This window comes from Snodgrassella sp. W8132 (assembly GCF_016100865.1).
Taxonomy (GTDB): Bacteria; Pseudomonadota; Gammaproteobacteria; order Burkholderiales; family Neisseriaceae; genus Snodgrassella; species Snodgrassella alvi.
This window is the reverse complement of the sequence record NZ_JACFRQ010000001.1, coordinates 11369-126711: the sequence shown is the minus strand read 5'-3', so window position 1 is coordinate 126711 and position 115343 is coordinate 11369. Positions and strand designations below refer to the sequence as shown.

General features: G+C 42.8%; 99 protein-coding genes, 4 tRNA genes and 1 other RNA gene (1 of these 104 cut by a window edge). 41 read left to right on the top strand and 63 right to left on the bottom strand.

Annotation, left to right across the window (positions count from 1 at the left end; translation table 11 throughout):
• From H3U82_RS00590 to H3U82_RS00580, 3 genes are all read left to right on the top strand, one after another.
• Positions 1–731: the 3' portion of an acetyl-CoA C-acetyltransferase gene (locus H3U82_RS00590; protein ID WP_198208728.1), read on the top strand. It extends 451 nt beyond the left edge of the window; only the last 731 of its 1182 coding nucleotides appear in the window; the start codon falls outside the window, past its left edge; it ends in the stop codon at positions 729–731.
• Positions 732–943: 212 nt separating this feature from the next.
• Entirely contained in the window at positions 944–2764 is a 1821-nt protein-coding gene (gene atoS / locus H3U82_RS00585) for a two-component system sensor histidine kinase AtoS (protein ID WP_198208727.1), read from the top strand.
• A gap of 20 nt (positions 2765–2784) precedes the next feature.
• Positions 2785–4179: a sigma 54-interacting transcriptional regulator gene (locus tag H3U82_RS00580; protein WP_198208726.1), complete on the top strand. Its 1395-nt coding sequence runs from the start codon at positions 2785–2787 to the stop codon at positions 4177–4179.
• 285 nt (positions 4180–4464) lie between these two features.
• On the opposite strand, the gene H3U82_RS00575 is transcribed toward H3U82_RS00580, so the two are convergent.
• The gene (locus H3U82_RS00575; protein ID WP_198208725.1) at positions 4465–5250 is read right to left on the bottom strand and encodes an exodeoxyribonuclease III; all 786 of its coding nucleotides are present in this window, start codon (positions 5248–5250) and stop codon (positions 4465–4467) included.
• Positions 5251–5326: 76 nt separating this feature from the next.
• On the opposite strand from H3U82_RS00575, the gene pyrE reads away from it, so the two are divergent.
• On the top strand, positions 5327–5965 hold the full coding sequence (gene pyrE, locus H3U82_RS00570; RefSeq protein ID WP_100116478.1) for an orotate phosphoribosyltransferase: 639 nt from the start codon (positions 5327–5329) through the stop codon (positions 5963–5965).
• A gap of 90 nt (positions 5966–6055) precedes the next feature.
• On the top strand, positions 6056–6619 hold the full coding sequence (locus H3U82_RS00565; protein ID WP_025331318.1) for a DedA family protein: 564 nt from the start codon (positions 6056–6058) through the stop codon (positions 6617–6619).
• Positions 6620–6797: 178 nt separating this feature from the next.
• On the opposite strand, the gene H3U82_RS00560 is transcribed toward H3U82_RS00565, so the two are convergent.
• From H3U82_RS00560 to H3U82_RS00550, 3 genes are all read right to left on the bottom strand, one after another.
• A complete protein-coding gene (locus tag H3U82_RS00560; protein ID WP_078475350.1) occupies positions 6798–7946 on the bottom strand; it encodes a porin in 1149 nt (382 codons plus the stop codon).
• 879 nt (positions 7947–8825) lie between these two features.
• Positions 8826–9923 carry a porin gene (locus H3U82_RS00555; protein WP_078475351.1) on the bottom strand — a complete coding sequence of 366 codons (1098 nt, stop codon included), beginning with the start codon at positions 9921–9923 and terminating at the stop codon, positions 8826–8828.
• A 518-nt stretch (positions 9924–10441) separates the two neighbouring features.
• Complete coding sequence (locus tag H3U82_RS00550) at positions 10442–13204, bottom strand: Rne/Rng family ribonuclease (protein ID WP_198208724.1); 2763 nt, start codon at positions 13202–13204, stop codon at positions 10442–10444.
• A gap of 565 nt (positions 13205–13769) precedes the next feature.
• Between H3U82_RS00550 and H3U82_RS00545 the strand changes: the two genes are divergently transcribed.
• Complete coding sequence (locus H3U82_RS00545; protein ID WP_100125763.1) at positions 13770–14765, top strand: RluA family pseudouridine synthase; 996 nt, start codon at positions 13770–13772, stop codon at positions 14763–14765.
• Positions 14766–14799: 34 nt separating this feature from the next.
• Here H3U82_RS00545 and galU read toward each other — a convergent pair whose 3' ends face one another.
• Positions 14800–15681, bottom strand: a complete 882-nt coding sequence (gene galU, locus H3U82_RS00540) for a UTP--glucose-1-phosphate uridylyltransferase GalU (protein ID WP_100125762.1) — start codon at positions 15679–15681, stop codon at positions 14800–14802.
• A 169-nt stretch (positions 15682–15850) separates the two neighbouring features.
• The gene (locus H3U82_RS00535) at positions 15851–17500 is read right to left on the bottom strand and encodes a dihydroxyacetone kinase subunit DhaK (RefSeq protein WP_198208723.1); all 1650 of its coding nucleotides are present in this window, start codon (positions 17498–17500) and stop codon (positions 15851–15853) included.
• Between the two features lie 444 nt (positions 17501–17944).
• On the opposite strand from H3U82_RS00535, the gene sppA reads away from it, so the two are divergent.
• From sppA to cysE, 4 genes are all read left to right on the top strand, one after another.
• A complete protein-coding gene (gene sppA / locus H3U82_RS00530) occupies positions 17945–18904 on the top strand; it encodes a signal peptide peptidase SppA (RefSeq protein ID WP_174830607.1) in 960 nt (319 codons plus the stop codon).
• Between the two features lie 259 nt (positions 18905–19163).
• Positions 19164–20225 (top strand): quinone-dependent dihydroorotate dehydrogenase, encoded by a 1062-nt coding sequence (locus H3U82_RS00525; RefSeq protein WP_198208722.1) that lies wholly within the window; start codon positions 19164–19166, stop codon positions 20223–20225.
• 217 nt (positions 20226–20442) lie between these two features.
• On the top strand, positions 20443–21939 hold the full coding sequence (rng, locus tag H3U82_RS00520; protein ID WP_198208721.1) for a ribonuclease G: 1497 nt from the start codon (positions 20443–20445) through the stop codon (positions 21937–21939).
• Positions 21940–21969: 30 nt separating this feature from the next.
• Positions 21970–22764: a serine O-acetyltransferase gene (cysE, locus tag H3U82_RS00515; RefSeq protein WP_037393049.1), complete on the top strand. Its 795-nt coding sequence runs from the start codon at positions 21970–21972 to the stop codon at positions 22762–22764.
• 229 nt (positions 22765–22993) lie between these two features.
• Here cysE and H3U82_RS00510 read toward each other — a convergent pair.
• Positions 22994–23070 (bottom strand) — tRNA-Met (locus H3U82_RS00510).
• Between the two features lie 262 nt (positions 23071–23332).
• On the opposite strand from H3U82_RS00510, the gene ychF reads away from it, so the two are divergent.
• From ychF to argG, 3 genes are all read left to right on the top strand, one after another.
• Positions 23333–24424 carry a redox-regulated ATPase YchF gene (gene ychF, locus H3U82_RS00505; protein ID WP_198208720.1) on the top strand — a complete coding sequence of 364 codons (1092 nt, stop codon included), beginning with the start codon at positions 23333–23335 and terminating at the stop codon, positions 24422–24424.
• A gap of 452 nt (positions 24425–24876) precedes the next feature.
• On the top strand, positions 24877–26142 hold the full coding sequence (gene tyrS / locus H3U82_RS00500) for a tyrosine--tRNA ligase (RefSeq protein ID WP_198208719.1): 1266 nt from the start codon (positions 24877–24879) through the stop codon (positions 26140–26142).
• 40 nt (positions 26143–26182) lie between these two features.
• Positions 26183–27535: an argininosuccinate synthase gene (gene argG, locus H3U82_RS00495; RefSeq protein ID WP_198208718.1), complete on the top strand. Its 1353-nt coding sequence runs from the start codon at positions 26183–26185 to the stop codon at positions 27533–27535.
• A gap of 426 nt (positions 27536–27961) precedes the next feature.
• Here the strand turns inward: argG and H3U82_RS00490 are convergent, their stop codons facing one another.
• Positions 27962–29143: a hypothetical protein gene (locus H3U82_RS00490; protein ID WP_198208717.1), complete on the bottom strand. Its 1182-nt coding sequence runs from the start codon at positions 29141–29143 to the stop codon at positions 27962–27964.
• A gap of 485 nt (positions 29144–29628) precedes the next feature.
• On the opposite strand from H3U82_RS00490, the gene H3U82_RS00485 reads away from it, so the two are divergent.
• Complete coding sequence (locus tag H3U82_RS00485) at positions 29629–30306, top strand: phytanoyl-CoA dioxygenase family protein (RefSeq protein ID WP_110414563.1); 678 nt, start codon at positions 29629–29631, stop codon at positions 30304–30306.
• Positions 30307–30506: 200 nt separating this feature from the next.
• Here H3U82_RS00485 and H3U82_RS00480 read toward each other — a convergent pair whose 3' ends face one another.
• Together H3U82_RS00480 and H3U82_RS00475 are read right to left on the bottom strand one after the other, a co-directional pair.
• Entirely contained in the window at positions 30507–31304 is a 798-nt protein-coding gene (locus H3U82_RS00480; RefSeq protein ID WP_037393062.1) for a hypothetical protein, read from the bottom strand.
• Positions 31305–31711: 407 nt separating this feature from the next.
• Positions 31712–32440 carry an OmpA family protein gene (locus H3U82_RS00475; protein WP_025331335.1) on the bottom strand — a complete coding sequence of 243 codons (729 nt, stop codon included), beginning with the start codon at positions 32438–32440 and terminating at the stop codon, positions 31712–31714.
• 466 nt (positions 32441–32906) lie between these two features.
• Here H3U82_RS00475 and H3U82_RS00470 point away from each other — a divergent pair, with 466 nt between their 5' ends.
• Entirely contained in the window at positions 32907–33857 is a 951-nt protein-coding gene (locus tag H3U82_RS00470; RefSeq protein ID WP_174830612.1) for a CysB family HTH-type transcriptional regulator, read from the top strand.
• Positions 33858–33934: 77 nt separating this feature from the next.
• On the opposite strand, the gene fabG is transcribed toward H3U82_RS00470, so the two are convergent.
• The 8 genes from fabG to H3U82_RS00430 all read right to left on the bottom strand — a co-directional run bounded on the left by fabG (position 33935) and on the right by H3U82_RS00430 (position 40037).
• Positions 33935–34678 (bottom strand): 3-oxoacyl-ACP reductase FabG, encoded by a 744-nt coding sequence (fabG, locus tag H3U82_RS00465; protein ID WP_041879020.1) that lies wholly within the window; start codon positions 34676–34678, stop codon positions 33935–33937.
• Positions 34679–34689: 11 nt separating this feature from the next.
• Positions 34690–35634, bottom strand: coding sequence for an ACP S-malonyltransferase (gene fabD, locus H3U82_RS00460; RefSeq protein WP_198207055.1), 945 nt, complete (start codon positions 35632–35634; stop codon positions 34690–34692).
• Positions 35635–35672: 38 nt separating this feature from the next.
• Positions 35673–36536, bottom strand: a complete 864-nt coding sequence (locus H3U82_RS00455; RefSeq protein WP_037393068.1) for a hypothetical protein — start codon at positions 36534–36536, stop codon at positions 35673–35675.
• A gap of 24 nt (positions 36537–36560) precedes the next feature.
• Positions 36561–37523, bottom strand: a complete 963-nt coding sequence (locus H3U82_RS00450) for a beta-ketoacyl-ACP synthase III (protein ID WP_198208716.1) — start codon at positions 37521–37523, stop codon at positions 36561–36563.
• Positions 37524–37601: 78 nt separating this feature from the next.
• The gene (gene plsX / locus H3U82_RS00445) at positions 37602–38621 is read right to left on the bottom strand and encodes a phosphate acyltransferase PlsX (protein ID WP_084586180.1); all 1020 of its coding nucleotides are present in this window, start codon (positions 38619–38621) and stop codon (positions 37602–37604) included.
• Between the two features lie 9 nt (positions 38622–38630).
• Positions 38631–39158, bottom strand: a complete 528-nt coding sequence (locus tag H3U82_RS00440; RefSeq protein ID WP_025331342.1) for a phosphoribosyltransferase — start codon at positions 39156–39158, stop codon at positions 38631–38633.
• A 163-nt stretch (positions 39159–39321) separates the two neighbouring features.
• Positions 39322–39501, bottom strand: coding sequence for a 50S ribosomal protein L32 (gene rpmF, locus H3U82_RS00435; RefSeq protein WP_025331343.1), 180 nt, complete (start codon positions 39499–39501; stop codon positions 39322–39324).
• A 32-nt stretch (positions 39502–39533) separates the two neighbouring features.
• Complete coding sequence (locus H3U82_RS00430; protein WP_025331344.1) at positions 39534–40037, bottom strand: DUF177 domain-containing protein; 504 nt, start codon at positions 40035–40037, stop codon at positions 39534–39536.
• Positions 40038–40088: 51 nt separating this feature from the next.
• On the opposite strand from H3U82_RS00430, the gene H3U82_RS00425 reads away from it, so the two are divergent.
• The 4 genes from H3U82_RS00425 (at position 40089) to H3U82_RS00410 (ending at position 43171) form a co-directional block, all read left to right on the top strand.
• Positions 40089–40679, top strand: a complete 591-nt coding sequence (locus H3U82_RS00425; protein WP_198208715.1) for a nucleoside triphosphate pyrophosphatase — start codon at positions 40089–40091, stop codon at positions 40677–40679.
• A complete protein-coding gene (locus tag H3U82_RS00420; RefSeq protein WP_198208714.1) occupies positions 40676–41389 on the top strand; it encodes an SAM-dependent methyltransferase in 714 nt (237 codons plus the stop codon). The genes H3U82_RS00425 and H3U82_RS00420 overlap by 4 nt, the downstream gene beginning before the upstream one ends.
• 82 nt (positions 41390–41471) lie before the next feature.
• A tRNA-Pro gene (locus tag H3U82_RS00415) sits at positions 41472–41548 on the top strand.
• A gap of 336 nt (positions 41549–41884) precedes the next feature.
• The gene (locus H3U82_RS00410; protein WP_198208713.1) at positions 41885–43171 is read left to right on the top strand and encodes a dicarboxylate/amino acid:cation symporter; all 1287 of its coding nucleotides are present in this window, start codon (positions 41885–41887) and stop codon (positions 43169–43171) included.
• A gap of 145 nt (positions 43172–43316) precedes the next feature.
• Here the strand turns inward: H3U82_RS00410 and metG are convergent, their stop codons facing one another.
• From metG to H3U82_RS00365, 9 genes are all read right to left on the bottom strand, one after another.
• Complete coding sequence (gene metG, locus H3U82_RS00405) at positions 43317–45374, bottom strand: methionine--tRNA ligase (protein WP_198208712.1); 2058 nt, start codon at positions 45372–45374, stop codon at positions 43317–43319.
• A 100-nt stretch (positions 45375–45474) separates the two neighbouring features.
• A complete protein-coding gene (locus tag H3U82_RS00400; RefSeq protein WP_198208711.1) occupies positions 45475–46038 on the bottom strand; it encodes an SCP2 domain-containing protein in 564 nt (187 codons plus the stop codon).
• Positions 46032–46637: a TIGR00730 family Rossman fold protein gene (locus H3U82_RS00395; protein WP_025331350.1), complete on the bottom strand. Its 606-nt coding sequence runs from the start codon at positions 46635–46637 to the stop codon at positions 46032–46034. The genes H3U82_RS00400 and H3U82_RS00395 overlap by 7 nt, the downstream gene beginning before the upstream one ends.
• Positions 46638–46700: 63 nt before the next feature.
• The gene (gene pheA / locus H3U82_RS00390) at positions 46701–47777 is read right to left on the bottom strand and encodes a prephenate dehydratase (RefSeq protein ID WP_198208710.1); all 1077 of its coding nucleotides are present in this window, start codon (positions 47775–47777) and stop codon (positions 46701–46703) included.
• Between the two features lie 70 nt (positions 47778–47847).
• A complete protein-coding gene (locus H3U82_RS00385) occupies positions 47848–49071 on the bottom strand; it encodes a multidrug effflux MFS transporter (RefSeq protein WP_084565316.1) in 1224 nt (407 codons plus the stop codon).
• 35 nt (positions 49072–49106) lie between these two features.
• Positions 49107–50105 (bottom strand): ornithine carbamoyltransferase, encoded by a 999-nt coding sequence (gene argF / locus H3U82_RS00380; RefSeq protein WP_216353325.1) that lies wholly within the window; start codon positions 50103–50105, stop codon positions 49107–49109.
• Positions 50106–50115: 10 nt separating this feature from the next.
• Positions 50116–51273: a succinyl-diaminopimelate desuccinylase gene (dapE, locus tag H3U82_RS00375; RefSeq protein WP_198208709.1), complete on the bottom strand. Its 1158-nt coding sequence runs from the start codon at positions 51271–51273 to the stop codon at positions 50116–50118.
• 119 nt (positions 51274–51392) lie between these two features.
• Positions 51393–52451, bottom strand: a complete 1059-nt coding sequence (alr, locus tag H3U82_RS00370; RefSeq protein ID WP_078475424.1) for an alanine racemase — start codon at positions 52449–52451, stop codon at positions 51393–51395.
• A gap of 256 nt (positions 52452–52707) precedes the next feature.
• On the bottom strand, positions 52708–53964 hold the full coding sequence (locus H3U82_RS00365; protein WP_110414571.1) for a D-amino acid dehydrogenase: 1257 nt from the start codon (positions 53962–53964) through the stop codon (positions 52708–52710).
• A gap of 177 nt (positions 53965–54141) precedes the next feature.
• On the opposite strand from H3U82_RS00365, the gene H3U82_RS00360 reads away from it, so the two are divergent.
• Positions 54142–54606, top strand: coding sequence for an Lrp/AsnC ligand binding domain-containing protein (locus H3U82_RS00360; RefSeq protein WP_037474892.1), 465 nt, complete (start codon positions 54142–54144; stop codon positions 54604–54606).
• 47 nt (positions 54607–54653) lie between these two features.
• On the opposite strand, the gene H3U82_RS00355 is transcribed toward H3U82_RS00360, so the two are convergent.
• Positions 54654–55529 carry a LysR family transcriptional regulator gene (locus H3U82_RS00355; RefSeq protein WP_198208708.1) on the bottom strand — a complete coding sequence of 292 codons (876 nt, stop codon included), beginning with the start codon at positions 55527–55529 and terminating at the stop codon, positions 54654–54656.
• Positions 55530–55651: 122 nt separating this feature from the next.
• On the opposite strand from H3U82_RS00355, the gene H3U82_RS00350 reads away from it, so the two are divergent.
• The 4 genes from H3U82_RS00350 (at position 55652) to H3U82_RS00335 (ending at position 59070) form a co-directional block, all read left to right on the top strand.
• Entirely contained in the window at positions 55652–56155 is a 504-nt protein-coding gene (locus H3U82_RS00350; protein WP_198189812.1) for a phenolic acid decarboxylase, read from the top strand.
• A 277-nt stretch (positions 56156–56432) separates the two neighbouring features.
• Positions 56433–57314, top strand: coding sequence for a LysR family transcriptional regulator (locus H3U82_RS00345; protein WP_198208707.1), 882 nt, complete (start codon positions 56433–56435; stop codon positions 57312–57314).
• Positions 57315–57534: 220 nt separating this feature from the next.
• A complete protein-coding gene (locus tag H3U82_RS00340; protein ID WP_198208706.1) occupies positions 57535–58743 on the top strand; it encodes an MFS transporter in 1209 nt (402 codons plus the stop codon).
• A 60-nt stretch (positions 58744–58803) separates the two neighbouring features.
• On the top strand, positions 58804–59070 hold the full coding sequence (locus H3U82_RS00335) for a hypothetical protein (protein ID WP_144235869.1): 267 nt from the start codon (positions 58804–58806) through the stop codon (positions 59068–59070).
• Positions 59071–59195: 125 nt separating this feature from the next.
• Here the strand turns inward: H3U82_RS00335 and H3U82_RS00330 are convergent, their stop codons facing one another.
• The 3 genes from H3U82_RS00330 to H3U82_RS00320 form a co-directional block, all read right to left on the bottom strand.
• Positions 59196–59606: an ACT domain-containing protein gene (locus H3U82_RS00330; protein ID WP_198207086.1), complete on the bottom strand. Its 411-nt coding sequence runs from the start codon at positions 59604–59606 to the stop codon at positions 59196–59198.
• Positions 59607–60189: 583 nt separating this feature from the next.
• Positions 60190–61053: a prephenate dehydrogenase/arogenate dehydrogenase family protein gene (locus H3U82_RS00325; RefSeq protein ID WP_084551768.1), complete on the bottom strand. Its 864-nt coding sequence runs from the start codon at positions 61051–61053 to the stop codon at positions 60190–60192.
• A 58-nt stretch (positions 61054–61111) separates the two neighbouring features.
• Positions 61112–61909, bottom strand: coding sequence for a 3'-5' exonuclease (locus H3U82_RS00320; protein WP_084553690.1), 798 nt, complete (start codon positions 61907–61909; stop codon positions 61112–61114).
• A 302-nt stretch (positions 61910–62211) separates the two neighbouring features.
• On the opposite strand from H3U82_RS00320, the gene H3U82_RS00315 reads away from it, so the two are divergent.
• Both H3U82_RS00315 and H3U82_RS00310 read left to right on the top strand, forming a co-directional pair.
• Positions 62212–63066, top strand: a complete 855-nt coding sequence (locus H3U82_RS00315; protein ID WP_198208705.1) for a DsbC family protein — start codon at positions 62212–62214, stop codon at positions 63064–63066.
• 219 nt (positions 63067–63285) lie between these two features.
• Complete coding sequence (locus H3U82_RS00310) at positions 63286–63630, top strand: DUF488 domain-containing protein (RefSeq protein ID WP_198208704.1); 345 nt, start codon at positions 63286–63288, stop codon at positions 63628–63630.
• 110 nt (positions 63631–63740) lie between these two features.
• Here the strand turns inward: H3U82_RS00310 and accD are convergent, their stop codons facing one another.
• From accD to H3U82_RS00265, 9 genes are all read right to left on the bottom strand, one after another.
• Positions 63741–64613, bottom strand: coding sequence for an acetyl-CoA carboxylase, carboxyltransferase subunit beta (gene accD, locus H3U82_RS00305; protein ID WP_025331368.1), 873 nt, complete (start codon positions 64611–64613; stop codon positions 63741–63743).
• Positions 64614–64680: 67 nt separating this feature from the next.
• Positions 64681–65466: a tryptophan synthase subunit alpha gene (gene trpA, locus H3U82_RS00300; protein ID WP_198208703.1), complete on the bottom strand. Its 786-nt coding sequence runs from the start codon at positions 65464–65466 to the stop codon at positions 64681–64683.
• A gap of 156 nt (positions 65467–65622) precedes the next feature.
• Positions 65623–66984 (bottom strand): PFL family protein, encoded by a 1362-nt coding sequence (locus tag H3U82_RS00295; RefSeq protein WP_198208702.1) that lies wholly within the window; start codon positions 66982–66984, stop codon positions 65623–65625.
• 9 nt (positions 66985–66993) lie between these two features.
• A complete protein-coding gene (locus H3U82_RS00290; protein WP_025331370.1) occupies positions 66994–67269 on the bottom strand; it encodes an ACT domain-containing protein in 276 nt (91 codons plus the stop codon).
• A gap of 89 nt (positions 67270–67358) precedes the next feature.
• Positions 67359–68537 carry an MFS transporter gene (locus H3U82_RS00285; RefSeq protein ID WP_084548352.1) on the bottom strand — a complete coding sequence of 393 codons (1179 nt, stop codon included), beginning with the start codon at positions 68535–68537 and terminating at the stop codon, positions 67359–67361.
• Positions 68538–68555: 18 nt separating this feature from the next.
• Entirely contained in the window at positions 68556–69758 is a 1203-nt protein-coding gene (trpB, locus tag H3U82_RS00280) for a tryptophan synthase subunit beta (protein ID WP_025331372.1), read from the bottom strand.
• Between the two features lie 823 nt (positions 69759–70581).
• Positions 70582–71205, bottom strand: coding sequence for a phosphoribosylanthranilate isomerase (locus H3U82_RS00275; RefSeq protein ID WP_198208701.1), 624 nt, complete (start codon positions 71203–71205; stop codon positions 70582–70584).
• Between the two features lie 37 nt (positions 71206–71242).
• Positions 71243–72094 (bottom strand): tRNA pseudouridine(38-40) synthase TruA, encoded by an 852-nt coding sequence (truA, locus tag H3U82_RS00270; protein WP_198208700.1) that lies wholly within the window; start codon positions 72092–72094, stop codon positions 71243–71245.
• Positions 72095–72563: 469 nt separating this feature from the next.
• Entirely contained in the window at positions 72564–74945 is a 2382-nt protein-coding gene (locus H3U82_RS00265) for a FimV/HubP family polar landmark protein (RefSeq protein WP_198208699.1), read from the bottom strand.
• 457 nt (positions 74946–75402) lie between these two features.
• On the opposite strand from H3U82_RS00265, the gene H3U82_RS00260 reads away from it, so the two are divergent.
• The 5 genes from H3U82_RS00260 to H3U82_RS00240 are packed head-to-tail and all read left to right on the top strand — an operon-like array spanning position 75403 to position 78223.
• Positions 75403–75939, top strand: coding sequence for a septation protein A (locus H3U82_RS00260; RefSeq protein WP_198208698.1), 537 nt, complete (start codon positions 75403–75405; stop codon positions 75937–75939).
• Positions 75939–76232 carry a YciI family protein gene (locus H3U82_RS00255; protein ID WP_025331379.1) on the top strand — a complete coding sequence of 98 codons (294 nt, stop codon included), beginning with the start codon at positions 75939–75941 and terminating at the stop codon, positions 76230–76232. The genes H3U82_RS00260 and H3U82_RS00255 overlap by 1 nt, the downstream gene beginning before the upstream one ends.
• Positions 76225–76500, top strand: coding sequence for a BolA family transcriptional regulator (locus tag H3U82_RS00250; protein WP_084551735.1), 276 nt, complete (start codon positions 76225–76227; stop codon positions 76498–76500). The genes H3U82_RS00255 and H3U82_RS00250 overlap by 8 nt, the downstream gene beginning before the upstream one ends.
• A gap of 39 nt (positions 76501–76539) precedes the next feature.
• Positions 76540–77406: a SurA N-terminal domain-containing protein gene (locus H3U82_RS00245; protein WP_100125736.1), complete on the top strand. Its 867-nt coding sequence runs from the start codon at positions 76540–76542 to the stop codon at positions 77404–77406.
• 55 nt (positions 77407–77461) lie between these two features.
• The gene (locus tag H3U82_RS00240) at positions 77462–78223 is read left to right on the top strand and encodes a peptidyl-prolyl cis-trans isomerase (protein ID WP_025331382.1); all 762 of its coding nucleotides are present in this window, start codon (positions 77462–77464) and stop codon (positions 78221–78223) included.
• A gap of 97 nt (positions 78224–78320) precedes the next feature.
• On the opposite strand, the gene H3U82_RS00235 is transcribed toward H3U82_RS00240, so the two are convergent.
• From H3U82_RS00235 to rlmD, 3 genes are all read right to left on the bottom strand, one after another.
• Positions 78321–78767 (bottom strand): GNAT family N-acetyltransferase, encoded by a 447-nt coding sequence (locus tag H3U82_RS00235; RefSeq protein WP_037393368.1) that lies wholly within the window; start codon positions 78765–78767, stop codon positions 78321–78323.
• A gap of 315 nt (positions 78768–79082) precedes the next feature.
• Entirely contained in the window at positions 79083–79658 is a 576-nt protein-coding gene (locus H3U82_RS00230) for a YceI family protein (protein ID WP_084551732.1), read from the bottom strand.
• Between the two features lie 166 nt (positions 79659–79824).
• Complete coding sequence (gene rlmD, locus H3U82_RS00225; RefSeq protein ID WP_084585753.1) at positions 79825–81138, bottom strand: 23S rRNA (uracil(1939)-C(5))-methyltransferase RlmD; 1314 nt, start codon at positions 81136–81138, stop codon at positions 79825–79827.
• A gap of 116 nt (positions 81139–81254) precedes the next feature.
• Between rlmD and H3U82_RS00220 the strand changes: the two genes are divergently transcribed.
• The gene (locus H3U82_RS00220) at positions 81255–82271 is read left to right on the top strand and encodes a L,D-transpeptidase (RefSeq protein ID WP_078475389.1); all 1017 of its coding nucleotides are present in this window, start codon (positions 81255–81257) and stop codon (positions 82269–82271) included.
• A gap of 38 nt (positions 82272–82309) precedes the next feature.
• Here the strand turns inward: H3U82_RS00220 and H3U82_RS00215 are convergent, their stop codons facing one another.
• The 12 genes from H3U82_RS00215 to tpiA all read right to left on the bottom strand — a co-directional run bounded on the left by H3U82_RS00215 (position 82310) and on the right by tpiA (position 94386).
• Entirely contained in the window at positions 82310–82630 is a 321-nt protein-coding gene (locus H3U82_RS00215; RefSeq protein ID WP_078475390.1) for a GIY-YIG nuclease family protein, read from the bottom strand.
• Between the two features lie 311 nt (positions 82631–82941).
• The gene (gene dnaE / locus H3U82_RS00210) at positions 82942–86388 is read right to left on the bottom strand and encodes a DNA polymerase III subunit alpha (RefSeq protein ID WP_198208697.1); all 3447 of its coding nucleotides are present in this window, start codon (positions 86386–86388) and stop codon (positions 82942–82944) included.
• Between the two features lie 457 nt (positions 86389–86845).
• Positions 86846–87025: non-coding RNA, 6S RNA (gene ssrS / locus H3U82_RS00205), on the bottom strand.
• 6 nt (positions 87026–87031) lie between these two features.
• Positions 87032–87334: a cell division protein ZapA gene (locus H3U82_RS00200; RefSeq protein WP_025331389.1), complete on the bottom strand. Its 303-nt coding sequence runs from the start codon at positions 87332–87334 to the stop codon at positions 87032–87034.
• The gene (locus tag H3U82_RS00195) at positions 87327–87659 is read right to left on the bottom strand and encodes a hypothetical protein (protein ID WP_037393362.1); all 333 of its coding nucleotides are present in this window, start codon (positions 87657–87659) and stop codon (positions 87327–87329) included. Before H3U82_RS00195 ends, H3U82_RS00200 begins: the two co-directional genes overlap by 8 nt.
• Before the next feature lie 93 nt (positions 87660–87752).
• The gene (locus H3U82_RS00190) at positions 87753–88730 is read right to left on the bottom strand and encodes an NAD(P)H-dependent glycerol-3-phosphate dehydrogenase (RefSeq protein WP_198208696.1); all 978 of its coding nucleotides are present in this window, start codon (positions 88728–88730) and stop codon (positions 87753–87755) included.
• Between the two features lie 326 nt (positions 88731–89056).
• Complete coding sequence (gene fabF, locus H3U82_RS00185) at positions 89057–90304, bottom strand: beta-ketoacyl-ACP synthase II (protein WP_025331392.1); 1248 nt, start codon at positions 90302–90304, stop codon at positions 89057–89059.
• Between the two features lie 95 nt (positions 90305–90399).
• Positions 90400–90639 carry an acyl carrier protein gene (acpP, locus tag H3U82_RS00180; RefSeq protein ID WP_025331393.1) on the bottom strand — a complete coding sequence of 80 codons (240 nt, stop codon included), beginning with the start codon at positions 90637–90639 and terminating at the stop codon, positions 90400–90402.
• Positions 90640–90887: 248 nt separating this feature from the next.
• Positions 90888–92912, bottom strand: coding sequence for a prolyl oligopeptidase family serine peptidase (locus H3U82_RS00175; RefSeq protein WP_370524403.1), 2025 nt, complete (start codon positions 92910–92912; stop codon positions 90888–90890).
• A 236-nt stretch (positions 92913–93148) separates the two neighbouring features.
• A tRNA-Leu gene (locus tag H3U82_RS00170) sits at positions 93149–93234 on the bottom strand.
• A 19-nt stretch (positions 93235–93253) separates the two neighbouring features.
• Positions 93254–93616 carry a preprotein translocase subunit SecG gene (gene secG, locus H3U82_RS00165; protein ID WP_025331458.1) on the bottom strand — a complete coding sequence of 121 codons (363 nt, stop codon included), beginning with the start codon at positions 93614–93616 and terminating at the stop codon, positions 93254–93256.
• A 14-nt stretch (positions 93617–93630) separates the two neighbouring features.
• Positions 93631–94386 carry a triose-phosphate isomerase gene (tpiA, locus tag H3U82_RS00160; protein WP_084585620.1) on the bottom strand — a complete coding sequence of 252 codons (756 nt, stop codon included), beginning with the start codon at positions 94384–94386 and terminating at the stop codon, positions 93631–93633.
• A 301-nt stretch (positions 94387–94687) separates the two neighbouring features.
• Between tpiA and H3U82_RS00155 the strand changes: the two genes are divergently transcribed.
• On the top strand, positions 94688–94918 hold the full coding sequence (locus H3U82_RS00155) for a hypothetical protein (RefSeq protein WP_084585619.1): 231 nt from the start codon (positions 94688–94690) through the stop codon (positions 94916–94918).
• On the opposite strand, the gene H3U82_RS00150 is transcribed toward H3U82_RS00155, so the two are convergent.
• Complete coding sequence (locus H3U82_RS00150; RefSeq protein ID WP_084585618.1) at positions 94900–95121, bottom strand: hypothetical protein; 222 nt, start codon at positions 95119–95121, stop codon at positions 94900–94902. The genes H3U82_RS00155 and H3U82_RS00150 overlap by 19 nt on opposite strands.
• A gap of 615 nt (positions 95122–95736) precedes the next feature.
• Between H3U82_RS00150 and H3U82_RS00145 the strand changes: the two genes are divergently transcribed.
• From H3U82_RS00145 to H3U82_RS00135, 3 genes are all read left to right on the top strand, one after another.
• Positions 95737–96393 carry a protein-L-isoaspartate O-methyltransferase gene (locus tag H3U82_RS00145; RefSeq protein WP_037393349.1) on the top strand — a complete coding sequence of 219 codons (657 nt, stop codon included), beginning with the start codon at positions 95737–95739 and terminating at the stop codon, positions 96391–96393.
• A 338-nt stretch (positions 96394–96731) separates the two neighbouring features.
• Positions 96732–96959 carry a ChaB family protein gene (locus H3U82_RS00140; protein ID WP_025331461.1) on the top strand — a complete coding sequence of 76 codons (228 nt, stop codon included), beginning with the start codon at positions 96732–96734 and terminating at the stop codon, positions 96957–96959.
• Positions 96960–97752: 793 nt separating this feature from the next.
• Positions 97753–98076, top strand: coding sequence for a rhodanese-like domain-containing protein (locus H3U82_RS00135; RefSeq protein ID WP_041880359.1), 324 nt, complete (start codon positions 97753–97755; stop codon positions 98074–98076).
• 95 nt (positions 98077–98171) lie between these two features.
• Here H3U82_RS00135 and H3U82_RS00130 read toward each other — a convergent pair whose 3' ends face one another.
• The gene (locus H3U82_RS00130; protein WP_084585616.1) at positions 98172–99065 is read right to left on the bottom strand and encodes a DMT family transporter; all 894 of its coding nucleotides are present in this window, start codon (positions 99063–99065) and stop codon (positions 98172–98174) included.
• A 313-nt stretch (positions 99066–99378) separates the two neighbouring features.
• Positions 99379–99454, bottom strand: a tRNA-Arg gene (locus H3U82_RS00125).
• Positions 99455–99760: 306 nt separating this feature from the next.
• On the opposite strand from H3U82_RS00125, the gene H3U82_RS00120 reads away from it, so the two are divergent.
• The 4 genes from H3U82_RS00120 to ubiG all read left to right on the top strand — a co-directional run bounded on the left by H3U82_RS00120 (position 99761) and on the right by ubiG (position 105086).
• Positions 99761–100831, top strand: a complete 1071-nt coding sequence (locus H3U82_RS00120) for a metallophosphoesterase (RefSeq protein ID WP_084585615.1) — start codon at positions 99761–99763, stop codon at positions 100829–100831.
• Positions 100832–101141: 310 nt separating this feature from the next.
• Positions 101142–102554 (top strand): amino acid permease, encoded by a 1413-nt coding sequence (locus H3U82_RS00115; RefSeq protein ID WP_370524546.1) that lies wholly within the window; start codon positions 101142–101144, stop codon positions 102552–102554.
• Between the two features lie 154 nt (positions 102555–102708).
• On the top strand, positions 102709–104331 hold the full coding sequence (locus H3U82_RS00110; RefSeq protein WP_232336084.1) for a glycosyltransferase family 39 protein: 1623 nt from the start codon (positions 102709–102711) through the stop codon (positions 104329–104331).
• 5 nt (positions 104332–104336) lie between these two features.
• Positions 104337–105086 (top strand): bifunctional 2-polyprenyl-6-hydroxyphenol methylase/3-demethylubiquinol 3-O-methyltransferase UbiG, encoded by a 750-nt coding sequence (ubiG, locus tag H3U82_RS00105; RefSeq protein ID WP_198208694.1) that lies wholly within the window; start codon positions 104337–104339, stop codon positions 105084–105086.
• Between the two features lie 75 nt (positions 105087–105161).
• Here ubiG and H3U82_RS00100 read toward each other — a convergent pair whose 3' ends face one another.
• The 3 genes from H3U82_RS00100 to H3U82_RS00090 are packed head-to-tail and all read right to left on the bottom strand — an operon-like array spanning position 105162 to position 107536.
• The gene (locus H3U82_RS00100) at positions 105162–105599 is read right to left on the bottom strand and encodes an SCP2 domain-containing protein (protein ID WP_198208693.1); all 438 of its coding nucleotides are present in this window, start codon (positions 105597–105599) and stop codon (positions 105162–105164) included.
• Complete coding sequence (locus tag H3U82_RS00095; protein ID WP_198186460.1) at positions 105586–106509, bottom strand: U32 family peptidase; 924 nt, start codon at positions 106507–106509, stop codon at positions 105586–105588. Before H3U82_RS00095 ends, H3U82_RS00100 begins: the two co-directional genes overlap by 14 nt.
• A gap of 16 nt (positions 106510–106525) precedes the next feature.
• Entirely contained in the window at positions 106526–107536 is a 1011-nt protein-coding gene (locus tag H3U82_RS00090) for a peptidase U32 family protein (RefSeq protein ID WP_198208692.1), read from the bottom strand.
• 339 nt (positions 107537–107875) lie between these two features.
• On the opposite strand from H3U82_RS00090, the gene H3U82_RS00085 reads away from it, so the two are divergent.
• A complete protein-coding gene (locus H3U82_RS00085; protein ID WP_198208691.1) occupies positions 107876–108388 on the top strand; it encodes a ClbS/DfsB family four-helix bundle protein in 513 nt (170 codons plus the stop codon).
• 1130 nt (positions 108389–109518) lie between these two features.
• On the opposite strand, the gene H3U82_RS00080 is transcribed toward H3U82_RS00085, so the two are convergent.
• Both H3U82_RS00080 and H3U82_RS00075 read right to left on the bottom strand, forming a co-directional pair.
• On the bottom strand, positions 109519–109695 hold the full coding sequence (locus tag H3U82_RS00080; RefSeq protein ID WP_198208690.1) for a hypothetical protein: 177 nt from the start codon (positions 109693–109695) through the stop codon (positions 109519–109521).
• Positions 109696–109721: 26 nt separating this feature from the next.
• A partial coding sequence (locus tag H3U82_RS00075; protein ID WP_198208689.1) for a hemagglutinin repeat-containing protein occupies positions 109722–115343 on the bottom strand: 5622 nt, incomplete at its 5' end.

Below are 115343 nucleotides of genomic sequence, written 5' to 3'. Positions count from 1 at the left end.
GTGCTACCAATCATTACCATATGGGAATTACCGCAGAAAATATTGCTGAACAATATTCTATCAGCCGTGAGGAACAGGACGAACTGGCACTGCGTTCTCAAAAGCTGGCTACGGAAGCTAATAACAATGGTGACTTTGAAGCAGAAATTGTTCCAGTCACCATCAGCTCACGCAAGGGCGATATTATCTTTAAACAGGATGAATATCCCAAAGCAGACAGCACGGCGGAAGGTCTGGCAAAACTCAGACCGGCGTTTAAAAAAGACGGTACAGTGACTGCGGGTAATTCTTCCGGTATTAATGACGGTGCCGCTGCTCTTGTGCTGATGTCTGAAACCAAAGCAAAAGAATTAGGCTTAAAACCACTGGCATATATTCGCAGCTATGCTTCTGGCGGCGTTGATCCGAGCATAATGGGAATGGGTCCGGTACCGGCAACCCGGCTGGCTTTACAAAAAGCAGCACTGCAGCTGTCTGATATCGATTTAATCGAAGCAAATGAAGCTTTTGCTGCTCAATTCCTCGGTGTCGGACGCGAGCTGAATTTTGATATGGACAAAACCAATATTCATGGTGGTGCCATTGCCCTGGGTCATCCTATTGGCGCCAGCGGTGCACGTATTCTGGTTACCCTGCTTTATTCCATGCTTCATTGTGATAAACAGCTGGGACTGGCAACATTATGCATTGGCGGCGGACAAGGTACGGCTGTTATTCTGGAACGCTGTTAATGATAATCCGGTCAAACTAAGAGTAATGTCTGGTTAACAGACCTATGATTAGGTTAAACAGTCAGGTGGTAATGAGTTTATCCGATATCGCCTGACTTGTTAATTTGCATAATTCATCTGATAATTTAAAATTAATTCAGATAAATATTTTGGCTGTGTACCAGCCGGATATTAAAAATATTTTATTGATAATTATGGATATTTGAGCACTTATGAACACTAGCTTCCTTCAGCGCCTATATCCGGAACGAATCAGTGCCCGTATCTTTTTACTGGTGACTTTCCTATCCTGTTTTTCAATTTTTGTCTGTGCCGTTCTAATTGATAAAGAAGGGCGCGAACTTCTCAGACAGGAAAAAAGCCATAAACTTTATGCCATTACCAAAACTCTGGATTTGCTTTTAGGTGATGCTTACCAGCAGGTGGATAAAAGCCTGCCCCGAACACAACAAATTACCCAGCTTAATCAGTATCTCTCTCCTAAAATTGAACCGCTGCTGAAAAACATGCCGAATATTGCAGCCGGTTATTATCATAAACAATTAGATGCCATTGTGTTGTATGCCCCGCAGTCAGCCTATGGTGTGAATGTTGGTAAATCTATTCCGGCTGAGCATAAAGGGCGTGAAGTCATGGCCAACGGCCGGCATATGATTGAAACCGGACAGCAAGTCCGCGGCAATATCATGAATGCCATGATTCCCATTGTGCGCAATAATCAGATAATTGGCTATATCTGGGCTAATGAAACTTTGGATGACATTGAAAAACAGGCGTTTGTATTTGATAAAAATGTCATTATTATCAGCCTGATCTGTATGCTGAGCTGTATTTGTATTGCTTCTGTTTTATCCAGAAAACTGAATACTGATATCAATATAATCAAACAAGGGCTGGAAAAACTCCCCTTCTCGCTGGACAGTCGTCTGCCAGTTATACGCGGTGAGCTGAATGAAATTGTCAGCGGAATTAACAGTCTGGCCGAAAAGCTCAGAAAAACCAAAACCATCAACGAGCTGATTCTGGAAAACACACTGGATGCAGTTATTACTGTGGATAATAATGGCTTTATTACCATGTTAAATCCGGCTGCAGAAAAAATCACCGGCTATCAGCTGGAACAAGTCCTTGGCCGGCCATATTCAACCATAGTTGATGATAAAAATTTTCAAAGTCCTTTACTGGATACTTTATATAATGGTATCGATCATGTCGGTGTGGAAGTAGATTTCCCGGTTGCCCGGCAAATTATCCGAATCTCAGCCAGCACCAGCCATCTGAAAGATTATCAGGGCAATATTATTGGTGCCGTCGTTATTTTTAAAGATATCACCGAACGGGAAGAAGTAGAAAAGTTAATCCAGCAAACCGAACGTCTGGTGGCACTGGGCGAGCTGATGGCAGGCATTGCCCATGAAATCCGCAATCCGCTGGCTGCAGTACGCGGTTTCGTGCAATATCTGCAAAATGATTTACCCCGTGCTGAGCAAAATGAATATCTTGAGATTATTCTGAAAGAAGTGGATTCGATTAATCAGGTAATTCAGCAGCTACTTGATTTCTCAGTACCCTCAAAAAATTATTATGTTTCGGTGCAATTAAACGACCTGATTAATGAAGTGCTGGTACTGGTTAATTCATCTCACCGCTCAAATAACATCGTCCTGACTCTTTCATTAGCCAGCCAGTTACCGCCATTGTATCTGGATAAAGAATTAATCAAACAGGCAATACTGAATTTATTAATCAATGCCATTCAGGCAGTCAGTGATCAGGGCAACATTGAAATCTCTACATTATTGTCTGCTAACCAAAAGTATCAGTTAATCCGGATAAAGGATGATGGTGAAGGCATTAAAAGCGAAATAATGGATAAAATCTTTACACCATTTTTTACCACTAAAATTTCTGGTACCGGACTGGGTCTGGCCATGGTAGAGAAAATAGTTTCCTCACATAAAGGGCAAATTAGCATTAAAAATAATGAGCACAGCAATGGTGTTACGGTTGAAGTAGCACTTCCCGTTAACTGATACACAATAATCCGGAATTTATGTCAGAAAAAATCTTAATTGTCGAAGATGAATTAAATCTGCGCAAACTGTTATCTATTTTTTTATCGCAGGAACATTATCAGGTTATTGCTGTTGATAATGCAGAAGACGCTATTGAAACCTTAGAACAGCAGCCGGTTGATTTAATTTTAATGGATAATCGCCTGCCTCAGATGAGCGGGCTGGAAGCACTGAAAATAATTAAACAGAACAATACGGATATATCCATCATCCTTATGACCGCCTATGCCGGTGTGGATACGGCGGTAGAAGCATTAAAACTCGGTGCAATTGACTATATTGTCAAACCCTTTGACCTGAATGAACTCAAAGCACTGATAAAACGTACTCTGGAGTTGAGCAAAGCTAAAAAAGAGGGAATGGATTTATCGCCAAAAATAGAATTATTCAGCTCGGATAATAAGGGTCATATTCTGACTAACAGCCCGAATATGATGGAACTGTGCCGCAATATTGCCAAAATTTCACAAACCAAAACCACCGTATTAATTACTGGTGAAAGCGGTACGGGTAAAGAATTAGTCGCCAAAACCATTCATTATTACAGTACCCGCTCAACCGGCCCGTTTATCAAAGTAAACTGTGGTGCATTACCGGAAACCTTACTGGAAAGTACTTTATTCGGGCATGAAAAAGGATCATTTACTGGTGCTTATCAACGCCAGATTGGTTTATTTGAGCGGGCACACCAGGGGACACTTTTTCTGGATGAAGTAGCTGAAATGTCAACCAATCTTCAGGTTAAGCTTCTGCGGGTAATCCAGGAAAGAGAATTCGAACCAATCGGTGGCAGCAGATTAATTAAAACTGATTTCAGGCTGATTGCCGCTACCAATCGTAGCCTTCAGGATATGATCAGCACTGGTGAATTCCGCGAAGATTTATTCTACAGACTGAACGTAATGGAATTAAGCTTACCACCCTTACGTGACCGGAAAAATGATGTCATGCTACTGGCGCGCTATTTTGCCAATCAGTTTTGCCATGAAAATAATAAGGAGTTACTGGATTTTTCGATTAGTGCGGTAGAAGTACTTAATCAATACCCATGGCCGGGCAATGTACGTGAACTGTCTAATGCCATCGAACATGCAGTAGTCATGTCTAACGGACTATTTATCTATCCGCAAGATTTGCCCGCACAAATTATTGCTCATAAAAAAACACCAGATTTTCATCCTGATTTTAGTGAAGATGAACAGCTGGGTGCCACCTTGAAAGAAAAAGTCAAAATTTATGAGAAGGAATTAATCATTAATGAATTGAGACTGAATAACGGACACCGGGAAAATACTGCCCGCTCTCTAGGCGTCAGCAAAAGAACATTATTATATAAAATGCAGGAATACGAGATTGTAGAGACCATTAATTAAATCACATTAACTCAGTTCCATGAATACCGGTTCCTGATATTCCCATATTTATTACCACGGCAAATATCAGTCTGCCATCAGACAATCAATATACAGGCGTTTACTGAACGCTTTATACGGATGCAATTAATGTAGCGATGGGAAATAAAATTTATCATAAACGGATAAAGCATGCAGCCCTACCCGCTTCTGCCTATTCACTGGCAGCCGGATTAAATATATTACTGGTTACGCAGGCTACCTGCTGATCAGATTGTTATATATGACAGCCGAAAACCAATTGCATTACTTTGTGCACATTATTTGATAGTCATAATCAACAATCAAAGGCGCATGATCAGAAAATTTTTCTTCTTTATAGATCGTAGCAGTTTGTGCACAGGCAGCCAGTGCTGGCGTAGCCATCTGATAATCAATACGCCAGCCTACATCTTTGGCATAAGCCTGCCCGCGATTGCTCCACCAGGTATAACCGGGAATCTCAGGATACAGCGTACGCCAGATATCCACCCAGCCAAGCTCATTGATAATCTGGCTCAGCCATTCACGCTCTTCCGGCAAAAAACCGGAATTTTTCAGATTGCCGCGCCAGTTTTTTAAATCAATATTCTGGTGCGCTATATTCCAGTCGCCACAGATTACGATATCGCGCTGTAAGGCTTGTAATTCGCGCAGAACCGGTAAAAATTTATCCAGAAAACAGAATTTAGCCTGCTGTCGCTCTTCCGAACTGCTTCCAGACGGCAAATACACAGAGATAACACTGAGCTTGCCAAAATCAGCACGTACATAGCGGCCTTCATGATCAAAATCTTCCCATCCTAAGCCGATTTGCACATCATCAGGCTGCTGTTTACTGTAAATTGCCACACCACTATAGCCGCGTTTCACTGCGGTATGCCACGCACCATACATACCCAGCGGATGCTTCATCTGCTCAGTCATATCCGCTTCCTGGGCTTTTAATTCCTGAACACATACAATATCAGCCTGTGCCTGCGCCAGATAATCAATAAAACCCTTACTGGTAGCTGAACGTATTCCGTTTACATTGGCTGAAATAATACGCATCGGCATGTCCTTTCGATTAATGATAAAATTTACATCTTAAAATTTTTAATCTGCCATTTTACCATTAAGGATCATTATGTCTGATTTCCGTCAGGATTTTCTGCACTTCGCTCTGCAACAGCATGTTTTAAAATTTGGCCAGTTCACAACCAAAGCCGGCAGACAATCACCTTATTTTTTCAATGCCGGACTGTTTAACGATGGCTATAGTATTCTGCAATTGGCACGTTTTTATGCACGCTCGATTCTTGCCAGCGGTATTGAATTTGATATGCTGTTCGGACCGGCCTATAAAGGCATTATTCTGGCCGCAGCAACAGCCATGATGCTGGCGGAAGAAGGGCGTAATGTACCATATGCCTATAACCGTAAAGAAGCAAAAGACCATGGCGAAGGTGGCGTACTGGTTGGTGCACCGCTTAAAGGTCGTGTACTGATTATAGATGATGTTATTTCAGCCGGTACTTCCGTACGTGAATCGGTTGCCATCATCCAGCGTGAAGGCGCGGTTACCGCAGGTGTAGCCATTGCACTTGACCGCATGGAAAAAGGTCAGGGAAATCAATCCGCCGTTCAGGAAGTCGAACAACAGTATCAAATACCGGTAACGGCCATTGCCACATTGGAAGATTTACTGCTGTTATTAGAAAATGATTCAACACTGGCTGATTATCGCCAGCCGGTAGCTGATTACCGTCGGCAATATGGCGTGTAAATTTTGTCTGGTTCTGGCAAAACAGATTGCCAGAACGGTTCAAACAACATTATGTTTAACAAATGATTTCTTTCTAACTTTATTAAACAGATGAATGTTGAGCAATTACTGAATCACTATGGCTATCTGGCTATATTTATCGGCAGCATTCTTGAAGGTGAAACCATATTGACCCTGGCCGGCTTTTTCGTACACAAAGGCTATTTGTTATTTTTACCTTCAATCCTGTGCGCGGCAGGTGGCGGGATGCTGGGTGACCAGATATGTTTTTTGCTCGGCCGTTATTACGGTAAACACCTATTGCAGCATTTCCCTAAACTGGATCCGATGGTAGCCAAAACCGATCGTTTGCTGTGTAAACACAGCTCTGTCATTATTATCGGAGTACGCTTCATGTATGGTTTGCGTATTGCCGGCCCGATTGCCATCGGTATGAGTAAAGTAACATTCCATCGGTTTCTGTTATTTAATGCATTGGGCGCTTTACTCTGGGCAACCATTATCGTTAGTTTTGGTTATCTGTTCGGACAATCAGCGCAATGGCTGTTTGCAGAGTTTCAACAATACACGAAACTGCTCTTTGTTGTTATTCTGATAGTAGCTGTATTTGCTTTGCTGATATACTGGTATATCAAACGGCATCGTAATAAATAAAACAGAAACAAAAACGGCTTTTAAGTAAAATCAGTAATTAAATAATTATGCAAATCTGATTGCAGATACAAAGTACAAATGTATTTTATTTCAATAATTAACTGGTTAGATTTACCGGATATAAAAAATAAACCCCGCTGCTGCGGGGTTTATTCTAAAATCAGCTAACAAAGCCTGATTAGAAAGTATGTTTCAGACCAACACCAAATGCAGTAGTTTTATTTTTACCTCTGCTTTCGTTCAGTTCATTGTAGCCGTTACCCTCACGCAACCAGCCAGCCTGTACATTAGCAGTAGTATGTTTAGAGAAATCATAATCAGCACCTAATACGATCTGATCGTATTTGGTATTTTTCATTTTATCGCCATCCAACTTAATGTCCCAGCCATGGGCATAAGTGAATTTCGGAAAAATATTACCAAAGTGGTAACCAACAGTCAGAGCAGCTTCCTGTCCCTGATTATCCCAGGTTACATTATGATCACCAACATTCATGGTGATTAAGTTACCCTGCTCATTTACGCCCACAGGAATAGAAGCACCTTTTAAACCATTGAAATAAGAACTGGTATTTTTGGTATATTGGTAACCTACACCTACAAACAGATTATTAGCATCATAGCCGCCTTCAACGCGATGTACCTGACCGTCTTTTAATTTAGTGTTACCGGATTCAGTCATTATAGCTGCTGAATTTTTCAGATAATCGAAACCATATTTTGCAAAATATCCGGCATTGCGATAATTCAGACCGATACTGTATTTATCGCCGGCACCCATACCATAATCATACTCACTGTTCCGATCACCGCCATTTACATTATCACGCGGAGAGTATAATGCATTAAATTTGAAACCAGCCCATTCCGGAGAATCGTAAGCAATACCTACATAACGCTGACCGGTACGGGTAAATTTACCTAAACCCAGCACTTCATTGTTGTATTCCCATGGATCTACTGTATCCATATTGGCCTTCATCTGATTACTAATGCGACCGGCACGAACAGTACCGAATTCAGACTGAAAACCAATGAAAGAATCACGATTAGCCCAGCCATCAGCTTTACCATTACTATTACCCAGATGGATAGCAGACTCAACCTGCCAGATAGCTTTCAGACCATTACCTAAATCTTCAGAACCCTTGAAACCGATGCGTGAACCATAATCAGCTATACCATTCTGGTACGGACCACGGCTGTCACCACTGGTTTTAGTAGAAGATACTTCATAGCCTGCTTTCATTTGGCCGTATAAAACAACATCTGCCATAGCAACAACCGGCAAAGTGGTCAAAGCCAAAGCAATCAGGTTTTTATTCATTACTGTATTCCTAGTCTCAACGTCAAAAATACAAACTTCAAAAACCAAATGAAGAGCTTTTGAAGTTTTACATCAATCGCCATTACGACGAGTGTGCGGAATATACTGGTCGGGTAATAAAAAAGCAAACCACTGATTCTAATTATTGATTCAGGTAATTTTCCTCATTAAAGAATAGGTAAAATAAATATTAGAAATGTATTTAAATGCTGATAATATTCTTAGATACTATAATAATAGTAACTAAAAAAAACACTAATTGACTTTAATAAATATTAAAAATACATTTTTTATATTTCAGAAAAGAATTGTACAGAAAAGTCATTTACAACAACCGGAGAATTAATTTATAAATATCCTTGACCGGAACCACAATACTTATAAACCATTTTTTTATGGTATTCAGTTAAACCAGTACTATTAAGATAAATATCAATATTCTTAAATGGTTTGTTTTTTTGAATTCTTATTAATTTCTGAACTTCTTTACAAATAATTCTTGAATTCAAATGATAATTTATACCGGTATATGCTCATTACTATGTAATAATTCAGTAATATCAATATTTATATTTTTTATAAAAATAATAATTTCTATTTAGTTGTTTCTGTATCAATAATTTATCAGAGTATTTCCATACATATTTGTCTAGAAATGATTTATTCGGATATAACATTAATCATTAGGTTTCGATGTATTCGTATTGAAATTCTGAAAGGAATACCGAGAATGAAATGTAGAAGAACCAGCTGTTAAATAATTTGGGATAGCATTTTATTTATATTGTTAAAAAATTAATCCCTGACTGAAGAACAAACTTAACTGTTCTTCAATCAGGGATTAGACTCAAATACTAATCAGTAAGAGTTAAATACTAATTAGAATGTGTGTTTCAGACCAACACCGACAGCGGTAGTTTTGTCTTTACCAAGATCTTCGCCGTTACCTTCACGCAACCAGCCTGCCTGTACGTTAGCAGTAGTACGTTTAGAGAAGTCATAATCAGCACCTAACACAACCTGATCGTATTTGGTGTTTTTCTGTTTGTCACCGTTAATTTTTACATTCCAGCCATGAGCATAGGAAATTTTCGGGAAAATATTACCAAAGTGATAACCAACAGTCAGAGCTGCTTCCTGTCCCTGGTTGTCCCAAGTTAAATTGTGGTCACCAATGCTACCAACACTTGCTTCTTTTAAACCTCTGTAGTATGAAGTAGTGTTTTTAGTGTACTGATATCCAACACCTACAAACCAATTATTGGCATCATAACCACCTTCAACACGGTGTACCTGACCATCTTTCAGATCTGTTGTCAGATCATCATCTACTTTAACAGCAGAATTTTTCAGGTAGTCAAAACCGTATTTAGCATACCAGCCAGAGTTTTGGTAGTTCAAACCAAGGCTGTATTTCTCACCAGTACCGATACCAGCTTCGTACTCAGCAGGACGATCACCACCGTTTACATTATCACGCGGAGAGTACAATAAGTTGAAGCTGAAGCCAGCCCATTCCGGAGAATCGTATGCAATACCTACATAACGGGCATCAGTACGGGTGAATTTACCCAGACCCAATGCTTCATTGTTGTATTCCCATGCATCAACAATGTCCATATTAGCATTGATCTGGTTGCTGATACGACCGGCGCGAACAGTACCGTATTTAGTTGCCAGACCTAAGAAAGAGTCACGGTTAGCCCAACCATCAGATCCGCCATTGCTATTACCCAAATGAATGCGGGATTCAACCTGCCAAATAGCTTTCAGACCGTTACCCAGGTCTTCAGAACCTTTGAAACCGATACGTGAACCGTAGTCACCAATACCATTCTGGTAAGGACCGCGGGTTTCACCACTGGTTTTAGTAGAAGAAACTTCATAGCCTGCTTTCATTTGGCCATACAAAACAACCTCAGCCATAGCGGCAACCGGCAAAGTGGTCAAAGCCAAAGCAATCAGGGTTTTTTTCATTGCTGTATTCCTTTTCTATGTCGAAAAAACAAACTTCAAAAACCTAATGAAGAGCTTTTAAAGTTTTGCATTAATCGCCGCATTAGCGATTTCATGGCTGTCAATATAATGCTTTAGTTGCAAAAAAACAAATTCATTTGCAAACACACAACACTTTTGACCAATCCTGCTGCGGCAAATAATAGGTAAATAACAATATTTTCAATTATATTCAATGAATTATATATAAAATAATCCATTAAAATAAAATATTTTCAGTTTTTAAAAGTGTTGCACTTTTTCAACACAATAACTGAATTAAATAATCAGTCTGAGCAGCTATTGTATCAGAGGTAACTTATTGTCACCTGTGCAAAATACGTTCCAATAACTGCTTAATTGGTTACCAGTATTATATAAATTAATAAGTAATTTATAAATATCATTCTTAATTCAGCATGATATTTTCTCAGAAGCGCTGATGGTATTCATACAAACGAAATACTAATCATTTAGCTACCAAAAGCGCGCACATCTGTCTATGCTCTGGTTTCAACCTGCTCCAAGGCCGCCGGTGTCACAGCAGCAGCATCTGCCTTGCTAAGCATAATATCTTTACGCCGCAATTTAGGCTGCTCCAGAACCGGCTCTGCATCTTTACCGGTTAAAACTGTCTTATCCGCACTGGTCTCAACCAGTATCAGCCCGCCTTGTTCAGCAATACGGCACAAACTGTTATCTGCATCTGTGCTGGTAATCATTATTTCAGGCTCAGTTGTAATCGCCTCCTGAGTCTGAATAATAGTTTCAGTACCAACAATATCTGCTTTATCAACGGCAGATAATTGCTGCTCAGTTTCTAACTGCGCCAGCACATGTGTAATAGCCAGCTTTGCCTGTGCTACTGCATTTTGCACGATTACATCATGAGTTTCACTCAACGTATTCGGTTGCGCTGAATAAATACTAATACGATGAATATCTTTTTCAGGATTGAGTACATGCTCAGCAGTTAACTGTATTTGCGCAGTAATAGCAGCAATATCAATATTTCGACTTATTTTTCTGGCAGAAACAATGTAGTTGCGTTTTTTCTTACCATTCTGTCGACGGCTGTTTTTATCATGCCGTGCTTTATGCCGTTCATTTTTCGATCCAGTATCTGTCAGAGTAATAATCAGAGGATCTCCGGTCTGAGTTTCGTCAACCGGATTAATTATATTAACCTGTTGCACAGGCATTTCATTTTTGCCTGATGTCCGCTGACGACGTCTGCGCGAGGTATTCTGCTCCTGTTTAAAAGTATTTTGTTCCTGAACTGAATCAGCTACTGTATCTGCCTGTGCAGTTGCATATCTGTCAGCACGCTTTTCTTCACGCCGGTTACGATTCTCATTGGCTGACCGGTTAGTTATTGCCGGATCAGTTGATACTTTATTGTCATTGGTACTATTACCTTTGGAGGCTGAATCAGTATTTTTAGCCAGCCGGCCGGCACGTGCCTGACGGCGTTCTTGTGTCTGGGATTTCTGATTTTTTTTCTGATGCGTGGTTTTGACAGTTTTTTCTGCTACCGTACGATCTGATGCAGCAGATTCAACCGCTTTTCCACCCAGCAGATTACCCAGCCAGCCAGTCAGTTTTTTCCACATACCTGCTGATTCAGTTTTACCTGCAGCGGTCTTCTCAATAAGCGGAGCAGGTTGAGTATGATGAATTCCTTTAACAGCCGCCTCTGGCTTAACCGGTTTATTCTGACCAATAGAAAAAGGCAGTTCGCCTGTATTTTCCGGTTCCTGTACCTGATGGTAGCTGGGAACGGTATTTTCTTCGACATTATCAGTACGTACACGGGTCACGCTGTAATGCGGATTTTCCAGATGAATATTCGGAATCAGCAATACACATACATCAAGGCGTTCTTCCAGACCAAACAGTTCAGCACGTTTTTCATTCAGCAGAAAAGTAGCCACATCTACCGGTACCTGTACCCGTACTTCGGCAGTGTTATCCTTCATTGACTCTTCCTGAATGATGCGCAGGATATGTAATGCAGTTGATTCAATACTGCGGATAAAGCCAGTGCCGGCACAGCGCGGACAAATGGTATGACTGCTTTCTCCCAATGATGGTTTCAGGCGTTGTCTGGATAATTCCATTAAACCAAAGCGGGACAATTTAGCCATTTGTACCCGGGCACGGTCTTTTTTCAGCGCTTCACGCAGGGTAATTTCTACATCACGCTGATTTTTACTGTTCTCCATATCAATGAAGTCAATAACTACCAGTCCGCCCAGGTCACGCACACGCATCTGCCGTGCAACCTCTTCAGCAGCCTCCATATTGGTTTTGAAAGCAGTATCTTCAATATCCGCACCACGGGTTGCTCTGGCAGAGTTAACATCTATGGATACCAATGCTTCGGTGTGGTCGATAACTATAGCACCACCGGATGGCAAAGCAACTTCACGCGAAAACGCAGACTCAATCTGCTGCTCTATCTGAAAACGGGAAAACAGCGGAATATGGTCGGTATAATGCCGCAACCGGTTAATATAGGCTGGCATCACATAAGACATAAACTCACGAATTTGATCATACACTTCCTGAGAGTCAATCAGAATTTCCCCGATATCCGGCTGGAAATAATCGCGAATGGCACGAATAAGTAAGGAACTTTCCATAAACAGCAGGTAAGGCTCACTATGCTGCTGTGCCGCCTGCTCAATTGCCCGCCACAACTGAATCAGATAATTAAGATCCCACTGTAATTCTTCGGTACTGCGTCCAATACCGGCTGTACGTGCAATCAGGCTCATTCCGCGCGGTGTATCAAGCTCACTCATTGCCTGCTTGAGCTCCTGCCGGTCTTCTCCTTCAATACGACGGGAAACACCGCCGCCACGCGGATTGTTCGGCATCAATACCAGATAGCGTCCGGCCAGACTGATAAAAGTGGTCAGAGCTGCGCCTTTATTACCGCGCTCATCTTTTTCCACTTGTACAATGACTTCTATACCTTCTGAAAGTACATCCTGAATCCGGACACGACCACCTTCATAATTCTGAAAATAGCTGCGTGAGATTTCTTTAAATGGTAAGAAACCATGACGGTCTGTGCCATAGTCTACAAAACATGCTTCCAGAGAAGGTTCGATACGGGTGATGACACCTTTATAGATATTGCCTTTACGCTGTTCTTTCCCCAGCGTTTCGATGTCAAGGTCAAGCAGACTTTGTCCATCCACAATAGCCACACGCAGCTCTTCAGCCTGTGTAGCATTGAATAACATTCGTTTCATGAAAACCTCGTTGTGTGCACTGACGAGGCGTTGTAATTAGTATTTGACACCCATAGCCTTGCCCGATTAAGTCATTCGCGGCAAACTAAACAGGCTTTCATCATAAAGAAGGTGTAAAGATCATATCCGCCATTCAGCATCATAATTCCTGCTAAACAGGGTGTGTCCGGTATCCGATCAGTATGGATTGGACACTTAACTGGGGTAGCCATTCTTCTGTTATTCTGTCAGGTGCTCGGGCACATTAGCGGCTGCGTTTTCAGGTTTTGTCCTGCCTGATCACGTCTGAAGCCGTGGCTTGCCACCTGATGGAGTCAAACTTAATCACTAACCCTTGCTGCTGACGGCTGGTCAGCAACACGGGGAAATACGCCTGCAACAGTGCGTTTTTCCGGTAAATACGTTAACATTTCATTATTTACAGCCAAATTGCGCTTTCAGGCACTTTTTCAGCTTCGGGCAAAATGCGGCCATTTTTAGTTCAGTTCAGTCTGCCAACACGATATTTGGCCATGACCACTGATGACTTTTATTTATTTATAAAAGCTTACGGATTATAAGCAATATGACGGTTTTAAGCAAAGATTCAGTGCAGTTTTTATCTGTCTGTGCAGAAAGTGCCGGTCAGAGACTGGATAATTATTTAATACGGGAATTAAAAGGAGTACCGAAAAGTCATATTCAGCGCATTATTCGTAGCGGAGAAGTCCGGCTGAACAAAAAACGCTGTAAAGGAACAGACCGGATTCAGGTCAATGATGAGATCCGTTTACCTCCTATTCGCATTGCAGCCAGACACGCATCCGCAACAACTCTGGCTATTCCGGCTCAGGAATTTACGGTTGTGTATGAAGATGATGTATTACTTGTGATTAACAAACCAGCCGGTATTGCTGTACATGGCGGCAGTGGTATCAGTTTTGGCGTCATTGAGCAGCTGCGCCGCGCCCGCCCTGAGTCCCGTTATCTGGAGCTGGTTCACCGGCTGGATAAAGATACCAGCGGCTTGCTGATGATAGCCAAAAAACGCAGTGCTTTGGTCAAACTGCATGAATCAATCCGCCAGAATCATCCGCATAAAGTGTATCTGGCTCTGGCCATTGGCAACTGGCCGGAAAATATACGGCAAGTTAAACTTCCACTGCTGAAATATACCGGTGCACAAGGGGAAAAAATGGTACGTATCGCCGGCAATACCCAGGAGGGACAACGGGCACATACGCAGTTCCGGATACTGCAACGTTATGCAGGCGAGCAATTACATCATATGGGCATCAGAGCATTAACACTAATGGAAGCGACACTTAAAACAGGCCGCACCCACCAGATACGTGTCCATATGCAATCACAGTTATGCCCTATTGCCGGAGATGAGCGTTATGGTGATTATCAGATAAATAAGCGCCTGCAAAAAACCGGGCTGAAAAGAATGTTTTTACATGCTTCTGAATTAACGCTGACTCATCCGGTTAGTGGCGATATTTTACAGCTTACCGCTCCTTTACCGGATGATCTGCAACTATTCCTGAATCATTTGCCAAAAACATCCGGCAAAATATAATCGATGCTTATATCTATCTGTGTATCTGCCTGCATCAAAATGCTTGCTGCTGCAGCCATTGTCTGAGTGCGGTACCGCATTGATTGTGACGCAGACTATATTCAATGAAAGTTTTCATATAGCCAAGTTTGTTACCGCAATCATGTGAATAACCCTGAATCACAAAAGCATCTACAGCTTCCTGCTGCATCAGGGCGGCGATGGCATCGGTAAGCTGAATCTCGCCTCCTGCACCGGGCAGTGTTTTTTCCAGCTTAGACCAGATACCGGCTGAAAGTACATAACGGCCAACCACAGCCAGATCAGACGGAGCCTGTTCTGTTGAAGGTTTTTCGACAATAGCACTCATCCTGATGCTGTTTCCAGAATCAGCCTGCTGACCATTACAATCAACAATACCGTATTTATTAACTTCACTCATCGGTACACGTTCAACCATAATCTGACTGCGCTGTGTAGTCCAGAACTGTTTTAGCATTGCAGCCAAATTATCTGTAGCCAGATTACAGGCTTTTTCATCTATCAGCACATCTGGCAGTAAAACAGCAAATGGTTCATCACCAATAACTGAACGTGCACACAGCATTGCATGACCCAAACCTTTGGCTTCACTTTGACGGACTTGTATTATTTGCATTCCACGAGGTAATACATTTCGGATTTCATCCAATAAAGTCATTTTACCTTTGTTCTGCAACTGTGTTTCCAACTCAAATGCTGTATCAAAGTGGTTTTCAATTGCTGCTTTAAATGCATGGTTAACCAGAACAATTTCATTAATTCCTGCAGCAGCACATTCCTGAACGATATATTGAATTAATGGTTTATCGGCCACAGTCAGCATTTCTTTTGGAATAGCTTTTGTGGCCGGCAACATACGTGTACCCAACCCTGCTACAGGAATCACTGCTTTCATCTAATTCAATCCTATCAAAATAGTATAAATATATTATTTAAAATAATATTATTTTAAAACAAAAAATTACCAGCTTAATTTAACATAAAATATGTCATAGATATTACCCGTTTATTATTCAGAATCAAAATTAATTTATGAGTAATATCTAAACACTTTAACCTTCATTTTACAGCTTAATCTGTAACTTACCCAGTGCAGTAAACACCTCAGCCACTGCCACTGCCCCCGGATCAGGCACTCCGGCGAGATTTTGCTGATTAACGTAAGATGAACGCCCTGCTCCGGCTTTATGTATACCAGCAGTTTTTTCTGCTCCCTCTCTGGCTGCCTGTATGGCGGCAGAAAAATTCCAGTTCTGCCATGCATCTAACGCCGGTTGTAATGCATCAATCAGAGTTCGGTCACCTATATCTGCACCACCATAATGTTTCATTTGTGCCAGCCCGTTTAATAATGCATCTACCAGCGTACCGCCTGTCTGTAGTTTCTGACCGGCTGCGGTGAAAAAGATAGACATTAATACCCCGCTTGAACCACCCATAACAACAGACAGTCGTTCGCCAATGCACAGCAACAGTTGAGGCAAATCATTTAACGGTAGGTGTTTTTGTGCCAGCTGCGAGGCTATAGCATGAGCAGCATGAGCAAATGTACTTCCAGTATCGCCATCACCTACTTTTGCATCCAGAGCATTAAGCTGATTTTCCAGCCGGATCAAAGTATCAGTAATGACAGTAATATATTCTGCTATCCGGGCATTTTCGGATGGAATATAAACTGACTGTTTATATTCAGTTTCACATACTACGGTTTTTAGTGGCTGTAAAACTACGGGTTTCTGCCATCCCTGTGTTTCTACGGGCGCATTAAGTGCCTTACTAAAGTAATCGTTCAGCTTAAGCAAGGAAAGTGAAAAACCTTTCATATCCAAGGAAGTTACCAGTGATGCAGGACCAATCAGTAAATCTGTCTGTTTACTAATAGCTGAATGCGCTAACTCACGTGTCAGTACGGCCATTTCTAGCGCAGACACACCGCCCAGATTATTAATTAAAACAGCAAAACGGCCTGCCCCGGCTGACTTTGATAATGCCTGAACCAGTGTATCGATCAGTATTTTGCTATTGTGTGTATCCTCTACTGAAGCACCCGGTTCGCCATGAATACCCAGACCAAGTTCAACCTGTCCAGCTTTAATTCGTCTTTCTTCTGTATAGTCCGGTAAATTACAGGTTTGCATGGCTACACCTAAGCTATACAGATTGTCACAGGTTTGCTGTGCTATCTCGCGTACCTGAGATAAGGATTTACCTTCCTCTGCCGCATAACCTGCTATCTTATGCACCAGTACTGTACCGGCAATACCGCGGGGTTGTCTGTTTTCCGGCAGAGAAATATCATCTGCAACAATAACCATCTCCACATTTATCCCATGACTTTTAGCCTTTTCCGCCGCCAGTCCGAAATTCAGCCGGTCTCCGGTATAATTTTTGACGATTAACAAACAACCCTGTTCTCCCGTTACTGCCATAATTGCGCTAAATACCGCATCGACGCTGGGCGAAGCAAATAAATCTCCGCACACTGCTGCAGTTAACATACCTTTGCCAACAAAACCGGCATGTGCGGGCTCATGACCGGAACCACCGCCGGAAATAACTGCTACTTTGCTTTTCTCCCAGTCATTACGCATCACTACCCGAATTGCCGGGTCCGTATCCAGCCTGACAAGGTTACCTTCAGGTGCGGAAATAATTAAACCCTCAATCGCCTCATTAACCAGTTGTTTACGGTCGTTAAAAAAGAATCTGGACATGATTTTCCAAGTTTTAATTACAAAATGACAAACATGAATGATGCTGAATACAGACTAAGCACATTAAACGGACTAATCGATTTCATCCTTCGAATATACAGATATCAGTACCAACAGACTCAGCTTCAGTTTCGATACAATGTTTAAATTTATCTATAAAATACAGTACCGGATGTAGTACAACAACTTCCTTTATTCTATTGTTTCAGCTTACTAACTATCGTCTGATTTAACTTGCTCCGGCTAATAGCTGCGCTATTATAATTTAGACACTCATACAGATAAAGCTTGACCCGAATTCTTAAACAATAAGAACATAGACAAATATTAATTCAGATATAATTAGATTCCGGTTTAATTTCAGATATAAACCACTTTACACAATCAACAGAGCTGACAGAAGCAGAATAGACTGACACAGACTAACAGCAGAGAATAAAGCAAATGACAATCAAAATTAATGGATCAGGGTCGACAAATGGCAATCCTGAAAAAAATAGCAGCTGGGAACGCAATATGCTGGAGAAGCTGTTACTTGAAGTATACCGCGAACAACGGCGCAATCGAATTTGGCGCTGGGTCTGGCGATTACTCTGGCTGTGCATTATTATTTTTATCATTACAGCAGCGATGGGAAGTTCAATACCCAATAGCCCGCACACAGCGGTCATTGATCTGAGTGGTGTGATCAGCAGCGAGAATAATCAGGCAGAATTATTACGTAAAAGCCTTAAAACAGCCTATAAGAATAAAAATGTTAAAGGCATTATCATTCGTGCCAACAGCCCGGGCGGTTCACCGGTCATTTCCAGTATTGCCTATGAAGAAATCCGACATCTGAAAGCAAAACATCCGAAGATACCTTTATATGTTGTAACTGAGGATATGTGCGCCTCCGGTTGTTATTATATTGCCAGTGCTGCAGATAAAATTTATGCAGATCCGTCCAGCCTTGTCGGCAGTATCGGTGTTATTGGCAGCAGTTTTGATTTTACAGGTCTGATTGACAAACTTGGAATTAAACGCCGGGTAAAAATAGCCGGCAACAATAAAGATATGGGCGATCCATTTGTGCCGGAAACCCCGGAACAGGCGGAAATCTGGCAACAAATGCTAAGCAGTATTCATAAGCAATTCATTCAGGCGGTGCAGCAGGGGCGTGGTGACCGGTTAAAAGTTGCTGATAATCCGGACATATTCAGCGGTCGTGCTTATACCGGTGAAGAAGCTAAAGCAGTCGGACTAGTAGATGATTTTGGCAATATTTACACAGTTGCCCGCGATGTTATTGAAGCTCCGGAACTGGTAGATTACACTGCTGAAACCAGCTGGAAACGCTTCGGACGAAGCATAGGCAGCACATTACAGCAGAATTTTCAGGGTATGGCTGACAAACCATGGTGATATCCGGCTATAACCGCAATAATGAACAGATATTCTGATTATTATGCCCGTTTATGCTTTCTGCTCTAAATTACAGAACCATAAACGGGTATATTGTTATATATCATCAGATGAAGAGGTTATTGTTATAAAACATAAAATATTTATCAGCAGCAATTAAATAATTTATTCACCTACGCATACCGAATTTGATTATTTTCCACCCGAATTGATAGTGTTGTTGGTTATAATATTTCTTCCTTTTTCAATCATCAATATCATGTATCCTATTATTAAACCATTGCTATTCAGACTGGATCCTGAAAAAGCCCATTACCTGACATTAAAATCGCTGCAATGGTTACATCGTTATCATTGTGGTTTTTTACTGGGATGCAAACCAAGCTTCTCAATCATGCAGAAAAATACCAATAGTATTTTTCCTGACAACAATACTACAACTCTGATGGGACTAACGCTCCCCAATCCTGTAGGACTGGCTGCCGGTCTAGATAAAAATGGTGAATATATTGATGCACTTGCTATGCTGGGATTTGGTTTTATAGAAGTAGGCACTGTGACACCTCTACCTCAGGCAGGCAATCCTAAGCCGCGGTTATTCAGATTACCAAAGCAACAGGCAATTATTAATCGTATGGGCTTTAACAATTATGGTATTGATACTTTAATCAATAATATTGCAAATAGCAGGTATCGCGGCATATTGGGGATTAATATTGGCAAAAATGCTGCCACACCGATTGAAAAAGCAGTGGATGATTATCTGATTTGTCTGGAAAAAGCCTACCCGCATGCCAGTTATGTCACTGTTAATATTTCTTCACCCAACACACGTGATTTACGCAGCCTGCAAAGTGCCGGAGAGCTGGACAGATTATTAAACCACCTCAAAAACCGTCAGGCCCAGCTGGCTACTCAGCAAAGCCGCTATGTGCCTATTGCCATCAAAATTGCTCCTGATCTGGATGAAGAGCAAATTGAAGCCATTGCAGAGGTTGCATTGAATACTCAAATAGACGGAATTATTGCCACCAATACTACTATAGACAAAACTCCTTTGGGTACGCATAAATTTACTCAGGAAACTGGCGGGTTGTCTGGTCATCCCGTACAGACACAGAGCAATTACGTTCTGAATCAGTTATCTGCACACATTAATTCGCAAATTCCACTTATCGGTGTAGGGGGGATTACAACCGGTGCGGATGCCACAGAAAAAATCCGTCTTGGTGCCTCCGCCATCCAGTTGTATTCAGGTCTGATTTTTCGAGGTCCCCGGTTAGTTGCCGAATGTATCAAGAGCTGCTCACAGTTAAAATAATGTATCCGCTATTACAGTAAATACTACAAATTTAAGTTTTATATTTATTTGCAGACTACTTTGCCAGACAACTGTATGCAACTGCGTTTGGCAGGAAACTCTTGGCTGCGCTATGATGTCAATCGCACTATACAAACAGACCAGATTACTTTGTACAGTTTTTATCTGTACAGATGGAGACTGCACAAAGTGATTTGATTAAATTGAAAGCTCCATCATGCATAACAGCGACATATCGCTGCCGAAGGATATTCAGCGGCCAGCTGAAACGGTACTGGTAAATATTACTCCGCAAGAAACCAGAGTAGCCGTAATGGAAGAAAATACGTTGTGTGAAATTCATATTGAACGTAATTGCGGCCATGGTCTGGTAGGCAATATTTATCTGGGTGTGGTGCGTCGTGTATTACCCGGGATGCAAAGCGCCTTTATTGATATCGGACTGGAACGTGCCGCTTTTCTGCATATTGTTGATGTACTCGAGCAGCGTCAGCAACCAGAACAGATTCAGCGTATTGAACACACGCTGCATGAAGGACAATCAATTGTTGTACAGGTCATCAAAGACCCGATTAATACTAAAGGCGCACGTCTGTCTACGCAGATATCACTGGCAGGCCGTTTTCTCGTATATCTGCCTCAGGATGAGCATATCGGCATCTCACAGCGTATTGAAGACGAAGAGGAACGCAACCAGTTACGTGAACGGCTGGAAAATCTGTTACCAAAGGATGCTGCCCATGGCTATATTATCCGTACCAGTGCCGAAAATGCGACTGATGCAGAATTACAGGCTGATATCAATTATCTGACCAAGCGATGGCAGCATATTCAGCAACTATCCAAAACCTGCCCGCCTGAAACATTACTGTATCAGGATTTACCTCTGAGTTTACGTGTATTGCGTGATATGTACAGTGACAATATCAATCACATTATTGTGGATTCAACCAGCCATTATCAACGCATGCACGAATTTGCCACAAATTACTCTCAGGGTGCGCTGGATAAATTGCAATTATTTCAGGATGATTGTCCGTTATTTGAAAAATACAATATCGAAGCCAAAATTAACCGCTCTCTGCAACCACGGGTGAATCTGGATTTTGGCGGCTATATTATTATTGAGCCGACAGAAGCTATGACCACTATTGATGTAAATACCGGTGGTTTTGTCGGTGCACGCAATTTTGAAGAAACTATCTTTAAAACCAATCTGGAAGCCTGCCATGTGATTGCACGTGAACTGCGTTTACGCAATCTGGGGGGGATTATCATTATTGATTTTATCGATATGACCAACGAAACACACCAGCAGGAAATTCTGACCGAGCTGGCACAAGCGCTGGCCTACGACCGTACCCGCGTTACACTTAACGGTTTTACCAGTTTAGGTCTGGTAGAGCTAACACGCAAACGTACCCGGGAAAATCTGACCCAGATACTGTGTGAACCCTGCCCTGTCTGTCAGGGGCGCGGTCGCATCAAAACAGCACAAACTATGTGCTATGAAATTTTGCGTGAAATAGTGTGCGAATCACGTCGTCCTGATCTTAAGCAATTGCGTATACTGGCCTCTCCCAGCGTCATAGATTTGTTTCTGGATGAAGAAGCCGATGCTTTGAAAATGCTAAGTGATTTTATTGGCAAGCCGATTGCTCTGGCAGTAGAAACCACTTACACTCAGGAACAATATGATATTGTGATTCAATAAATTTAATCCTGCAAACGAGAAATTAAACATATGAATTTACCTGATGCTGCTCAGGCTGAAAACCTGTGGCAAACCATTCGTCATGAAACTGAAATAGCAGCCAGCAATGAACCTATACTGGCCAGCTTTCTGCACTTGAGCGTATTGCGTCATAAAAATTTTGCCCGCATGCTGGCCTTCCACCTATCTACCAAAATGTCCAGTGCTGTAATGGATGCGCGGGCATTATTCGAGATTTATCTGGAGGCCTTACATCAGGATACTTCTATTATTCATGCAGCTCTGGCAGATATTGTTGCCTATTATGAACGTGATCCTGCCTGTGAAACCTATAGTTTACCATTATTGTATTACAAAGGTTTTCACGCCATACAGACCCATCGCATTAACCACTGGCTCTGGCAACAGAATCGCCATACTCTAGCCTATTTTTTACAAAATCGTGCTTCAGAAGTTTTAGGAGTTGATATCCATCCTGCTGCTTCAATGGGCTATGGAATTATGATTGACCACGGTACGGGTGTAGTTATTGGCGAAACAGCGGTGCTGGGTAATAATATTTCACTGTTACACGGTGTTACTCTGGGTGGGTCCGGTAAACAGAGCGGTGACAGGCATCCGAAAATCAGTGACGGTGTCATGATCGGAGCCAATGCCTCTGTACTAGGCAATATTCGTGTACATACCTGCGCCAAAGTAGGTGCCGGCAGTGTCGTAGTTAATGATGTTCCGGAATATTCAACAGTAGTAGGTGTACCTGCGCGCGTTATCAGTAAAACAGATAATCATGAAAGTCCTGCTCAGGAAATGGATCAAAGAATTTAATCCGGATAACCAAAGCCTGCAATAGTTAATATTAACCGAAAAATTCAATATAAATCCATATTTAAGATGACAGGCAGCTAAATAAACAACTGCCTGTATTTTACAGTTGACTAATAAATCCGGAAAATATTTGCGCAGAAAACTGTCAGGACAATCAAATTATATGCTATACGCATAAAATTACATAGATAATAAAAAACGCAAACTCAACTAGAGCTTGCGATTTATTTGGTGGCGAATCAGGGATTCGAACCCCGGACACAAGGATTATGATTCCTCTGCTCTAACCGACTGAGCTAATTCGCCGTATCTCATTTCAAGAGAGACGCAATTATACGATATTTTTCTGCTTATGCAAGCACTCAAAAAGAAAAATTTTTTATTTTATTGTTTTTATAAATCATTTTATATAACTTCAATCCATATGATATTTATCTGCCGTTTAAAGAGCGATAAATGCGTATTTAAAGGAGAATAACACAGTGTTTTACCGGTTTGGCACAGGTTTCTGCATGCTTTATGATACAATTCAGCCATTTTTAAATATCGCCTGTTTTCAAGGAATATCATGAGTTTGAAATGTGGCATTGTGGGTTTACCCAATGTAGGTAAATCTACCCTGTTTAACGCCCTTACCCAGTCTGGTATTGAAGCTGCCAATTATCCTTTCTGTACTATTGAGCCTAATGTCGGTATTGTTGAAGTGCCGGATGATCGCATGGAAGAGCTGGCTAAAATCGTTAATCCCAAACGAACCCAGCCGGCCATCGTTGAATTTGTCGATATTGCCGGGCTGGTAGCCGGAGCCAGTAAAGGCGAAGGTCTGGGTAATCAGTTTCTCGCCAATATCCGTGAAACTGATGCCATTGTAAACGTTGTGCGCTGCTTTGATGATGATAACATTGTGCATGTTTCCGGAAAGGTAGATCCGATTTCGGATATTGAAGTCATTGGTACCGAGCTGGCACTTGCAGATTTGGCCAGTGTAGAAAAAACTATCATACGCGAAAGCAAGAAAGCCAAATCCGGTGATAAAGAAGCACAAAAACTGGTGGCTATTCTGGAACGCTTACAACAACATTTGCTTGAAGGTAAACCCGTACGTTCAGCGGGACTCGATCAGGATGAGCTAACACTGATTAAACCTTTATGTCTGCTTACTGTAAAACCGGCAATGTACGTAGCCAACGTAGCTGAAGACGGCTTTGATAACAACCCGCATCTGGAACGCCTACAACAACTGGCGGCACAGGAAAATGCACCTGTTGTTGCACTATGTGCAGCAATGGAAAGCGAAATTGCCGATCTGGATGAGGCTGATAAAGCCGAATTTCTGCAAGAAATGGGTTTAAAAGAACCGGGTCTGAATCGACTGATTCGCGCCGGCTACGACTTACTCGGTTTGCAAACCTATTTTACTGCCGGCGTTCAGGAAGTCAGAGCATGGACCATCCATAAAGGCGATACTGCCCCTCAGGCTGCCGGTGTTATTCATACCGATTTTGAACGTGGTTTTATCCGTGCTCAGGTTATTGCTTACGAAGATTTCATTGCCTGCGGAGGTGAAGTCAAAGCTAAAGAAGCCGGTAAAATGCGTGCTGAAGGCAAGGAATACATTGTAAATGATGGCGATGTGATTCATTTCCTGTTTAACGTATAACCATTAATCTCAATAAACCAGCTACACTTCTGCTCGGAATGTGGCTGGTTTATGCATTCCGGTTAATAATAAATTTATTTTTTAGCCTGACATATCGAATCCTCTCGGTTCGGTTATCTAAACTATTTGCCGGCAAACAATAAATATCAGCATTGATTATTGGTTATCCATATGATTTACCTATAATAAATATCACCGTACCTATTTATAAACAGAAACTGATAAAGTATTTCCGGCTACTACCAAATTAATGAATTATCAATTTATTACAACCACAAATGCAGCAATAAACAAATCGTGTAAAATAATGCATCATTATTAGGCGGTAAAACAGACTAATCAGCCAAAACCAGCAAAAATATGATATTTGCTATTTTGTTTTTATGTGCAGTCTGAGCCAGACAAACTTTATTTTAGCCAATTTATTTAATTTGAAAGAACAAAATCCAACCATGACCAGCGTTGTTCACGACTTACAGCAACGAGGCCTGATAGCTCAAACCACTGATGCACAGGCCCTTGATACGTTATTAAACGAAAAGAAAATTACTCTGTACTGCGGTTTTGACCCGACAGCCGACAGTCTGCATATCGGTCACCTGTTACCTATTCTGGTTTTACGCCGCTTTCAACTGGCCGGACATACACCAATTGCGCTGGTAGGAGGTGCTACCGGTATGATTGGTGACCCGAGCTTCAAGGCACAGGAACGTTCACTCAACACTTTAGAAACCGTACAGGACTGGGTAGCCAAAATACGCGCGCAGCTACAACCTTTCCTTAGCTTCAGTGGTGACAATGCCGCCATTATGGCAAATAATTTTGACTGGTTCGGCAGCATGAATTGTCTGGATTTTCTGCGCGATATCGGCAAACATTTTTCTGTAAATGCCATGCTGAACAAAGAGTCAGTAAAACAGCGTCTAAGCCGTGATGATGTAGGTATTTCATTTACCGAATTTGCCTATGCTCTGCTTCAGGGTTACGATTTTGCTGAACTGTATCGCCGCCACGGAGCCGTATTGCAAATCGGCGGTTCGGATCAGTGGGGTAATATCACCGGAGGGATTGACCTCTCCCGCCGGCTGCATCAGGCTACCGTTTATGGTTTGACACTGCCACTGGTGACTAAAGCGGACGGAACTAAATTTGGTAAAACCGAAGGTGGTGCAGTCTGGCTGAGTGCAGAAAAAACCTCTCCTTACCAGTTCTATCAGTTCTGGTTAAAAGTTGCTGATGCGGATGTATATAAATTCCTCAAATATTTTACTTTCCTCAGTGTGACAGAGATAGAGGCCATTGAAGCCAGCGATCAGGCCAGTGGCAGTAAGCCACAGGCACAGCGCATTCTGGCAGAGGAAATGACCCGCCTGATTCATGGTGAAGAAGCTCTGGCTGCAGCACAGCGTATTTCTGCCAGCCTGTTTGCCGAAGATCAGAGTGCACTTACTGAAAGCGATTTTCAGCAATTATCTCTGGATGGCTTACCTGCATTTCCGGTTACTGAATCCATCAATATCGTGCAGGCCTTAACTACTGCGTCACTGGCCAAATCCAATAATGAAGCACGCGGCTTTATCAGTCAGGGAGCAGTCATGGTTAACGGGCAAAAAATTGACAGTGCTGATTACGTATTCAGCAGCGATGACAAACGTTTCGGACACTATACTATTTTGCGGCGTGGTAAACGCAACCATGCACTACTGGTATGGCAATAAATTTTCATATTTTGCAAATACATAACTCAAGGGAGTTAATATGAGTAACCACAGCACTATTCTGCAACACCTGCCCGTTGGCGAAAAAGTCGGCATTGCTTTTTCCGGCGGACTGGATACCTCTACAGCATTACTCTGGATGAAACTGAAGGGCGCTTTACCTTATGCCTATACAGCTAATCTGGGACAGCCTGATGAAGATGATTATGATGCTATTCCGCAAAAAGCACTCGAATACGGAGCTCAAAAAGCCCGTCTGATTGATTGTCGCACACAGCTGGCGCATGAAGGTATTGCTGCAATACAAAGCGGAGCATTCCATGTACATACGGGTGGTATGCCTTATTTTAATACTACTCCGCTGGGAAGGGCTGTTACCGGCACAATGCTGGTAGCCGCAATGAAAGAAGATGATGTACATATATGGGGTGATGGCTCCACCTATAAAGGCAATGATATTGAACGCTTCTATCGCTATGGGCTGTTAACTAATCCAGCTTTACGCATCTACAAGCCATGGCTGGATCAACAATTTATTGATGAGCTGGGCGGGCGGCATGAAATGTCTGAATTTCTGATTGCTCAGGGTTTTGACTATAAAATGTCTGTTGAAAAAGCCTACTCAACCGACTCCAATATGCTCGGTGCTACCCATGAAGCTAAAGATCTGGAAATGCTCAATAGCAGCATGAAAATCGTACAGCCGATTATGGGCGTGGCTTTCTGGAATGAACAGGTAAACATTCCGGCTGAAGAAGTAAGTGTGCGGTTTGCAGAAGGTGTACCGGTAGCTTTAAATGGTGTTGAATACCATGATCCGGTAGAGCTGATTCTGGAAGCCAACCGTATTGGCGGCCGGCATGGTCTTGGCATGACAGATCAGATTGAAAATCGTATTATTGAGGCTAAATCACGCGGTATTTATGAAGCACCGGCAATGGCATTGCTGCATATTGCCTATGAACGCCTGCTTACCGGCATCCATAACGAGGATACGATTGAACAGTACCGTATTAATGGTCTGCGTCTGGGCAGACTGCTGTATCAGGGACGCTGGTTTGATTCACAGGCGCTTATGCTGCGTGAAACTGCGCAACGCTGGGTAGCCAAAGCTATTACCGGTGAAGTTACGCTGGAATTACGCCGCGGTAATGATTACTCTATTCTCAATACCGAATCATCCAATCTTACTTATCAGCCGGAGCGGTTAAGCATGGAAAAAGTAGATAATGCTGCCTTTTCCCCTGCTGACCGTATCGGCCAGCTTACCATGCGTAATCTGGATATTATCGATACCCGCAACAAATTGGGTATATATACTCAGAGCGGGCTATTATCAGTAAGTCAGGATGCACTGCTACCTCAGTTAACTGATAAAAAAGATATCTTATAAAAATCTATCATTTCTAGAACCGGATAATACTAATTTATTATCCGGTTTTTTATTTACTCACATAATAAATTGCAACAATAAATAATACGATTTAATTATTTATCAAAGAACAAACCGTATCTATAATAGCCCCGGCTGTACCAGAATCAGTATATGCTAAATGATTAGCAGGTAGTAAAATCCATGCTTCTTCAATATTATCTCCCTCTCTGAGATACCGCGATCTGTGTTCCTTACTGTTAATTTCTTTTTTACTATAGCTTGTTCCGCTAATTCCTACTTGTCGCGAAACAGCTTCAACCAACCCATCAGGCTTTTTATATTGTTATAAGAAAGAATATTTGTTAATTTATCCTTTTATTGGAATGAGAAGAAATATAGAATTTTTCAAAGATAACTAATAGAAAAATAAAACTATTGATATCTTTATTTTTCTACCCAACTTAAATATTGTGACCAGCCCGGATCAAATTCGCACTCAATTTTAACTGAAAGGGTTTTATACTGGTCTGCCAGACGTTGTGCCAATGCGATAGCTGATTGTTTATCCTGCACATGCCATAACATGGTTCTTACGCCCTGATAAAATGTATTTTGACAATGAATGCCCTGTTTATTAAATCGTAGAGCTGGATTAATAGTATCTTCTAGTTCATAAACCAGAGATAAATTTTCCTTACTATCCACATCGGCTGTTATAGTTAGAGCATAGCAATAATTGAAATCACCTACCAATACATCAGCTGTCTCATTTCTTTGCACAAGTCTTTTATTATCAGGATCATTTTGATCAATGATTTCAAATACATTCCATCTATCCTCTTTATCAGAAAGAGGAAAAATACCTGTATGCTTTAATTTATCTTGCCATAACTGATCAAACACCGTTACAAATTCAATAAGAGGTACTGCGGTTGCCTCTTTGGGAATTTCTAAAAAGTTGACACACCCGATTTTAATAGAAAAATCATATTCTCCTAATGCATGATCAAGCAAGATAAATGCAGTAGACTGGGCGATTTGCTTCTTCTCTTCAGGAATAGTTTTACCAAACGCAATTTCCAAAGAGATTTTGCGATATTCTTTATGATGATAAATCAATAAATCAGCCGGGCTCAATGAAAGAGAATGATCATGATGCGTTATAGAGAATGCATCCAGATTTTCAATCCGCGTCCTAAATGCTTCTATTTCAAAAAAATTCAGATCCGGTGCATTTTTAACGATTCGTATAACCAGCTCAAACTGCTCAATTCGGCCTCCAGCCGTAAAAATTATTTTATGATTTTTTTTATCTCCTCGTGTAAGCTCAGCAATAACATTTAATTGATTATCTATTAAAAGATTATTGAGATTTTCCATGATAGAGATTGGCTCTAGCGTATTAAATGTCTGCTCAGATGCTTTTACCTGTGTCCAGAATGTTTGAATAGCGAGAGATATCTTATCTTGAGCGATTGGTTTATCTTGTACTGATTGAATATCAGAATTTGATTTTTTTCTCCAGAATTTTTTAAAAAACATAAAGCTTCCCCTTAATTGATTAAAACCATACCAAATAAGTGCCTGAGTATAAGTTAAAAATTGGTCATATTTTTCTTTTATCATAATTTTTATGATATACATCAGGTTATAAATAAATTTTCATTTATACAATATCTTAATGATGAATGATAGTTTATAACATCTATAAATCATATACTTAACTGAATTCAATTCACAAACGAGCAAAAAATACAGATAAATTCAAGTTTTGTAGCCATATGAAGACATAAACACATATTTTGACAGGCTTAGCACTACCAATCTTTGACATGACAGCATAAAAACTTGATATAGTGTCTAGGGCTATTTTATGAGATACAGAAATTAATCAATTTAATTTTATTAAGAAAAAAAATTGACTAATGTAAGGAGTATATATTCTGCTTACCTTGAAAAACTATAGTATAGATAAATATTACAAATAAATCATTTTAAATAAATAATGGAAAATATCAATATATTATCCTATAAATAGGATCTACCTAATCCTAATAAAATTAGAAGATATTAATATTAATTCAGATAAACAGATACAAACGGAAAATATAATGAAGATATATGATTGTTTTGAACAGAATGGTTATGCTGTTATTAATGATTTAATTACTCCTCAGCAACTAACAGATATAGAACAACAATTAGAACAGATTAATTTAACTACTGCCGGCAGTCGTGAGCTTCTGACACAACCATGGTGTCAGATACTTGCTAACAATTTGAAAAATAATACTCAGCTTACTTCCTTGCTCCCAATAAACCCGGTGGCAATCCAATGCACATTATTCAAAAAATCAGCCGATAAAAACTGGCTGGTACCTTTACATCAGGATTTAAGCATAGCAGTCAGACATCAGTTTTCTGATACTCAGTTTACCGGCTGGTCACATAAACAAAATATGTTATTTGTACAACCACCGGCACAATATATGCAGCAACTGGTAGCTGTGAGGCTACACATAGATGATTGCCAGCACGAGCATGGTCCGCTTAAAGTAGTTGCCGGTACTCATCAGTATGGAAGAATCAATGAATCAACGCTACCACAGCTTCGAGACCAAAAAGGCGAGCAAGAATGCACCCTGTCTAAAGGAGGAGCTGTTATCATGCGACCACTTATTGTGCATTCTTCGTCAAAAGCTATTCAGACTAATGGCAGACGTGTACTACACTTTTTATATGCGCCCGGAGATTTGGCTGAAATTATTCCTTTTCAATTCTGTATTTGATTCTCTCAACACAACTACTCAGGATTCAGATATAACTCATTTAAAACGAATACTATTAATTTTTATAATAAATTTAATCTATTGAAAGCAAAAAATACATATTTATTATTCATTAAATCAAATACGTTTAATTACTTCACTTATTTGATAAATAATTTGATTATATCCTCCATCAGGCAGATATCTGGAGTTTATCAATATTAAATATCTGCCAGGGAACAATTGCGCTGCCATAAAGAGGTTTTACAGCGTAAATGACCAATATACTGTAATGGATATACTGGTACAACTGAAGGGATATCACCGGCACGCATATGCAATAAATCCCCGGGAGCAACCCATTCAGCCGGCGTTTTGGTTAAAGGCAATCCTGCATAATTATAGGCAGCGACAACCAGTTGCGAACAAAAGTAACGGTCTGAAGAAAAAGGCGTTACCTGTACTACAGCCATAGTATTCAGGCACAAATGGCGAAAAGCTCGCGGAATAACTGGCAATTCACACACTTTACGGGTAACTGTATAAGGTGTCTGCTTGATAATCCCCATATAATTATATTTCCCGCCAGCCTCTGCTCTGGCAAATTCACGGATTTTTTCAGCCTGTAAATCATTCAGCTGCGGATGGCGATAAACGGCCAGTAACGGACTTTCATCAACGCTTTCAGCCAGAGACATAATATGCACACCACCACCCACGGCTTCTGCTATTTCTCCATCTCCCAAATACAGAAATGCATGGCTAACCGAAGTATTACCAAACAAGCGCAAAACACGGGAATTGAGACTTGAGTCGGCAGAAAATAAAATATCACCGCTTTGTAAATCCATCGGCTGAACCAATACTACTCCTGTCTGTGGCGCAGTATTTTGTCGCTGAAATTTTACTGATACATGTTTTTTTTCACCCGAAACATTAGGAACTCGCTGAAACTGTGCGGTACAGGCAAAAAGTAAATTACAGCATAAAATTAAAAACAGGAATTTAAAAAATTTCATAGATGAAATGATTTTATATTTTACTGAATACTTATCATTAAATAGATTTAATGTTTACTTAGTTATAAATGAATATGCCATTTTTATTTATATATTATTTGCATATTCAAAAAACCGTTACTAATAGGAATAATGAACAAATAATTCATATCAATCATATTTTATTTTTACCAACATGCATATTAACACTTTATTAATAATTATTCACTTATATGAGAATATTTTAAAGTAATACAATTCTGATGATTTTAAATTGATACCAGCTCATCCAACCTATTATTGTCAAATAAAACTATCAATTTTCTATACAAAGGATAATACAGATATTCTGATTTCTTTAAAATTTTTATTGGCATAAAAAAACCCTGCTTTAAGCAGGGTTTTCATCAATATAAAATTAGAAAAAATTATCTAACTTTTTTAGCTACCTGAGTGCGGATTTTCACATCTACACGGCGATCAGGTGCAATACATTCGATTAAAGCAGTACGTTTCTTAGCAGCTGAAACTTTCTTACCTAATTTAGCAACTTCACGCTGACAAGTTTCAGTCATGCGGGCTTCAGATTTACCCAAGCCGACTGCTGAAATTTTCCCAGCAGGAACGCCTTTAGAAACCAGATACTGAGCAACAGTATTAGCACGACGATCAGACAAAGTCTGATTATAAGCATCTGAACCTTTAAAGTCGGTATGACCTTCAACACGTACAACCTGTACGCTGCTGTCTGCCAGACGGGTAGCCAACTGATCCAGAGTATCGATCGCTTCAGGACGCAGGGTAAATTTATCAAAGCCAAACAGGAAGTTAGCAGACAAAGATACTGTTTCATCAACAAATTTAGGTGCTTCTGGAGCAGCCTGTGCAATTGGGTGACCACAATTGTTACCCAGAGTTGGTTCTTGATCGTTGTTGAAACGGTTTTTCACACATTCAGGTGTACCATCGGCACCATTTTCGCGGGTGACGATAATTTCGCCAGTTCCTTTTTCAGGAGCAGAACTGGTAGTATAGCCATTGTAAGCACCAGCAGGTTCACCGGTCCAGTCGGCACCCGGTACAACACCATTGGCAAAAGCGGCAGTTGAAGCAGCCATAGCAACGATCAATGCGCTCAATTTTAGCTGTTTGGTCATGTTATTCCCTCATCAAAAAATTTGTTATGTGCTGATTCAGCCTGAAATTCGTCTGATCAATACACAAATACCATTTACAGGCCGCTCAAACCGGGCGGGTAGCTTGGTAAATCAAGTCTATACTATAAAAAACCGCAGCATAAACTGTCAATATGCAAACTACCAAGGCGAAGCTGCTAGACGACCCGCTTCCTAACTGTGCATCATGCCTAAAAAATAGCTTTGTGTCACTTATTTACAACTAAATTCACGCGTTTACCCTAATTAAGTTGCATGAAAACAACAAGCAAGCTTCTATTATCTTAAGGGTCTGCTACAGGTGGATTAACGTGTAAAAATGTTAAGCTTAGAGTGTAAGTGTTCCATGTCAGAATGGGTAAATTGAGTTATGATGCAGATAAAGAAGCTTTTTTGTTGTATTTGAGCGACAGTTAAAAACTCCAAACCTAAAAGGGGCTGAAATACTATGAAGCTGCAACAGTTACGTTATGCAGTTGAAGTTTATCGTCAGAATCTGAATGTTTCAGAAGCAGCGGAAGTACTGTTTACTTCTCAGCCTGGTATTTCCAAGCAAATACGCATGCTGGAAGAAGAACTAGGCGTACGATTATTTGTTCGTCATGGAAAACGCATGGTTGCAGTGACAGCTCCGGGCAAAATTGTTCTGGAAACTGCCGAGCGGATTTTACGTGAAGTACAGAATATTAAAAGTATTGGTACAGAATTTGCCGACCAGAATATTGGATCCCTGACCATTGCCACCACACATACATTGGCCCGATATGCTCTGCCAAAAATTATCTCAGCGTTTGTTGAATGTTATCCGCAGGTACAGCTGAGCATCCATACAGCCAGCCCTAAAGCCATTAGTCATATGGTGCTGGAGGGAGAAGTAGATTTTGCCATTGGTATGGAAATGGAAAGTGAGCATCCTGAATTACGCAAATTGAGCTGTAAAGCCTGGAATCGCAGTATCGTAGTTCCTAATAATCATCCTCTGCTTGATTTAAAACGGCCATTACGGCTCGAAGACATAACAGCTTATCCGCTCATCACTTATGATATTGCTTTCGCTGAACAATCTAAAATCGCCCGTGCTTTTACTCAGGAAGGCTATCAGTTACCCAGAGTTAAACTGGCTTCAGCCGATACGGATGTCATTAAAACTTATGTTGCTCAGGGGCTGGGTATCGGATTGCTAGCCACCATGGCTTTTGACAGTAAACAAGATGAAGGTTTACAGCAGATTAGTGCAGAACATCTGTTTGAACCTTCCTTTATCCAGATAATACTCAGACAGGATGTTTATCTGCGTGGTTTTGGCTATGAGTTTCTGGCCTTATTCGCTCCTGGGTTAACACGGTCGCGGATTGAATCTGCCCTGTATTCTTCTTACGAAGAAGATTTTTCAATTTAATAGTATTTATCCCTGATACAAAACAAAGCCATTTTTATCAGATGATAAAAATGGCTTTGTAAATACTTTAACTAATATTAGGGCATCAGCATTCCGCCGTTCACATGCAGCGTTTGTCCGGTAATGTAACGAGCTTCTTCACTGGCCAGAAACAAAACTGCGGCGGCCACATCTTCTACAGTTCCAAAATGATTCAATGCCGTTTGCCCAGCAAAAAAATCACGCTGCTCTTGCGGTAAAACTTTTGTCATATCGGTTTCGATAAAACCAGGAGCTACACAATTTACGGTAATCCCGCGCGAGCCCACTTCACGCGCCATTGATTTACTGAATCCGACTAACCCGGCCTTGGCAGCAGCATAATTAGCCTGACCGGCATTACCGATAAAACCGACTACAGAAGTTATATTGATAATCCGGCCCCAGCGTGCTTTCATCATACTGCGGGTGACTGCTTTGCTGGCACGGAAAGCAGATTTCAGATTAATTTGCATGATTTCATCCCATTCTGATTCTTTCATGCGCATCAGCAAATTATCACGGGTAATACCGGCATTATTAACCAGAATGGCAATATTACCGATATTACTTTCAATGTCGGCAATCAGATTTTCAATACTGTTTTCTTCAGCGATACGTAATTCCCGACCTTCTCCGCCAAAATCAGCCAGTGCTTCATTGATGCTAGTCACACCTGCAGCAGAAGTGGCTGTACCAATTACTTTAGCACCTTTTTCTGCCAGAAAACGGGCAATAGCGGCGCCAATTCCACGGGTAGCACCAGTTACCAGCGCAATTTTACCTGTTAAATCCTGATTCATAACTTATTCCTTTAGCTATCAACATGTGCAGCAATAAAACTTTCTATGCTTTGCACACTGGTTAATGCAACGCAACTGGCGCTCTTATCAATCCGTTTAGCCAGTCCGGCCAGCACTTTACCCGGACCGCATTCAGCAAATTCTGTTATTCCGTCAGCTACCAGTTTGCTTACTGTTTCAGTCCAGCGCACAGGTGAATATAACTGCTGTACCAGAGCCTGTTTAATTGTTTCCGGTTCTGAATGCACCGCAACATCAACATTATGTAATACCGGAATTTGTGGTTTTGAAATATTAATTTGCTCCATGGCCGCAGCCAGTTTGGTTGCAGCTGGTTTCATCAGACAGCAGTGTGAAGGCACGGATACAGGTAACGGCAGTGCACGCTTGGCACCGGCCGCTTTAGCCAGCTCACAGGCACGATTAATGGCAACAGCAGTCCCGGCAATCACTACCTGACCGGGTGAGTTGTAATTTACGGCTTCGGCCACTGTACCGGATAATTCATTTTGTGCCTGTAAACATACCTGACGCACGATATCATCATCCAGTCCCAGTATTGCGGCCATGGCACCCTCTCCGGCCGGTACAGCCTCCTGCATTAATTGTGCACGCAGACGAACCAGTTTCACAGCATCATGAAATGCCAGGCTACCGGCAGCGACCAGCGCAGTGTATTCTCCTAAACTGTGTCCGGCCAGCATCACAGGTAATTGACCATGCAATTGCTGATATACACGCCATGTGGCAATACCGGCAGTCAGCATCAGGGGCTGAGTATTAACGGTTTCGTTCAGGGCTGCGCTGTCTTCCCCGTTCATCAATGTCCATAAATCCTGATTAAGTGCTTCTGATGCCTGTTCAAATGTTTCTTTAACAACTGGCATATCATTAAAGCCGGACATCATATTGAGACTTTGTGACCCCTGTCCGGGAAAGAAAAAAGCAATACTCATGATCTTCCTTGAATTGAATAAAACTAATGTCCGGACAATTATTGTGCCGGAGGCTGATTGGTCTGTAATGGCTGTTCGTGGTGCAGAAACATTTTGGCACCTGCCGGGGCACCTATTGCGTAAGCAAGATTAGCTTCCAGTGACTGGGCAAAAGGCCCCTGATAGATTTTGTTACCCATATGGGTCAGGTTAGAGCGTGCATCAACATAAATCTTACCGCCTAACTGATTCCATAAGCGGCAAAAACTAAAATCTTCAGATAAATAACGCTTCGTCACCGGATCAACAAGACAATCGTAAAAGCGATAGTGATATCCCCTATCAGTAACACCGATAGAATCAGGCTGATATTGCAACTCAGGATAAGCTTCCATCAGCCGGATAAATACTTCCCGCTTGATAACCATAAATCCGGTCGGTGCCTCTGGCAGCTCAATAAAGCCTTCATCATCTACCTGTACATGCACCTCATGATTAGTATCTGCCTTACTGATATTGATGGTATAGCGAGTATAAGCGGCATTAAACTGCTGCCGGGTCATATGCTCAGGAATACCTTCTTCCGGCCATGACTCACGCTTGAGCGGATAAACACCTGCAACAATATCGCGATCTGCCAGCAGCAGACGCTGAAAAGCTTCCGGTGAAAAACCGATATCAGTATCAATCCAGCATAAGTGCGTCCATTCCGGATGCGACAGAAATTCTGCGACACAGTTATTCCGTGCACGGGTAATCAGACTTTCACCCTGATGCATAAATACCTGTATCGGAAAACCTGCACTGGTATGCGCAGCAACTAAAGCCAGCAATGACTGTACATAATTACCAAAATACCGCCCGTCATGACTGGGCGACATAACAACCGGATACATATTGGCTAACGCAGATTGAGATAGCATAATCCGATCCTGATAGGAACAATATTAATATTTTAAGGTAACCGCACCCCAGGCAAAGCCACCTCCGATACCTTCAAGCAACAAGGTCTGGCCGCGCTTAATCCGACCGGATTTAATTCCTTCATCCAGTGCCAGCGGAATAGAGGCAGCAGAAGTATTGCCCTGCTCAGCAAGGGTAACAATAACTTTATTCATTGATACACCAAGATGACGTGCAGTAGATTCGATAATGCGCAGATTGGCCTGATGCGGAATAATCCAGTCTATATTAGACGGCTGTAAACCGGATTGATCAATGACTTCTTTTGCAATATTGGCCAGCGCTTTTACTGCAAATTTATAGACAGCCTGCCCGTCCATATACAGATAGGGTGAACCTTCAATTTTGCCTGCTGCAATTTTTCCCGGTGTTTGCAGAATATGACTGTAATTACCATCAGCCTGTAATTTGGTATGGATGATACCGCCTTCCTGTTCGGAAGCACCAAGAATAACTGCACCAGCACCATCACCAAACAACACACAGGTACGCCGGTCATTCCAGTCAAGCAGACGACTGAACGTTTCCGCGCCGATAACCAGTGCCTTACTGGCCATGCCACTTTTAATATAAGCATTGGCAGTAGCCATTGCATACATAAAACCGGCACAGACTGCCTGAACATCAAATGCCGGACAGCCGGAAATACCCAGCTTATTCTGCACAATGCAGGCAGTAGCAGGAAATGTCATATCCGCAGTTGAGGTAGCCACAATAATGAGATCAATTTCATTGGCATCAATGCCTGCATCGGCCAGCGCAATCTGTGCTGCAGAAACAGCCATATCACTGGTCTGTTCATTTTCTGCAGCAATATGACGCGCTTTGATACCGGTACGCGTTGCAATCCACTCATCCGAGGTATCAACAAATTTGCTCAGGTCATCATTAGTCAGGCGGCGTGCAGGCAGGTAACTGCCTGTACCCAGAATATGGGCATTCAGCATGGCATTGTCTTTAATTTACGGCAAAGGGCATATTTTAAACAAAGTCATTTGACTTGTCTGCCTTTGCAACAAGGTGATTTATTCTTCCATAACAGCCAGCTGACGTGCAACACCGGCCTGGATTTTAGTGATTGAATCTGCCTTAATGGCTTTATAAGCTTCCTGCAGGGCAAAACAGAAACCTGTAGCATCCGTACCGCCATGGCTTTTAATTACGACACCACGTAATCCCAGAAAAATGGCGCCATTAAAACGCCGCGGATCAAGACGCCGCTTAAACCCTTTTAATGTTGGTAATGCAATTAATGCGGCCAGTTTATTAAACCAGCTGCGGGTAAACTCTTCTTTAACAACTGAACCGGCAAATTTCACCGCTCCTTCAATACTTTTGAGCATTGCATTACCGGTAAAACCATCAACTACCAGCACATCAACTTCAGCTGTAAAAATAGAATTACCTTCAACATTGCCGACAAAATTCAGATCACTGCGTCGTAAAAGCTGATGAGTTTCTTTAGCAGCTGCGTTACCCTTGATGTCTTCAGTACCGACATTGAGTAAACCTACTCTTGGCTGCGTATTTTCAGGAAACAGTGCCGCCACCTGCTGGCTACCAACAATAGCAAACTGCAAAAGCTGGGTGCTGCTGCAATCGACGTTGGCACCCAGATCCAGCACCAGTGTCATATGATTATTGCGGCCGGGCAGGAATTTAGCAATTGCCGGACGATCAACACCGTCAATAGTTTTCAATACAAAGCGGGCAGTTGCCATCAGTGCACCGGTATTGCCGGCTGATACAGCTGCCTGTGCCTGGCCATCTTTAATCTGGTTGATGGCCACACGCATCGAAGAATCTTTTTTATTCTTGAGCGCAGAAGTCGGTTCTTCATCCATGCCTACCACTTCACTGGCCGGACAAATGGTAATCCGCTCCATGGAAGCATTAGCTTTATTTAATGCATTTCTGATTTTGGCTTCATCACCAACCAGAATCAGTGCAGCGTCAGTTTGCTGCTGTAAAAATGTCAGCGCCCCCGGAATGGTTATATCCAGACCGAAATCGCCGCCCATGGCATCTACAGCAATGGTTTTCAGGGTCATAGATCATGCCTCTGATGTAGCTTGGGCTGCAACATGCTCATAGTGCTCATCAATATCAAGCGCATCCCAAGGATAGTTAATCCACCAGTCATCAACCTGTATTGCACTATAAAAAGGTAAATCTGCCGGCAATACCCCTTTTTTGGGTTTGCGCTTTTCATGCAGTACTGCTACCCCAAGATGCTGGAATCCTTCATGCTGTAATTCGCGAATACAGTATTCGAGCGTAGCCCGGCTGTCATCCACTTCATCAACAATCAGTAGTTTTTTGTTTTTTAATTTTTCGTCAAAACCATTGGTCCACTGTATTTTCTGCGGCTGGTCAGTCGGGCAGTCGTTAACGTCATAATAAGACAAAGTAACAGTATATACAGGAATATTCAAAAAACTACGCAATATACGTGCCGGAATAAATCCACCACCACCGATAGCGATCATTGCATCAAATGAATGCTCTGATTTCTGAATTTTTTCTGCCAGCTGTTTAATGGCACGATGTATGTCTTCGTAGTTATACCAGATTTTTTTCATGGGAAACCCGAGTCAGTGTAAAGCAGGCCATTGAGGCTGCCGGGAAAGTGGAAGCAGTTTATTTTAGCAGGATAATTACCCTGCTAATATTGGATACAAAAAAGCCAGTGATTGCAGATGCAATGTCTGGCTTTCATACGTATTGAATAATCAAAGGTGTGAATTATTCACCTTTGGCTTTGACTACTTTACGTCCGCGGTACATACCGTTTGGAGAGATGTGGTGACGCAAATGTACTTCACCGGTAGTGGTATCAGTAGAAACCTGTACAGCGGTCAGACCATCGTGTGAACGGTGCATACCACGTTTTGAAGGTGATTTTTTGTTTTGTTGAACTGCCATGTTAAAGCTCCTGGGTAATGTAAGTTAATTCGTTAGTGGCCGCTTTTCAGTCCTGCCAGTCTGGCAAAAGGATTACCTGAGTCTTGATTGGTTTGGGTTGCCAGAGTGTGATCACAGTCTTCATGTCGCGGTGCAACCGGAATGGCCATTAAAATCTGGTCTTCGAGCAGTGCAGCAAGATTATATTCTGCACTCCATACCGCGCCTTCAAGTGTTTCATCAGCGGCCATGGCCTCGTCCAGCAACTGTTCGCTGGTAAACAGCACCACATGCGACTGGTCATTCAGCGCCCAGGAAACAGCCTGTAAACAGCGCTGACACACCAGTTCCAGCTGACCTTCCACACTGATGTCGAGAAAAGGACGCTGCCAGCGGTCAATACCACCACAAACCTGATACTGGATAATGCCTTCGCGTTGCGCTAAAAGTTCATGCGACCAAACCCGCCGGTCAAGTGCCTGAAGCTGCAATTGACCGCTGCGTTGCTGCTGTTCACGTGTGAACGTGGCCGTATCAATCAAAATAGGGTCTAACATAAACGGCGGATGATATAATTTAAACTTTATAATGTCAATGAGTTCGCACTTATGCCAAGAGAGAAAAAGTTGATTCTGGCTTCCAGCTCCCGTTTTCGCCAGCAACAACTTCAGCAGTTAAACATCCCTTTTGAAGCAGTTAAACCTGATTTTGATGAAACGCCACTCTCTGCTGAAACCGCACCACAAACAGCGTTGCGTCTGGCCAGCGGCAAAGCATACTCTCTAGCCAGTCTTTATCCGGATGCTCTGATTATCGGTTGCGATCAGGTTGCGCTATGTCGCGGGCAGCAACTGGGCAAACCATTAACCGTAACAAAAGCACAACAGATGTTACACTATCTGAGTGGTCAGCAAGTGATATTTTACAGTGCACTTACGGTACTGAACGCTGCTGAAAACCGCCTGCATCAGCATATTGATGAAACACGCGTCATGATGCGCTCGCTGACTGATGCGCAGATTAAGCATTATCTGAGTCGTGAACCGGATGCTGTACATTGTGCCGGCGCGGCAAAAAGTGAAGGATTGGGCGCTTTACTAATTAAACGCATCGAAAGCACCGATCCGAATGCACTGATTGGTTTACCGGTTTTTCGTCTGGTGGATTTTTTGCTGGCAGAAGGAATGAATATTTTATGAGCAGTTCTATACTCTATCTTATCCCGACACCACTGGGAAATGCAGATACACCCTGTCTGCTTGCGCATGAACAAAAATGCATTGTTAACCTGACCGACTTTGTTGTTGAAGCAGAAAAAACAGCACGGGCTCATTTAAAAGCCTTTGGTGTGCAAACACCGATTCGTGAGCTGAATCTGCGCACTTTGAATGAACACACTCCTGAGCAGGATATTGCTAAGTTATTGCAACCTTTGCAAGCCGGTCGCAACATGGGATTACTTAGTGAAGCCGGCTGTCCGGCTGTCGCAGACCCGGGAGCCCAGCTGGTGGCACTGGCACATCAGGCCGGGTTCACTGTCATGCCACTCGTGGGACCGTCCAGTATCATGCTGGCTCTGATGGCTTCTGGAGCCAACGGACAGTGTTTTGCTTTCAAAGGTTATCTGCCTGCTGAAAAAAACGCACGTATTGAATGTTTGCATACTCTGGAAAAGCGCTCACGACAGGAAAATGAAACCCAGCTTTTTATTGAAACGCCTTACCGTAATGATGCTTTACTGGCTGACGCTATTGCGACTTTACATCCTGAAACCCGTTTGTGTATTGCCGCAGATTTAACTATGCCGACCCAGACTATTATCAGCCAGAATATTGCAGCATGGCGAAAAATGCCGGCATTGCCACCGCTGAAAAAAAGACCATGTCTGTTTGTGATTTATGCCGGATAATTGTAACTGATGTTTTTTGAAATTAATTTGCGCTTCACTCTTGTCAATGTCCTCGCCGCTGCCTATAATGCACAACTTCTTTCGGAGTGTAGCGCAGCCCGGTAGCGCACCTCGTTCGGGACGAGGGGGTCGAAGGTTCGAATCCTTTCACTCCGACCATATTTTAAAAACCGTCTGCTTATTTCAAGTAGACGGTTTTTTTATAACTAAAATAAATTTATTTTGAATGAAATTATCTTAGATTAAATAATATAAATTATTTTTTACTTCAAAAACACGATAGAAAATTATCGTCAATTCCTAATACAACCATCTATTTTTCTATAAAAAATTTTCTTATCATACATCCTTTTGTCTCATGGTTCTTATTTAGTAATTAATAATGCTTTTCTGTTAAGTTATGTAGGCTTTATAATCAGCCAATTATGTTACATCCTACTACATAATAACGTTAAAAAACTGTAGCCTTTAAACACAACCCATTGAAAGGTAAACATGTTACCACTCGAAATTGAGGAAATGAATCCGCCACCGAAAAAACAGCGCTGGTATCAGATCCTATATGTACAGGTAATTATTGCCATTATTATTGGCATCTTACTTGGCAACTTTTTCCCTACTGTTGGCGAAAGCATGAAACCTTTAGGCGACGCTTTCATCAAATTAGTGAAAATGATCATCTCCCCAGTTATTTTTCTTACAGTGGTAACCGGCATCGCCGAGATGACCAATATGAAAACCATGGGGCGGGTCGCCGGCAAGGCTATGGTTTACTTTCTTACTTTCTCTACTCTGGCACTGGCTATCGGGCTGGTCGTGGCCAATATTGCCCAGCCGGGACATGGTCTGAATATTGACCCGAGCTCACTGCAAAGTGCTAAGGTACACGAATATGTGCAGAAGTCCCATGAATCCAGCCTGACCGGCTTTCTGATGGATATTATTCCGACTACTGCCATGAGCCCGCTAACTAATGGCAATATTCTGCAAACTCTGTTTATTGCTATTCTGTTCGGTATTTCACTGGCACTGATTGGTGAAAAAGCCCGCCCGCTGATTAATATTTTTCAGGATTTATCGGCGCCCGTTTTCAAAATGGTATCTATTCTGATGCGTGCAGCCCCGATAGGTGCATTTGGCGCCATGGCTTTTACCATAGGTAAATACGGTATTAGTTCTATTGGTAATCTGCTCTATCTGATTCTGACTTTTTATATTTCTTCCGTTCTGTTTATTCTGATTGTTCTGGGTGCTGTAGCCCGTTATAACGGTTTTTCGATTATCAGGCTGGTCAAATACATTAAGGAAGAACTGTTACTGGTACTGGGTACAAGCTCATCTGAAGCCGCCCTGCCCACACTGATGCAGAAAATGGAAAAAGCCGGCTGCAAGAAATCAATTGTCGGATTGGTAGTACCCACCGGTTATTCGTTTAATCTGGACGGTACCAATATTTACATGACCATGGCGGCATTATTTATTGCACAAGCATGTAATATTGATCTGACACTGGAACAGCAAATATTGCTGTTACTGGTTGCCATGCTAAGTTCAAAAGGTGCCGCAGGTGTAACAGGAGCAGGATTTATCACTCTGGCTGCAACCTTATCGGTAGTACCTTCTGTGCCGGTGGAAGGAATGGCGCTGATTCTGGGTATTGACCGATTCATGTCTGAGTGTCGTGCTCTGACTAATCTGGTAGGTAATGCCTGTGCCACTATTGTGGTTGCGCGCTGGGAAAAAAGCCTTGATGAAGAGCGTTTACATGAAGTACTGAAATAAGCACTTCATACAGCTTCAAATTCTGCTTACAGAAATCTGATTTCCTTATAACAAGTGATGAGATTAACCATCTCATCACTTTTTTGATTCATAAATAAAAAACCAGACCAGCAATATTAGCTGGTCTGGTTTTTCAGCAAGATAATCAGCCGACTTTCATACCCGGTTCAGCCCCACTATCCACATCCAGTAAAAATAGTTTGCCATTACCGGCAGCTGAAGTAATCATCCCTTCAGACATGCCAAATTTTGCCATTTTACGCGGCGCAAAATTGGCTACCACAATGACCATTCTTCCGGCCAGTTTTTCTGGTTCAGGATAGCTGGCGGCAATACCAGAGAATATTGTGCGCTGCTCAAAACCAAGATCAAGCTGAAATTTGAGCAGTTTGCTACTGCCTTCGACTTTTTCGCATGTCAACACTTTGGCAACACGCATATCGATTTTCATAAAGTCATCAAATGAAGCCGTATCTGCCACAGGCTCATACTTTGTTTCAGCAGCAGTCTCAACTGTCTGAATATTCTGCTGATTCGCGGCAATCAGGTCATCAATCTGTTTCTGTTCCACCCGGTGCATCAGATGCTGATATGCATTGATGTGATGACCGGCAGGTAATAAGGTTGTACTATCAGCCCAGCTTAATGGCGCCACATTCAGAAAAGCGGCTGCTTCTGTAGCAAGCTTAGGCAATACTGGTGACATATATACGGTCAGAATACGGAAAGCATTAATCAGTTCACTGCATACTTGCTGTAAACGTGTCTCCTGTCCTTCCTGTCGCGCCAGCTCCCATGGTTTGTTGGCATCGACATACTCATTGACCACATCAGCTAATGCCATGATTTCACGTAAGGCACGCGCATACTCACGTGCTTCAAAGCTGGCAGCAATATTTTCACTTTGCGCCTGTAGCTGTGGTAACAGCTCGCTGTTGCTAACATCAGCCAGTGTTCCCTGAAAGCGTTTGCTGATGAATCCGGCAGCACGCGCAGCGATATTTATGTATTTACCAACTAAATCACTGTTAACCCGGGCGATAAAATCATTCAGATTTAAATCCAGATCTTCAATTCTGCTATTGAGTTTGGCTGCGAAATAATAACGCAGCCATTCGGGATTCAGTCGTTGCTCAAGATAGGAACGGGCTGTGATAAAAGTACCGCGTGATTTGGACATTTTCTGTCCGTCTACCGTGAGAAAACCGTGCGCGAATATGCCTGTGGGTGCCCTCAGATTGGCGTATTGCAAAGTAGCCGGCCAGAATAATGCATGAAAATATAAAATATCCTTACCGATGAAATGATACATTTCAGTATCAGTATCTGCACAGAACCACTGATCAAAATCAATGCCCAGACGTTCACACAGGTTTTTAAATGATGCCATGTAGCCGATAGGTGCATCCAGCCACACATAAAAATATTTACCGGGAGCATCCGGAATTTCAAAGCCGAAATAAGGCGCATCACGACTGATATCCCAGTCACTCAGGCTATCATTCTGCAACCATTCATTCATTTTATTCAGGGCTTCTGCCTGTAAATGCGGCTGCTCACGACCATTTTTCAGCCGGGTACTGCCGGCAGTCCACTGTTTCAGGTAATCCGCACATTCTCCGAGTTTAAAGAAGAAATGCTCGGATTCTTTCAGTACAGGAGTAGCGCCGGAAATAGCAGAATATGGCTTAATCAGTTCGGTAGGACTATAAGTAGTGCCGCAAACTTCACAATTATCACCATACTGATCCTGTGCATGACATTTCGGGCATTCACCTTTAACAAAACGATCAGGCAGAAACAGATTTTTTTCCGGATCAAATAATTGCTCAATAGTACGGCTTTCAATTTTTCCATTGGCTTTTAACGCCAGATAAATGCTGCGTGATAAAGCTTCATTTTCAGGTGAGTGCGTACTGTAATAATTATCATAGCCGATACCAAAGCCGGTAAAATCGGCCAGATGATTCTGACGTACCTGAGTAATCATTTCTTCCGGTGTTATTCCCTGTTTCTGTGCCGCCAGCATGACCGGCGTACCATGCGTATCGTCTGCACAGACATAATAGCATTCATGTCCGCGTGCTTTCTGGAAACGCACCCAGATATCAGTCTGAATATGTTCAACCATATGTCCCAGATGAATATTACCGTTTGCATAGGGCAAGGCTGAAGTAACCAGTATTTTGCGTTGTTTTGTCATGATTGATGTATCGTTAGAATCTAGTAAAAATCGTTGAAATTATACCAGAGCCGTTTCTCTGCTACAGTAACGGCTCATAAACCACTCACGTGCCGGAATATTAGTCAGTTTTCTGCTGCAAGCGGGAAATTCGGGCGGCCAGTCGGGCTGTATCATCACGTAATGTCTCGACCTGAGCAGAAAAACGTTGTAATTGCTTCTGCCCGACCACAATCGCATCACTTTCCTGTGCATAATCTGCGACCTGTGCTGCAATATTCTGACCAATAGCGCAGCCTTGCTGATAGAGACTCTCCAGTTCCAGCGCCACCTTTCCGCCCACAGCATCACCAAGCAGTCTGGCCAGATCGTCACGCCAGTCATACTGCAATGCCTGTATAAGCGGCAAAATCGCCATACCAAAAGTACGGTCACCAGTAATTTGTACGTCACCCACTCCCGGCTGTACACCACTGAGCATTTTAGTCAGAGCTGTCGAAGCGATAATAATGGTGGTTTCAGCTTCGGCAGAATCTTCCTTCCAGAATCCTTGATCATCAATGCGCCCTTTAAGAGTCAGCATAGGCAACACCAGCGCTACAACCCGTTGCCGGTATTGCTGCCAGCGCACTTTAAGTTCCACATTCTGCTGGATAAGGTGATTAAGTACAGCTAAGGTCAGCATAAAGTTTCTCTGGTTTGCTGCGCCCATTGCGGAGTAACCCATTTAACTGCATCACGCGGCTGCCAGAGGCGCATTTGTTCCAGCAGCTCCGCTGGTTTGGCGGACTGACAAAGTAAATCCATGTTTTCCGGCGGCATAAAACCGGCAGTGACTGTATTTTGCAGCATTTGAATTAAGGGATCAAAGAAACCGGCTACATTCAGAATTCCTATCGGATGAGGATGCAGTTTCAGCTGAGCTTGTGAGAGAACTTCAAACAGTTCTTCATAAGTTCCCAGTCCGCCGGGCATGGCAATAAAGCCGTTAGCCAATTCAATCATTTTATTTTTGCGCTCGGTCATATTGGTGGTTTCATACAATTCGGTTAACCCCGGATGAGCACCTTCCAGATTTTTCAGAAAACTCGGAATAACACCAATAACTTCACCACCATGTTCCAGTACAGCAGTAGCAATCGTACCCATCAGACCAATATTGCCACCACCATAAACCAGACGGTATCCCTGCTGAGCCATTTCCTGTCCCAGCTGCTGAGCTGCGTCGAAATAAGCTTTGTTCTGCCCCAGATTAGAACCACAATATACAACAATATTTTTCATATTTGTTTTATCTCCATGCCAGCAGTCAATGGTATCTGCTTCAGATAAATATTAATTTTGCATTTAAATCACAGCCTGCGGATAAGAACCAATTATTTTCAGAAAAGCTGAACGCTGTTGCAAGACAGCCAATGCAGCTGCCACATCCTCATTCTGCTGATGACCTTCAATATCAATAAAAAATACATATTCCCACAAACCACCGCGGCTGGGGCGACTTTCTAGTTTTGTCATAGATACCTGATGATCTGCAAAAGGCTGAAGTAAATCATGCATGGCACCGGCTTTATTGGGCGCAGCCACAACCAGTGATGTTTTATCTTTACCGCTGCTGGTCGTGATATTCCGTCCTAATACCAGAAAACGGGTAGTATTATTTGGCTCGTCTTCGATATTCTGAGCCAGTATCTGTAGCTGATAGTAATCGGCAGCCATCAGTGAGGCAATGGCTGCAGCACTACTGTCTGCGGCAGCCAGTCGTGCTGCTTCTGCATTACTGGCAACAGCTATCCGGGCTACCTGCTCCGGCAGGTTTTTATCCAGCCAGTTCCGGCACTGAGACAGTGCCTGAGCATGTGCATAAACCTTAGTGATATCCTGTTGCGATGCTACAGCATGCAGTAGCTGATGATGAATGCGCAGATTGACTTCACCACAGGCTTTTAAAGGTGTGGTTAACAACAGATCGAGACTGCGCCCCACCGACCCCTCAGTAGAGTTTTCGACAGGTGTCACCACATAATCGGCCTGCTGCGCTTCGACCAGACGGAAACATTCATCAATTGAAGTACACGGATGTGTCTGTGCAGCCTGACCGAAATGTTTAATAGCAGCCTGTTCGGTAAATGTACCCTTAGGTCCGAGATAAGCCACAGTTAACGGTCGTTCCAGTGCCAGACATTCACTCATAATCGCCCGCTGTAAACGGGCAACTGCCTGACCGGACAGCGGTCCCGGATTCTGTTCCTGAATCCGGCGTAAAACGACTGCTTCACGTTCAGGACGGTACACTATGCCTTCCCCCTTTAATGTACCAATGGCCTGGGCATGAGTGGCTCGCTGGTTTAATAAGCGCAGAATTTCACTGTCAATCCGGTCTATAGCATCGCGGTGCGGTTTGAGTTTATCGTTATCAGACATAATTAGTAGTGTTATTAATAGTTTATTCGGAAAAACAAGAAAAAGGCAGCCTACTGCGGGCTGCCCGTTATTATTTATGTTTTTTTTGCCATGCGGTATGTGATAAAGCCCATAATAATACGGCACCACAACTGGTGGAAATCAGCATCATTGTCGGCATAACATGTGTCGAACCATTATGCAGCAATGTAGTCAGCCAGCCTACAGTAGCGGCAATCAGAAACTGCATTGTTCCCAGTACAGCATTGGCACTGCCGCCAATTTTACGAAAATAGCTCATGAAACACGCCTGAGTATTGGAGCCAATCAAACCCTGTGAACCAATTGAAAACATAATCAGCAACAGTAACAGGAAGAAAGGCGGACGATCCATACTCCATACCACAATGGTTAATAATAAATTACAGCTTAACTGCAACAGCACACCGCCAAGCAAAATGTTGCGAGCCGGCGTAGTACGCAGACGATAGGCTGTTACCCGGTTAAACAGCATCATAGTAATCACATTGGCACCAAAGGCCCATGAATACTGATGCGGGCTAAGACCATATATATTCATGTACAAAAAGGAAGATTCAGTCAGAAATACAAACATGGCTGCAAAAGCAGCAGTTTGAAAAAACATAAATCCCAACGCTTCGCGTTCATGAAAAACCACTGAAAAATTTTCTTTTATCTTGCGAAAAACTTTGCTATCCAATGGCTGAATATCCATTTTAACCTGTGGCATAAACCGCCATACACAAATCAGTACGGCCAGAGCATATAGCAGCAGAAATATAAAGATAACCCGCCAGCCGCCAAGAGCAGCCAGTGCTGTACCCAGCATAGGCGCAGCCAGTGGTGCAGCCAGAGTAATAATACCAATGGTGGCAAACATTTTCGCGGCTTCATTGCCATGAAAAAAATCACGTACAGTTGCACCAACTGTAACAGTGGCCATACCGCCGCCCAGTGCCTGAATCCAGCGCCAGAACAGCAATTCTCCGGCTGAGTGAATAAAAACAATGGCAATAGCTGACACCAGATAGACACTCAGACCAATCATAGCAATGATTTTGCGCCCTTTAATATCGGATATTGCCCCCCCAAGCAATTGTCCGAGCGCAACACCAAACATGAAACTGGCCAGACTGCGTTCAATCTGATCAATCGGTGCGTGTAAAGAAGTCGCCATTTCCGGTACAGAAGATAAATAAATATCTGTGGAAAACGGCATAATAGCCACCATCACTGACAACAATAATGCCAGATAATGCGGATTAATAGGTAACTGATTGGGGGATGTTTTCATAACCATTCTTTCCATTTACTACAGGCCTGCCCCGGTCAGGTAGTTAATAACGCTACCAATACTGCTTTAATGGTATGCATCCGGTTTTCAGCCTGTTCAAAAACAATAGAAGCAACACTTTCAAATACTTCTTCACTTACTTCGGCGCCATCCAGAGAAAACTCATTAAAAAGCCACTGTCCTACCTGAGTATCGCGGTTATGAATTGCCGGCAGACAATGCATGAATTTCACTTCAGGATTATTACTGGCAGCCATCAGACGCGCATCAACGCGGTAAGGTCTGAGCTGCTCAATCCGTTCTTTCCAGGTTTCTTTCGCTTCTCCCATTGATACCCAGACATCGGTATGAATAAAATCAGCCTGATCAACAGCTGCGGCTGCATCTTCAGTTAATGTAATCCGTGCACCGGTCTGCTTTGCAATTGAACGGCACTGTTCTACCAGAGCGTCATTCGGCCAGAAAGCCCGCGGTGCACCAATACGTACATCCATACCCATTTTGGCACCGGCAACCAGCAAAGAATTACCCATGTTGTAACGGGCATCACCCACATAAGCATAAGCAATCTGATTCAAAGGCTTTTTGCTGTTTTCCTTCATAGTAAGCAAATCGGCAAGCATTTGCGTCGGATGGTATTCATTGGTCAGACCATTAATCACCGGAACACCGGCATATTCAGCCAGCTGCTCAACAATTTCCTGTCCGTAACCACGATACTCAATCGCGTCATACATGCGCCCCAGAACCCGTGCAGTATCACGGATACTTTCTTTATGCCCTATCTGGCTGCCACTGCTGTCCAGATAAGTCACATGTGCACCCTGATCATGCGCAGCCACTTCAAAAGCACAACGGGTACGGGTAGATGTTTTTTCAAATATCAGAGCAATATTTTTACCAGTCAGACGCGGCTGCTCCGCTGCATTTTTCTTTTCAGCTTTCAGGCTGGCAGCCAGATCAAGCAGCGTCTGAATTTCTGCCGGCGTATAATCCAGCAGTTTTAAAAAATGTTTCTGTTTCAGCATCCCCATTAGTTTCTCCTTATGCAGCATGAGTAAAATCAGCCTGTGCCAGCTGTTGCAGCATATTCTCATAAATAGCCGATAACTGAGCTATTGCGGCAATATCTACACACTCATCTATCTGATGAATCGTGGCATTAACCGGACCCAGTTCTATTAATTCGCTGGCGATAGCCTTAATAAAGCGACCGTCTGACGTACCGCCTGTGGTAGATAATTGAGCATTCACACCACAAACACGCTCAATGGCAGCCTGTGCCACCGTAGTCAGACGTCCTGCAGCGGTCAGGAACGGTTCTCCGGACAAAGCCCACTGCAAATCATAGTTTAAATTATGTTTATCCAGAATGGCATGTACCTGCCGGCGCAGACTTTCCGCTGTCGATTCCGTTGAGAACCGGAAATTAAACTGTACGGTAAGCTCTCCGGGAATCACATTAGTAGCGCCTGTACCGGCGTGAATATTGGAAATCTGAAATCCGGTAGGCGGAAAATAAGCATTTCCGTCATCCCAGTGCGTGGCAGTTAGCTCAGCCAGTGCCGCAGCAGCCAGATGTACCGGATTGGCAGCCAGATGAGGATAAGCGATGTGTCCCTGGCGTCCGTGCACCTGCAGCGTACCCGACAAAGAACCACGTCGTCCGTTTTTTATCATATCCCCCAGTGTATCAACTGCCGTAGGCTCACCCACAATGCAGTAATCAATATGCTCTCCCCGCTCTTTTAAAACTTCAACCACACGTTTGGTACCATCGTTTCCGTCACCCTCTTCATCAGAAGTAATCAGCAAAGCCAGACGCAACGGCAATTCAGGTTGCTGAGCCAGCAAGCGTTCGCAAGCGGTCACAAAAGCTGCAATACTGCTTTTCATATCGGCAGCACCACGCCCATACAGGTATCCATCACGCTCTGCAGGTGTAAACGGAGGCGAAGTCCAGCGACTTTCATCGCCGGTTGGTACCACATCAGTATGTCCGGCGAAACAAACCAGCGGCCCCTGCCGGCCGTAAACGGCATAAAAATTATCCGTTTCCCCGAATCTGAAGGTTTCAATACTGAATCCCAGTGCTGTCAGACGGCTCATCAGCAGCGGCTGACAACCATGATCATCCGGCGTGACGGATGGCTGTGCTATCAAATCTTTGGCCAGTTTCAGTGTTTCTATTTCCATTATCATAAACTCAAAAAAAATAACTTCAGGCAGCTTGAAAGGCTGCCTGAGAACATATTACATCTTTATAAACCAATTTTTCTGTCTTGCCAAACATTTACCCAATAATTGACAATCCATACCATTTATTCATACACCATTTCAGCACGTTTAACATTACACAGCAGCTCATAGGAAATGGTTCCGGCAGCGGCGGCTACTTCATTTACATTAACAACATCACCCCATAATTCCACTTCACTGCCGAGTGACTGCCGGTGGTCATCCAACTGAACTGTCATCATATCCATGGAAACCCGACCGAGAACACAACTGCGTACCCCGTCAATTGCCACCGGCGTGCCTGTTGCCGCACGGCGCGGATAGCCGTCAGCATAGCCGCAGGCCACCAGCCCGACACGGGTTGAACGGGTAGTGACATAACTGGCACCATAACCAATCGGTTCTCCCATCTGCAAAACCCGTTCTCCGAATACTTTACTTACCAGCCGCATTACCGGCTTGAAACGGCTATCAGCACCACCCATCGGCGAAATACCATAAAGTGCCAGCCCCGCCCGTCCCCAGCCGCACTGTGTTTGCGGATAGGCCATTATGCCAGCCGAATTAGCCAGACTTACCTCACCGGGCAAATTGGCACAGGTCAGCTCAAAAGTACGAATCTGTTCAGCCGTCATGGTTTTCATCGGCTCATCTGCACAGGCAAAATGGGTCATTTTCACCACATCAGCTACCTTACTGCTTTGAATCAGAGCCTGAAAGGCAGGTGCATAATCATGAGGGAAAAAGCCGGTTCGGTGCATACCGGAATCCATTTTCAGCCAGACTGTTACCGGTTTCTGCCAGTCATAATCCAGTAAGCTTTCCAGCTGCCATAAATTACCCACTACAGGCCACAACTGGTAACGGTCTGCCAGCGCATATTCTTCAGCAGCAAAAACCCCTTCCAGCATGATGATCGGTAATTGTATACCTGCTTCACGCAACTGCACTGCCTCACTGATACAGGCCACCGCAAAACCATCAGCTATATCAGCCAGTGCCTGCGCGCAGCGCACAGCGCCATGTCCATAAGCATTGGCCTTAACCACGGCCAGCATTTTGCCACCGCCATGCATCTGCTTTAAAGCCAGAAAATTATCACGCAAGTGATTCAAACGAATCTGCGCAACTAACGGACGCATCATTGCTCCCCTGTTATCCTGATTATCAAATTTCATTATTTAAGCAAAGCCGCCATGCAGCAACAGCTTTCAGTAATAAAATTTTATCATTATCTCTATCTGAATTTCATATATCACCATAACTGCCTGCCGTATCAGATAAATTAATAATATATTAATATTATGATAAAAATTTTACCGTTTCTGTCTGCCCTGACAAACGGGACAAAATAAGCGCCGATAAGAGCAAAATTTACCCGAACTGTTCTGAACTTGCTTAAACATAACGAGCCAGCGATAAATCACTGGTTTCAATTTCCGGTTTAACACCACTAATCAAATCAGCCAGAATTTTTCCCGAACCCAGCCCCATTGTCCAGCCCAGCGTACCGTGTCCGGTATTGATAGACAGATTCACAAAACGGCTGGCGCCAATGATCGGCGTACTGTCCGGTGTCATCGGGCGCAGACCGCTCCAGAAAAAAGCTTCCGAAGTCCGGCAGCTATCCGGAAATAAATCATTCACCACCAAATCCAGTGTTGCTTTACGTTTGGGGTTCAGATGAATACGATAACCAGACAACTCAGCCATACCACCGGCACGAATACGTTTATCAAAACGCGTTACTGCCACTTTATAAGTTTCATCAATCACAGTAGAAACCGGTGCTTTTGCTTCATCGGTAATCGGAATAGTGAGTGAGTAACCTTTAACCGGATATACCGGCAAATTAATACCCAGCCCGCTCAGCATACTGCGACTAAAACAGCCTAGAGCACAAACATAATGGTCGGCAGTAAAGTACTGACCATTGGCCATAACACCCTTAATACTGCATTTATCCTGCTGTATTTCAGTAATAGCATGTCTGTAGAGGAATTTTACACCGAGATCTTCACATTTTCTGGCCAGCTCAGTAGTAAATAAATGGCAGTCACCCGTGCCGTCCTGTGGTAAATACAGGGCGCCGGCCAGCTTTCCGGTCATATGTGCCAGCGCGGGCTCATAATGGACACATTCGGCAACACTGCTGAGCTCCTGTAAAGGCACACCGAATTCCTGTAAAACAGCCACATCGGAACGGGAATCGATAACCTCTTTTTCTGTACGGAAAATCTGTAAGGTACCTTTGCTGCGGCCTTCAAACTGAATATTTTCTTCTGCCTGCAATTGCTGTAACATCGCACGGCTGTACTCAGAAATCCGCACCATGCGTTCTTTATTAGTAGCATAGCTTCGGGCATTACAATTACGGTACATCTGCCAGAGCCATTGCAGCTGAAACAGACTGCCATCAGGACGAAACAGCAAAGGGGAATGTTCTTTAAACAGCCATTTCCATGCTTTGGCCGGAATATTGGGTGCTGCCCACGGGGTGGTATAACCATATGATAATTGACCGGCATTGGCAAAACTGGTTTCCATTGCTGCCTGATCAGCGCGCTCCAGCACAGTGACTTCATGTCCTGCTTTAGCCAGATACCATGCTGTACTTACTCCCACAATACCGGCTCCCATAATCAGCACTTTCATAATATCCTCTCTCTGGTACTTAACCGGAATAACCTATTGGTTTAACCACAAAGTTCACAAATATCTTAATTCAGTTACTTTCCCTAGTGTAAACAAAGCCTGATAGTGAATTTCACTTTATTTATACAAAAAAATGGAGTATTTTAATAAATACTCACATTCAAACTATCAAAAACCATGCACCATATAGATAAAGTGGACATGAAAATCTTGTCCCTGCTTCAGAAAAATGCTCGGATGACCATGACCGAGCTGGCCGATAAGGTTGGCCTTTCCACCACACCAGTTACCGAACGAGTACGGCGGCTCGAGCGGGAAAACATTATTACCGGCTATCACGCCCGCCTCAATCCTCGCGCCCTGAATCAGAGCCTGCTGGTATTTGTTGAAATCAAACTGCGCTCTAAATCCGGCAATATTTTTGAAGACTTCCGGCGTGAAGTTCTGACTATTCCGCATGTGCTCGAATGTCATCTGATTTCCGGTGAATACGACTACCTGATAAAAGTTCGCCTGCCGAATATGCACGCTTACCGCAACATGCTGGGTAATATTCTGTTGCAATTGCCCGCGGCGGCTGAAAGCCGCAGTTATGTGGTTATGGAAGAAGTAAAGGAAGAGCAGATGTTGCATCTGGAATAAATATCCAGGTGTATTATGTCCGGTACCATTACAGCGCAGCTGTATACTTATTCAGCATCCTGAATATACTTTACCAGTAATGCAGTTTCATCATCCAGCTGTTCTTCGTCCTGATTGAGAAATAAATAAACCGGCGTTGCACGGCGCATACCCTGGCGCAATGGCAATAATTTTAATTCTCCGCAGACCAGTTGATTTTTAATCCGTTCTTCCGGCAGCCAGCCATAACCCACCCCCTGACTGACTGCCTCAATAGCTGTTTCAATCGTGGTGAACGTCCAGTTTTCAGATGCAGTAATCTGCCTGTAAGGCAGTTGCTGTTGTTCACGACTAACAATTTCAATCAGCGGATAACGCATCAGAACATCCTGACTCAATGGTGCCGGTAAATCCAGTAAAGGGTGCGAATGCCGCACAACTACTACAAAATTCACCTCCAGCAATAACTTACCCTGCCTCATCATCTCGGCACTTGGGGTGATAATATAAACATCCGCCTGCCGCTGTTGTAAAACAGCACAACTTTCACTGCGCAATACCTCTGTGAGATGTATCTGAGTAGACGGATAAGTCTGCTGAAAACAGCGCAATGCTGAAAATAGGCGATCTTTAGGAAAAATACTGTCTACTACCAAGTCTAATCTTGCCCGCTCACCGCGTTTCAGAGCCCGGGAACGATTTTCCAGTGCTTCAAATCCCTGCAACAGTGGTAATGCCTGTGCCAGCAACTGCTGTCCGGATGCCGTCAGTTCTGCACGACGGCCGACTATAGTTAATAGCGTTACCCCCAGACGCTCCTGCATCAGCGTCAGCTGATAACTTAGCGAAGACTGGCTGCGATTAAAAGCTTCAGCGGCACGGGCAAAACTGCCGTAACTGACTACGGCCTGCAATAACTGCCATTGCTCCAGCGTTGTTTTCATTACTTAATCAATCGAAATTTTGAAACGGTTTAAACCAATATTAGCGTTATTCATCAGATAAATACAGGTTTACACTTTATTTGTTTTTATTCAGATTAACTTCAATTCAAAAGGTGAAAAAAATGCCTGCATTTGATACTGCCGATTTAAGTAACATTCTTGGTAAACATCTGGTTTATACCTACGACAATGGCTGGAACTACGAAGTTTATGTTAAAAATGCCACTACCATCGATTATCGTATTCATAGCGGTCTGGTGGGTAACCGCTGGGTAAAAGATCAGAAAGTTTATCTGGTACGCGTAGCAGCCGGTGTATATAAAATTTCATGGACAGAACCTACCGGTACAGATGTCAGTCTGATTATCAATCTGGAAGACAAATTATTTCACGGCACCATCTTCTTCCCGCGCTGGGTAATGAATAATCCCGAACATACTGTTTGTTTCCAGAACGAGCATATTGCACAAATGGAAGCCTATCGTGAAGCGGGCCCGGTTTATCCGACAGAAGTTATTGACGAATTTGCCACCATTACTTTTATTGAAGATTGCGGCGAAAATGATGAAAACATTATTAACTGTCCGGCCAGCGAATTACCGGCAGACTTTCCGCATCACCATTAAGTACTTATCCTGAACCACAGGGCAGACAATAAATTGTCTGCCCTGTTCTGTTTATTTGGCAAAAACCCCTGTTTTTAAATACAGAAAGATAACTATAGTAGCATTAACACTTAGCATGGTTATTTTTTACTGACCGGTAAAATTATATGTATGGTCTGCATTTTAACTATACATAACTCTACATTCGAACTGTACATAAAAACAACATGCCTCTTTCCTATAACTTAATTATTGTTATACTTTTTAAGCATAAAAAATAGTTGTATGTGAGGTCATTTTGGATATTAAAGTATTACGTTATTTTCTAGCTCTTGCTAGAGAGGAAAGTATCACTGCGGCTGCTGAGTATTTACATCTGACTCAGCCAACATTATCTCGTCAACTGGCTGAATTAGAGCAAGAGTTGGGTAAAACCTTATTTATTCGAGGTAGTCGTAAAATTACCTTAACCGATGAAGGTATGCGTTTACGCAAACGTGCTGAAGAAATTTTGGAATTAGTGCAAAAAACTGAATTAGAGTTTCAAACCTCAGCTGAGAAAATCAGTGGCGATATCTACATTGGCTGTGGTGAAACCCATGCCATGGGATTAATTGCTGAGGTTGTTAAGGCATTACAACATGACTATCCGCAAATTCATGTGCATATTTATAGTGGTGATGCTGATGAAGTAACAGAACGTATCGATAAAGGCTTACTCGATTTTGGATTATTAATTGGTGTGGAAAATATCAGCAAATATGAGTCGTTACTATTGCCCGAAAAAGATACTTGGGGGGTGTTAATGCGTAAAGATAGTCCACTTGCGCATCAAGATGTGATTAGACCTAGCGATTTATGGAACTTGCCACTTATTATCTCTAAACAGAAAGAAGTCGATATCCGAATTACGCGCTGGTTAAAACGTGATTTAGATAAACTCAATGTGATTGGCTCATATAACCTACTTTACAATGCCTCACTTATGGTTGAAAAAAACATGGGTTATGCATTAAGTATTGATAAGCTGATTAACACGACTGGTAATAGTCATCTTTGTTTTAAACCTTTAGAGCCACAATTAACGGTTGATATTCACATAGTTTGGAAACGTTATCAAATTTTTTCAAAAGCAGCTGAAATCGGTTTACAGCGAATGAAACAGGCTTTTTCTCAATAAATCCCTCTGAATATAGAAGTGAGCAAAATGATTCTCCTATTTTGCTGAGCTTATTCTTATGACTTCTTTTTATTGATATTAATGACATTAAATACAGCTTATACCCATGCTTTTAAGGCATAAATAACCATAAAATATAAGTAATTTACATATCTTTAGCTGCTATTTAGACTATGACCCATTCAATTCATTCGTCTTTAATATAATAATGGGATTAACCATGTCAGATAACACATTAAATTCCCCAACTACGGCGTATTGGGGAGCAATATTCTCGCTATTTATTGGGGTAACAAGTTTGATTACCGCGGAATTTATTCCCGTTAGCTTATTAACACCTATCGCACAAGATTTCAATATTACTGAAGGTCAAGCAGGCCAAAGCGTCACAATGGTGGGGATTTTTGCGGTAGTCACCAGTTTGGTTCTCGCACCCATGGCCCAAAATATTAATCGTCGGGTAGTATTACTCACTTTTTCTATTTTATTAGTATTATCCAATTTGTTCATTGCTGTTGCACCTAATTATTTCATTATGCTGATTGGTCGAGCGCTATTAGGGATTTGTGTTGGCGGATTTTGGTCAATGGCATCTGCTGTAGTATTACAATTAGCGCCGAGTAAAGATATTCCTCGAGCATTAAGTATTGTCTATGCCGGAGTGTCGGTTGCAACGATTATTTCACTGCCTCTTGCCAGTTATTTAGGTCATTTAGTCGGTTGGCGTAATGTGTTTTTTATTGCTGCGGCATTAAGTTTTATCGCGCTAGTTTGGCAATGGCTTACCCTACCATCTTTACCGCCGCGTGAAAGCAGTAATTTTAAAAATATGTTTGCCCTATTTAAGCAAAGTTGGTGTTTTCTTGGCATTATCGGGACAATTTTTAGTTATGGAGGTTATCACCTCTTTTTTACTTATCTGCGACCGTTTTTAGAGCACAATTTAGCACTACAAGCCGGTCCGTTAACCCTTATTTTATTGGTGTTTGGTATCGCTAATTGCATCGGAACCTTTGTTGCGGGTTTACTACTTGGCCGATTTTTTAGACCTGTGATGATCGCCATTCATTTAGTTTTAGCCGCTATAGCCATGCTCTTATTTATTAAATATAGGTTTTTAAGTTCTGATAATGTGACTATGGATACTACATTAGTGATTGCTTGGGGATTTGTGTTTGGATTTATCCCTGTTGGTTGGTCAACGTGGATCACTCGAACGCTTGCTGATAAAGCTGAACTGGTTGGTGGATTATCGGTTGCCGCGATTCAATTTTCCATTGGTTTAGCGGCTGGTGTTGGTGGAATGACCTTTGACCAATTAGGGTTTAGTGGCATTTTTATCACGGCTACGATTATTTGTATTATGGGTGCCATCATTACCGCCTTGTGTTTTAGTTTATATAAAAAAGCAACAGGCAATCTTGCTTAATCAATCTCATATAGATAAAAAGGATCACAAATAAAATTCAAGTTGACGGCTTTAATGTTTATGCTAACTTTTGTACAAACAACACTTGCGAACACGGCAGAAGTGGCTATGCAACATTTTCCAAATCCATCAACAGTGAGTCAGGCATTACAACCTTTAGTCTCTGGCGCCCCCCTTTGGAATGATCATCCTAAAATTAATGCCGAATGGCATCAATGGGTCGATACGATTGCTGCCCAAACTTTAAAAACACTCCCTACGTTAAAAGAACGAATGCAAGTCAGTGTTACAGCTACGCAGCTTGGTTACGTACTGATAAGACCCTGAATACCTGTACTTGGTTTTACCAAAGCATAGAAACAATCAAAATTATTTTCTTTCTCCGCTTAACAAAACCACCAACGCTGTTATTGAACATCATCATTCATCGTTTTATCTATTGCATAAGCTGACTATGATGCCTGACCCAGATTATTCAGAATAACCAAAGCCTGCTGCACATCATCATCAGCTACAAAAATATGATCATGATAATAACCGGCTATAACGTTACAACTGATATTCTGTTGTGCCAGTGCATGCGCAAAAGCAGCTGTCAGCCCGACAGCTGCCAGCGAAGAATGCACCATTAATGTAATCCAGCCAGCAATATATTCATAATTCAGCTGATACTCATCAGCAACTGCCTGCGGTAAAACCAGCGTAGTACCCTCGTTTTCCTGCATAATCGCCACAGCAGCGGTCAGCAATGCTGGTGCAGGCTGCTGTACAGTACAAAATACATATTTGCCCGGATTATGCTGCGGAGAAGCAGATTGCAGCAAAATTTGCAGATTACTTTCACCAGAAATATTAGCGTCCATATCAAAGTATCCTCAGAAACAATCAAACCGGTCATTTAATGACTAAACTGGTCAAAAGAGTTTATCCTGGCATTAATTCTATTTGCATGACAGCACCCAATACCTTTGATTATCAGTATTCATATCTGTCTGGTAAATTCACTTACTCAGGCCGTAATGAACAATTCTGTCACCGAAGCTGAAAGCAACTAAACATCAGGCTATATTTACTCCAGCCATCAAAAAAATATTAATACACACCATCTGCTTTAAAATTCCATTAACATAAAGAAAAAAAGATAAAAAAATGCGCACACGATTAAGTGTGCGCCAAGTCTACAAAGGAGAAATAGAGGAGAAACTGTTAAACCAACTAGGAGCTGATTTAACGAAGCGAATTATGCCTCAACTACGCATGCATAGCAAGTCATATTTTGTATTAATTCGACAAAATATAGTTATTTTAATTAAAAATACCGCAAAATTCATTAACTGCACATATCTTTTCCCGCAAACAGCATAAAAAAACACTTTATCTAACCATAACTTAGCCCAAACCAAACCATCGTCAGACAACATTACCGCTGACTTCGGCTCATGAACACTAATTATGCCAGTCTTCGCGTATTTTCTGTGCTTTTGCAAAAAAAGCAGTCAATTTTTGTGCATCTCCTTGTTGCAGACAGTCCTGTAAATATGCCAGTTCATGCTGTTGCTGCTGGAGTAAACCAGCCAGTACCTGACGATTAGCCAGACAGATATCTGTCCAAATCTGCGGATTACTGGCTGCAATGCGGGTGAAATCCCGAAAACCGCTGCCGGCAAATTGCAACAATTCATCGGCATTTGCTGCTTCGGCCAACTGGTGTACATATGCATAAGCCAGCATATGCGGTAAATGACTGACAGCGGCAAAAATTGCATCATGTCGTGCCGCATCCAGATGATAAATCTGCGCTTGCACAGCCTGCCACATAGCAACAACTGTGTGTAATGCAGCTTCATCCTGCTGTTCATGAGCGCAAACAATACATTTTTTTCCGGCAAATAAACCAAACTGCGCCGCCAGTGCACCATGCCGGTCTGAACCGGCAATCGGGTGAGCGGCCACACAGCGCGGATAATGATGCGGTAATTCAGCAGCAAAGGCTTTTAATGCCAGCTGCTTGGTACTGCCCACATCAGTAACAATACAATGTTCAGATAAATAAGGAACTAGCTGACGGCAAATTGCCGGTAACGTATTCACCGGAGTGGCTATCAGCACCATATCGGCTTCTGCCACACTCTCTGCATTAATCTGCGTATAGGTATAATCAACTACCCGCCGTTCCAGTGCTCGGGTCAGATTATCGGCATCGATATCAATGCCGGCTACTTCAGCAACCAGTCCGGCACGTTTTAAATCCAGTGCCAGAGAGCCACCAATCAGCCCCACGCCGACCAGCACCAGCCTGCGCATATTCATCTCAGAAAACATCTCATACAAATCATCATTTCAGTTTTCAGCTTATTTGTTTTGATAATCAGACCGATCTGCCCCATGCACTCAGAAACTCCTGCCAGTGTACTGCCTGTTGCGTACTCAGATAACCTTTAAGACAACGGATTTCCTGCTCATATTCGTCTGCATCCAGAAAACCGCGTAACAGATTAAAGCGCAGATACATTAAATAAGTATTGGCTGCATCGGTTTCGCAATAGTGCCTGATCTGTGCCAGCTCGCCCTGCTGATAAGCTGCCCAGACTTTACTACCGTCCATACCCAGTTTTCCCGGAAAACCGCATAGTTTGGCCATATCATCCAGAGGTACACAGGCACGGGACTGATATAAAGCCAGTAAATCCATTAAGTCACAATGGCGTGCATGATAGCGGCTGATATAGTTATTCCACTTAAAATCTCGGCTGTCGCCAAAATCACCCTCGCCCATATCCCAGTAGCGTGCCGCACTGATGCCATAAATCAAAGCACGATAATGTAATACTGGTAAATCAAAGCCGCCGCCGTTCCAGCTCACCAGCTGAGGTGTATGAGTTTCAATCAGCTCAAAAAAACGCGCAATTAAAGTTTCTTCGCTGTCTTCCGGTGTTCCGATGCTGCCCACATGAATTTTATCCGTACCCCAGCGCATACAACAGGAAATAGCCACTACCTGCTGCAAATGCAGCTGCATAAAATCGTTACCAGTTTTGGCTCGTCGCTGCTGCAAGGCAAATTCCACTACATCAGCATCACTGACCTCTGCCGGCAAATGATTCAGAACACGAATGCCGGCTACATCCGGCACAGTTTCTATGTCGAAAGCCAAAATCGGAGTCATAGCAAGAATTCACATTAATTATCGGATAAGTATTGTGGCATGAAGCTACTGGCTGCGCCAGCCGTTTAACTACAAAACAACATTACACTTATAACATGATTGCTTTATACTAACGCGTAGCCGGACAGGCCTGGCATAAAAGCAGATAAAACAGACTATAGATTTCGTTGTTTTCAGCTAGTCTGGCGTTCTGCCGGATTTATCCTGTTTAGCGATAAAATAGCAAAACTTCCCACTTGGATACTTTTTTTATGCCTTTCTCAGTCAGGGCATACATTAACAGACAGAAAAAGAATTTCAATATGAAAAAATCTTATCTATGGCAATGGCTTGCACCCCTACTGGCCATACCGCTAATTGCTTCATGCGACGGTACACCTGTACATAATATTGATTCCGCGGCAAAGTCGGCCTCAGGTAGTACAACTGCATCTGTATCAGCAGCCAATAATGTAACTGACGCGGGTCGCCCGGCTGATGCGGAAATCAGTAAAAAAATAAATGCCAATCTGGCCAGTAAAATGAGCAAAATGCTCAAAGGTTCCGAATTAAATATACAGGGTGTATATACCACACCGTTACAAGGTATTTATGAAGTAGTCATTACCGGCAATCAGATTATTTATACTGATGAAAATGCTGCCTATGTTATGATTGGTAATCTGATTGATCTGGAACACCGGAAAAATCTTACCGAACAGCGAGTCAGCGATATGTCCAAAATAGACTTTAAAGAATTGCCATTAGAAAAAGCAATTAAAGAGGTCCACGGTAATGGTCAGCGAGTAATGGCTGTATTCTCCGATCCTGACTGCCCATTCTGTAAAAAACTCGAAGAAGAAATTGCCCAGATAGACAATATCACTGTCTATACTTTCCTGATGCCGGTACCTGATTTACATCCAAATGCACAGAAAAAGGCTGTGCAGATATGGTGTCAGAACGAGCGTACAACCGCATGGACTCAGTGGATGCGCAAGGGCAAAGAACCTGCTGCTGTTGCCAATTGTGATAATCCGGTAGCTGACGTCATAAAACTGGGTAATAAATATGGCTTTGATGGCACACCTACCTTGGTTTTCCCGAATGGCAAAACCATTTCAGGGCTAATGCTTAAAAATGAGTTAGATCAGGAACTGAATAAAAATCAGAAATAGCATTATTTATAGAAAAAAGCAGCCGCACCGGCTGCTTTTTAATTTTCTGTTACGATACACAATACGGATTATTACATTGGAACCATGACACTGGCCGATATTGATTATTAGTTTTTTACCACATCAGCCTGCCCATTCTGCTACTGGTACACTGCCATGCTTGCCGATACAGATATTAAAAATTATGATTGATAATTTATAGAGTTAAGCTCAATCGACATGTATAATATTCAACGTGTATATACCTATCAGCATCAGCAGCCGGCAGTATTAATAGACCGTCTGTGGCCACGCGGTATCAGCAAAATCAGACTAAGCGGAGTTGAGTGGATTAAAGCTGTTGCCCCGTCCGGCCAGCTCAGAAAATGGCTGCACCAGAATCCTGAAAATCATTACCAGGAATTTTGCCGGCTGTATCAGCAGGAACTCAGCCTGCAACAACAGGAAGCATTGCGTACACTGAAGCAACTGCATGAGCAGCATCAGCAACTATGGCTGCTTACGGCGGCCAAAGATATTGCCCACAGCCATGTACCGGTATTACTGGCACAGTTACAGGCATAGCTCAAAATTAACTGATGTATTCTTTTAGTCTCTATCAATAAAAACGCCCTGAAAAACATATCAGGGCATTGCTATAACCATTATTCTATTATACAGATACACAAACTGTGTCAGGCGGCATCCGCACTGGCTTCTGAGCGTAACAAACCAATCAGTCGAACAATTCGATCTTTTAATTCACGCCGGTCAACAATCTGATCGATTGCCCCTTTATCCAGTAAAAACTCCGAACGCTGGAAGCCTTCCGGTAAAGTTTCACGTACAGTTTGTTCAATCACCCGCGGACCGGCAAATCCAACCAGAGCATTCGGCTCAGCCAGAACAACATCACCGATAAACGCAAAGCTGGCAGACACACCGCCCATAGTCGGATTGGTTAATACTGATATGAAAGGCAGTGATTTATCAGCAAGCAAATGTAATGAAGCACAGGTTTTAGCCATTTGCATTAATGAATTGAGACCTTCCTGCATGCGTGCACCACCGGAAGCGGCCACACAGATAAAGGTGCAGTTATGTTTTACCGCCTCACGTACACCGCGAACAAAGCGCTCACCCACAACAGAACCCATTGAACCGCCGATAAAGTTGAATTCAAAAGCGGCCACAACCACAGGTACACCATTCATGGTTCCGCGTACCACCAGCAGCGCATCATCTTCCTGCGTCAGCTTACGGGCAGCACTTAAGCGGTCAGTATATTTCTTGCTGTCACGGAATTTGAGAATATCAACTGGTTTGATGTCTTTACCAATTTCATACTGTTTGGTTTCATCCAGCATCATACTGATACGTTCCCGTGCTGACACCGGATTATGATATCCGCACTTCGGGCACACTTCCATATTCTTTTTCAAATCCGTGGCATATAAAGTTGCCGCACAGGACGGACATTTCTGCCACAATCCCTCAGGGATACCTGCGGATTTAACCGCTGCATCTTTTTTAATCTTAGGCGGCAGGATTTTATCTAACCAACTCATTCTTTTATTCCCGGTTATTGCCGGCAGCCGGAACAGGCCGCCATACAGAATTAGGATGTTACACAGATTATTCCAGAGCCTGTCTGAGCTCAGCGACAACAGGAGCCAGAGCTTCGGCCTCATGGCCAGTATGCTCGGCTATTGTCTGCACAAAGCGGCTGCCAACGATTACGGCATCCGCTACTGCTCCGATACGGCGGGCACTGTCGGCATCGCGAATACCAAAACCCACACCGATAGGCACCTGTATAAACTGGCGTAAATGATCAATTTTACGCGAAACTTCGGCCGTATCCAACTGTGATGAACCGGTCACTCCCTTAAGTGATACATAGTAAACAAAACCACTGGCCTTACTGCCAATCAGTTTAATCCGCTCATCAGTGGTAGTAGGGGCAATCAGAAAAATGCAGTCCAGCCCGTATTTCCTGAGCTGCTCATGCAAATCATCAATCGTTTCGGCCGGACAGTCTACTGTCAGCACACCATCCGCACCAGCCTGTGCGGCAGCGCTGGCAAAACGTTCATAACCCATATGATAAACCGGATTCAGATAACCCATGAGCACCACTGGTGTCGTCTGATTTTCCTGCCGGAACTGTCTGACCACATGAAATATATCATTCAGAGACACATTCTGGCGTAAAGCACGCTCGGCAGCTGACTGAATCACCGGCCCGTCGGCCATCGGATCAGAGAAAGGCACACCCAGTTCAATAATATCTGTACCATTGGCTACCAGCGTTTTCATCAGCTGTACTGTTGTAGCCAGATCTGGATTACCACAAGTGATATACGATACCAGAGCAGTCCGTCCATGCAGCTGCTCAAACGTATGTTGAATTCTACTCATTATGTTCTCAACTCATTTCCGAACACTTTAGCAGTATATTGATTCAGCCAGCCATCATTCTGCCGCTCCCTGCGGACAGCCAGATTTTATCTGCCTGCAACACTGCCAGTGCTGATTATCATAGCCTGCATCATACCATGCGGTACAGCACATTCCTTAATTTTTCATTGACTGCACCGGTGCCGGTACCCGTCCGCCACGATTAATAAATACCTCACAGGAACCGGATTTCACCGGCATAACCGGAGCTCGGCCGAGTAAACCGCCAAACTCTACGTAATCACCGACATCCTTACCGGTAACCGGAATCACCCGCACGGCTGTAGTTTTGCTATTAATCAGGCCGATAGCAGCTTCATCCGCAATAATTCCCGCCAACGTACTGGCCGGAGTGTCGCCCGGTACAGCAATCATATCCAGCCCGACCGAACACACCGCCGTCATAGCTTCCAGTTTATCCAACGTCAGCACACCGGCTTCTACCGCTGCTATCATACCTTCATCTTCAGATACCGGAATAAACGCACCGCTTAGTCCGCCTACTGCGCTGGAAGCCATCATACCGCCCTTTTTCACTGCATCATTCAGTAATGCCAGTGCCGCAGTCGTGCCATGCGTTCCGCAGACACTCAGCCCCATCGCTTCCAGAATCCGGGCAACACTGTCCCCCACTGCCGGAGTAGGTGCCAGAGACAAATCCAGAATACCGAACGGAATACCCAGCATTTTACTGGCTTCATGGCCGATCAGTTCACCCACACGGGTAATCTTGAATGCGGTTTTTTTCACCAGCTCGGCAACTTCGGTCAGGGACAGCCCTTGTGTATTCTGCAACGCAGCACATACTACGCCCGGTCCGGATACACCGACATTAATGACGCAGTCTGCTTCTCCCGCACCATGAAAGGCACCAGCCATAAACGGGTTATCTTCTACCGCATTACAAAAAACCACCAGCTTGGCACAGCCAAAACCTTCCGGCGTGATTGCCGCAGTCTGGCTGATGGTTTCGCCCATCAGCCGTACAGCATCCATATTAATGCCGGCACGGGTAGAACCGATATTTACTGAGCTGCATACGACATCTGTGCAGGCCATTGCCTCAGGAATTGATCGGATTAATATCTCATCGGCAGCACTCATTCCTTTGTGTACTAATGCAGAAAAACCGCCGATAAACGAAATACCAATGGCTTTTGCCGCTTTATCCAGTGTCTGTGCTATCGATACATAAGAATCAGCACCGGTGGCAGCACCAATCTGAGCAATAGGTGTTACAGCAACGCGCTGATTCACAATTGGTACACCATATTTAGCCGACAGCTCAGTTGCCGTCTGTACCAGATTTTTACCGACACGGGTAATCTTGGCATAAATTTTTTCATTCAGGCGCTTGATATCTGTATCAATACAATCATGCAAATCAATGCCAATAGTTATCGTACGCACATCGAAATGCTGGTCGGATACCATTCGTACAGTTTCCAGAATTTCATTATTCTGAATAGAAAAAGACATAAATAACTCCTAAATCCGGTGCATGGCATTAAACAATGCTTCATCCTGCACACGGATGTGCAATCCCCGTTTTTCGCCTTCACTATCCAGAAATTTACTGAACTCTAAGCGCGGTAAAGTACATTTTTCCGCATCCAGCAGAATAATCATAGTGAAATAATCATCCATTAACTGCTGACTGATATTCACAATACTAACCTGATGCTCTGCCAGCAGCGTGGCTACCTCAGCAACTATACCAATACGGTCTTTACCAATCACTGTCATCACAGCATGATTAGACATAAATAATCCTATTCACAATAATAATTATTACCAACCACAGAAACTAATCCGTCGCCGGCCGGCAGCCAGATCAGTTCAGCAGCACAGATTTAAGATATACGTTCACATTTAAAGAATAGTGCACACAGCAAAATCAGCGTTGCCACTCCTCCGCCCAGCAACGAAACTCCGTTCCAGCCATAATGTGCATAAGCCATAGCAGAAGCAAGTGAGCCGAGTACACCACCGATAAAATACATACTCATATAACCGGAAGTAATCCGACCTTTGAGCGCCGGATCAGAACGATAAATCAGCGACTGGTTACTGATATGCAATGCCTGAATCGCAAAATCCAGCAAAATTACCCCGCCGATCAATGCCCATAAATGCACCCCTCCGGCATACAATAGTGACCAGCTAAGCAAAAACAGTAAGGCACAAACTATTGTCATCGCATAAGTGTGGCCTTTATCCGCAGCCCAGCCACCTACATTGGAACCAAAAATCCCCAGCGCACCAAATAAACCAAATAAACCAATTGTACTCAAACTGAAATGATAAGGTGCATGGCTGAGCAATAACGTCAATGGTGTCCACAACACTGAAAACAAACAGAAATCCAGCGCCCCGAGCACACCACGCTGCCGCAATAACGGTGTACGCCATAATAACGACCAAACCGATACCAGCGTTTTCCAGTAACCCAGAGTACTGTGTTCACGCTGGACATGAGGCAGTTTGCATTGCAAAATCAGTGCCATTAACAGCAGCATTGCCGCACCGAGCATATATACCGTACGCCAGCCCCACCAATGGGCAACCATACCGGAAAAAGTACGTGACAACAGAATACCCAGTAACAGCCCGCTCATCAGCGTACCGATTACCCGCCCGCGCTGTTCAGGTTCTGACAGACTGGCGGCCAGCGGCATCAGCACCTGAGCCACGGTACAAAAGGCGCCGACCATCACCAGACCGGCAATAAACAGCCATAAATCAGGAGCAAATGCTATCAGCAGCGCACTGATACCTACAACAACATACAGCGATACAATCAGCTTTTTGTTATCAAGCAAATCACCCAGCGGTACCAGAAAAATCAGCCCCAGCGCATAAGCAAGCTGCGTCAGCGTAATAAGCATGCCGCTACTGGCAACATTCATACCAAAATAGCGTGCAGTTACTTCTATCAGCGGAAAGACAAAATAATTACTGGCTACGGCCAGACCGATGGCCAGAGCCATCATAAAAATCTGACCGGAAGACAGTTTAATACTCTTATTCATACATACAACAAATATTTACTACAGACTAATTCCGTCCAGCCGGGCAACTGTATTAATATCTTTGTCCCCCCGGCCGGACAGATTCACCAGAATGACTTCATCCGGACTCATTTTCGGTGCATTGGCTACTGCCCATGCCAGCGCATGGCTGGATTCAAGTGCAGGAATAATACCTTCCTTATGGCACAGCAAATGAAATGCTTCCATCGCAGCTTCATCACCCATGGCTTCGTACTCTACCCGGCCAATATCATGCAGCAGACCATGCTCCGGACCTACACCGGGATAATCCAGACCGGCGGAAACAGAATGAGTATTCATCACCTGTCCGTTTTCGTCCTGCATCAGATAACCCCGGAATCCGTGCAATACCCCCATCGGGCTGTGCGAGCTGATAGGCGCGGCATGCTGAGAACCGGATAAGCCCAGACCACCTGCCTCAACCCCTACCAGACGAGTTTCAGTCACATTAATATAAGGATAAAACAGACCAATCGCATTCGAACCGCCGCCGACACAGGCTACTGCTACATCCGGCTGGCGACCGATAGCTTCCTGCATCTGCTGTATTGCTTCATTTCCGATAACACACTGAAAATCTCGCACCATTTCCGGATAAGGCATCGGACCGGCTGAGGTACCAATAATATAATAGGTATCATCCACCCGTGCCACCCACTCACGCAATGCTTCATTCATGGCATCTTTCAGCGTACATGAGCCGGAATCCACCCCAACCACCTGAGCACCAAGCAGCTTCATCCGGTACACATTCGGTGCCTGACGGCGGATATCCTCAGTACCCATAAATACCGTACATTCCAGACCAAAACGCGCAGCTACCGTAGCAGAGGCCACACCATGCTGACCAGCACCGGTTTCAGCGATAACGCGCTTTTTACCCATTCGCTGTGCAAGTAAAGCCTGACCGATCGTATTGTTAATTTTATGTGCACCGGTATGATTTAAATCTTCCCGTTTCAGATAAATCTGCGCTCCGCCCAGATAGTCAGATAAGCGCCGTGCATAGTAAACCGGACTGGGACGGCCTACATAATATTTTAAATCCTCATGATACTGTGCCCAGAATGCCGGATCAGCTTTCGCTGCATAATAAACCTGTTTTAATTCAGTCAAAGCTGCAATCAGTGTTTCCGATACAAACAGCCCACCGTGCTCACCAAAAAAGCCCTGTTCGTCAGGATAGTGATAATTTTCCATATTTTTTTCCATTGAGCGACAATTTACCCGCAAAGTAAAACTATCCGGTCATATTATCACCTTTTAAATCCATTATCCCGTTATCCATACTTAATCCGGAATAAATAAAAGAGTTCTGCTTCTGTGTTAATAAAAAATCCCGATATCACCAATATAAACCCTGCTATCCAGAAAGATATCAGCATACCGCGGCAGAACAGCATAAATGCTTTGTATCAGACAATACAATATTAAAAACGAAAACCAATAAAAAATGCAGGTTATTAATTTCATAAATAAGAGCTGCTTAAAATAACAACATGAATTTTGATTACATATTTATTGTTATATCTGTCATCATTTAAAAAACCTAATCTTAATAAACCAATACTGGCTGTCAGATAATCTAGCGCCAGCATCAATGACATTACTTCCAATAAAAATCCGGGAAAATAGAATCACTATGCAAAATTTGCTTTTATACTTCTGTTTTAAACCGAAAAAAACAAATCATTCATATTGATTATTATTATTTTTATCGGGTCTGTTATGATAATCTGTCAGTAAAACGTAAAATAGCCAGTTTGAGCACCAGAATATCCACAAGCTCAATCATTTCAGCCATATTGGTTTGAGTACAAAAATAATATTCAAACAGGATGATTTCACTCTCCGGCTTTTCATCTTCAAAACCAGAACCGCACTTTCCTTATAAATATATTTTTATTGCTCAGTAATAAACTGAATAAAATTCAGGCTTGCAGATATTGCTTTCAGTTTCTATGCTAGAATAATAAATGCCACATAAAAATTCTTATTTTTTAGTATAAAATCAGATTATTACTTATTCAGAAAACTGATTAACAGTCACCATCAGAGCCCGCATTTTTTGCTCATCTTTAATTCCGGGCGATGCTTCCACACCACTGGATACATCAATAGCCATAGCTTTGCTTTGTCTGATTGCCGAAGCAATATTTTCCGGATTCAGACCACCAGAAAGTATCCATGGAATATCCAGCCTTTCAGGCAGTATCTGCCAGTCAAAAGTCTGACCTGTACCGCCATACTGCCCGGCAACAGCTGCATCAAACAGCAAAGCACGGGCATCTGTATATGTAGCTGCTGCAGCTTCAATATCAGCTGTATCACGTACTCTTATTGCCTTAATATACGGACGTTGAAACTGACGGCAGAATTCAGCATTTTCATCCCCGTGAAATTGCAGTACATCCAGAGGCACATACCTCAGCACTTCCTGTACATCAGTTGTAGCAGCATTAACAAACAACCCGACTACTGTTACAAACGGAGGTATACACTGAGTAATTGCCTGCGCCTGCTCAATAGAGACACAGCGTTTACTGCCAGAAAAAAATATCAGTCCGATTGCATCTGCCCCAAGCCGGGCAGCGAGCATTGCATCTTCAGCGCGGGTCATCCCGCAAATCTTGCTTCGAATTTTCATCCTCAGCCCCTTTTCAAACTTGCCCGCAATATTGGCATTAATCCAGATATGGCCACAGCCATACCGGTAAAACAGCTGTTTCCACACCCCATTGCTGCGGATAATCAATACCGGTTAGATATAATCCGTCCGGCATAAATGTTGGCGGTGCCAGCCGCCGGCTTCTGGCTGCCAGCAACTGAGCAAAACCGGCCACACTCAGTTTACCTGCACCCACATACACCAAAGCACCAACAATATTACGTACCATATTGTGTAAAAACGCACTACCATAAAAATCGATCGCCATTAATTCCGGGCTGCCGACAAGGTCTAATTTATATAAGGTTTTTACTGGTGATTTAGCCTGACAGTCACTGGAGCGGAAGCTGGAAAAATCATGTTCTCCCACCAGCATTGCCGCAGCTTCACGCATTAGCGCCATATTCAACGGATAGTGAGTCCAGCCGACACGGCCACGCAGCTGCGGCATACGTACCCGGCTGGATTCAAGCATATAACGATAACGCCGCCCGAATGCGTCAAAACGGGCGTGAAATTCAGCAGCCACCGGTTGTGCTTTGATAATACGAATATTTTTATCCATCGCTGTATTCGTTCCGCGCAACCATGCTTCGGCACTTCGCAGCGCACACGTATCAAAATGTACCACCTGCCCCGTTGCATGAACACCGGCATCGGTACGTCCTGCTACCACAACATTGATTTGTTCAGCAGCAATGGAACTCAAAGCATCTTCCAGAACCGACTGAATAGTATACAAACCATCCGGCTGCTTTTGCCAACCATGAAAGGCACGCCCATCATAAGCCAAAGTTAATGCCCAGCGCTGTACAGGCAAACCACCTTCATGCGTAATCACCTGATTTTCTTCTCTGTTAGCAACCATGCCTGTTTCTAATCCAAATAAATCACATCAACCACATCCATTATTATCGCATAGCCGTTAACTGCCTTCATATTTGAAACCTATATAATTACTCATAGCAAAGCAGCAATAAAAAATTGCCTGGTAATAAATCGCTTACATCATTAATAGTCCAGTCAAATCAGAATATATATTAGTTCAGAATGATTTTATCTGACGACAAAACCCGCTTCTGCGCGCCATTACGCACCACTACCCTATTTCTTAACAATTCTATTCAGCTTGTTTCATAAGCTGATACACCTCAAATGCAAACTTATAAACCGCAATAAAATCAATTAATAACTGAAATTTATATGCGTAATATATTAAAAAATACGGCAAATTTACAGCAAATAAAATAGCCGAATTCCATAAACAGAATTCGGCCATTTTAGTGTTTCAGATACAGAAATTAAAGCAACTGACAATTCAACCAAAATAAGGCGAATTAGCCACCTAATTGCTGTAACAGATTTTGTGCCTCTGCCAGTATCGCGCCATTAGCTTCATCAACCAATTCACGCAACGTTTGACGAGCAGTAACTGCATCATCCATTTCCAGATACATTTTTGCCAGTTCCAGCTTTGCTTGTAATGGAATAGCCTGCTGTTCAGGAGTCAGAGGTTTATCAACCTGCTCAGGTTTGGCTGATTGTTCCAGCCAGTCCTGCCCACCATCACCGGTAGCAAATGAAGAGGTCGGCCTTGTTGGTGCAGTAGTTGCATTAACAGCTGGTGCCGGTTTAGAGTTATCGTCTTCAAGCGCAAAGTCCATGGACGGAATATCAATCTCTTCCGTGTCGGCCTCAGGAACAACAATGGGTTGATTGTCGGAATCATCACTTACTCCTAGTGAATCCCAATCAATATCTGTGGAAATGGCATCATCTTCTGCTGCAAATGCATGCTGATCATGCGGAGCCAAAGTCTGCTCAATAGAGGAATGCACTTCTTCAAGGGCAGAAGTATCCTGTTTAGATTCATCATCAAATTTAAAGTCTTCATCCCACTGCAAATCAGCCAGAGAATTTAATGAGTCATCTTCTGCTGCTGCCGGTTTAGACTGTTGTTCGGGCTGAACCGCATCCAAATCAGAGCTAAAGGATATATCTGACGGTTGTAAATCATTACTGTCTGATGATGCGTTATCCTGTAACACAAAATCCTGATGTGCTTCAGCCTGAGATTCATCCGGGTGTTGCTCTTCCGCAACTACCCATTCAAAATCCGTATTGTCTGCCACCTCTTGCTGAGGTTCTGTAACAGCCGGTTGTTCATGCGAAGTCAGAACTTCGGGCTGTTCAGTTGCATCAATCTGATCCAGCCATGATAAATCGTCATTACTATCCAGCTCAGCAGATGACGGTGCAGCCGTATCTGCGCTAGTTGCAGGTGTATTATCAGTGAAATTGAAATTCAGCCAGTCAGTATCGTCTTCTTCCTGCTTGGCTTCTGTTACTTTTTTATCAGGTACCTGTGATACAGGCTCTGAATGTACTTCCTTAGCAGGAGCAGATTTATTATCTGCCTGAGCCGGTTTATCCGATGCAGCGGCATCATTCAGCCACGACCAATCGTCGTCATCTGCAGCAGCATTGGCTGTAGTCGTTACTGCTGTAGCAGCCGCAGCTGTTTTAGCTGTAGTAGCTGGTACAGATGTAGACTGACTGACTACAGAAGGTTCAGTCTCAAATACCACATCATCATCTTCATCATCAGAAGAATAATCTTCATCATACTCAGTACTGTATTCTATGCTGTTGCGTTTTCTGCTTCGTTGCCAGAGTAAGGCAGCAATCAACAGAACACCGGCCAAACCGGCCAGAGCATATGGCCACCATGAAGGCAGCATGGATTCTTCAGCCGGTTCTTCTGCAGGCTGAACAGGTTGTGTATTAACTTTAGGCTGTACAGGTACTGCCTTCACCACAGATGCCGCACTTGCAGCCGGAGCTGAAGCCTGTGCAACTTCTGAAGCCTGTGCAACTTCTGAAGCCTGAATAGTGGCTGAAGCCTGAGCAGGAACTGAAGACGCTGCTGATGTTTCTGCTTTAACAGTGTTTTCTTTAGTTTGAGCTTCCGACGCAGCCGTATCTCTGGTATTAGCGGCTACTTTGGGATTGTCTTTTTCTTTTGTTACCGCCGGTGTTGTATTTTGTGTCACTTCCGGTTTTACAGCTGTTTTAAGTGGTACTTTGGATAATTTTTTCAGCTGTGAAGTAGAAGGAATATTCAGACTAATATTGCGATACATCAAATCAGGATTACCGTTACGAAAAGCATTCGGGTTAGCAACCTGTATAGCGTGCATGGTCTGCTCTAAACTCAGTCCCTGCGGCCGTACCTTACGAGCAACATCCATCAAGGTTTCATTATTATCGACATTATATTTCACTACCGCATTTTCGGAAGCAAGGCCGTTTTGCAGTGCGACAGTAGCTCGTGCTGCAGATTTTTCTCTTGCAGAACGCACTGGTGCAGAATGTACAGATTTAGGATGTTTGCCGGTTGCTTTATTTTTTCCAGCCGAATGATGGCGTTCAGGTGGATCCAGCAACGCAGTATACTGCCGCCCCTGACTACCGGCAGCAAGACTGAAAGTCAGCATCGGATCATGCACAGGTTTACTGGAGCGCAAATGAATTACGGCATTTTGTCCTTGTGCTGTTACACGCACCTGTAACGGAGCTCCGGAAACAGCAGGTCGCCCGTGCAATGCTGCTTTGGCTTCATCACCAGTTACCACAATACTACCTGAGAACGGCTCTCCCAGCGCCGAATTAACCTGTAAGCTACCCAGACCTGCCCATGCAGGTGCACTGGCCAACATACATAAAGACAGTGCGATGATCTTTAAATTATTTGCGTTTTTCAATCCCGTACCCTCACCGGTAATGCACCAATGCCGTCAAGCGTGTGCCTATTCATATGAAAATTTCTACAAGTATACTTAAATAAATGCAATTGGCGTTTAACTTTCACTAAACCTGTTTTTATATTATCTCACGCTATAATAGCTTTTGCGACACTTTAATGCCAAGTTACCTGTACCTGATTTGCTTTCTAACTGTATTTATCTGTGGACATTTTCATACGAACCACACTCAGGAAGGCCTGAAACCAATATACAACAACTGATACAACAACTGTTAAATTTTGTTTAATACCTTGCTTTAACACGTGCCAAGTGTAAAAACTCAGGGTATCATGGCATCTATCTGTCACCTTTAATTTAACCCGTAACCGGAAAATACGTAACCGGAAAATAAAGATATTCAGTCCTGATAATGAAAGCTGCATTTGAATTTTTGGTAGTTATTCTTTTCTTTGCTACCTATGCCTTAACTAAAAATATTATCCTTGCCACCGAAGTAGCCGTCGCAGCAGGTATTATTCAGGCTGTGTGGTGCCTGTTTAAATACCGGCGCCTGCAAACGATGCAGTGGGTAAGTCTGTCACTGGTCGTCATACTGGGCGGAGCGACTATAATTTCAAAAAATGCGTACTTCATTAAGTGTAAGCCGACCGTCCTGTTCTGGGTTATGTCGGCAGGTCTGCTGATTTCACACCTGTGCGGCAAAAATGTTCTGAAAAGTACCATTGGAAAAGAAATCAGTATGCCTGAACCTGCATGGCGTAAACTAACCTATATCTGGGTTATATTCCTGCTGGCACTGGGTACACTTAATCTCTGGGTGGCTTACACCTTTACCGAACCACAATGGGTTAATTTCAAACTCTTTGGCAGTACCACAATATTATTTTTATTTCTTGTTGGACAAACAGTATATATTAGTCAGTATACTAAAAAGGATGAGTTGTAATGCTGTTTATGCTAATGGCCACTGATGCCGATAACAGTCACGAAGCGCGTATGCAAGCACGGCCAAAACATTTGGCGCGTTTAGAAGAACTAAAGGCACAAAACCGTTTGGTTCTGGCAGGCCCCAATCCCCTCCCGGACGATGACAGCCATTTTTCCGGCAGTCTGATTGTTGCCGAATTTGAATCTCTGGACGAAGCGCAAGCATGGGCCGAACAGGATCCTTACGTTGATGCCGGAGTATTTGAAGAAATTCTCATCCGCCCTTTTAAAAAAATTCTGCCAAATGACTGATATTCAGACTATTATTCAAACACGTCTGCAAATACTGGCTCCGCAGCAACTGGAACTGACCGATGACAGTCATTTACATGCAGGACATAAAGGTCACGGTGGTGGCGGACATTACAGCCTGCTGATTGTCAGCGATGCTTTTATCGGTTTATCACGTTTAGCCCGACAGCGTAAGATCCATCAATTACTTGAAGATTTATTCAGAACAAATACCATTCATGCTTTAAGCATCAGGGCATGCACAAACATTGAATATTTAACCAGATAATAATTTACTTTATCTACTTAAACTAAAAGAGAGTGAACCATGAAAAAACAATTTATTGCTGCTGCCATTATGTTTGGATTAACCGGTATTGCTGCTGCCCAGACAGTAGTCACTGTTAACGGAACCAAAATTGACAGCAAAGAAGTCGATAACCAGGTAGCCATACTGGTACAGGAAAGCCAGAATCAGATTCAGGATTCCCCTGAATTGCGTAAAAATATTACCAACCGCCTGATTACCCGAATTTTGCTGATTCAGGCTGCAAAAAACCAGAATCTGGATAAAGATCCTGAATACTTGAAAGCTTTAAGTCAGGCTGAAGCTGAAGCCAAACGTCTGGGCGATGATAAAAAACCGGGTTTCAAAGAAGAATGGTCTTTCTTTAAAGACAATCTGCTGACTCAAGCCTATCTGGCCAACGTGGCAAAAAACAATCCGGTAAAACCTCAGGATGTAAGTAACGCATACAACGACATGGTCAAATATTACAGCGGCACACAGGAAGTACAATTAGGTGAAATCATTACCCGTGATGCAGATACTGCAAATAAAGCCATTGCTCAGTTAAAAGCGAATAAAAACTTTAGCACTGTAGCTAAAGAATACACTATTGATCCTGCCGGTCGCGAAAACGGAGGCATTCCTAAAGGTTACGTTGCCATTAAAGATTTACAGGAAAGTGCCACTTCGGTCTATAACGCAATTAAAGACCTGAAAAAAGGTCAGTACACTGCCACACCGGTACAGGGTAACAGCAATATATATGCTATATTCTATGTAAACGATAAGCGCAATGTTAAACTGCCGAGTCAGAAAGAAATGACCCCTGTTCTGTCACGCCGTCTGCAAAGCGCTTTAATAGCACAGGCAATTGATCAGCTTTATAAAAATGCAACAATCAAATAATAATTTAACTCTGGTTTGATTGATTAATCAGAAGATAAAATAAGGAATACTCAACATGAAAAAAAGCATTCCTTGGCTGGCTGGGCTGAGTATCATGGCAGCCGGGCTCGCTTTTGCTGATGCGCCCAAAATTGACAGCCAGCGTATTAACGTTATGCTGAAACAGATTGAGCGTCAGATGCAGACTCAGCCAGATGCTCCGGCACCGGATAAGGCAGAAATTCAGAAAGAAATCACCTTGCGCCTGCAATCAGCTGAAATATTAAAAGCTGAAGCTATTAAGGCCGGGCTTGATAAACAACCTGATACTCAGGCTGCATGGCAAAATGTACAGGCACAATTTTATGCTGCCCAGTATGTGGATTATCTGGCTGCCAAAACTGAAATTAACGACAGTGATTTGCGCCGGCAATATGAACAAGTGAGTCAGGAAATCAATTTACTGCCAATTGTTTTTCCAAGCAAAGAAGCGGCTGAAGAAGGCTTAACTAAACTGAAAAAAGGTTTGGCTTACGAAACCCTGTATAAACAGGTTAATCCGGAAGCTCCTGCCAGCAACTGGATGAACCCGCAACAGTTGCCGCCTGAATTTGCTCAGTTAGCTTCTCAGCTGAAAAATGGTCAGATATCACCTAATGTCATCAACATTGATGGTCATTTTTTTCTGCTGAAAGTAGCCGGTATGCGTCAGGCTCCTAACGCACCTGCATTTAATCAGATTAAAGAGCAATTGCGTGAACAGGCCAAACAGCAAAAGGTACAGGAACAAATTAATCAGCTTTTACAAAAAAATGGTATTAGTCTGAATGATCAATAAGTTTTGCTGAAAAATAAAACCGGTACAATCGTACCGGTTTTTTCTATTGCCAGAATATTAATCACTACGATAAACAAGTTCTGATAACCGACCCTGTTCAGCCCGTCGCTTTTTTTGGCTGATACAGCATTTGTACGTAAGGGATTCCATTAGAAATATAGGGCGTTCCCTGTATCTGAAAATCATGCCGCTGATAAAATTTAAGTACTCGCCGGTCAGCCTCAATTTTAACCGGATATTCAGCATAATGATTTTTTGCGTAATGCAGAATGAGCTTAACCAGCTGATCACCCAATCCGGTACCGCGTACCGTTGGATGTATCACAAACCGACCAAAGGTAAAGTGAACACCTGCCAGAAACATTCGTGCATATGCCAGTATCTGCCCGTCCCGCTGATAATAAACATGTTTAGCCTGCAAATCCCAATCATCCAGCTCAGGATAAATACGTTGTTGTTCTACTATGAAAGTATCGATACGCAAGCGAGCAATATGAAAAAAATCGTGTGATGAAAGTTCATTAAATTTTTTGATACACCACATAACGATTTCCACCTTTTACATTAAGAACGAATATCTGATTATTCACACCATAACCCTAATCATAATATTAACAGAGTACCAATATCAAATCTTTGAATCAACATTTCAGCTTTACACCTGTTTCTAGCTTAAAATCTATTCTGTGATCTAATATTATTTTCAAAAGAAGCAACCTTTTAATCAAAATGCACTCGGTTAAATATTACAAATCCGGTATATTAAATACCTGTGCGGCTAAAAAACTGAGTATTGTGCAAAGCACAAACGGATTATCTGCTATTAAAACAGATAATCCGTGTAAATTACCCAGTTAGTTTACTGTCTGGCTGCTTCAATCTGAATATTAATTTTAACATACCGGCTGGCTGGTATGGCCGTCAGATATTCATCGATCCCCCATTGTGAGCGATCAATAATAGCCTCAAAATCACCGCCGCATACCTGCGACTGAGTCATAGGGCTATTATAACAATTAAATTTAGTTGCCCGTAATGTCACGGGATGAGTTCGTCCAACCATAGTCAGCTGGCCGCGTAATGCTCTGACCTTGCCTTGTTTATCAAAAATCCAGTCCTGTGAAGAAAAACGCAGATTCGGATACTTTGCCGCATTAAAAAAAGCTTCGCTTTGCAGGTGTTTCGTGAACTCACTGCGGCCAGTATCCAGAGTACTAAGCGGGATAGTTATATCTACAGAACCAGTTTTCGCACCTGCATCATATTGAAGTTCACCATTAAGATTATAAAAACCACCCACATTACTGGAGGTTGCAAAGTGATCAAGTGTAAAACGGGCATTGGCATGCAAAGGATCGATTTTATAATTTGCAGCTACAGCCGGCACGGTTATTCCCAGCAACGCTGCCATCAAAATACTGGCCAATTTATTCATGAAGAAACACCTCTAAACATTAGTCTGACAGCAACAATATTAACGTGAATAACCAGATAACAACATCTCAAAGAGTAAAAATATTATTTCTTATCATGAAATAATTACAGGATATTCATCTACTTTTAACTAAACAGATAATTTTACCTGTTTCATTATTATTGTTTTACCAGTCAAATACAGCGATCGACTCCACATGTGCTGTTTGCGCAAACAGATTCATAATACCGCCGGCGCGATAACGGTAACCGCGCTTAACGAGTAAACCTGCGTCTCGTGCCAGAGTAGCCGGATCACAGGAAATATAAACTATCCGGCGTGGTAACAGCCTCTCTTCAATTTCATTTAAAGACTGTATCAATGCCTGAGCACCTGCACGTGGCGGATCAAGCAACCATTTATGCGCATAACCCAGCTCACGCAGACGCTGCGCACTCATAGCAAAAAGATCAGCCTGCTGAAAACGTACAAGTTTGGCCAAACCATTATGCCTGGCATTACGCGCAGCACGCTGACACATGTCAGCAACACCCTCAATACCCAGCACCTCTGCCTGCATCCGTGCAATCGGTAAACTAAAATTCCCTAAACCACAAAACCAGTCAATAATTCGCTCGCCGGCACATGGCTGCAACCATTGCATTGCCCGCTGTACCATAAGCGCATTAGTCACATGATTAACCTGAGTAAAATCTTCAGGTTGATATGGAATCTCAATTTGATATTCAGGCAGACGATAAGCAAGAACCGAAGTCGCAGATGAAGATATTAAAGTGGTTTTATTACCTTTTTGTAACCAGCACTGCCACACATAACCGCTTTGCTGCTGTAACTGTTGCAGCAAACCATCAATCTGCATACGCTTGGCCTGATTTAACTCATCAGCCTGTATAGTGAGTGCGATAGCATCATTACCCTGATGCAGCATAATGCCCTTAACCGTATTTGCAGACCAGTTTTGTAAAAACAGCTTAATTGGTTTTAAAGCTTTCGACATTACCTCAGGTAATACCAGACAATAATCAATATCTACAATTGCATGGCTTTGTCTGGCCTGAAAACCCAGCTTTAATTGGCCTTTATCATAGACTGCACGTAATCGCACTCGTTGGCGATAATGCCATGCTAAGCCATAAACAGGCTGCATCAGTTCATCAGGCAAAACCTTACCCAGACGCCGCATCTGACTTAGCCATGCACGCTGTTTTAGTGCCACCTGAGCAGTAAACTCGATATGCTGGCTGTTACAACCGCCACAATGAGCATAATATTCACAAGGCGGTTGTACACGAGCATTAGCCGGCATCAGTATTCGGCTAATCCTACCTTCAGTATAGGATTTTTTTATCCGCACCGGCTGCCATTCTACTAATTCACCTGGTAATGCCTCATCAATAAATACCGCCTTACCGTCTACCCGGGCAACGCCGCGCCCTTCCTGACTCCAGTCTGTAATTTGTGCTGTAAATCGTTGTTCCAAGCTATAACCTCAAGCCAGAAATGAAATTAAATAAATTTAATTGTATTTAATTTCTCACATTACAGACAAATTACGTTATGATTATATCCATATTGCCATACTGGATTTTAAGAATAATGTTAAAACCAATACTTTATGCAGTGGCCACTACCCTTATCTCCACTGGTGTATATGCTGCCATTCCCATGCCTGACTACGCAGTACCCAGTCAGGGACAGCAAGTTATCCTGAATGTTCCGCAACTGCGGTTATTTCTGTTTCAGGACGGAAAATTAATTAAAACTTATCCGATAACTGTAGGTAAAGCCAGCACACAAACACCGCTGGGTGAATACAAAATTGGTGCCAAAGTATCTAATCCTACATGGAGTGTCCCGCGCAGTATTCAAAAAGAAATGGCGGCAAGCGGTAAAGCCGTACAAAAATCTGTACCACCCGGCCCGAATAACCCGCTTGGTCCCGTATTTGTCCGTCTCGGTGAACCGCGGCTGGGGCTTGGCATTCATGGTACCAATGTACCCAGCAGCGTACCTGGTGTACGCAGTCATGGCTGTGTGCGTTTACGCAGCCCGAATGCACTGGATTTTGCCGCAACAGTACAAAGCGGTGCTGATGCTGCCGTCATTTACCAGCAGGTATCAGTTAACACAGATGAACAAAATGATATCTGGATTGCCGTTTATCGCGATCCTTATAATAAACGAAACCTGAACAGAAAGCTCTTAAACCAGAGTATCAGTTCATGGGCAGAACAGCATCAGCTTCGGGTTGACCAGCAACGTTTAAACAATGCTCTGGGCAAACCGGCCAATACTTTGATTTGTCTTACCTGCAGTACGGGCAAAACCAAAGTTAGCGGCAATCTGAGCTCACTACAGTGGACAAGCGGTAAAGGTGAAACTGTAGAATTCAAAAACGTTAATCCAGACAATATCAATTCTAAACAGGAAATCACACCGGAAGGCAGTAGTATTGAAGTAGATGAGGACACGGACGAAACACCTAAGCAACAAAATATTACTCCGTTACATCCAACCACCACACCTGCAAAAAAACAACCCACATCAGTAAAGAAGGTTCCAATTACTACCATTCCTGCCTCATCCGATGAGGGTTTTGATTCTCTGATGTAACATCGGACTAGCAGTTTAACTGATATATAAACTCAGTTTTAAGGAAGATAATTTTCCAGCAATTGCCATAAAACTGCCTTGTCTGAAGATTTAAGCCGCTTCAGCCGATATTCACATCGTGCTGCAGCGGCTTTAGTAATGTTCCGGCAAATCAGACGCATCTCAAGTGGCGGATACATGCGTGTATATCTTGCCCCCTTACCCGCATAATGCGCCTGCCAGCGCTTTAACGGCCGATTAGTTATCCCGCAATAAAATGTATCATTAGCACAGTATAAAAAATAGACAGCCCAATCAGCATCTGTCTGAGGTAAGGGTGGTAATGCATTCAGAACAGATGCAGACAAAATCAGCTTCATAGTTCAGTATAAACCGCAATCTCGGACTGATTGAAATTCAGTTATTCCAAACTCCGGTAAAAATTATGATATACAGCGTGTTAATAATAAACACACTTAATTCACAGCAATAAAATAATATGATTTTAAGCAAAAACCGATAATTTCAAATTTTACAGATACTGAATACAGGCCGAACACCTGGCCGCGCTTCGCCGATGTTCTTAAACATTTACCAATAACACATAAAATTTAAAATCATTATCTTTATCATACACTCAGACAAGAGAGTACTTATCGTACATAAATACGCTCAATTTTTCGGTTTACACTCAGAAACTCACCTGTACCGCCTCATCGCCTAGCAAGGTATACAGTTCATCAAATAAGGTAGCCTCAGGCTTGATAAGCCAGTTTCTATCCGCACGCAATTCACCATATGCCTGCTGATGCCGGCAGCAAAATTTCAGCGGTACATGGGCCTGCTGTTCACGATATGGCTCCAGTAATCTGACCAGTTGTCCGACAGGAGTATCTGCAGTAATGTGTAAATGCAGACTGCGTGCATAGCGGGCGCTGGCTTGTGCCAGCGTGAATGCATCATCAGCAGTGATACGTAATCCGTCTCCGCCATTGTATTCATCAACAGCAACCTTACATTCCATAATCAATACCTGATCAGCTTTCAGGCAGGCTCCGTATTCTTCCAGCGCCTGCCCCGCTACTACAACTTCCTGTTTAGCGGTACCATCCTCAAGCTGCACCACAGCAAATTTGCCGCGTTTTCCCATAATATAGCGGACACCGGTAACAAAACCGGCTACTTTCTGTTTATTATTAGACGGTTTCAGTGTTGCCAGTTTGCTGCTAACCAGTGCACGTACTTTATCAGCATATGGTTCAAACGGATGTCCGGAAAAATAAAAACCCATTGCCTGCTTCTCTTCGGCCAGCTTTACCGCCAGTGACCATGGTGCCACCTTTTCCATTTGTAAAGGCTCTATAGCATCTTCAACCATATCGAACAGCCCACCCTGATTCGCATTGGCAGCCACCTGCTCAGCATTCTCCATCGCCAGACCGATATTGGCCAGCAACTGAGCCCGATTCGGATTCAATTCATCAAAGGCACCGGCGCGCACCAAAGCCTCAATCGTACGGCGATTCAGATGCTGGCGATCTACTCGCTGACAAAAATCGAATAAATCTGTAAATGCGCCACCTGTTTCGCGCGCACGAACAATGGCCTCTACAGCACCTTCGCCAGTTCCCTTAATTGCTCCAAGTGCATAACGAATCTGCTTTTTATTATTCGGAGTAAACCGGTAAAAGGATTCATTAATACTCGGTGGCAGGAAAGTAATCCCGTTTTCAATACCATCATCAACAAAAATTTTCAGCTGATCCGTGTTAGTCAATTCACTGGACATCGTACCGGCCAGATACTCAGCCAGATAATGGCATTTGAGCCATGCAGTCTGATAAGACACCAGAGCATAAGCCGCAGCATGTGATTTATTGAAACCATAGCCGGCAAACTTTTCCATATAATTGAAAATTTCATTGGCCGTTTGCTTATCTATGCCTTTTTCAGCAGCACCAGCTTCAAAAATGGCACGATGCTTCACCATTTCCTCAACTTTTTTCTTACCCATGGCACGACGCAGCAAATCGGCACCACCCAGTGTATAGCCGCCGCAAACCTGTGCCGCCTGCATTACCTGTTCCTGATAAACCATCACCCCGTAAGTAGAATTTAATACCGGTTCAAGATTGGGATGCAGATACTCTACTTTTTCCTCACCATGCATACGCCGGATAAAATCCGGAATCAGATCCATCGGCCCCGGACGATACAGAGCCACAAACGCAATAATTTCTTCAAATTTGGTCGGACGTGCTGTCACCAGCATCTTTTTCATACCCACCGACTCAAACTGGAATACTGCTGTTGTATTACCTCTGGCAAAAATACTGGCATACGTCTCTGCATCGTCCAGCGGAATATGATTAACATCAACCTTCTGACCAGTGGTTTCCAGAATAAATTTTTGCGTCATTTCGATGATGGTTAAGTTGCGCAGTCCGAGAAAGTCGAATTTCACCAAACCAATCTGCTCAACATCATCCTTATCAAACATCGAAACCGGAGACGCATCATCACCGCTTGCCTGATAAATCGGGCAAAAATCGGCAATTTTTCCCGGAGCCATCAGCACCCCGCCTGCGTGCATACCCAGACCGCGCGTCAGATCTTCCAGTTTCAGTGCCAGCGTCATTAGCTCTTCAGCTTCTTCTTCCTGCAATAGTTGCCGGATTTGCGGTTCTGCTTCCATTGCTTTTGTCAGACTGAGTGGTTTATTTGCTTCAACCGGTATCAGTTTGGACAAACGGTCACACAAACCAAACGGTAAATCCAGCACACGCCCGACATCGCGTACCACAGATTTCGACGACATCGTACCGAAAGTAACAATCTGACTGACCGCAGGCACACCATATTTATGGCGTACATACTGAATAACCCGACCACGGTTTTCCTGACAAAAGTCAATATCGAAGTCCGGCATTGATACCCGTTCCGGGTTCAGAAAACGTTCGAACAGCAGGTTATAACGCAACGGATCCAAATCAGTAATTTTCAATGAATACGCCACTAGCGAACCGGCACCGGAACCACGTCCTGGACCTACCGGACAGCCATTTTGCTTAGCCCAGTTAATAAAGTCCTGCACAATCAGAAAATAACCGGGAAACTGCATCTGAATAATAATTCCCAGCTCATAATCCAGTCTCTGCTGATATTCCGGCATTTTCTGTGCCCGTTCAGCTTCATCCGGATACAGAAATGCCATGCGCTCACGTAATCCTTCATTACTCAGCTGAACCAGCAGATCGTCCAGCGTCATCCCTTCCGGTGTCGGAAAAAGCGGCAAATAGTTTTTCCCCAGTGTCAGCGTCAGATTACAGCGTTGAGCTATAGCCACCGTATTAGATAAAGCTTCAGGTATGTCGGTAAAACGTGCCGCCATCTCTTCAGGCGTAACAAAATACTGACTGGGTACAAAATCATGCGGACGACGTTTATCAGCCAGTACATATCCGCTGGCAATACAAACCCGTGCTTCATGTGCCTGAAAATCATCAGTATCCATAAACTGTACCGGATGGGTTGCCACCACGGCTATCTGATGCTCAGCCGCCAGCGCCACACTACCGGCTACCACTGCCTCCCATTCCGGCCGCTCAGGTAAACGCTGCACTTCGAGATAAAAACCATCACCAAACCATTGCCGGTATTTAATTAAAGCTTGTGCAGCCTGCTCAGGTTTCTGTGACAGTAAAGCCTGACCAATTTCACCATACTGTGCTCCGGATAAACAGATTAAGCCAGTATTGTCTCCTTCTGCCAGCCACTGCTGACGTACTATTGCCTGATGCGGATTGCGGTCTTCACCCACATAAGCATTTGTCAGTAACTCATTCAGACGTAAATAACCTGCATGATTTTTGACCACAAGCATCAGGCGAAAAGGCTTGTCCGGCTGTTCCGGATTCTCCAGACGCACATCTACCGCCATAATCGGCTTGATTCCCGCATTACGGCATGCCTTATAAAATTTCACCATGCCAAATACATTCATCAGGTCGCTGATTCCTAATGCAGGTATTCCCAAAGTACTGGCGCGTTTAACTGCCTCTTTTATCCGTACAATACCGTCTTCAATAGAAAATTCGGTATGCAGACGCAATGGAACATAGGAAAAATTTTTGGACATAGTACTTTTCATACCAGAACAATTATTATCTGGTTTATCCGAAATAAAAAGAGAGAAAACCGGCCGGCTGAACTTTCAGCTTTCTAAGCAATATACTGAAAATTACAAATAACAGCATCCAGTGTGTCGGCCAGTGCACAAGCACATTATTACAGCGTTAATTTTACCTGATTTGTTCAAGTGAACAGCAATAATCTGGGTTAAAAACTGGCTAGTTGATTATTCAGCAGCAGTAAAGCGGGTAGTAATATAAATATACAGACCAAAAAGCATTAATTCATACTTCTACAGTTGAAAGAAATATATCCGGCCACCAAACTACCCATAAAACCTTTGTCATTTAACTGAGCCGCCAGAACTTGGAAATTCAGCAAGTGCTACGCAGCTAACCGATACATACGGCAAATCGGCTAATGAAAACAGGCTGCCTGAATCATCAGACAGCCTGTTTATGAAAGTTTCCCCCGCAGGTGCCGGTTTGGACGCCATCCGCTTGAACCTTGAGGACAAGGCTGGCAGTATCGAATGGCTTCGGGTTCATTCACAGGGAATGCTCACGCCCACCATTACCCAACCGCCAAAAAAGCGAATTATTGGTTCAAAGGAATATATGTCCTTACGAACACCGCAGGGGAAGAAAACTTTATTTTACCACAAGTGTGAGTGTACTTTCACACAACTGTATCATATCCTGCATTTTACGCTCATAATCGCCAATTGCCAAATTTCCGTGCACGGTCAGTTTGAGCAGATCGTGAGCCAGATTGAGCGCAGCCATAATTACAATTTTATCTGTTTCAACAATTCTTCCGGAACTCTGAATAGCAGTAATTTTTTCATTCAGCATTTTTACTGCCTGCATCAACGTTTCGTGTTCACTTCTGGGCGTGCCTATATTAAAAGGACGACCAAGAATTTCCACACGAACCTGTTGAATTTCATCCATTTAAATCCTCCTGCATTTGAGGTAGCCGTTGCAGCAGCCGCAGCAGCTCATCACTGGATGCTTTCACTACCGAAGTAGTGCGGTTCTTTTCAGCAATCAGCCCGTCAATAGTAGTTTGCATGCTTTCCTGTAAATGAAATTTTTCCTTCTCATGCTGACTACGTATCCGTTCACGTTCTAACTGAAAATCTTCATTTTGTTTGTGTAACTGTTCTTTTGCAGTTGCCAGCTGCTGAGTCAGCTGATGTTTTTCTGCCAAAAGAGAATTGAATTGTATTACCAGCCGCTTAACACTATCTTCCAGTTGTTCTAATTGATTTTCCATTCCCTACCCGCTTCCGTCCTTAATTAATGCAGCATGAATTACCTGATTTCTCAGTACTGCTAATCCGGTTTTTTTCGTTATAACAAATAATTATTATTCCGCTTTAGGCGCTCTTTCCATCAGAATTTCTGCCATTGCCTGTACTTCAGTACGGCCATGAAACAGTTGCTTCAGGATATTAGCAATCGGCATATCTACCCCCAGTGAATCCGCCTGCCTGCAAACCTCTTCTACAGTATATACACCTTCGGCGACATGTCCAAGTTCAGTTAATGCTTCAGGCAGTGATTTACCCTCTGCCAGCAATAAACCTACCCGGCGATTACGCGACAGCGATCCCGTACAGGTAAGAATTAAATCCCCCATACCGGACAAACCCATTAACGTTGCTGCCTGACCACCCAGAGCATGATTCAGGCGCGATATTTCTGCCATACCCCGTGTCATTAATGCCACTCTGGCATTAATCCCGTAGTGCAGACCATCTGCAATCCCCGTTGCAATAGCCATGACATTTTTTACCGCCCCGCCTACTGCCGCCCCGATCACATCAGCATTCGCATATAAACGCAAAACAGTATTATTCAGTGCAGCCGCCAGAGACTGAATCCAGGCAAAATTTTCCGATGCCAGCGTAACAGCACAAGGTAACTGCTGGGCCAGTTCCTGTGCAAAACTTGGTCCGGACAGCACACCGATGCAGTTATTCCCGGGCATAACCTCTGCCAGTACCTGTTGCGGTAACAAGCCGGTTTGCTGTTCAAATCCTTTACAGGCTGCAATAACAGGTACTTTACCCATACCGGCCTCAACCAGCTTCCGGGCACTTTCCCGCAAAGCAGATACCGGTGTGGCAATAATGATTAAATCTGCCGGAGCAAATGCATCAACAGCAGAAAGATTTTCTGGCAGAACAAAATCAGGCAAATACCGTTTGTTTACCCGCTCCTGCTGTAATTGCCGCACATGCCGGATATTGTGTGTCCATAACCAGACCTTGTGTGCATGCAGAGAAAAGTGAATGGCAAGAGCCGTTCCCCACGCTCCGGCTCCCAGCACACCAATATTCATGTCAAATATTCCCTTTAACAAACTATCAGCAGATAACTGCCCTATTTCTCAATACTTTCAGAAGCCAGGCAACTTACAAATACAGCATTTCATTCATTACCGGCACAAACAGCTTTAACGGAACATATTGTATCCAAAAACTCAGACTCAGGCTGCCTGAAATACCGTACCCAATTAGCAGAATACAGCTGATTCACATCATGCACCAGTGTACAAAGAACGCTTCGGGCATTAATCTGCTCAATTCAATCATAGCTGCATGAATAGAAAAACACAGGCTGCCTGTTGTCAGACAACCTGTGCTCATAAAATACATTTAAAAATGATTAATCCTCAAAGCGTTTAAACGCCAGTGAACCATTCGTACCACCAAAACCAAACGAATTGGAAATAGCTGCACGAATCGGCAAATCACGCGCCTCATTGGCGCAATAATCCAGATCACATCCCGCTTCAATATCCTGTTCAAAGATATTGATTGTTGGCGGAGATTTTTGGGTATGAATAGCCATTACTGTATATACCGCTTCCACACCGCCGGCACCGCCCAGCAGATGGCCGGTCATGGATTTAGTTGAATTCACAACCAGTTTTTTAGCATGCTCACCCAAAGCCAGTTTTAATGCATTGGTTTCATTTACATCACCCAGCGGGGTCGATGTACCGTGAGCATTCACATAATCAATATCTTCAGGGTTTAAACCACCGTCTTTCAGAGCACGTGTCACACCCAGTGCCGGCCCCTCAGTATTGGGCGCAGTAATATGATATGCATCTGAACTCATACCAAAACCCACCAGTTCAGCATAGATTCTGGCACCGCGTTTACGTGCATGCTCATACTCTTCCAGCACCATTACCCCGGCACCTTCACCCATCACAAAGCCGTCACGCTGTTTGTCCCATGGTCTGGATGCTGTAGCCGGATCATCATTGCGGGTTGATAATGCTTTCATTGCAGCAAAACCACCTACACCCAGCTCACAAATAGCCGCCTCTGCCCCGCCGGCTATCATAATATCTGCATCACCATACTTAATCAGACGTGCTGAATCACCAATACTGTGCGCACCGGTGGTACAGGCTGAAACCATGCCATAGCTCGGTCCCTGATAGCCTTTAAGAATAGTAACATGACCGGAAATCAGATTAATCAGAGAACTGGGAATGAAAAACGGATTAATTTTACGTGCCCCATGTTCCACAACAGTCCGTGCCGTTGCTTCAATCGCAGGTAATCCACCGATACCGGCACCGATATTCACCCCTACCCGGGTTTTATCCAGCCCCGGTATGTCATCCAGTCCGGCATCTGCAATTGCCTGCATCGCAGCAGCTACACCAAAATGAATAAACGAATCCATTCTGCGTGCTTCTTTTGCGCTGATGTACTGAGTTACATCAAAATTCTTAACTTCACCGGCAATCTGGCAAACTAAAGACGAAGCATCAAAATGGGTAATAGTGCCAATGCCGCTTTTACCTGCAAGTAGATTTTGCCATGCTGTGGTTACATCATTACCCACAGGAGATACCTGACCCAGGCCGGTAATGACTACTCTTTTTTTACTCATAATTTTGCTCGTAAGAAAAAAACCTCTACCGAATCAGACGAAAAGTGCGCCTTATTTCGACAGAGGAATTTGAATTTGACCAACACTACACGGAATTAATTCAAGTGAGCGCCAACAAAGTCGATAGCTTGTTGTACGGTAGTAATTTTTTCAGCTTCTTCGTCCGGAATTTCGCAACCAAAAGCTTCTTCCAGAGCCATTACCAATTCAACGGTGTCCAGTGAGTCAGCACCCAGATCTTCCTGGAAAGAAGATTCATTTTTTACTTCAGCTTCACTCACGCCTAATTGTTCTGCAACAATCTTTTTCACACGTTGTTCGATATTATTATCCATTGACTGATCTTTCTTTTCTTTGCCCGGCAGTAAGTGCGGACAGGGTTAATTGAATAAATCAACTTTTTTAGTTGTTGATATTATTGTACCTAATAAAAATAGAGTTTTCCATTTAAATTGTTTTTTGCCGTCTTTTCCGTGGTTTTCAGTGATTTTCACCGCACTTTTACTTATCACCCAAGTGCAAATTTAACAGCAAGCGGCAGCCATATTAGCACAGCCTGATTTTTTGCGACAAGCAATATGATTTATATTGAATCATTATTAACAATAGTTTTATATAAAAAATTCATAATCAGAGCCAGCTCCGCTGCTGTATTTTCCTGTGTTCCGCCACCGGCATGCCCGCCAGTATCAGGTGCTGCCAGCCATACCCGCTGCTTCAGCTGCCGCAGACGTGCATAGAATTTCAGTGCATGTGCCGGATGCACACGATCATCGTGCCGGTTAGTAGTAATCAATGCCGGCGGATAGTGTTGCAAATCACCCAAATTATAATAAGGAGAAAGCAGCTTTAATGCTGGTCTTTCCAGAGAATTCTCAGGATTTCCGTATTCATCAATCCACGAAGAACCTGCTGAAAGATAAGGGTAACGCAACATATCTGTCAGTGGCACTTCGCACACCATTGCCCCCATACTCTGCGGCTCACGGCAGAAAGCAGATGCCACTACCAGACCACCATTACTGCCGCCCTGTATCGCTGTATGTGCTGCCACAGCTCGATGATGTTTATATAAATCATGCAGCACAGCCAGCAAATCACCAACACTGATATGTTTATTAATCCCTTGAGCAGCCTGATGCCATAATGGTCCGAATTCACCTCCGCCACGGACATTTGCCAGCACAAAAGCATAGCCTCTGGCCAGCCAGTGCCTGCCAATACTGCCCAGATAATACGGCAGTTGCGGCATAGCGAAACCACCATACACATAAACAATCGTTGGCGTATCCTCACCGATTTGTTTACCAACATGAAAATAAGGAATAAATGTGCCATCAGCTGCAACTGCATTAAATTGCCGCACCTGCATTCCTTGCGGATTAAATTGCCGTGGCTGGCGGCGCATAACACACAACTCACCCAGATGTATATCCAGCGTATATAAAGTCAGAGGCTCAAGAAAACTGCTGATAGCCAGATACACCACATCACCGCCCCACGGCTGATCAGTAATTTCCAGTGCACCTTCCGGCAAATTCGGCAAAGTAATTTCCTGCCAGCGGCTATCTGCAAAATGCCACGCCAGCAAACGGCTATGCACATTATCCAGTATGGACACCAGCACAAACCGTCGTGTAGTTTCAATATTTTCAATAGCCTGAGTTTCAGTTGGTAAAAAAATCAGCTCAGCCGCACCAAGCTCACCTTTGTGCAACTTCACTGCCACCAGACTGCCTGCCGGATAGGATTTATTTGCCCGCTGCCAGTTACTGCGTAACTGCACCAGCAATTGCCCGTACAGATAACCCATCAATTCACAATCATCCGGCAATCCCAGCGGCTTAACACTAAAATCAGCCAGCACCTGATAATACTGTTTGTGATAAAACCCTTCTGCTGCTTCAAGTAAATCAATCGGTGCGCCCTGGCTATCCAGATAACGCCAGGCATTAACCATCATGCCTTCTGCGGCCATTTCCAGTATCGGTAGTGCTTCTGCAAAAGATTGTCCGCGGCGCATCAGCCACACTTGTCTGGGATAACCCGCCTGCGTTAACTGCCGCTCATCCCAGGCCGGACATACCCATACGCTTTCAGTATCACGCCAGCTAATAATGCTTTTACTGAGCGGAAAATGAAAACCGTCTTCGACAACTTTACGCTCAGCCAGATTAAATTCAATTGTATACGCAGCATCAGATCCGCCTGCACTCAGACTGATTAATACATGTTCCGGTGCCTGCACATAATGAGCCACTCCCTGTAAGTACACATCATCATTAAGCAGAGAATCAAAATCAGCTACAGAAAACAAAATTTCCCATTCAGGCAAGCCTGCACGATAACTGGCCGCAGAACATACCCTGTACACACCCTTCGGAAATTCCGCTGACTGATAAAAATGATACATACGTGCACGGTGTTCCTGACAAAAAGGAATTTGCTGCTCATCCTGCAACATTGTCACAATATCATCACGCACCGCTGTATATTCATCACTCGATGCAAACTCAGCTTGAGCAGCTGCATCTGCCTGCTGAATAAAAGTCTGAGTCAGTTCACTATCCAGGTCTTCAAAATGCACAAAAGGATCAGCATCTGTCATCTTCATTTTTCCAATAATTTATATCTTTTAATCCATATAACACTTCTGATATAGCAGACTGTTTATCTGGCCGGACGAATCAGACGGTATACAGATATAAATATAAACAAATAGGGCAGCCCAGACAGGCTGCCCTATTATTTAAATAAAATCAACAATATAATTTCATTATGCTTTTTACTAGCAACACACATTCGTATATACGATGTACAAAATATAAATTGTTAATTTTTATATGGTGCCGACAACGAGACTCGAACTCGTACGACCTGAGGTCACCACCCCCTCAAGATGGCGTGTCTACCAATTTCACCATGTCGGCAATTAACTGTAAAAACTGTTTATTCCGGTATCAGCGGTTTTTGTGCCGGTTTTGCCGGTACGGCTGGCGCACTGGCAGGTGTGGCTGCCGGTACTACTACCTGTTGCTTCGGTTTCACATTACTAAAATCCAGCCCGCTGTGCCGGTGTGTGGAAATATAGCCTAAAGCTAAACAGGTAACAAAGAATACAGTAGCAGCAATTGCTGTGCTGCGACTGAGGAAATTTGCATTGCCGGCTGCACCAAAAACACCCTGAGCACTACCGGAACCAAATGCCGCGCCCGCATCAGCACCTTTGCCCTGCTGCATCAGCACCAGCACAATAACACTCAGCGCCGCGAAAATATTCACGATTAAAATAAGGGTTTTAAATGCTTCCATGATATCAACTTTTATCAAGCAGGCGCATATGCAGCCTGAATAATAGCGGCAAAACTGTCAGCCTGCAATGAGGCACCGCCAACCAAAGCACCGTCAACATGTGACACAGCCAGAATTTCAGCCGCGTTGCCCGCATTGACACTACCGCCATAAAGGACGCGGATTTTAACATCTTTACCACATAAAGACAAGATTTGCCGGTAAATTAACTCATGCATGGCGGCAATCTGTTCTGTAACCGGAACTTTCCCCGTCCCTATAGCCCATACCGGCTCATATGCCACCGCTACTTCACTCAGATCTGCCTCTGCCAGCAAAGACAACTGTGCAGCTACTACCTGCTCTTCCTGTCCGGCTTCCCGTTCGGCAAGTGTTTCGCCGACACACAAAATAGGCAGTAATCCTGCTGCAATACTGTTCTGCATCTTTTCCAGCAGAATAGTATTATCTTCCTGAAAATACTGTCTGCGCTCCGAATGCCCGACCAGCACAAACTGTGCTCCGACATCAGCCAGCATCTGTGCACTTACTTCACCGGTAAAAGCTCCATTTACAGCAAACCTGCTGACATCTTCCGCGCCTACAGCCAGTGCTGTATTGGCAGCAAATTCTCTGATACCGGCAAGATAAACATTCGGGGCGGCGATACCACAATATACCTGTGCCGCAGCCGCGTTTACAGGTTGAAACAATCCTTGCAGCAGCGTGCGGTTAGCTGCATTACTGCCGTTCATTTTCCAATTGCCTATTACCCACTTTTGCTGCCACATATATTTTCCCTTAAGACAAATAACATGCCAAACCTGAGCGTATGGCTATGACAGAAAGCTATTATTCATGCCATAAATTAGCTTCAGCTTTAAAATGGCGGCATTGTAACGGAAAATTACCATTTGTGCCTTGTCATTACTCAGAATTAAGCACATGTTTAACTGCAACTATACACATTTAACCCAAGGTAAATATTGTCTTAACTTCATCAAAATAATACTGTTGACCAGATTTATTCTTTATATCTTCTAATTATTTTTGATAAATTAAGCTAAATATTAATTTTGAGGTGATTTATCTATGAAGGAATTAGAGAATGCAAAAAGAGTTGAACGAGCAAAGTTACTTGTGCGAGTTGTAACTGAATCAGAGCATCTAACAGAAAGAGATAAGGATGTAACACTATTTTGGATTCGTGATTTATTGGTGCCGATAAAAGAGTATGTTATTGATAAATCAAAAAAGGTAAACAAAAACAAAGATTTACCTTTTAAATCTAATATTAATAAAACTTATTTTTTATTTGGATAAGGATGGTTTTCTGCATCCCCTTGTCCAGATAAAATATACCATCCTTTTATAGTATGTATGATTTCATTATCTTTAGCATTAATTTGTGGGCATGGCGGTAATGATTCTATACTTTGAGCCGAAAGAATGTAATTACAATCAGCACACATATAACTACCAGCAGCGACATTACTACCATACGGAACAGGCTTATCTTTTTTCATAAAAATCTCCACTGTATTTATGATAAGCGAAATTGCTTACCATCTTTATATATATGGCTGTAGTTTGTAAATTTCAAATTTTTTTTAATGCACAGCTATACTGCACGAAAACGCAAGATCAAAAACAGCTCAAACCCTTTTACTATGGCTTGTTTTATAGGATTTGCAATTTTGCACAAATTCCTATACTTTTAGTGCGCGGGTGGGGTTTCAACGGCGCAATTTTGATTTTATATTATGAAAAACCTTATCAAAATTATTAATTAGTTTTGTGACCATTAGAAAGAAAATAATAGAAAACAGCCATAAGGAAATCTACTTATCTGCCCCCAAAAAACAGATAAAAACAAATTAAAAACAATCATCTTATATCGTATTGAATAAATAGCCGTATGATTTTTTCCATACCATAAAAAGCATGAGATATGATTCTGTCTGACTACCTGTAATCTGAACAGCAGAATTGATTAACCAATACCCTACTGCCGCACCGTAAATAGTTTTATAATTCACTTAAACTATATTCGTATACAATAGCCTAATAACAGAGCATATTGCTTTCTAAACCACTTACTATTCCACCCGCCCGGCGGGTATCAGCATTTCGGAGCAGACATGGATTTCAATACCGCCCGCTATAACATGGTTGAGCAGCAAATCCGTCCTTGGGACGTATTAGATTTTGATTTACTGGATGTCCTGTCCGACATTCCGCGTGAACGTTTTGTCCTGCCTCAGCAGCAGGAAGTAGCCTACACAGATCAGGCACTCGGGCTGGCTAACGGTGGCAAAATGCTTGAACCCAAAGTCGTAGCCAGAATGATTCAGGCACTGAAACTTAATCTGACCGATACCGTAGTAGAAATCGGCACAGGTTCCGGCTATGCTACAGCCATACTGGCAAAAATGGCCGGTAAAGTAATCAGTGTTGATATTGATGCTGAACAACAACAGCGTGCCCAGTTAATACTTAGCGATATGGACTATACCAATATCAGCTATAAAACCTGTGATGGCTTGGCGGATAAACTCCCCGGCGCACCGTTCAGTGCCATTTATGTTGGCGGTTCATTACCCAAACTACCTGATTTATTACTGGATCAGCTGGCAGAGGATGGGCGCATGGTTGCTATTATCGGTGAAGCACCGGTAATGCGTGCTATTTTATTTGAACGCCAGAATAATCAGCTTAGAGAAACTGTATTATTTGAAACTGTAGCACCGGCTCTTCATAGCTTAGAAATACCTGCACCAAGTCAGTTTAAATTCTGAACAAACTTTAATTCAAAATAAGCAGCACAATTTATCATTTTGAAAATTGTGCTGCTATCAGTAAAATTCTTTTTTTAAGACAATATACACCTGACAAGTTTTCAATAATCATCCGCAAACTTTAATTAATATCAGTATTTAACAGATAAATTTATTTTTTATCTTTTTGCCTGATACTACTTTGAACAGCAATCCCGGCAACCATAAGCCGATATTATTGAAAAACAGCAACACATTGTTTTAAAAACTGTAAAATAAAAAAGATATTCCGAAATTTCGAATACTTATTTCATTGCTCTGGTAATATTTAAAATAATTTTATCTTCAGGAGCAGAATCATGCCTTATCAAACCCGAGCTGACTTACCGGCAGCAGTAAAACAGGCATTACCTGAACATGCACAGGATATTTTCAAAGAAGCTTTTAATCACGCAATTCAGGAATATCAGGATCCGAAAAAACGCCGTGATAACAGCGATGCCGAAACCATTGCATATAAAGTTGCGTGGGCGGCAGTAGAAAAAACTTACCATAAAGGTAAAGATGGCAAGTGGCAGCCCAAATAATCTTTGTGATTGCCTTAATACCACCAGCAATAATCTGCAAGAGTAAACGACAAAAAAGCAGCACAAACCTGCATTTAAGGCAATCAATTTGTTGATTCTATTTTAATTACACTGTCGGGATACAGGTGTAAGTCTCTTTTCCAAAGCATAGTGTGTATCTCAAATGATAATTATGAGAACACATTTCTTTTACCATCCTGACCGCCAGACTTTTTCCTGCTAAATGAAGTACTAGTCAATATTACATTTCATGTATCAAACCAAAACCTACTTAGGTTTTATTTTCTTTCAGTTATCGTCTGATTACTATCAACCATCACTAGAACAAAGTATAGTGATTATATATATGCCATTTAACAAAACATTGTCGTAATTAGCGCGGTATAGGCATTACTTTCCTCTAAAACCACATACTGAGACAGTGAATTTCTTATTAGAAATAGGACATATTAAAAAGTCAGACAGAATAAACTGAAAAGAGATAAAACTATGATGGAGTTTCAAGATGGTTTGTCAGAAACTTTCAAATGAAGATTTTTATCACCATTTTAGCAAGAGCTTTAAATTATGAATGCTGACTCAGTTTAAGACAAAAAACAAACGGAAGATTTTTGATTAAGCAATAAAATCGTAATAATCTAAAAGCTTAAATTACTCTTACTATAGTAAGAGAATATATTAAGGTAGATAACTTATCCAATTTTATGGTTGAATACGTACGAATAGAATCTGAGAAATAAATCAGTTTCTATAATTTAAACCATAAATGACATTACATACATCAGTTTATAATATGAGTATCCAAACATTGAACGCTGTTCAATTACAGCAATGGCAACAGCAAAATCAGGATTTTGTCTTACTCGACGTTCGGGAAGATAATGAAGTTCAGTATGCAGCCATACCCGGCTCTATACATATTCCGATGAATATGATTCCGTTACGCCAGAATGAATTACCGGATGATAAACCCATTGTCTTATATTGCCACCTTGGTATGCGCAGCATGCAGGTAGCTTTATATCTGCAGGAAGCCGGCTTTGAAAATCTCTATAACCTCAACGGCGGTATCAATGCATGGTCACATGATGTAGATGCAAGTGTACCAACCTATTAATTATCAGCATTGACAATTTAAATTGAAAAGCTCCTTAATTCACGGAGCTTTTTTTGGCACAGTAAAATTCTAATCATCATCAGAATACATAGTAATTACTGTTTTTTACTCCTCTTACCCTGTGACAATACCACACCACTTAGTGTCAGCAATGTACCCACAGCAGCAATTAAGTTAAATGGTTCTTTCAAAATAAGTACCGCACTGATTATTGTAATAATAGGAACTAAATAAATATAAATACTGATTTTAACAGCCCCGACTAACTTAACCGCATAATTCCATGAAACAAAGCAGATTGCAGAAGCACCTACTCCTAGAAACAGGATATTAAGCATATTAACCGGCTTGTAAAAACGTACCAGTCCCCATTCAAAATTAAATAAATACAATGCAGGCAACATCAGAATCAAGCCATAAAAAAAGAAGCGTCTGGTCAGTAAAATAATATTGCAATCAAAACTGCTGCTTTTTTTAGTTAAAATCGAATAACCAGCCCAGAACAGACAGGCTACAACTGCCAGAAAATCACCGAGCGGATTCAGAGAGAGAACAAACTTACCATTAAAACTAATTAAGACCACACCAAAAACTGCCAGCAGACAGCCAATATAAAAACGCAGAGAAGGTGTTTCTGCTTTTAAAAAGAACATCGCTAAAATGGCGGTAAATACTGGTGCCAGACTGGCGATTACACCCACATTAGAAGCTGTTGTATAAGTTAATGCAATATTCTCACACAAAAAATAGCAGGTGACTCCACAAAAACCGGCAGCCATAAACAAAAGCTCTTTCCTGATGCCCTGCCAGTTCAAAAAATGAGGAGCAAAAATCCACAGAGTAAAGTAACCCAGCATAAATCGGAAAAATAGAATTTCTATAGGTTTGTATTCTGTCAGTAAAACCTTGGTGGAAATATAGGTTGTTCCCCAGATAAATATCGTAAACAACGCAATCAAATGCCCTTGGGCTTTTTTTGACACTAGCATGAAAAATCTCTCTATTTATACAAATCAAATACCATCAGAATTTTTTTATCCAAAACAGTTTGAACTTTTATTGATATTAAATTAAATAATTAATAAATTTTTTCGGCAAGGCAAATAGTTCAGAATGTATTACTCAAAGTCTTTGCAACAAAATAAGAGATAATTATGAATACATTATGATAGCAACAATTATGATTTGATGATTAAAGAATGTAACAGGTTATTTAAAATCAAATATCTTTATCAACAAAAATAATTGATACATATAAAATTTAAGGGCTTTTAGTAAAACTAAAAGCCCTTAAAAAAATTCTGGTGCACCCAACAGGGATCGAACCTGTGACCTCCGGCTTCGGAAACCGACACTCTTCCAACTGAGCTATGGATGCTGATAAATATTAAGAGTGGCAGATTTTAGCCCAAATCAGACAGTTTGGCAAAAGCAATCTATACCCATATAACATAAAAATTATCCTCCGCCTGTTTCTAAAAAGCAACCATATGAAATTAAATATTTTATTCATATTTTTATTCATACTGGTAATAATCACACAAAATGAGAGATTAATTGCAGTAAATTTGGCATACGTAAAATTTTTGTGCTATGTTTAATAACTTTGGTGCATTAAATTTTGTTTTATAACAAAGAAATATCCCTACAGACAGCTGTAAGGTCTGTTTGACAGGCCACATATATGTATTCTGATTCATGTTCATTTATACGTCCTCTTCCTGCCAGTACTGCACTGGATGTTATTGGTGATGTACATGGCGAGTGGGAAGCTTTACAGCAATTATTGCACTTTCTCGGTTATGATGAGAACGGACGGCATAAACATGGCAGAAAGCTGGTATTTGTCGGCGATTTATGTGATCGCGGACCAGATAGCCCGGCTGTACTCGACTGGGTAATTCAAGCAGTCGCAGCTGAAAATGCATTTACCATTATTGGCAATCATGAACTGAATTTATTGATTGATGATCCTAAAGACGGTTCGGGCTGGTATTTTGACAACCGTCCGCAGGACGAAACACGTTTTGCACCATGGCAGCATTATCCGAAAGACAAGCGCAGGCAACTACAGGAAACCATGGCACAATGGCCATTGATTCTGCAACGCGACGATTTACGCATTGTTCATGCCGCATGGCTGCCGGACAGCATTGATAAACTGATTCATTGTGGCGAAAAATCTCTGAGTAAACAGTATCACTACTGGGAGAACCGTTTTTTTGATGATTTTCGTCAGACTGAATGGTACGAATCTTATATACAGGAAACACAGCAGCTAAAAACAGAACTGGAAGATGAAAACTACACCATGCCATTTCAGCCCGGTGTTGCTCATTATGATTTATTACGTAGCTGCCATAATCCTATACGTGCACTGACCAGCGGTATTCAGGCTTTAACTCAGCAGCCATTTTATATAAACGGCCGCTGGCGATTTACGGTAAGAAAGCCGTGGTGGCAGCAATATACTGATCCGGTGGCGGTAATTATCGGGCATTACTGGCGCAGCTGGTATGGCACAGCAGGAGTAGCCGAACATCGCAAAGATCTGTTTCCGGAACCGCCAACTCACTGGCTGGGTAAGCAGCAACAGGTATTCTGTGTGGATTTTTCCATAGGTGCCCGCTGGCGTGAGCGCAAAAATGCCATCTTACCGGCAGACAGCCGGATGCATCTGGCCGCATTGCGCTGGCCGGAAAATCTCATCATGTTAAATAGTGGTAAATACTGCCCTGCTCAACGCAATCGCTGAATAATCCTGCCAGTCAACAATACATTTGTTATAATGAACGTTTTTACAGCAAAACAGTATATGCAAAAAGGATAATAACTCCGGCAAATGCTGTTTATACATTAATCTGCAATCCACTTTGGTATAGCACACTGGACATTGTTTCAGATGGTGCCGTTGCATCATTATGCCGGTATCAGAGTAATGAATGTATGCCGGATACTGCCATACATTCATGTATACCAGAGATTATTTACTCAATACCAGAATGACAGACGCCAACTCCTCTTCCAATCAAGTTAAACGCCATCTGAAAACCCGCCATCTATCAATGATTGCCATTGGCGGCAGTATTGGTACGGGATTATTCATGGCCAGCGGCAGTGCCATTCACGATGCCGGGCCGGGAGGAGCACTGCTCGCCTATATGGCTATCGGGGTTATGGTGTATTTCCTGATGACCTCGCTCGGGGAAATGGCAACTTATCTGCCTACCTCCGGTTCCTTCTCTACCTATGCCGCCCGTTTTGTGGATCCGTCACTGGGATTTGCACTGGGCTGGAACTACTGGTTTAACTGGGTGATTACCGTTGCAGCCGATATTTCCATAGCTTCATTGGTCATTACCTACTGGGAACCATTGCGCTTTATGCCGGCATGGAGCTGGAGCCTACTGTTTTTTGCTCTCGTGTTTCTGCTGAATATTTTATCTGTACGAGCCTACGGCGAATCAGAATACTGGTTTGCTCTGATTAAAGTAGTTACGGTAATTGTGTTTCTGGGCGTGGGTGTACTGACTATTTTCGGTATTCTTGGCGGCCAGTATATAGGCTTAAGTAATTTCACTATCGGCGATGCACCGATTCTCGGATATGGCTGGTCGGGCGGATTTTTTACCGTACTCGGTGTATTTCTGATTGCCGGTTTCTCATTTCAGGGAACAGAACTTATCGGTATTACTGCCGGTGAGTCAGAAAATCCGCAGGAAAGTATTCCCAAAGCAATCAAACAGGTTTTCTGGCGCATTCTGATTTTTTATATTCTGGCTATGCTGGTAATTGGTCTGCTTATTCCTTATAACAGCGATGCTCTGCTTGGTGCAGATGTGGATCAGGTTGCAAAATCACCCTTTACACTGGTATTTGAGCGTGCCGGTCTGGCTTTTGCCGCAGCCATAATGAACACTGTGATTCTGACTTCTATTCTTTCTGCCGGCAATTCCGGTCTTTATGCATCTACCCGTATGTTGTACGCAATGGGTAAAGACGGCATGGCTCACCGCACTTTTGCTGAAGTAAATCGTCGCGGTGTACCTGTACTGGCACTGCTGGCAACAGCAATTGTCGTACTGGCTATTTTCCTGCTGGAAAGTGTCGATGAAGGTGCATACGAATACATTGTTGCGGCATCCGGTCTTACCGGTTTTATTGCCTGGCTGGGTATTGCCATCAGCCACTATCGTTTCCGGCGTGCTTTTGTGCGGCAGGGTAATGATGTGAATTCTCTGGTTTATCGTGCCAAATGGTTTCCGTTCGGCCCCATTTTGGCGCTTTTACTGTGTATTCTGGTGATAATCGGACAGGACAGCCAGTTACTATTGCATGGTGATTTTAAATGGCAGCGCTTTGCCATTACCTATATGGGGCTGCCGGTATTCGCAGCATTCTATCTGTATCACAAGTTGCGCTACCATACTCGTAAAGTACCTCTCGACAAAGTGAATCTCAGCAAACATATCGATTAAAACCGGTATTTACATTAATCATACAGACTACAGGCAGCCACAACTGGCTGCCTGCTTCATTTTCAGCTAACATTAAGCCCGTTGATTTATCATTTATTGCAGTCAGAATCTCATGCTTACCTATACCCCCGCAAAATCCGGCAGTTCACCTCACATGAACAAAAAACGTTCATGGCTGCTGCTGTTACTGGTATTTGTGTGGCTGTGGCCGGGTGTACTGCATCATGATTTATGGACACCGGGTGAACCCTATCTGTTTACTACCGTCAGTCAGTGGCAAACTTCAAACTGGGCAGTTCCGACTATTTTTGGTGACATAAACTGGGAAGCTTCTCCCTTATATACATGGCTTGCTGCCTTATGTCAGCATTTATTCAGCCCGAAACAGATGGATGTCTATGAAGCCACCCGTCTTACCAATGTTATCCTCATAGTACTCACGTTTTCCTGTATTGGCGGTTCTGCGCGAGAATTTCTCGGGCGAGGCTACGGCCGGATTGCGGTACTGATTTTATTAGGATGTACCGGCCTGCTGATACCGGCACACTTTATTAACGACAGCATGATTCTCTGTCTTGGTGCATCCATGTGCTGGTATGGTTTTGCGCTGGCGGAACGGCGTATTATGATGGCCAGCATGATGCTCGGCGGCGGTCTGGCCGTTCTGTCTTTAACCGGCAGTTTACTCTGGCCGCTATTGCTGATTCTGATTGCATTCAGTCTGCTGCTGCATTCGAAATGGCAAAGCCGGCGCTACCATCTGGTATTACTCATCTCCCTGCTCTGTGCTTTACCGCTGATGCTGATCTGGCCACTGGCCTTACATCAGACCGCTGCCAATATATTCAATTTGTGGTGGCAATACCATGCCCTCGCACCATTCGGCGGTTTCCGCCATTTTGAGGCACATTTCTCACTTGGGTATTACCTGAAAAATCTAATCTGGTTTGCTTTTCCTGCATGGCCATTAGCCATCTGGACAGCCACACGCTGCAAACTGAACAATCTGCGCTGGGGTATTCTCGGTATTATCTGGCTGAGCCTGTCTCTGCTTGTATTTGCTCTGCTGCCACAGCAATATCAGGATTTATTAGTATTTCTCCTGCCACCGCTGGCTGTATTAGGAGCAGCACAGCTGGATGCCCTGCGTCGCAACGCCATAGCATTTCTCAACTGGTTCGGCATTATGGCTTTCGGCTTTCTGGCTGTATTTCTCTGGCTGGGCTTTATTGCCATGAATTACGGCTGGCCGGCCAAACTGGCCGAACGGGCAGTTTATTTCAGCCCGTACTACCGCTACGATGTAAACTACTTTCCGGTAATTGTTGCCTGCGTACTGACTCCATTATGGCTATGGGCCATTACCCGCCAGCATATCCGCGGCAGACAGGCAGTCACCAACTGGGCTGCCGGCGTATTACTGGTATGGTCACTGCTGCTTACTCTGTTCTTACCATGGCTGGATGCAGCCAAATCCGCCCGGCCGGTTGTCCAGCAAATGCAAAACAGTCTGAGCGAAGAACAACAACAGGCTTTTATTAATATGCATGACTGCATCAGCGTTAACCAGAATAGCTTTAGCATGCGTATTGCATGGCAGCAATATAGCTGGATTCCTCTGCTGCCGGATAATCCGCACTGTAACTATCGTCTAATCAGCAGAGACTCCAAAACCACTCCGCCGCCTGAATGGCATGAAATCTGGTCTGGTGCCCGTCCGCGTGAAAAAAACAACATCATCGCCTTGTGGGTTAAATCCACTGCAACAAAGGAATAACAATTATGAATACTCCAGTAGAGCAACAAACCAGTCTGCCGGCCGCACCCGCCAACGTTGATGCCGGCGAAATCGACAAATTCAGCCAGCTGGCACATAAGTGGTGGGATAAAGAGAGCGAGTTTAAACCTCTGCATGACATTAATCCCTTGCGGCTCAGTTTTATTGATAGTTATGCCCGGCTGGCCGGTAAAGATGTACTGGATGTAGGCTGTGGCGGCGGAATTCTGAGTGAAGCCATGGCAAAAGCCGGTGCCAGTAGCGTTACTGGTATCGATTTAGCCAAAAAATCCCTGAAAATCGCCCAGTTACACGCTATGCAGGAACATGTCGGCAACGTAAGCTACCGTATGGTCAGTGTAGAAGATTTAGCCGCAGAAATGCCGGCCGGCTTCGGAGCAGTTATCTGTATGGAGATGCTGGAACATGTACCCGATCCGGGCAGTGTAGTGCATGCTTGCGCACAATTAGTCCAACCTGGCGGCGTAGTTTGTTTTTCCACTATCAACCGCAATATCAAATCATATATGCAAGCCATCATTGCAGCAGAATACATCTTGCAACTGATGCCGCACGGCACCCATGATCACCGCAAATTCATCACGCCGGCAGAACTGGCACGCCTGTGTCGTCAGGCTGGTCTGGAATGGCTGGGTAGCAGTGGCTTTACCTACAACCCGTTAACCAGACGCTATCACCTTACCGACAGTCTGGATGTCAATTACATGATTGCCTGCCGCCGTCCTTTAGATTAATAACAGCCTGTTTAAAAAGCCGGTATCATAACCAGATACCGGCTGCTGTAACAGTTCCTGAATCACCGCCTGTAGCTACTGCCCTACCAGTGACTTCATAACAGGAACAGTCGACCAGTCAATACTGTCGAGCAGATTTTTTACCACCAAGCCCAGTTCTGTATCACCCTCGATTTTCAGCCGGCGATTGAAAAACAGCGTATCCGGATCTTCCTGCCGCAACAGCATCTTCATAAAATCGGCGGTATTGGCACTCAGACACAAATCCACCACATCAGCGGTACCAGCAGCCATAAAACGCTCGTTACTGGCACTGAAACATAAATCCAGCCCCAAATCTGATATCACAATCCGGAAATGACGTCCGGCCAGCAAAGACATATCAGCTAGTAATATCTCTCTTCTGAGTAACTGATTTAAGGTATTAACCAATACCCATGCCGGTGGTTTTGCCGGCAGTACTGAAATTATCTTTTTCAAAAATACCGGCATTACTTTATCAGGCACCTGCATGTATCATCCCTTCGCATTGATTAATTCCGGCTTTACCATGCCAGTAACCATCCACCAGTACATCACCTGCATGCATTTTAAGCTCAGATAAAGCAGAAGTTGCCTTTTTTGCTCCGTCCAGAACCTGCTGATGCAATTCAATCACTTCCGCCATATACTCTTTTTGCGGAGAAATTCTTAAATACTTCACACCAATAGCCATCAGCTGCTGATAACTGGCGAGTAAAGAATGATAGCCGGCAGACATTGTCTGAATCCCGTTAATAGTCAGAAAAGCCTGTTTTTCGCGTGTATTCAGCAGCAGACCATCAGCATGTTCCAGACATTTAAATTCACAACTGTCTTTTTTCAGATTGTAATGCCGTGCGGTAAAACAGCGTGAAGAATAAGCCAATGGCAATTTTCCCCAGCCAAATACCTCACAGGTCATATCCGGCACTGCTGCAATCATCTTGGCCAGCCGGTCTGCGCCCAGCTCAACCGGAGCAATCCAGCGATAAGCCCCCAGCGACTGCATCAATGTCAGCGTCTGCTCGTTATAAATATTTAGTGCCTGCCCCGCAACAAAAGGAATTCCCTTTGCATGCAGCAGCCTCACCGCAGCAAGATCATTAGCCTCTACCTGAAAATCAGCTTGTTCTGTCAGTTTACGCAGCCGCTTTAAATCAGATTCACTCTCCAGCAGCACCTGTGATGATAAAATCACCTCATGCCCGCTGGTAGCAACATCATGAGCCAAATCAATCCAGTCGGCTACTTTCAGCTCCTGCCGGCGGGAACATACCGTCTCACCCATATAAACCGTTTTTAGTGGCTGCTCAGCCATCTGCCGGTAAAAATCCACAATCTGCTGCTTATGCCAGAAAAACAGAATCGGCCCTAACGATAAAGCCAGTTTACCCTGTTGCATCATCTACATTCCCTTATCATTTCCACGGCCGGTTATAAGCACCCAGCGTTACCTGCTGGCCTTCTGAGACTTTGGCCAGTGCCTGCTGCCACAACGGATTAACACTGAACTGTTCCGGACTTTGTATTGCCATATCCAGAGCCTGCCGTAATACCTTAGTGACCTGAGCTGTATAGGCCGGACTGCGCTGCCTGCCTTCCACCTTAATCGCCGCCACACCGATTTCCAGCAATTGCGGCAAAATTTCTATAACATTCAGACTGGTTGGTTCTTCCAGCGCATAATATGTTTCCTGATTTACCTGAAACCGCCCTTTGCATAAAGTCGGATAACCGGCCGGCTCATCCACACCATACCGGTCAATCAGAATATTATTCAGCCGCGCATCCATCCCGTTGTTATGCTGCTCCCAGCGAACATATTTTGCCGGTGAACACACACCGAAAGTATTAGGCGACTCTCCCGTCACATAACTTGAAAGCAGACAGCGTCCCTCTACCATCACACACAAACTGCCAAACCCGAACACCTCAATTTCCACAGAAGTATGTTTAATTACCTGTTCCACCTGAGGTAAAGTCAGCACCCGCGGCAATACCACTCGTCTGATACCGAACAACTCCTGAGCCAGATTAATCGCCTCATAATTCGTAGCCGACCCCTGTACCGACATATGCAATGCCAGCTGAGGATGTGTTTTTCGCGCGTAAGCCAGCATCCCCAGATCAGCCAGAATAACCGCATCCACGCCCAGCTCGGCCGCTGTATCCACAGCCTGCTGCCATTTCAGTACATCGCCGGCCTGTGCATAAGTATTAATTGCCATCAGCACCTTACGTCCGTACCGATGTGCATAAGCAATTCCCTCAGCGGCTGACTTATAGTCAAAATTCAGACCGGCAAAATTACGTGCATTAGTTGCATCCTTCAGCCCCATATAAACCGTATCCGCTCCATGGTCTACTGCCATTTTCAGCGCCGGTAAATTACCTGCCGGGCACACCAGTTCAGGTATTTTCCTACTCATCTGTTTTCACCAACCCCATAAATAAAAACATCAATCAGCAGGTATCAATACCTGCACAAATGCAGGATTAAAACATCTAATACAATCGAATTTATTGACAATAAACAAGCAAAAATTAAATCAAAATATTTTTAATATTTATTTAACCAATAGATACATAAATAAATAAAAAGTTTAATAAAAATAACAGTGAACATAAGAATGATTGTCTAAATAAGCTGCCTTTTGCCGTAGTTTTATTTTCCGAATCACCATAGCGCTTCCATTTATCTGCCACAAAATATGTTATGCTGTACCGCATAGTTCATATAGTTAATGTCTGAAGGTAGGGAGAACCAAATGGCAATACCAGAATCTAAACAGGAACTAATTGAAGCAATTAACAAAAACTATATACTACTGACCAAAAAGCTGGCTGCTGTACCTGAACAGAAAGCCTATCTGCTTCTGATGGAAGGCCATGCTAAAGGTACAATGATGAGCGCTGCACAGCTTGTGTCTTATTTAATTGGCTGGGGAGAACTGGTACTGTCATGGCATAAACAGGAACAGTCAGGGCAGAAAATTGCTTTTCCGGAAGCAGGATATAAATGGAATCAACTGGGATTACTGGCACAAAAATTCTATCGTGATTATCAGGACATCACCGATTTCAAACAGCTACTCTCTCTTCTGGAGACCAACAAAAAGAATCTGATTTCACTTATTGATAGCTTTAGTAATGAAGAGCTGTATGGCTCGCCCTGGCATGAAAAATACACACGCGGACGCATGATTCAGTTTAATACCTCCTCCCCTTATAAAAATGCCACAGGACGATTGAATAAATTATTGAAACAAATTGCCGAATAAGCTTATTTATTTTTAAAATTTATCAAAATATTCATATAGGTTAAATTATATCATCTTAGCTTATTTTTATGATATAAGAATATTATTAGCTTTAATGTCAATATTCTTATTTTATTTACGCAAAACAGTTATTATTTTAATAGAGTTTCTTTTAATTTCCTCAGTCATTTAACTTTTATTCTTAGCTATTTTTAATAATGATCAAAATATTATCCTGTAAAACTACCATGAATTATAAATTTCAACTATTTTCTGAATAAATAATTAAATTAAATTCAGGACTGATATATCAGACTATCAATACTTACATTATTAATTTTTACTTTTTGTTTTGAACTCAAATTTCAATTGTTGCTGTTGCATTACAGAGTAAGTTGCATATGTAGGTATTCCGCGTTTTTTTATACTCAGAACAAATATGTTGTTCATCATTTAAATTTTTTTATTACTGCTCTCTCTCTGCATATTCACTATTCTGCAAGTTTATTACACGGCAATCGCTCAGACATATACTGATACCGACAAATATAAGTAAACAGATTATAGCGATTCATTTCTGCCTAAGTTGCTTTTCTTCAAATGCAAAATAGCGTTTGCCATTGATTTCATGAATCAGTATCTGCATGGTTCTGATTATTTTTTGCGTTATCCAGACAGATATAACTTCTAAAGCAGAATTATTAACAGCAACATACAAATTACCGTAGGCTGATTACAGATTTTATTCTGCTACATTTCTAAAGACGTTTCTTAGTCACGGTAAATATCTGGATTAGAAGCTACTACTGTATTGCCATATATAGTTTTGTGTAAATCCCAGATACGGATCACTTTACTACAATTACAGACCGGAACTGCTACTCCTGTACCGAGGGTTTTCTGTAACAAATTGCACGCATTATCTTTTTGCTAAATTTCTAGCATACTTTTTTGAATCCTTCAGTATTCTTAAATTCATTATGGTTATGCGAGGCATCATTACTGTCTTTTTTCTCAGCCTCGCATCTGTTCATTGATATCCTTTCAATAATCATGCTCAGTTAGTTTATCGGAAATGTTTTTTAATTACAAAATCCGGATAGCCTTTCCTTATTTGTACAATTTTTCAGAATTTTTTATATATCAGCAAATTATAAACCATGCTGACGTGGTGTAACTCGATTTTCTGTCATATCACGATACAGAATTTTTAAATCCAGATTATCGCTCCTTAAATCTCTTACACCACAGATCACATCAGATTCCTGTTGTTGTACATTGGTATGGCCAATAGCATCTATCTTCTGATAGCTCCGGAAACATAACAAATCTTTTAAGTTTCATTGTTATATTCCTAATATATTCCTAATTGGTATAATACCTTTAACAATTTTGAGTTCAGTACTCCGCCGAAATCAACTCCATCAAAAAACACATTATCATAGGAAACATTATTCTTTATTTCTCCGGTTTTCTTGTCAACTACTGTTTTGGGCGATTTTAAGGCATTGGTCAGATTTTCTTTACGTATTTTATCGGCTGCCGACTTTAATGTATTTTGTGTAATAGCTTTCTCTGGATTAATGGTCAGTATATCGACTACTGTATCCAGTAAGCGCCGCTGATATTGCAATTTATAAATTTCTTCATACAGTGCAGTTTTCTTTTCTTCTGATGTTTCTTTTTTGATTTTTTCCCTCAGCTCTGCCTGTTGAGAATCGATATAAGAGTTAATTAACTTATGGCTGTTCTGACGGAATTCTTTATTAACTTCTACCTGAATATTTAATTCATTAAGTACTTTTTCCTTATCAAAGTTGTTAGCCAGATAACCGGCCTTATCGGCATAATCTTCGCTGCTGGTGTCAGTGTGAATAGCGGCTATGGCCTCTGCTGAGGTTTTATCGGAATTCTGCTGCTGAGCTGCTTCATCAGTAATGACGATATTTTTGGTATTAATACCACTATGTGTAGTACTGCTGTCGTGACCACTGTCATGCCCCTCTCCGGATGAGTAGCTGCCGGTAAGCTTCTTAGGGGAATTCAGATTCAAACTGCCACTGACATCAATACCGTTACTGCTACCACTGTAATCGCTGTAATTTTTGATGTCACTGCTGGTAAGACTGCCGGTAATCAAGCTGTTTTTACCTTCTGCTTCTGCGGCACTGGCAGAGGTGATGATCGCCCCTTTCAGATCTGTATTGCCTTTAACTTTAATCTGATAGCCATTATTTCCAGCTATGATGCCGCTCTGTTCGGTTACACTGGCATAATCTGCCTTGATTTTGTTATCACTATAGCCGGCTGAACCGGTTGGAATGAAGTTTGAGTCTACATTTATTTGTCCGCTGACATTCTGCTGTTTACTCTGATATTCCGCTTTGTCCTGAAGGCTGGCTATGTTCAGCTCAGCTGCATCTATGCTCACGCCTTTACCGATTACTTGCGCACCTATGATATTGGTGGCGCCGCCACTGCTAAGGCTGGTATTGCTACTGTTGCTGCCGACATGACTATTACGATTGCTTGTCCCTTGTCCTTCGCCACCACCTTTACCCAGATTGACCCCGCCAGTAATACCCAGAGATGTACCACTGGAGCCCAAACTGGCAGACACTCCGGCATTCCAGCCACTGGATTTATTGCTGCTGCTCTCATTGTGGCTTTGTTCGGCTGCGCGCAGATTAATTTGATTATCTGCCTGTAAATGGGTGCCTTTGTTGCCTGCTACATCTGATCCGATGATATTGATATTGGAATCTTTGCCTGCTCCGGTTGCCAGCAGATTGACTGTTCCTCCGGCATTAATCCGGCTGGCTGAGGCCACCTTATCTTCTGTGTGATTCTCCAAACGGGACTTCTGCTGACCGAATGTTATGCCGACATTAACATCCTTAGGCTTTTTGGGATTACTGATAATATCACTGGCCGCTTTATATGTGTCCATTCCAGCATTAAAGACAGCTAAGGCATTAACACGATCATATTTACTTTTATTTATACGCCCAATTGCATCTTTGGCTTTTTTGACAGAACCACCCTTAGAACTATTTACACTTACTGTAACACCACTTTGCTTCATAGTGTGCACATAATCAGTGCTGTACTGATCCTGAGCTGCCAGCACATTAATTTGTTTAGCCACAACAGCCACATTACCTTCAGTGGAAGCAACAGTACTGCCGCTTTGCGTATAATGATTACCGGCAATAATTGTGGTATCACCTTTCAGACTACCAACATTGCTGCCGCTATGGATAAGGGAATTTCCGGCAATGTCATCGGTTTGTTTCTGACTGCCGATAAAGATACCAGAACCTCCGCTCTTCATCAGACCGGATTTTTTTCTGGCATGATATTCCTGTTCCTGATACTGATTTTCTGCCGCCTCGATTTTAATATCACGACCGGCATGTAATACTGTCTGATTATCTGCAATAACATTGCTGCCGCGGATACTAATATCCTGTTCACTGCCGATACTGACATTACTACCAGTAATAGTACTGCCTACTGCTTCATCATTATGTTTCTGATATTTATCTATGCTTTTTTTAGTGGACAAAATTCCTTTTGTTTTATTGTAATGAGCTTCATCCAGATCCGTTTTTGCCCTGCCCTCGGTAATGTTAACTCCTTCCTTACCATAAATATTAATATCACCATTAATACTGTTAATATCACTCTGCCGGATATTAACTTTGTTGCCATTTAATGAAACATTACCATCAGCAACAATCTGAGTACCGCTTTCATTTTTATGATCCAGCGCCAGATGGTTTCTGTCACTGAGTTCACCATATCCGGAGTGGCTTGCTGTCTGAACTGTACCCAGATTAACACTTCCGTTACTGCTGGCCAGCTGAGTCCGTCCGTTGGTTGCCGTATTAACAATATTAGCACCATGAAAATTCAGATCATCTACACTATTAACCGCCAGAATTCCATCTTTACTGCCTGTTACATATAGTCCTGCCACACGATCAATCACGGTACCGCCATTGCGCTCATCACCGTGCGTTGCCGTGGTAGTGTTAACATTTATACGTTGTGCCTGCATGCCAAGCACATTCTGTGCCTGAACGGTACCGCCATTAATATCAATATTATCAGTTGCATTAAGCAGCACATTTTGCCCGCTAATCAGACCACTGTTACTAAGATTATGTGCACCCAAATCTACAATTCTGCGACCGGCCACTGTTCCCTGATTATTAATATCCTTATTAGTATGCAGACTGATATTATCAGCACTGATTAATGCACCGGCTGTATTCAGATCTCCGTCGCGTACCATCAGATATACCTGCGGAACCAGTACGGTTTGCTGACTTCCATCAGGCATGGTTACAGTCTGACTTACCATCCAGACAATATCACTGGTCAGGCGCGCTATCTGATCGGCACTCAGAGCAACTCCCGGTACCAGTCCCATAGTTTTTGCCATACTTATGCCGGCATCCATTAATGCCTTATATTCATCTTCATCACTGTCATATCCTGCAAGGCGGCGATAACCGGTTAACCGATCTATTTGTTCATTAATCAGTCTTTGTTCGTAATAACCGTCCCCTAAGCGCTTCTGTATTTTTTCCGGATTCTGACCTAGCGCTTCTAACAAATAATTGCTACTAAGCCATTTATTTTTATTGGTAAATGCTGGATCGGTTTCAACCAAATAACCTTTATTATCCGGATCAATATGATACAAACTATTATTAGGTAATTTATTATTCAGGCTGGTAAGTGTTTTAACATTGGGTACATTTGCACTATCAGTTTTATTATCACCTACAGGCTGATTATTGGCTGACATGTTGTGATTGTCTGTATTATCAGCATTGACATTATCTTTAACTGAATTATTGCTTGTAACATTGTCTGTATCTGTATGCTTACTATTGGAACTGCCAATAGATGTACTACCCGTATGTACACTTCCTGCATTCTCTATGTTACTGGTATTATTATTTACTCCAATAATGGTATTGTCCTTAAAATCAACTTCCGTGTGTTGCTGGATAATGCTGACAGGTTGTTCAAGATCAATAGTCGTGGTTGTGGTCTCATTTATCTTACCTCTTTCTTCTCTTTTATAGATATCATGCTGGAACACCCAGCCACTTTTACCTTTTTTATATCCGCCTACTGTACCAGTATCAACAACACGCTGCTGACCTTTACTTTCAATATTATCCAGCTGTAACGAATCTGCACCAGTCAGACTACCGCCTACCAGAATCCGGCTGTTATTATTTTCCCAATAATTGCCGCTTATATTTAAGTTACCGCCAATAATAATTTCACCCGGACTGCTTTCACTGACACGTTGTTTATAAGTTTTGCGATTGAAATCCCACCACGTGATACCGGTTTTTTCCGCTCTGGCCATAGGACGGCCATCATTAAAATAAAATTCAGAATGTTGTTTTTTAATCTTTCGTTCATTAAAATGCCCGTCCACTCCCTCTGTCCATTTCTCTGTCTGGCCGGGGAATAAATACTGTTGAATATGCTGCTCAGGATTTGCCAGATATTCTTCAAGAGTGAAATGATTATTCAGATTACGTAATTCATTTACGGCAATATTTCCATTTCCTTTTGCCTCAATACGCGCACTGCTGTTTATCAGACTATCAGCCATTCCGGAAGCATGATATTGTTTGTCCAGCTTTCCGCCAATAGCAAGATCACCTTCACTGAGTAAATAGCCCTGCTCCTTATTAACTATATCTCTGGCACCTATATCCAGCTGCTGGCGTGCAGCAATAATTGCTGCCTTAGTCTCATTACCCGTTATTTCTTCTCGATTTAACAGACTGCCGGTACCTATCGCCACATGGTCTCCGTAAATGCGTCCGGTACCAACGTTATCTACAAGGTTTCCAGCTTGAATCAGAGTCAGACCATTACTGTTTATCAGACCTCGGTTAATTACACTGTCCTGCACATTTAATTCTGTATGCTTATTACTCTGAATAGTACCGGCTGCCTGATTATCTATCCGGCTGGCATCAATAATAACACTATTACCGATAACATTATGATTATTAATTATTTTGCCATTACTATGCAATTTCAGACCAGCATTAGCACTTATATTCCCGTTAATATTAAAATCATCTGTTAAATCTATAGATGCATCATGACCGGCAGCTATACCGGCATCGTCAGTACTGGCATAATCCAGTTTTTTTGCCTGTAAATTTAAATCATTTCCGGCAAGAATTTTACCGTTTTTGGTATTATCAATTTCCAAAGTATTATGCAGCTGATCATGAATATTTACATTATCTGCGCTACTGATTTGTCCATACTGATTAAGCAGTTTCTGATTGATTTGTGCATTTAGCTGCTTATTGGCGCGGATGTTACCAGCAGTGTTATCGATACTGTCTGCTGTGAGATCAATACTGTCTGCATCTATACTGCCATTATTGCTGTTATCCAGTGTCGATGCTTGAATTACTGCACCTTTACCAGCCTGAATCTGACCGTTTGCGCTGTTATTTAATACCAGATTGCCTGGTCCATCAGCATTTAGCAGTAATTCTTCATTACTTACAATATTTCCGCCTGTGTTATCCAACTTTTCGTCAATCTGCGCCTTTAACTGTTTACCTGCCTGAATGATACCTTCTGATTTATTCTCAACGCGGGCTGCTTTCAGATTCAGATTCTTCTCACTGCTTATTATTCCTTTATTATTATTTTTAATACTTTCCGTATTTAGATAGGCATCTTTACCGGCTATGATTTTTCCGCCGTTACTGTTATCAACAGCCAAATGGCTTTCGCCTTCACTGTTGAGCAACACATCTCCGCCACTGCCAAATTCTCCGCCCTGATTATTCAGGCTGCTGCCAATCTGTGCCTTTAACTGCTGATTTGTCCGGATAGCTCCGGCAGCATTGTTTACACTGTCTGCTGTCAGATCAATACTGTCTGCATCTATGCTGCCATTATTGCTATT

Excerpts from the sequence above, each read along its gene's own strand:
- atoS (WP_198208727.1), top strand. The coding sequence starts at position 944 with ATGAACACTAGCTTCCTTCAGCGCCTATATCCGGAACGAATCAGTGCC.
- H3U82_RS00580 (WP_198208726.1), top strand. The coding sequence starts at position 2,785 with ATGTCAGAAAAAATCTTAATTGTCGAAGATGAATTAAATCTGCGCAAA.
- H3U82_RS00575 (WP_198208725.1), bottom strand. The coding sequence starts at position 5,250 with ATGCGTATTATTTCAGCCAATGTAAACGGAATACGTTCAGCTACCAGT.
- pyrE (WP_100116478.1), top strand. The coding sequence starts at position 5,327 with ATGTCTGATTTCCGTCAGGATTTTCTGCACTTCGCTCTGCAACAGCAT.
- H3U82_RS00565 (WP_025331318.1), top strand. The coding sequence starts at position 6,056 with ATGAATGTTGAGCAATTACTGAATCACTATGGCTATCTGGCTATATTT.
- H3U82_RS00560 (WP_078475350.1), bottom strand. The coding sequence starts at position 7,946 with ATGAATAAAAACCTGATTGCTTTGGCTTTGACCACTTTGCCGGTTGTT.
- H3U82_RS00555 (WP_078475351.1), bottom strand. The coding sequence starts at position 9,923 with ATGAAAAAAACCCTGATTGCTTTGGCTTTGACCACTTTGCCGGTTGCC.
- H3U82_RS00550 (WP_198208724.1), bottom strand. The coding sequence starts at position 13,204 with ATGAAACGAATGTTATTCAATGCTACACAGGCTGAAGAGCTGCGTGTG.
- H3U82_RS00545 (WP_100125763.1), top strand. The coding sequence starts at position 13,770 with ATGACGGTTTTAAGCAAAGATTCAGTGCAGTTTTTATCTGTCTGTGCA.
- galU (WP_100125762.1), bottom strand. The coding sequence starts at position 15,681 with ATGAAAGCAGTGATTCCTGTAGCAGGGTTGGGTACACGTATGTTGCCG.
- H3U82_RS00535 (WP_198208723.1), bottom strand. The coding sequence starts at position 17,500 with ATGTCCAGATTCTTTTTTAACGACCGTAAACAACTGGTTAATGAGGCG.
- sppA (WP_174830607.1), top strand. The coding sequence starts at position 17,945 with ATGACAATCAAAATTAATGGATCAGGGTCGACAAATGGCAATCCTGAA.
- H3U82_RS00525 (WP_198208722.1), top strand. The coding sequence starts at position 19,164 with ATGTATCCTATTATTAAACCATTGCTATTCAGACTGGATCCTGAAAAA.
- rng (WP_198208721.1), top strand. The coding sequence starts at position 20,443 with ATGCATAACAGCGACATATCGCTGCCGAAGGATATTCAGCGGCCAGCT.
- cysE (WP_037393049.1), top strand. The coding sequence starts at position 21,970 with ATGAATTTACCTGATGCTGCTCAGGCTGAAAACCTGTGGCAAACCATT.
- ychF (WP_198208720.1), top strand. The coding sequence starts at position 23,333 with ATGAGTTTGAAATGTGGCATTGTGGGTTTACCCAATGTAGGTAAATCT.
- tyrS (WP_198208719.1), top strand. The coding sequence starts at position 24,877 with ATGACCAGCGTTGTTCACGACTTACAGCAACGAGGCCTGATAGCTCAA.
- argG (WP_198208718.1), top strand. The coding sequence starts at position 26,183 with ATGAGTAACCACAGCACTATTCTGCAACACCTGCCCGTTGGCGAAAAA.
- H3U82_RS00490 (WP_198208717.1), bottom strand. The coding sequence starts at position 29,143 with ATGATAAAAGAAAAATATGACCAATTTTTAACTTATACTCAGGCACTT.
- H3U82_RS00485 (WP_110414563.1), top strand. The coding sequence starts at position 29,629 with ATGAAGATATATGATTGTTTTGAACAGAATGGTTATGCTGTTATTAAT.
- H3U82_RS00480 (WP_037393062.1), bottom strand. The coding sequence starts at position 31,304 with ATGAAATTTTTTAAATTCCTGTTTTTAATTTTATGCTGTAATTTACTT.
- H3U82_RS00475 (WP_025331335.1), bottom strand. The coding sequence starts at position 32,440 with ATGACCAAACAGCTAAAATTGAGCGCATTGATCGTTGCTATGGCTGCT.
- H3U82_RS00470 (WP_174830612.1), top strand. The coding sequence starts at position 32,907 with ATGAAGCTGCAACAGTTACGTTATGCAGTTGAAGTTTATCGTCAGAAT.
- fabG (WP_041879020.1), bottom strand. The coding sequence starts at position 34,678 with ATGAATCAGGATTTAACAGGTAAAATTGCGCTGGTAACTGGTGCTACC.
- fabD (WP_198207055.1), bottom strand. The coding sequence starts at position 35,634 with ATGAGTATTGCTTTTTTCTTTCCCGGACAGGGGTCACAAAGTCTCAAT.
- H3U82_RS00455 (WP_037393068.1), bottom strand. The coding sequence starts at position 36,536 with ATGCTATCTCAATCTGCGTTAGCCAATATGTATCCGGTTGTTATGTCG.
- H3U82_RS00450 (WP_198208716.1), bottom strand. The coding sequence starts at position 37,523 with ATGCTGAATGCCCATATTCTGGGTACAGGCAGTTACCTGCCTGCACGC.
- H3U82_RS00440 (WP_025331342.1), bottom strand. The coding sequence starts at position 39,158 with ATGAAAAAAATCTGGTATAACTACGAAGACATACATCGTGCCATTAAA.
- rpmF (WP_025331343.1), bottom strand. The coding sequence starts at position 39,501 with ATGGCAGTTCAACAAAACAAAAAATCACCTTCAAAACGTGGTATGCAC.
- H3U82_RS00430 (WP_025331344.1), bottom strand. The coding sequence starts at position 40,037 with ATGTTAGACCCTATTTTGATTGATACGGCCACGTTCACACGTGAACAG.
- H3U82_RS00425 (WP_198208715.1), top strand. The coding sequence starts at position 40,089 with ATGCCAAGAGAGAAAAAGTTGATTCTGGCTTCCAGCTCCCGTTTTCGC.
- H3U82_RS00420 (WP_198208714.1), top strand. The coding sequence starts at position 40,676 with ATGAGCAGTTCTATACTCTATCTTATCCCGACACCACTGGGAAATGCA.
- H3U82_RS00410 (WP_198208713.1), top strand. The coding sequence starts at position 41,885 with ATGTTACCACTCGAAATTGAGGAAATGAATCCGCCACCGAAAAAACAG.
- metG (WP_198208712.1), bottom strand. The coding sequence starts at position 45,374 with ATGACAAAACAACGCAAAATACTGGTTACTTCAGCCTTGCCCTATGCA.
- H3U82_RS00400 (WP_198208711.1), bottom strand. The coding sequence starts at position 46,038 with ATGCTGACCTTAGCTGTACTTAATCACCTTATCCAGCAGAATGTGGAA.
- H3U82_RS00395 (WP_025331350.1), bottom strand. The coding sequence starts at position 46,637 with ATGAAAAATATTGTTGTATATTGTGGTTCTAATCTGGGGCAGAACAAA.
- pheA (WP_198208710.1), bottom strand. The coding sequence starts at position 47,777 with ATGTCTGATAACGATAAACTCAAACCGCACCGCGATGCTATAGACCGG.
- H3U82_RS00385 (WP_084565316.1), bottom strand. The coding sequence starts at position 49,071 with ATGAAAACATCCCCCAATCAGTTACCTATTAATCCGCATTATCTGGCA.
- argF (WP_216353325.1), bottom strand. The coding sequence starts at position 50,105 with ATGGGGATGCTGAAACAGAAACATTTTTTAAAACTGCTGGATTATACG.
- dapE (WP_198208709.1), bottom strand. The coding sequence starts at position 51,273 with ATGATAATGGAAATAGAAACACTGAAACTGGCCAAAGATTTGATAGCA.
- alr (WP_078475424.1), bottom strand. The coding sequence starts at position 52,451 with ATGCGTCCGTTAGTTGCGCAGATTCGTTTGAATCACTTGCGTGATAAT.
- H3U82_RS00365 (WP_110414571.1), bottom strand. The coding sequence starts at position 53,964 with ATGAAAGTGCTGATTATGGGAGCCGGTATTGTGGGAGTAAGTACAGCA.
- H3U82_RS00360 (WP_037474892.1), top strand. The coding sequence starts at position 54,142 with ATGCACCATATAGATAAAGTGGACATGAAAATCTTGTCCCTGCTTCAG.
- H3U82_RS00355 (WP_198208708.1), bottom strand. The coding sequence starts at position 55,529 with ATGAAAACAACGCTGGAGCAATGGCAGTTATTGCAGGCCGTAGTCAGT.
- H3U82_RS00350 (WP_198189812.1), top strand. The coding sequence starts at position 55,652 with ATGCCTGCATTTGATACTGCCGATTTAAGTAACATTCTTGGTAAACAT.
- H3U82_RS00340 (WP_198208706.1), top strand. The coding sequence starts at position 57,535 with ATGTCAGATAACACATTAAATTCCCCAACTACGGCGTATTGGGGAGCA.
- H3U82_RS00335 (WP_144235869.1), top strand. The coding sequence starts at position 58,804 with ATGCTAACTTTTGTACAAACAACACTTGCGAACACGGCAGAAGTGGCT.
- H3U82_RS00330 (WP_198207086.1), bottom strand. The coding sequence starts at position 59,606 with ATGGACGCTAATATTTCTGGTGAAAGTAATCTGCAAATTTTGCTGCAA.
- H3U82_RS00325 (WP_084551768.1), bottom strand. The coding sequence starts at position 61,053 with ATGAATATGCGCAGGCTGGTGCTGGTCGGCGTGGGGCTGATTGGTGGC.
- H3U82_RS00320 (WP_084553690.1), bottom strand. The coding sequence starts at position 61,909 with ATGACTCCGATTTTGGCTTTCGACATAGAAACTGTGCCGGATGTAGCC.
- H3U82_RS00315 (WP_198208705.1), top strand. The coding sequence starts at position 62,212 with ATGAAAAAATCTTATCTATGGCAATGGCTTGCACCCCTACTGGCCATA.
- H3U82_RS00310 (WP_198208704.1), top strand. The coding sequence starts at position 63,286 with ATGTATAATATTCAACGTGTATATACCTATCAGCATCAGCAGCCGGCA.
- accD (WP_025331368.1), bottom strand. The coding sequence starts at position 64,613 with ATGAGTTGGTTAGATAAAATCCTGCCGCCTAAGATTAAAAAAGATGCA.
- trpA (WP_198208703.1), bottom strand. The coding sequence starts at position 65,466 with ATGAGTAGAATTCAACATACGTTTGAGCAGCTGCATGGACGGACTGCT.
- H3U82_RS00295 (WP_198208702.1), bottom strand. The coding sequence starts at position 66,984 with ATGTCTTTTTCTATTCAGAATAATGAAATTCTGGAAACTGTACGAATG.
- H3U82_RS00290 (WP_025331370.1), bottom strand. The coding sequence starts at position 67,269 with ATGTCTAATCATGCTGTGATGACAGTGATTGGTAAAGACCGTATTGGT.
- H3U82_RS00285 (WP_084548352.1), bottom strand. The coding sequence starts at position 68,537 with ATGAATAAGAGTATTAAACTGTCTTCCGGTCAGATTTTTATGATGGCT.
- trpB (WP_025331372.1), bottom strand. The coding sequence starts at position 69,758 with ATGGAAAATTATCACTATCCTGACGAACAGGGCTTTTTTGGTGAGCAC.
- H3U82_RS00275 (WP_198208701.1), bottom strand. The coding sequence starts at position 71,205 with ATGAAAATTCGAAGCAAGATTTGCGGGATGACCCGCGCTGAAGATGCA.
- truA (WP_198208700.1), bottom strand. The coding sequence starts at position 72,094 with ATGGTTGCTAACAGAGAAGAAAATCAGGTGATTACGCATGAAGGTGGT.
- H3U82_RS00265 (WP_198208699.1), bottom strand. The coding sequence starts at position 74,945 with ATGTTGGCCAGTGCACCTGCATGGGCAGGTCTGGGTAGCTTACAGGTT.
- H3U82_RS00260 (WP_198208698.1), top strand. The coding sequence starts at position 75,403 with ATGAAAGCTGCATTTGAATTTTTGGTAGTTATTCTTTTCTTTGCTACC.
- H3U82_RS00255 (WP_025331379.1), top strand. The coding sequence starts at position 75,939 with ATGCTGTTTATGCTAATGGCCACTGATGCCGATAACAGTCACGAAGCG.
- H3U82_RS00250 (WP_084551735.1), top strand. The coding sequence starts at position 76,225 with ATGACTGATATTCAGACTATTATTCAAACACGTCTGCAAATACTGGCT.
- H3U82_RS00245 (WP_100125736.1), top strand. The coding sequence starts at position 76,540 with ATGAAAAAACAATTTATTGCTGCTGCCATTATGTTTGGATTAACCGGT.
- H3U82_RS00240 (WP_025331382.1), top strand. The coding sequence starts at position 77,462 with ATGAAAAAAAGCATTCCTTGGCTGGCTGGGCTGAGTATCATGGCAGCC.
- H3U82_RS00235 (WP_037393368.1), bottom strand. The coding sequence starts at position 78,767 with ATGTGGTGTATCAAAAAATTTAATGAACTTTCATCACACGATTTTTTT.
- H3U82_RS00230 (WP_084551732.1), bottom strand. The coding sequence starts at position 79,658 with ATGAATAAATTGGCCAGTATTTTGATGGCAGCGTTGCTGGGAATAACC.
- H3U82_RS00220 (WP_078475389.1), top strand. The coding sequence starts at position 81,255 with ATGTTAAAACCAATACTTTATGCAGTGGCCACTACCCTTATCTCCACT.
- H3U82_RS00215 (WP_078475390.1), bottom strand. The coding sequence starts at position 82,630 with ATGAAGCTGATTTTGTCTGCATCTGTTCTGAATGCATTACCACCCTTA.
- dnaE (WP_198208697.1), bottom strand. The coding sequence starts at position 86,388 with ATGTCCAAAAATTTTTCCTATGTTCCATTGCGTCTGCATACCGAATTT.
- H3U82_RS00200 (WP_025331389.1), bottom strand. The coding sequence starts at position 87,334 with ATGGATGAAATTCAACAGGTTCGTGTGGAAATTCTTGGTCGTCCTTTT.
- H3U82_RS00195 (WP_037393362.1), bottom strand. The coding sequence starts at position 87,659 with ATGGAAAATCAATTAGAACAACTGGAAGATAGTGTTAAGCGGCTGGTA.
- H3U82_RS00190 (WP_198208696.1), bottom strand. The coding sequence starts at position 88,730 with ATGAATATTGGTGTGCTGGGAGCCGGAGCGTGGGGAACGGCTCTTGCC.
- fabF (WP_025331392.1), bottom strand. The coding sequence starts at position 90,304 with ATGAGTAAAAAAAGAGTAGTCATTACCGGCCTGGGTCAGGTATCTCCT.
- acpP (WP_025331393.1), bottom strand. The coding sequence starts at position 90,639 with ATGGATAATAATATCGAACAACGTGTGAAAAAGATTGTTGCAGAACAA.
- H3U82_RS00175 (WP_370524403.1), bottom strand. The coding sequence starts at position 92,912 with ATGACAGATGCTGATCCTTTTGTGCATTTTGAAGACCTGGATAGTGAA.
- secG (WP_025331458.1), bottom strand. The coding sequence starts at position 93,616 with ATGGAAGCATTTAAAACCCTTATTTTAATCGTGAATATTTTCGCGGCG.
- tpiA (WP_084585620.1), bottom strand. The coding sequence starts at position 94,386 with ATGTGGCAGCAAAAGTGGGTAATAGGCAATTGGAAAATGAACGGCAGT.
- H3U82_RS00155 (WP_084585619.1), top strand. The coding sequence starts at position 94,688 with ATGAAGGAATTAGAGAATGCAAAAAGAGTTGAACGAGCAAAGTTACTT.
- H3U82_RS00150 (WP_084585618.1), bottom strand. The coding sequence starts at position 95,121 with ATGAAAAAAGATAAGCCTGTTCCGTATGGTAGTAATGTCGCTGCTGGT.
- H3U82_RS00145 (WP_037393349.1), top strand. The coding sequence starts at position 95,737 with ATGGATTTCAATACCGCCCGCTATAACATGGTTGAGCAGCAAATCCGT.
- H3U82_RS00140 (WP_025331461.1), top strand. The coding sequence starts at position 96,732 with ATGCCTTATCAAACCCGAGCTGACTTACCGGCAGCAGTAAAACAGGCA.
- H3U82_RS00135 (WP_041880359.1), top strand. The coding sequence starts at position 97,753 with ATGAGTATCCAAACATTGAACGCTGTTCAATTACAGCAATGGCAACAG.
- H3U82_RS00130 (WP_084585616.1), bottom strand. The coding sequence starts at position 99,065 with ATGCTAGTGTCAAAAAAAGCCCAAGGGCATTTGATTGCGTTGTTTACG.
- H3U82_RS00120 (WP_084585615.1), top strand. The coding sequence starts at position 99,761 with ATGTATTCTGATTCATGTTCATTTATACGTCCTCTTCCTGCCAGTACT.
- H3U82_RS00115 (WP_370524546.1), top strand. The coding sequence starts at position 101,142 with ATGATTGCCATTGGCGGCAGTATTGGTACGGGATTATTCATGGCCAGC.
- H3U82_RS00110 (WP_232336084.1), top strand. The coding sequence starts at position 102,709 with ATGAACAAAAAACGTTCATGGCTGCTGCTGTTACTGGTATTTGTGTGG.
- ubiG (WP_198208694.1), top strand. The coding sequence starts at position 104,337 with ATGAATACTCCAGTAGAGCAACAAACCAGTCTGCCGGCCGCACCCGCC.
- H3U82_RS00100 (WP_198208693.1), bottom strand. The coding sequence starts at position 105,599 with ATGCAGGTGCCTGATAAAGTAATGCCGGTATTTTTGAAAAAGATAATT.
- H3U82_RS00095 (WP_198186460.1), bottom strand. The coding sequence starts at position 106,509 with ATGCAACAGGGTAAACTGGCTTTATCGTTAGGGCCGATTCTGTTTTTC.
- H3U82_RS00090 (WP_198208692.1), bottom strand. The coding sequence starts at position 107,536 with ATGAGTAGGAAAATACCTGAACTGGTGTGCCCGGCAGGTAATTTACCG.
- H3U82_RS00085 (WP_198208691.1), top strand. The coding sequence starts at position 107,876 with ATGGCAATACCAGAATCTAAACAGGAACTAATTGAAGCAATTAACAAA.